The following is a 115,343-nucleotide window of genomic DNA, read 5'->3' on the forward strand; positions in this document are numbered from 1 at the left end:
GTTGGTCAGCGTGTCGTTGAGCGCAAAGCTCACGCTGCCAGGGACCGTCGACAGCTCGGTGAGCACGGAGAAGTCGACTTTCTTGAACGCCTGCTCCTTCAGCTCGCCCTGCAAACGAATGGCGTAAGGCGGTTGTTCATCGATATGCAGGGTGACCTTGCTGGCCGGAATATTCGCCGCCCGCCCGTGCAAGGTCAGCAGTTCGCCGTTATCAAGCCCCGGATGCCCGACCCACTCATAGCCGCAACGCACCACCATCTCGTTGAACCCTTCCAGCCAACCCAGGCCGCCACGACCGTTGAGTTCGATAAAGGCGGGGTTAACCACTTCCTTGACGGGCGAATCCCAGCCCATGCGCACAGTGCCCACGGACGCGTGCAGGACGTTCATGCCCCGCGTCGGGACCACCGAGAGTTTCATCGTTCCATTGTCGATATCGACGATGCTGACCCCTTCCTGGCGGCCGCCGTGCAAGGTACGCATGGTGATGGAGAAGGGCTTGTCGGTCTTGATCCCCAGTTGTTGGCTGGTGATCTGCCGGTTCTGCGCGGGCGTGTCGCTGTCGAGCAACACAGAGTCCCAGGCCATGGCGTGGGAAGCAGCGGTCAAGGCGGTGACGCCGAAGAGCAATCGGAGGGAGGTCATGGGCTGTCCTTATTGGAATTGTTCGACTTTTATAGCCTTGATGAAACGATTCAGCAAGTCGGTCGAAAAAATGCGCGTCAGCCCGAGGACCACGCGCACTACAGCCTGCATTCCAACATTCGCGATAAGGCGCTGCTTTTAGCGAAAGCGATCCACTTCCTGACGCAACTCCGCCGCCAGGGCTTCCAGCTCCCGGGCCGTGATCGCCAGGTTGGACACCACTTCACGCTGCTCACTGTTGGCCAGGGCAATGCTTTGCAGGTTGCTGCTGAGCAGAGTCGCCGTGCTGCTCTGCTCCTGGGTCGCAGTGGTGATGACCGCGAATTGCTGTCCCGCCGAACGGCTCTGCTCGTCGATCTGTGCCAGGGCCGAAGCCACGTTGGCATTGCGTGACAGGCCTTCCTGCATCAACCGATTGCCTTCTTCCATGGTACTGATGGCCTGACCGGTCTGTTGCTGGATGCTCTGGATCATCCCGGAAATCTGGTCGGTGGCTTCACGGGTACGCCCCGCCAGGCTGCGCACCTCATCCGCCACCACGGCAAAGCCGCGCCCCTGCTCGCCGGCCCGGGCCGCTTCGATGGCCGCGTTCAACGCCAGCAAGTTGGTCTGGTCGGCAATCGAGGTGATCACCCCGACAATCCCGCCGATCTCCTCGGAACGTTGCCCCAAGGCATTGATCACCTGCGCCGTGCTGCCGAGGGAGCCGGCGATCTGCTCCAGGGACGTCGAAGCCTCCTCCATGGCGGTACGGCCGATACGCGTCTGTCGGGCATTTTCCTGGGCCAACTGCTCGGTATTGCCCATGTTGTCGGCGATATTCAGCGAGGTGGCGCTGAACTCTTCCACCGCACCGGCCATGCTGGTGATCTCGCCGGATTGCTGCTCCATCCCTTCATAGGCACCACCGGACAAACCGGAAAGCACATGGGCACGACTGCTGACCTCACCGGCCGCCTTGCGGATGTGTTCGACCATGGAGGACAGCGCCTGGCCCATCTGGTTGAAGCTGTCGGCCAACTGGCCGATCTCGTCATGGCTGGACACGTCCAGGCGTACGCTCAAGTCCCCCGCCCCCAGCGCTTGTGCCTGACGCACCAGGTCGTCCAGGGGCCGCAACTTGCTGCGCAGCAGCCAGATCGCCGCGCCGACAGCCAGCAGCATGGCCAACAGGCTGCCGATCACCAGTTGAATACCGACGCTCCAGGTCACGGCGCGGATCTCGGACTTGGGCATGCTCGCCACCACGGTCCATGGCCCGCCTTCAAAACTCACCGCGACGCTGTAGAAGTCCTCGTTCTTGTCACTCCAGAAGCGCCCACGGCCCGGTTGCCGGACCAGATCGACGACCACCGGAATCGCCTGCTCAAGATCCGCCACCCCGGCCGGCGGTACCAGCCAATGCTTCTGCTCATCGAGCAAGGACAAGGAGCCAGCCGTGCCAATGCGGAAGCGCTTGAGGTTGTCGAACTGTGCATTCTGCGCATCGGTGTAGTCGAAACCGACGAACAGCACCGCAATCACTTTGCCGGCGGCATCACGTACCGGGGTGTACTGAGTCATGTAGTAACGGTCGAACAGCAGCGCCCGGCCGACATAACCCTGGCCCGCCAACAGGCGCTGATAAGCCGGGTGCTGGTGATCAAGCAAGGTGCCGATGGCCCGACTGCCGTCCTGCTTGGTCAGGGAGGTGCTGACCCGGACAAAATCCTCGCCGCTACGCACGAACAGGGTCGCAACACCCGCGGACATCTGCTTGAACTCGTCCACTTCGGCGAAGTTGTTGTTCAGCAGTTCATTGCCCAGGTACAGGCCCGGCGCTTGAACGCTACCGACCTTGACCAACTCCTCGGGACGCACGCTCAGGCCACTGCCAAAGCGTTTTTCGAACAGCCCGCTCAGGCGCTGGGTGCTCTCGCGCAAGGTGCTGTGGAAGGTGTTCAACTGATCGGCGAGCAGGCGCGCTTCGCTGGCGAGGTGCTCTTCGCGGGTGTCGAGGTTGGCGGAATCCAGCGAGCGCAGGGCAAATACGGTGCTGCCGCTGATCACCAACGCCAGGATAACGGCGAGGGCCAGCCCTAGTTGCGAGGCAATTCGGGCACGGGGTCGAGACATGGTACGGCTCCTGACCGGGCGGCGAATCCTGTGGAGACTGTCAGACCGCGCGGAAACATTTCTAATGGACAAAATATGAGCGAACCGTTTTTTGGCGCCGGTTCCATGTCGGTAGATTCGGCGGCATCAGTGAATACTTGAGTCATTTGGACGGATATCAGTTGCCACCAAAAACAGCGTATCAGCTCAGACGTTCGACGTCGGGCAACACCATGGCCGCCACCTCGCCCTGAAGAAAATCGCTGAGACGCCGCAGGCGCTCCCCGCCCGGTCGGGTCTTTGGCCAGACCAGGTAATATTTCTCACCACTGTCGACGGCGGTCGGCCACGGCAGGCTCAGACGTCCCTGGGCCACGTCCTCGGCCACCATCAGCAAGTCGCCCATGGACACCCCGTAACCCCGCGCAGCGGCAATCATGCCCAGTTCCAGGGTATCGAACAGCTGGCCGCCCTTGAGCGAGATCCGCTCGGACAGCCCCATGCGCTCCAGCCAACTGCGCCAGTCACGCCGATCCGGTGTCGGGTGCAGCAGTTCGACACTGGCCAAACGTTCGGCATCCCAAGGCCGCTCATTGAGCAGCGTAGGTGCTCCCACCGGAATCAACCACTCGGAAAACAGGTAGCTGGCCTCCCAGTCGGGCGGGAAATGGCCATTGCTGAGCAACACCGCACAATCAAATGGCTCCTGGTTGAAGTCCACGCTGTCGACATCCATCCAGGCACTGGTGAGCTGCACCTCGTTGCCCTCCTGCAAATGCCGGAAGCGGCTGAGCCGGGCCAGCAACCAGCGCATGGTCAAGGTCGACGGCGCCTTCATGCGCAGGATGTCGTCTTCGGCGCGCAAGGTATTGCAGGCCCGCTCCAGGGCACCGAAACCGTCGCGGATACCCGGCAGCAGCAAACGCGCGGATTCGGTCAGTTGCAGATTGCGCCCGTTACGCTGAAACAGCCGACAGGCGAAGTGCTCTTCAAGCGTACGAATATGTCGGCTGACCGCACTCTGAGTAATGGAAAGCTCCTCCGCCGCCCGGGTGAACGAACTGTGGCGGGCCGCCGCTTCAAACGCACGCAAGGCATACAGGGGAGGTAGACGACGGGACATGGGCAGCGCTCCGATAACGCAATCAGGCCACCCTAGCAGAAACCGCCTTGCATGAGTTTTTATCATGCGAGCAATCGGTTTTATCCCTTTGTGCAAATGCCCGGGAACCCTGAAAATCAACGGTTCTCACTGCCTTCCACCTGCCGAGCCTGATGATCATGAAGCATTCAGCACGCACCGAACTCTGGGCCATCCTGCGGCTGTCCGGGCCGCTGATCGCCTCGCAGTTGGCGCATATGCTGATGGTGCTGACCGACACCCTGATGATGGCCCGGCTCAGCCCCGAAGCCCTGGCCGGCGGCGGCCTGGGGGCGGCGAGTTATTCGTTCGTGTCGATTTTCTGTATTGGCGTGATCGCGGCCGTCGGCACCCTGGTGTCCATTCGCCAGGGCGCCGGCGATATCGAAGGTGCGACCCGCCTGACCCAGGCCGGACTGTGGCTGGCCTGGGCCATGGCCCTGGTGGCCGGCCTGCTGCTGTGGAACCTCAAGCCGGTGCTGCTGATGTTCGGCCAGACCCCGACCAACGTGCACGCCGCCACGCAATTTCTGACGGCGCTGCCGTTCGCCCTGCCCGGCTACCTGAGCTTCATGGCCCTGCGCGGGTTCACCAGCGCCCTGGGCCGCGCCACCCCGGTGATGGTGATCAGCCTGTGCGGGACCGTGGCCAACTTTGCCCTCAACTATGCCCTGATCACCGGGATGTTCGGCCTGCCGAAGCTGGGCCTGGTGGGTATCGGCCTGGTCACCGCCCTAGTCGCAAGCTGCATGGCCCTGGCGCTGGCCTGGCATATCCGCCAACACCCGGCCTACCGCAACTACCCCTTGCTGCGGGGGCTGTCGCGGCCCAACTGGCAGTACCTGCGCGAACTCTGGCGCCTGGGTCTGCCCATTGGCGGAACCTATGCCGTGGAAGTCGGGCTGTTCGCCTTTGCCGCGCTGTGCATGGGCACCATGGGCAGCACGCAATTGGCGGCGCACCAGATCGCCCTGCAGATCGTCTCGGCGGCCTTTATGGTGCCGGCAGGGATCTCCTATGCCATCACCATGCGCATCGGCCTGCACTATGGCGCCGGACAGTTGCTGGATGCGCGCCTGGCCGGCCGGGTCGGGATCGCCTTCGGCGCGGCCGCCATGCTGGCCTTTGCCGCGCTGTTCTGGCTGGCGCCGAATCAGTTGGTCGGGCTGTTCCTGGATCGCAACGACCCGGCGTTCCAACCGGTCATCGAACTGGCGGTCAAACTGCTGGCGGTGGCCGCCTGGTTCGAGCTGTTCGACGGCACCCAGACCATCGCCATGGGCGCAATTCGGGGCCTGAAAGACGCCAAGACCACCTTCCTCGTGGGCCTGGCCTGCTACTGGCTGATCGGCGCCCCGGCGGCGTGGTTGCTGGCGTTTGATTTCAACCAGGGCCCGACCGGTGTCTGGTGGGGACTGGCGCTGGGCCTGGCCTGCGCGGCGGTGAGCCTGACACTGGCCTTCGAATGGCGGATGAAGCGGATGCTCGGACGCCATGGGGCGCCAGGTCATCAACGCAACATCATGGATGCAGCCTGAGTCGACAGGCTGCATCCAGCGGCATCAAACCACTTCCTGGACCACCGACTGAGCGGCGCCAAAGGTCAGATACTCCACCAGTTCCGCCAGTGGCAACGGCTTGCTGATCAGGTAACCCTGGACCTGGTCGCAGCCGAACTCGCGCAGCAAGGCCAGTTGCTCGGGGGTTTCCACCCCTTCGGCCACGACCTCCAGATGAAGGTTGTGGGCCAGGTTGACCATGGCATGCACCAGCTTGCGGTTCTCCTCACGCAGCTCCATGCCGCCGACAAAACTCTTGTCCACCTTGAGCAAGGCGATGGGCAGGCTGTTGAGGTGCACGAAGGAAGAAAACCCGGTGCCGAAGTCGTCCAGGGAAAAGCGCACGCCCAGCCGCCCGAGGGCATCCATGGTCTGCTTGACCAGGTCGCTGCGGCGCATCACTGCAGTTTCAGTGAGTTCGAACTCCAGCCACTGCGCCTCGACGCCACGCTCGCTGATCAGCCGACTCAAGGTCGGGAGCAACTGGCTGTCCTGGAACTGCCGGAACGACAGGTTGACCGCCATGTGCAACGGCGCCAGCCCGCGCTCGCGCAAGGCCTGCATATCCCGCAGCGCCCGGGAAATCACCCAGTAACCCAACGGCACGATCAGGCCACTTTGTTCGGCCAGGGGCACGAACTCGCTGGGCGGCAACAGCCCACGCTCGCCGTGACGCCAGCGCACCAGGGCTTCGAGCCCGACGATCCGGCCACTGCCCAGGTCGAGACGCGGCTGGTAATGCAACTCCAGTTCGTCGCGGCGCAGCGCCCGACGCAGTTCGCTTTCCAGGTCGGCGAGACTGCGGGCGTTGCGATTGATGCGCTCATTGAAGATGTGAAAGGTACAACCCTGGGTGCTCTTGGCCTGCTGCATGGCGATATGCGCATGCCACATCAACGGGTCGGCCCCGGCGTTGGCGCGGGTATGGGCGATGCCCAGGCTGCAGCCGATCAACAGGCTCTCGCCGTCGATCCAGTAAGGCTCGGCCATGGCCTCGACAATCCGTTCGGCCACACTCTCGGCGCGCTGGGGCGCACGACGGGTGTCGATCAGCAGGGCGAATTCGTCGCTGCCCAGGCGGGCGAGCTGGTCGCCGGCCTCGAGCTGGCTCTTGAGCCGCGCAACCACCTGCAGGATCAGCCGGTCGCCGGCCTGGTGACCCAGGGCGTCGTTGGCATGTCGGAAATTGTCCAGGTCCAGGTGCCCGAGGGCCAGACCACGTCCTTCGTTTTCAGCCAGGCGCGCCGCCAGCAAGGTCTGGAAGCCCTGGCGATTGGCGATGCCAGTCAGCGGGTCCTGCTCGGCCAGGCGCTGCAAGGTGTTTTCCAGCACGCCACGCTCACGTACATGGCGCAGGCAGCGGCGCAAGGTCGGCGCATCGAGGCCCTGGCGAACCAGCCAGTCACTGACCCCCAGGGGCGCGATCAACGGCTCTTCATCCAGCAACAGGATGGTCGACAGGTGGCAGCGGCCCGGTGCGGGCTGCAGGTTCGGCACCGTCAACAACAGCGCCGTGCGATCAGCCTCGAACAGGCGGCTGACCACCTCCCAGGAGGGCGCATGGATCAACACGGCCGAGTCTCCCAAAGGAGCCAGACACTCGCGCAACAAGGCCGCCCACTCCGGCTCATCGGCCAGAAGCAGCAAACGCAAGGGTTCCACAGGCGTAGACAAGCTGACTCCCTAAACTCTGCAAAAAACGTTGACGATCAACATTGCGACACGCTTCGGGGCGACTTTAAATACGATTGATTATCAAGTGCTTGGCTGTGTAACACAAATGTGAACAATAGCTGTAAATCCGCCGCGCATCCTGCGTGAAAGTAACAAAACCGGCAAATTTAGATAGAGCGGCACGTCACAGTGTCGGAGAGTCGCAGCAGAATCCTTCCAGCCTGTTAAAATGCCCGCCCTTTTTGCAACAGACTCCTGACTCCGTCATGTCCCGACTCAATCCCCGGCAGCAAGAAGCCGTGAACTACGTCGGCGGCCCTCTTTTGGTGCTCGCCGGTGCCGGCTCCGGCAAAACCAGCGTGATCACCCGCAAGATCGCCCACTTGATCCAGAACTGCGGTATCCGTGCCCAGTACATCGTCGCGATGACCTTCACCAACAAGGCCGCACGGGAAATGAAGGAGCGCGTCGGCACCCTGCTCAAGGGCGGCGAAGGCCGTGGCCTGACGGTGTCGACCTTCCACAACCTGGGGTTGAACATCATCCGCAAGGAGCACGTGCGGCTGGGCTACAAGCCAGGCTTCTCGATCTTCGATGAGGCCGACGTCAAGGCCCTGATGACCGACATCATGCAGAAGGAATACTCGGGCGACGACGGCGTCGACGAGATCAAGAACATGATCGGCTCGTGGAAAAACGACCTGATCCTGCCGCCCCAGGCCCTGGAGAATGCGCGCAATCCCAAGGAGCAGACCGCCGCCATCGTCTACACCCACTACCAGCGCACGCTCAAGGCGTTCAACGCGGTGGACTTCGACGACCTGATTCTGCTGCCGGTGAAACTCTTCGAGGAACATGCCGACATCCTGGAAAAGTGGCAGAACAAGGTCCGCTACCTGTTGGTGGACGAATACCAGGACACCAACGCCAGCCAATACCTGCTGGTAAAAATGCTGATCGGCACTCGCAACCAGTTCACCGTGGTCGGCGACGACGACCAGTCGATCTACGCCTGGCGCGGTGCGCGGCCAGAAAACCTGATGCTGCTCAAGGACGACTATCCGTCCCTGAAAGTGGTGATGCTGGAGCAGAACTACCGCTCCACCAGCCGCATCCTGCGTTGCGCCAACGTGCTGATCTCGAACAACCCCCACGAATTCGAAAAGCAGTTGTGGAGCGAAATGGGCCACGGCGACGAAATCCGCGTGATCCGTTGCCGCAACGAGGACGCCGAGGCCGAGCGCGTGGCCGTGGAAATCCTCAGCCTGCACCTGCGCACCGACCGACCCTACAGTGATTTCGCCATCCTCTACCGGGGCAACTACCAGGCCAAGCTGATCGAGCTGAAGCTGCAGCACCACCAGATTCCCTATCGCCTGTCAGGGGGCAACAGCTTTTTCGGACGTCAGGAGGTGAAGGATCTGATGGCCTACTTCCGCCTGATCGTGAACCCGGACGACGACAACGCCTTCCTGCGGGTGATCAACGTCCCACGCCGGGAGATCGGTTCGACCACTCTGGAAAAACTCGGCAACTACGCCACCGAGCGCAAGATCTCGATGTACGCCGCCACCGACGAAATCGGCCTGGGCGAACACCTGGACAGCCGCTTCACCGACCGCCTGGCGCGTTTCAAGCGTTTCATGGACCGTGTGCGTGAACAGTGCGCCGGCGAAGATCCGATCTCGGCCCTGCGCAGCATGGTCATGGACATCGACTACGAGAATTGGCTGCGCACCAACAGCTCCAGCGACAAGGCCGCGGACTACAGGATGGGCAACGTCTGGTTCCTGATCGAAGCGCTGAAGAACACCCTGGAAAAAGACGAAGACGGCGACATGACCGTCGAGGACGCCATCGGCAAGCTGGTGCTGCGCGACATGCTCGAGCGCCAGCAGGAAGAAGAGGACGGCGCCGAAGGCGTGCAGATGATGACCCTGCATGCCTCCAAGGGGCTGGAATTTCCCTACGTGTTCATCATGGGCATGGAGGAGGAAATCCTCCCACACCGTTCCAGCATCGAGGCCGACACCATCGAGGAAGAACGGCGCCTGGCCTACGTCGGCATTACCCGTGCCCGTCAGACCCTGGCCTTCACCTTTGCCGCCAAGCGCAAGCAGTACGGCGAGGTCATCGACTGCGCACCAAGCCGTTTCCTCGATGAACTACCGCCGGACGACCTGGCCTGGGAAGGCAACGACGACACGCCGACCGAAGTGAAAGCCGTACGCGGCAATTCGGCATTGGCGGATATACGCGCGATGTTAAAGCGCTAGAATTGAGCATTTTTTAATCTATCTTCAGCGCAAAGGCGCTATTCGAGGACGTTCCGTGGAAGCACTGCACAAGAAAATTCGCGAAGAAGGCATCGTGCTTTCCGATCAGGTACTGAAGGTCGACGCCTTCCTGAACCACCAGATCGACCCGCAGTTGATGAAACTGATCGGTGACGAATTCGCCAGACTGTTCGCCGACTCGGGCATTACCAAGATCGTTACCATCGAAGCTTCGGGCATTGCCCCGGCGATCATGACCGGGCTGAACCTCGGCGTGCCGGTGATTTTCGCCCGCAAGCACCAGTCCCTGACCCTGACTGAAAACCTGCTGTCGGCGACCGTGTATTCCTTCACCAAGCAGGTGGAAAGCACCGTGGCAATTTCCCCGCGCCACCTGACCAGCAGCGACCGCGTGCTGATCATCGATGACTTCCTGGCCAACGGCAAAGCGTCCCAGGCGCTGATCTCGATCATCAAGCAGGCCGGTGCGACCGTCGCCGGCCTGGGTATCGTCATCGAGAAATCCTTCCAGGGCGGCCGTGCCGAACTGGATGCCCAGGGTTATCGCGTGGAATCCCTGGCCCGGGTGCAATCGCTGGCCGGTGGGGTCGTCAGTTTTCTCTGACAAGAACCCGGAAATCAGAGGCCTATCGCACTCGAGTCCCGCAGCGAGCCGGATAACTTGAACAACTCGCTGTCGGTCTTGATCCCCAGCTTGCGGTAGGCCGACTGTTTCTGCGTGCTGATGGTATTGGCGCTGCGTGAGAACTTGGCGGCGATCCCATTCACCGACATGCCATCTAGAAAGCAGCGCAACACTTCCCGCTCCCGCGGTGAAAGAATCTCATGGTGCGCACAGCCGCACGTGCGCTCGGCGGTGACCGACACCTTGCACAGCGCCGACTGCGACACCCCCACCTCCCGCGCCATGTCGGGATGCAGGTAGATCTTGCCGCGGGCCACGGTACGGATGGCGGCCGCCAGTTCGTCCAGCCGCTGGGACTTGCCGAAGAAACCCCAGCTTCCCGCCTGCAGCGCCAGCGACACGGTCGCCGGCGTGTACTGCGCCGACAGCACCAGGGTCCGGCACTCGGGATAACGCACCCGGAGTGCGCGGATCAGGTTGACACCGTCGATCTCCAGCGGACCGAGCATGAAGTCGACGACGACGATATCGGGTCGTCGATTGGCCAACGCGGCGAACAGTTCCCCACTCGTGGAAAAGGAACCGACGATCTCAAGATCGGACTCCTTGGATAACCACAGGGCCGTACCCACCCTGATCACCTCATGGTCGTCCAGCAGCATGACGGTGCGGGTACCCGGAAATACGCTACTCATTTTGGATCAGACCTCCTGAATGATGAAAGCCAGGCCGGCAACGGGAGGGGCCCGGCTAAGACCTACAGAACTTTCAGACTTATAGCAGCCAACCCCGGGAGCACAAACGACAACCCATTCGAGAAATCACGAAACTGCCCGGGTTCGAGGTATCTCGATAGTCCAGCGGTGCGGCTTGCAAGAGAGTGGTAACCCTCATCCGACAGGCTAGCGCCTTCCCTAGCCGCCTGGCGGAGGAGACATCAACTGAAACCATTCAAGGTAATCCGATGAAAATCTCTCAAGTCTCTGCCGCCGTCTCCCTGGCCCTCGCGGCCCTTATCGCCCTGCCGGCTTTCGCGGCCAACGACGGCATCATCACCTTCAACGGCCTGGTAACCGACGTGACCTGCACCATTGAAGGCGAAGCGCCAGGCGGCGGCACCGTGGTCAAGAACATCGACCTGGGCGGTGTGCCCGCCTCGCTCCTGGCAAACGCCGGCGATCGCCGCAACCTCACCGGCTTCACCATTCGCGTCGGCTCACCAGGCGAAACCGCCTGCACCGACGGCCGCACCGCGATGATCGCATTCGACCCGAGCAGCCCGGCCATCGATGTCGCCACCGGCCGCCTGAACATCGACAGCACGGCAGACTCTGCCAGCAACGTCCAGGTCGAAGTGACCCGCCGCGACGGCACGCCGATCCACGTCTACACCGAAAAATCCGAAGGCGTGGTCATTGCCGACAACCAGGCGCTCATCCCCCTGGCCGCCCAGTACTACGCCACTGGCGCCGCGGGCGAAGGCGAGGTCAACACCCGGGTCGGCTTCATGGTCGAGTACGCCGACTAAGCGCCATCCAAAGGGCCCGTGCCCTGTCGCGGGTCCAGCCTTCAATACGAGAGCTTCGCCAATGAACAACCTGGCTCGTTCGGGCATGGTCATCTGTGCCCTTCTGACGGCATCGCTGCACGCTACGTCCTCGTTTGCCGCCGTGATCATCCATGGCGCGCGCGTGATCTATCCCGCCGAACAGCAGGAAGTCGTGGTCCGTCTGGAGAACAAGGGCGAACGCCCCGCCCTGGTCCAGCTCTGGCTCGATGACGGCGACAAACTTGCGACGCCCGCCACCGCGCAGGCGCCCTTCACCGCGCTACCGCCGATCCTGCGCATCGAACCGAAAAAACAGCAGGCCCCTCGCCTGCGTTATACCGGCGAGCCATTGCCCAAGGACCGCGAAAGCCTGTTCTGGCTGAATGTGCTGGAAGTGCAGCCAACCGCCGCCGATGCCAAGGACAGGAACCTGCTGGAGCTGTCGTTTCGCTCTCGTCTGCGGGTGTTCTTCCGACCCGAGGGGTTGCCCTATTCGAAGGCCGCCGCGGCACCGAGGCTGAGCTGGAAGCTGGTGTCCCATGAAGGCGGTCACGCCCTGGAAGTCGTCAACCCGACGCCTTATCACGTCTCGCTGGGATCGGTCGAACTGGTGGGCAAAAGCGGCAACGAACGTTACCCGAAAGCCCCGAACAAGGAGGTCAACGACAGCCTGTTGTTGCCGGCCGGCGATATCAAACGCTTCGTACTACCCGGCCTACGGACCCCGCCAGCGGGTGCACTGAAGGTCGAGTTCAGCGCGATCAGCGATTTCGGCGCGCGGGTCAGCCATACCGCCGACATCCCCTCTTGAACCGGACCAACGATTGACCATGAACGCCCTCAGATCCCAGCACACCACCCGCTTCACTCGCCGCAAAGCGCGGCTCGTCCTGGCGACCCTGACGTTGATCGCCAGCGTCACGGCCCAGGCCAGCGTCGTCATCACCGGCACCCGCGTGGTGTACCCGGCGAACCAGAAGGAAGTGAGCATACGTTTCGAGAACAAGAACCAGAAACCGGCGCTGGTACAGGTCTGGCTGGACAGCGGCGACGAGGAAGTGACGCCGGAACAGGCCAAGGTCCCGTTTGTCGCCACGCCACCGATCTTTCGGATGGAGCCGGAAAAGCAGCAGGTCGTGCGCCTGACCTATACCGGCGAACCGCTGCCCACGGATCGCGAGAGCCTGTTCTGGCTCAACATGCTGGAAGTCCCGCCCAAGGCCCGGGATTCGGAGCAGAGCAATCAGTTGCAACTGGCGTTCAAGACCCGGATCAAGGTGTTCTTCCGACCACAGGGCCTGCCGTACGAGACGGCACAGGCCGCCGAAAAACTGCTCTGGAAGCTGGTGCAAACCGAGCAGGGGCCGACCCTGGAAGTGCATAACCCGACGCCCTACCACCTGAACTTCGATTCGGTGGGTCTGCTGGCGGCGGGGCAACGCCATGCCAAGCCGGTCGGCGAGACCGCAGCCGAGAACATGGTCAATCCCCATGCCAGCAACCGTTTCCCCCTACCAAGCCTGAAATCGGCCCCGGGTGCCGGCGCCCAGGTCGAATTCCAGATCATCGACGACTACGGTGCCCGGCAGACACACAAAGCCCAGGTCATGCCATGACGGGCTGAACGAAGACCCGGCGTCACTTGAACGCCCACCCGTAACGACACCTCCGGCCCCGTCGCGACCCAAAACACACGACGGTAGGGAGCGGCTTGCCCAAATCCGGCAATACACAAGGTCTGGAACGTTAGCGATGAGATCGAAAACACAACCTGTAGCCGGTGGAACGCACCCTGTGCGCAGCCGCCTGGCCCACGTCATTCACAGCCTTCTGCTGCTGGGAGCCGGCAGCGCCCTGGCCGCCGACGAGGTCGAGCGGGTGGAGTTCAACCCGGCCTTCTTTCCAGGAGGTGGCGGGCAGATCGACATCTCGCGCTTCAACGAAGGCAATGTGGTCCTGCCGGGACATTATCGTGCCGATATCACCGTCAACGGTGGCTGGATCGGCCGCGACGAACTGACCTTCGCCAGCGTCGAGGGCCAGAAAAACGCCCAGCTTTGCCTGGACCGCAGCCTGCTGATCAGGCTCGGGGTCGACCTTGACGGGGTAGCGCAAAAGGCCGCCGAAGCCGGTGAAACCGTTCCGCCGCCACTACCGAGCACGCCGGCCTGCGGCGATATCAGTACCTATCTACCCGGCGCCAGCGCCCGCTTCGATGCCGGCGAGAGCCGGCTGGACCTGCAAGTCCCGCAGATTTACCTGGCGCGCAAGGCACGCGGTTATGTCAGCCCGGAGCATTGGGATCCGGGCGTGAACGCGGCGTTCATCCGCTACGATGCCAACGCGTTCAGGAACAGCAACCAGGGCCGTTCATCGCTCTCCAACTCCCTGAGGCTGAACACCGGTCTCAACCTGAACGGTTGGCACCTGCGGCACAACGGCGCCTACAGCAGCAACAATGCCAGCAGCAGCTACCAGAGCAGCGCCACCTATGTGCAACGGGAACTGCCCGAGCTGCAAGCGCAATTCATGACCGGCGAAATCTACACCAGCGGCGAGCTGTTCGACGGCATTCGCCTGCGCGGCGCCACCCTCTCCACCGACGATCGCATGTTGCCCGACTCGCAGACCGGCTATGCGCCCACCGTCCGTGGCGTGGCCGAGACCAACGCCCGGGTCAGCATACGCCAGCGCGGCATACTGCTCGACGAAGTCAGCGTGGCCCCGGGGCCCTTCGTGCTCGACGACCTGTTCCCCACCGGCTACGGCGGCGATCTGGAGGTCACCGTCACCGAGGCTGACGGGCGCCAGCGACAATTCATCGTACCTTTCGCTTCCGATGTGAAGCTGCTCCGGCCCGGCTATAGCCGCTATTCCCTGAGCGTGGGCGAGATGGCCGAGCTCGGCGTCAACAGCAATCCCTGGCTGAGCCAGGGCACCTTCCAGTACGGCCTGAACAACCTGCTCACCGGCTATACCGGTGCCTTGGCCTCGGAAGGTTATGCCTCGCAAATCTTCGGCGCGGCTCTCAATACCCCGCTGGGCGCAATTTCGCTGGACCTGACCACTTCCCATGCCGAACTGCCGGGGAATGGAAGCCGCCGGGGCCAGAGCCTGCAGGCACGCTACAACAAGAACTTCGCCGACACCGGGACCAACTTCGCCCTCGGCGCCTTCCGTTATTCCACCGACGGTTTCCTCACCGCGCGGGATACCGCGCGACTGCGTGAACTGGCCCGCGACGGAGGCAATCTGGACAATATCAGCCGGGTCCGCGAACGCCTGGATATCAGCCTCAACCAGAGCCTGGAGCGGGGCTCGGTGTTCCTCACCGGCTCGTCGCAGAACTACTGGAACCGCAAGGGCGGCAGCCTGAGCTTCAGCGCCGGCTACAGCAGCAACTGGCAACGCATGAACTACACCGTCAGTGCCCAGCGTACCCGCGACCTGCTCACCGAGCGCAGCAACAACCAGGTCGATCTCACCATCAGCCTTCCGCTCGGCTACTCGAACCGCGCGCCCAACCTGTCGAGCACACTGACCCATGGCGACCGGCAAAACAGCCTCCGGACCGGCCTCAGTGGCACCTGGGGCGAACGCAACGAGATCAACTACGGGGCCTCGGCCAGCCACGCCGACAATGGCATCGGCAACAGCTTCAACGCCGACCTGCAATACCGCAGTCGCTACGCCCAGACCTCCACCAGTTACAGCCAGGGCAACGGCTACCACTCGCAATCCCTGGGCTTGTCCGGCGGCATCGTGGCCCATGCCGACGGCCTGACCCTGACCCCGGAACTCGGCGACACCATCGGCCTGGTCAGCGCGCCCGGAGCCAAGGGCGCCTGGGTCGGCAACAACAATGCGCAGGTGGACGACAACGGCTACGCCGTGGTGCCACACCTCACGCCGTACCGCCAGAACGTGGTCGAACTGGACCCCAAGGGCATGTCCCATGACGTGGAGCTCAAGTCCGCCTCGCACAACGTCGCGCCCCGGGCCGGCTCCGTGGTGGTGATGAAGTACGAGACCAGCAGCGGCCGGGCTCTGATCATCAATGCCAGCCGGGCGGACGGCCTCCCGCTGCCCTTCGCTGCCGATGTGTTCGATCAAAGCGGCACCAACGTGGGCGTGGTCGGGCAGGCGGGCAAGATGTTCGTGCGGACCGAGCAGGACCAGGGGGTGTTGACCGTCAAATGGGGCCAAAGCCCCCATGAGCAGTGCCACATCGACTATGCCCTTGCAGAGCCAGGGAACGGCGTCCGAAACGAAAGCCTGCCGCAAATGGATGCGGTCTGCGACTCCGCGCCAGCAGCACCACAGCCCCCTCAGTAACGGCTCCATCAACGAAAGAACAGGTCATGACATGTCGAACCAAACGCTCGAACATTGCAAGGAAAGGATCGCAAACCGGGTGAAAAACCGGACCCTCTGGACCGTTGCCATAGGCCTTATTGTATCGCTCGCCTCGACAGACAAGGTCTATGCCCGAGATCCTAAAATCGGAACCTGTAGCGGCGGCGGAATAAATGCAGTCGTTGCACTGCCCACAAAAGTCGATGTATCAGATGCCCTGCCGGTTGGCGGGATGTTGACCCCCTGGACCTATAGTCCTTCCCATACCGGGGTCTTCAATTGCACCTCAAACACCACTATTGATTGGCGCCGATTTTACAACGGCTCGACGTTGACGTATGTCGGCTCGAGACCGGCAGTCGCTTGGGCTGCCGCACCTTCACCGGCCTACACGCAGAGCAGAGTGTACGCAACCAATGTTGTGGGTGTCGGATTGGCCGTTGCCGCCAAAGCGAATACAGCCACTTGGAACAACACGTCCATACCGAACAGCCCTGGTGGAACGGGAGGCATCGCGGGTTCAACCACCCAGGAGAGATCAGGTGTTGTCGGTGGACAGGCCGCGTTTGCCTTGGTGAAGACTGGAAACATATCGCCAGGGACCGTAACGGAGAGCGGTGCAATTATCGAAATGACTCCCCTTGCGATCGCATACTTACCGGGAGAATGTTGCTTTGGCGCGCCTCCGGGAGGGACCTGGTCATCCGTCTACTACAGGATTTCTCCCGTCCAGATTGTTCCTGGAACCTGCAATCTCAACGCTGGCGATGTCAACCGCACGATCGCGCTGGACCCCGTGCGGATCTCGAACTTCACCGGCATCTCCACCGGTCTCAAATACTTCGACCTGACCGCTAACTGCAGCAACGCCTCGAACGTCACCTTCAGGTTCACCGGCACCCCGGAGCCCACGAACTCCGCGCTCTTTGCCAACACCACCGGCACGGCTCGCGGCGTTGCTCTATGGCTGCATACACCGGGCCAGACCGTCAGCCACAACAGCACCCGCACCGTGGCGGTGTCAGCTAACCGCGCCGTGCTGCGCATGGGCGCGGAGTATCACAAGACCAGCGGCGCCCTGACCAAGGGCACGCTGGTGAGCCGCGTCACCGTCAACATTACCTACAACTAGCAAGCCCGTGGCAGGCGACGCTTTTCGTCAGCCACCCGGAACTGATCGACTTCTTAATCAGCAAGGACCCCGACAATGAAAGCCCCTGTTTTTGCATGTTCCTTGTGGATTGCCGCCACCACTATCGCCGCCACCGCCCATGCCGCCACCAGCGGCAACCTGAACTTTAGCGGGGAGATCCAGGGCGGCACCTGCAGCCTGGCCAGCGGTGACACCAACCGCACCATCATCCTGCCTCCGGTCAAGGTCAGTGACTTCGATAGCAGCACCTGGGCCGGGCTCCATACGTTCGACCTGACCGCCAACTGCGATCCGGATATCAGGAATGTCACCTTCACCTTCAGCGGCACGCAATCCCCTTGGTCCCCTACGCACTTCCACAATACCGGCAACTCCAGAGGCATCGTCACGGTGATTCAATCGCGCATTGGCGGAGTGGCCTACAACTTCCCGGCCAACGGCACCGCTACCGCTCGCTCGCGAACCATTGCAACAACCGCCGGCCGTGCGGTAATCCCCATGGGCGCGCACTACATGAAGATCCCCATCAGCACCGTCACCAAAGGCACACTGGTGACTGCAGCCTTCGTGACCATTTCCTACAACTGACGCACCCAGGCCCTGCCTGGCCGCAACCTGCCAGTCGGCCCGCGAGAACGGACAACACCCCATGAAAATCTACCTGATACCCCTGGCGCTGACGGTGGTGGGCATCACCCAGGCCTCGGCCGCCGAGGACCCGAACCAGGGCAACCTGCAGATCAATGGCACCGTCGAGGGAGGCACTTGCAGCCTGATTGCCGATGACAGCAATCGCTCCATCTCACTGCCGCCGATCAGGGTCGGTGACTTCGCCAATAGCGACTCGGCGGGGCACAAGCCCTTCGAGCTGAGCGCACGCTGCGACTCGGATATCAACAGCATCACCTTCACGTTCAACGGCACCCCGGCACCCGCCGATGGCGCCCGCTTCGCCAACAGCGGCGACGCCAGCGGCCTCGCGTTGTGGCTGTACTCGCGCCTGGGGGGCGTGCAACAGACCCTCCGCGCCGACGGCAGCGACAATGCCCGCACCTTGACCCCCAGCGGCGGCCTGGCCGTACTGCCACTGGGAGCGGCCTACTGGAAATCCGGCGCGGTCAGCGAAGGCTCGCTGGAAAGCCTGGCGACGGTGGACGTCACCTACAACTGAGGCATACGCCCAGCGCCAGGACCCCCATCCGCTAGCCGGCAGTGGCTTGCAGCCCCGTCAGCAACAGGCGCTGGTACAACTCGTCACGCAGGCCTTGCGGCTGCGCCAGCCCCATGCGTTGCAGATGCACCGCAAACGCCGACGGCTCGGGCGCCTCCAACGTCGCCTTGCCCAACTCAAGCGCCTCGCTCAGCTTGAATTTGCTCTTCAGCCAGTTCAACGCCCGCAACAGCTCCCGTTCCTCGGGCTGGAAATCACAGCCCAGCGGATACTCCGGGAACAAATGCGGGTGCCGTGTCCGAATCGCCTGCAAACGTTGCGGGCTGTTATCGGCAAAGCGTGGGTCGAGACGGAAATGCCCCGGCAGTTTGCCAACTTTTTGCGCCTGCTCGATCAGTTCCGACTGAAAGCGTGAATCGGCGATATTCAGCAACGCCTCGATCACCTGGGCGTCGGTCTTGCCACGCAGATCGGCAATCCCGTACTCGGTCACGACGATATCGCGCAGATGCCGGGGGATGGTGCAATGACCATACTCCCAGACGATATTCGAACTGACCTCACCGCCCGACTCGCGCCAGCTGCGCAGAATCAGGATCGACCGCGCGCCCTCCAGCGCATGCCCCTGGGCCACGAAGTTGTACTGCCCGCCGACACCGCTGAGCACCCGGCCGTCTTCGAGCTGGTCGGCCACGCCGGCACCGAGCAAGGTCATGGTGAAGGCACTGTTGATAAAGCGCGCATCGATGCGTTGCAAGCGCTTGAGTTCTTCCTGGCCATACAGCTCGTTGATGTAGCTGATGGCGGTCATGTTGAACTCACCCAGCTTGTCCCGGGACAGCTCGTGCAGGCGCTGATAGAAACTGCGCGGCCCAAGAAAGAAGCCGCCATGCACCGCAATTCCGCCCGTCCGCAGGCCGCTGTCGAGGGTTCCGGCATTGGCTTGGCGTTGCTGCTCCAGGTCGGTGTAGACCTTGCGCCGCACAATACCCGCGTCCGCCAGCACCAACAGGCCGTTGACGAACATCTCGCTACAACCGTAAAGCCCCTCGGCGAACACCTCGACACCGCCCTCCTTGTCGAGCAGGGCTTTCCAGGGCAACAGATCGATATCCGCCAACAAGGCCTGGTAACCCTCGTTATCCGCCTGGCGGGCCAGCAAGGCAGCGGTCAACGCGTCGCCCATGGAGCCGATGCCAATCTGCAGCGTGCCGCCATCGCGCACCAGGGTGCTGGCGTGCAGGCCGATAAAGTGATCCTGGGTGTCCACGGGCATGTTCGGGGTGGAGAACAGGGTGCTGCGTTCCGCTTCATCGATCAGCAGGTCGAAGGCGTCACGGCTGAGCTCCGAGTCCCCGGGCATGTAGGGCAGGTCGCTGTGGACCTGGGCGAGCATCAGGATGGTTTCACCCGCAGCACGGCGTCGGGCGATCATCGGCAGCAGGTCGAGGGTGATGTCCGGGTTGCAGCTCAGGCTCAGTTGCCCGGGGTGCTCCGCGGACTCGGCCACCAATTGCGCGACCAGGTTCAGGCCGGCGGCGTTGATGTCGCGAGCGGCATGGCTGTAGTTGCTGCTGACGTAGTCCTGCTGGGCCTGGCTGCTGTGCAGCAGGCTGCCGGGCTGCATGAAGAACTGCTGGACGTGGATATTCGGCGGCAGGCTGTCCCGGCGCAGGTCGGCGAGGAAATCCAGTTCGGGGTAGTCACCGAATACCCGTTCGACGAAGGGTTCGAGGAAACGCCGCTGCAAGCCGTCACCCAAGGACGGGCGACCCAGGCTCAAGGCCGTGTAGATCGTCAGCCGGCGCTCCGGCAATTGCCTGATGCGCTGGTAGAGCGCGTTGATAAATCGGTTGGGCTTGCCCAAACCCAACGGGCTGGCCATGTGAATATGCATCGGCAGCCGCGCCAACACCTCGTCGACCGCACGTTCGATAGAACAGCACTGCACCATCGGAGCCTCCTCGCCTTTCCTTGAATTGAGGTTCGACCGAGCTTGCCGGGAATTTGCTGCAAATGACAGCCCGGCGACATAGGAACGCGTTTTCAGCAGATACAAAAAAGCCGCTCGTAAGCGGCTTTTTCAGAGAAGATCGTCCTTATTTCAGGCCGGACATTTTCTCGATGGCACCTTGAAGATCTTCAGTCGTACAGTCGGCGCAAGTCCCCTTCGGTGGCATGGCATTGAAGCCATGAGTCGCCACGGCTGCCAGGCCCGCGACACCCTTCTTGCCTTTCTCCTCGTCCGAGGCTCCGGCAATACTCGCAATCACGGTACTCACATGATCGGCGCGCTCTTTCCAGGCGGCGGTGTCACCGATTTTCGGCGCATTCAGCAGGCCGGTGCCATGACAAGCGTTGCAATGTTTGGCAATCACGTCATCCGGCGTCTTGGCCCCACCGCCACCGCCCACGGCGACCGCGACTTCCATCCCCTTGCACTCTTCGCCCTGAACACACACCTTGCCCACCGGATCGAGACGCTTGGCGATGTCGTCATTGATGGTCGAAGCCTGAGCGCTGATTGCCCACAGGGCGACTACGGTTGCTGGTACGGCCAGCATTTTCATAATTGGATTCACGCGTACACCCTCAATGGTGGCTAATCACGCCCGCAACCACGGTTTCGCAGGCGGCGTGAGTATAGCGGTTCGATTGCCACTCCGAAACAACCACAGTAGTTGCAAGGGTATTGCTCGAGTGGCGAATCCACACTGCCGGGCGCCTTGAAATCCCTGACCTGGCGCCTCTTGCTGTTAAAAGTTTGCCGGTGTCGCTGCGCTGATTAGTCGCGCGGGAGTATCGAACGGGTTGCGAAAGCGATGCGGCTTGGTGCTTTCAAAATAGTAGCTGTCGCCCGCTTCGAGGACGAAAGTTTCTGCACCGACCACCAATTCCAGTCGACCTTCCAACAAGATGCCCGTCTCTTCACCTTCATGGGTGAGCATTTCTTCCCCGGTATCGGCACCTGGAGGATAGATCTCATTGAGGAACGCGATGGCACGGCTGGGATGCGCGCGACCGACCAGCTTCATGGTCACGGCACCATCGGAGATATCGATCAGCTCGTTGGCTTTGTAGACGATCTGGGTCGGTTTTTCCTGGAGGATTTCCTCGGAAAAGAACTCGACCATGGACATGGGAATGCCGCCAAGCACCTTCCTCAGCGAACTGATCGAGGGGCTGACACTGTTTTTCTCAATCATTGAAATGGTGCTATTGGTGACGCCCGCGCGTTTGGCGAGTTCACGCTGAGACAGACCTTTCAGTTTTCGAATGGATTGCAGTCGTTCACCGACGTCCAATACGGCAGCCTCCCAGGGGTTCAGGCAATGTTGTAATTGAGCGATATCATGGCATAGCGTTCAGTATTTACAACACTCAGGGCCCGAATCCACCTCGGCGAGACGACCTGTGGCGCAGCGGGATTTCCCCTAGCTCCCGGTGTAGAGCCGTGGTACCCGGCGCAGGTTGCAGAAAATCTCGTAAGGAATGGTCTCGGCCTGAACCGCGACCTCGCTGGCCAGCACGTTTTTGCCCCACAACTCCACCGTCGAACCCAGCCCGGCCTGGGGCACATCGGTGAGATCGATGCACAGCATGTCCATCGACACCCGGCCCAGCAACCGGCTGCGCTGGCCGGCCACCAGTACCGGCGTGCCGGTCGGCGCGTGACGCGGATAGCCGTCGGCATAACCCAGGGCCACCACACCTATGCGCATCGGCTTCGGCGCCACGAACTGGCCGCCGTAGCCCACCGGCTCACCCGCCGGCAGTTCACGCACACTGATGACTTTCGACTCCAGGGTCATGACCGGCTGCAAGCGCGCGGCCAGGGGGTTTTCCTCTTCGAAGGGCGTCGAGCCGAACAGCAGGATGCCGGGACGCACCCAATCGCTGGCAATCTGTGGCCAACCGAGCACCGCCGGGGAGTTGCGCAGGCTGACCTCAGCCGACAGGCCTTGGCGTGCCGCTTCGAAAGTCGCCACCTGTTCGGCACTGCGTTGGCTGCCCAACTCGTCGGCACGGGCGAAGTGGCTCATCAGGACGATCTTCGCCACCTTGCCGCTGGCCAGCAGGCGCTGGTAAGCCGCCTGGTAGTCCGCCGGTTCCAGCCCGACCCGGTGCATGCCCGAGTCCAACTTGAGCCAGACATTGATCGGCTTGGCCAGCACCGCCTGCTCGATGGCTTCCAACTGCCAGAGCGCATGCACCACACACCAGAAATCATGCTCGACGATCAAGGGCAGTTCGTCGGCTTCGAAAAAGCCTTCCAGCAACAGGATCGGCGCGCGAATCCCTCCGGCCCGCAGTTCCAGAGCCTCCTCGATACAAGCCACGGCAAAACCGTCGGCCTCGGCTTCCAGGGCCTGGGCACAGCGCAGCGCGCCATGACCATAGGCATCGGCCTTGATCACCGCGAGGGCTCGGGCTCCCGAGACTTCGCGGGCCAATTGGTAGTTGTGACGCAGGGCTTGGAGGTCGATCAGGGCACGGGCAGGACGCATGGCGGCAAACTTCTGGACAGTCGAGGACGGGAATAAAAAACCGGCGCGAACGGCAATGCAGCCGCCCTCGCACCGGGAGAGGGATCGTACTTAAGTCAGGGCAGTCACAACAACGACGAGCGGGCTCAAACGCTCATTGGTGAGCTGGCGCTGGATTGACATGTTTTGCAGTCTCCCGGGGAGTGTTGCCATAACGGAAAATATCGAGGCCTTCGGCGCTGATCTGTGGCTTCTTCTTCGCCATCAGGTCAGCCAGCAAGCGACCGGAGCCACAGGCCATGGTCCAGCCGAGCGTGCCGTGACCGGTGTTCAGGAACAGATTGCGGAATGAAGTGGCCCCCACGATCGGCGTGCCGTCGGGTGTGGTCGGGCGCAAACCGGTCCAGAAGCTGGCTTGCTCGAGGTCGCCGCCCTGAGGATAAAGATCGCCGACGATCATCTCCAGCGTTTCGCGTCGCTTCGGGTTCAGCGACAGGTCAAAACCGGCGATTTCCGCCATGCCACCCACTCGGATGCGGTTGTCGAAACGAGTGATCGCGACCTTGTAGGTTTCATCAAGAATCGTCGAGGTCGGGGCCATGGCCAGGTTGGTGATCGGCACGGTCAGCGAATAACCCTTGAGCGGGTAGACCGGCGCCTTGATCCCCAGCGGCTTGAGCAACTGCGGTGAATAACTGCCCAGCGCCAGCACGTAGCGGTCGGCGGTTTCCAGCTTGCCGTCGATCCACACACCATTGATACGGTCGCCCGCATGGTCGAGCCGCTGAATGTCCTGGCCGAAGCGGAACTCCACACCCAGTTTGACAGCCATTTCGGCCAGGCGGCTGGTGAACATCTGGCAGTCGCCGGTCTGGTCGTTCGGCAGGCGCAGGGCACCGGCGAGGATATCGGTGACGCTGGCCAGGGCCGGTTCGACCCGGGCAATGCCGTCGCGATCGAGCAGTTCGTAAGGTACGCCGGAGGCCTCGAGCACCGCGATGTCTTTCGCCGCGCCATCGAGTTGCGCCTGGGTGCGGAACAACTGTGTGGTCCCCAGGCTGCGCCCTTCATAGGCAATCCCGGTTTCGGCGCGCAATTCATCGAGGCAGTCGCGGCTGTACTCGGACAGGCGGACCATGCGCTCCTTGTTCACGGCATAACGGCTGGCGGTGCAGTTGCGCAGCATCTGCGCCATCCACAGGTACTGGTCGATATCAGCGGTGGCCTTGATCGCCAGCGGCGCATGGCGCTGCAGCAACCACTTGATGGCCTTGAGCGGCACGCCCGGGGCGGCCCAGGGCGAGGCATAACCGGGCGAGACCTGGCCGGCGTTGGCGAAGCTGGTTTCCATGGCAGCGGCCGGCTGACGGTCGACCACCACCACTTCGAAACCGGCCCGGGCCAGATAATAAGCACTGGTGGTACCAATGACGCCGCTACCCAATACCAGAACTCGCATGTGTCTATTCCTCAATCCGCGGCCAGGTGCCGGTGTTTAGTGTTCAGAGCCAAGATGCGCGCAGTGTAAAAAACAATAGCCAGTGCTTTTCACTATATAAGTGCCTATATTTGGCGAGAATTCTCGGCACTATCGCTTTTGACGGAGGGGCATTCCCTAATGAGAACCAACCATCAGACCAAGCGCGAGCTGGACAAGATCGACCGCAATATCCTGCGCATCCTGCAGGCCGACGGACGCATCTCATTCACCGAGCTGGGCGAAAAGGTCGGCCTGTCCACCACCCCCTGTACCGAACGGGTTCGCCGGCTCGAACGCGAAGGCATCATCATGGGCTACAACGCCCGGCTGAACCCACAGCACCTCAAAGGCAGCCTGCTGGTGTTCGTTGAGATCAGCCTGGACTACAAATCAGGCGACACCTTCGAAGAATTCCGACGTGCCGTGCTGAAGTTGCCTCATGTGCTGGAATGCCACCTGGTCTCGGGGGATTTCGACTACCTGGTGAAAGCGCGGATTTCCGAGATGGCCTCCTACCGGAAATTGCTCGGCGACATCCTGCTCAAGCTGCCCCATGTGCGGGAATCCAAGAGCTATATCGTGATGGAGGAAGTGAAAGAGAGCCTGAACCTGCCGATTCCGGATTGAAGCTAGACGAGTACCTGCCGGGTGGTGGCGATGTATTCGTGCACCTGTTGCTCGGCCCGTGGATGAATCATCTCCACGGGACGTCGGCCATTGGGGCAAGGCAGTGTCGGCGTTGTCCCGAACAAACGACAGATCAGCGGCCGCTCGTCGTATACCGTGCAGCCGTTCGGGCCCAGGTGTACACAGTTGAGCTCATTCAGCGCGGCTTCCTGCTCGGCGGCGGTCTTGCGCGGCAGGCGGGCCATCTCCTCGGAAGAAGTGGTTACCGGCCCGCAGCAGTCGTGACAGCCCGGCACACAGTCGAAAGACGGAATTTGCTGGCGCAGAAAGCGGATTTTCTGACTGTTGCAACTCATCGAACGACGACCGGAAGAAGAATGAGCGTGGATTTTGCCTGAAAAGGCCGCTCCCGGCAGCAAACCTGCTCCGTGTCAGGAACGCCAGAACGGTTTCAAGCCTTCTTCCCGGGCCTGCTCCTCGGTCAATCCTATGTCGCGCAGCTCCTCGGAGGTGAGTGCAAGCAAGCTCTTGCGGGTACGCAGGCGATGCCAGAACAAGCCCATGAGACCGAAGGCCGGCGCGCAACGACGGGCGGAGGACGCCTTGATTGCCCGCTCGTACTCGATCACCAGTTCCTGACTGCGCAAAACCAGACGCACATCGCTCATGCCGTTCATTACCTATGCTCCTTTGTGACTCGATTGCCATGAGTACACAGGATGGGCGAACGGCCAAAACCATTACAGATTCAATCAATTTTTATTAATTCAATACAGAACTCGCCAAAGCGCGACTGAATCCTGTATTTTTGCTCTATCTGTACCGGCCAATGCTTTCCAATACCCCCGAGGACTGTGCCATGACCCTCTACGTCAACCTCGCCGAACTGCTTGGAACCCGCATAGAACAAGGTTTCTATCGTCCCGGTGATCGACTGCCTTCTGTACGGGCATTGAGTGTAGAGCACGGTGTCAGCCTGAGCACGGTGCAGCAGGCCTATCGCGTCCTGGAAGACAGCGGGCTGGCCCAGCCGAAGCCCAAGTCCGGCTATTTCGTGCCCGTGGGCCGCGAGCTGCCAGCGTTGCCCGTGGTTGGGCGCCCGGCGCAACGCCCTGTGGATATCTCGCAATGGGAGCAGGTGCTGGAACTGATCCGCGCCGTCCCGCGTGAAGACACCGTACAGTTGGGCCGCGGCATGCCGGACATCGACAGCCCGACCCTGAAACCGCTGCTGCGCAGCCTGGCGCAGATCAGCCGCCGCCAGGACATGCCCGGCCTGTCCTACGACAATATCCACGGCAACCTCGGGCTGCGCGAACAAGTGGCGCGCCTGCTGCTCGACTCCGGCTGCCAGCTTGGCCCCAACGACCTGGTGATCACCACCGGCTGCCACGAGGCCCTGTCCACCAGCATCCGCTCCATCTGCGAGCCGGGGGACATCGTCGCGGTGGACTCCCCAAGCTTTCACGGCGCCATGCAGACCCTCAAGGGCCTGGGCATGAAGGCCCTGGAAATCCCCACCGACCCGATCACCGGCATCAGCCTCGACGCCCTCGAGTTGGCCCTGGAACAGTGGCCGATCAAAGCCATACAGTTGACCCCCAATTGCAACAACCCGCTGGGCTACATCATGCCGGAGTCGCGCAAACGGGCCCTGCTGACCCTGGCCCAGCGCTTCGACGTAGCGATTATCGAAGACGATGTGTATGGCGAACTGGCCTATACCTACCCCCGTCCGCGCACCATCAAGTCCTTCGATGAAGACGGCCGCGTGCTGCTGTGCAGCTCCTTCTCCAAGACCCTCGCCCCCGGCCTGCGCATCGGCTGGGTCGCGCCCGGTCGTTACCTCGAGCGGGTACTGCACATGAAGTACATCAGCACCGGCTCCACCGCGCCGCAACCGCAGCTGGCCATCGCCGACTTCCTGAAAAACGGCCACTTCGAGCCGCATCTGCGGCGCATGCGCAGCCAATACCAGCGCAACCGCGACCTGATGATCGACTGGATCAGCCGCTATTTCCCCGCCGGCACCCGCGCCAGTCGTCCCCAGGGCAGCTTCATGCTCTGGGTCGAGCTGCCCGAGGGCTTCGATGCCCTGCGCCTGAACCGGGCACTGCAGGACCAGGGCGTGCAGATCGCGGTCGGCAGCATCTTTTCCGCCTCGGGCAAATACCGCAATTGCCTGCGCATGAACTACGCTGCCAAGCCAACCGCATTGATCGAAGAAGCCGTGCGCAAAGTCGGCGCGGCCGCGATCAAATTACTGGCGCATTGACCTTTACCCGCCAGACAGCGTCCATATACCGACACCTGCCATGACCCGGGGCGATGAACGTTGAAAGCCTGTTTGCTGCTCATTGCCCTGCTGCTGAGCGGATGCGCCTCCCTGGAGGTTCCACGGTTTCCCAGCCAAGCCCTGCCGGCGAGCGAGTCGGCCTTCGGCCGTTCGATCCAGGCCCAGGCCGCGCCCTGGCAGGGACGCTCGGGCTTTCGCCTGTTGCCCAACGGCAGTGAGGCGTTCAGGGCCCGGGCCGAATTGATCCGCGACGCCCAGGTCAGCCTCGACCTGCAGTACTACATCGTCCATGACGGCCTGAGCACCCGCATGCTGGTGGACGAACTGCTCAAGGCTGCCGATCGCGGCGTACGGGTGCGCATCCTGCTGGACGACACCGCCAGCGACGGGCTCGACGCGGTCATCGGCACGCTGGCCGCCCATCCGAATATCCATATCCGCCTGTTCAACCCGCTGAACCTGGGGCGCAGCACCGGAACGACCCGTACCCTGGGCCGCCTGTTCAATCTGTCGCAACAACATCGGCGGATGCACAACAAGCTGTGGCTGGCCGACAACAGCGTGGCCATCGTCGGCGGACGCAATCTGGGGGACGAGTATTTCGGCGCTCAGCCGGACCTGAACTTCACCGATATCGACCTGCTCGGCTTCGGCCCCGTGGCCGAGCAGCTCGGGCACAGCTTCGACCAATACTGGAACAGCGCCCTGAGCGTGCCCATCGGCGATTTCCTCTCCAACCCACCATCCACGACGGAACTGGCCAAGGCCCGGCAGCAGCTCAAGGATTCGCTGGGCAGCTATCGCCAGCACAATACCGCCCTGTACCTGAAGCTTCGGGCCTACAAGAGCGAACCGCGCATGGACCTCTGGCGCCGCGAGCTGATCTGGGCCTGGAGCCAGGCGCTGTGGGACGCACCGAGCAAGGTCCTGGCCAGGGGCGAGCCGGATCCGCAACTGCTGCTGACCACTCAACTGGCGCCGGAGCTGACCAGCGTCCATAGCGAACTGATGATGATTTCCGCCTACTTCGTGCCCGGCCAGCCAGGGCTGGTCTACCTGACCGGGCGCGCCGACGCCGGGGTCTCGGTCAGCCTGCTGACCAATTCGCTGGAAGCCACCGACGTGCCCGCCGTTCACGGTGGTTACGCGCCGTACCGCCAGGCATTGCTGGAGCACGGCGTGAAGCTTTTCGAACTGCGCCGCCAGCCCGGCAACCGTGGCGGCAGCGGGCCCCATCTGTTTCACAGTGCTGGCTACAATGGCTCGGACTCCAGCCTGCACAGCAAGGCGATGATTTTCGACCGACAGAAATCCTTTATTGGCTCGTTCAACCTCGACCCACGCTCGGTCTTGTGGAACACCGAAGTCGGCGTGCTGGTGGACAGCCCGGAGCTGGCGGAACACGTTCGCGCCCTGGCCTTGCGCGGCATGGCCCCGGCCCTGAGCTACCAGCCACGCCTGGAGCAGGGGCAGATTGTCTGGGTCACTGAAGATAACGGGCAGCTCCACGAACTGCACCGCGAGCCGGGTAACTGGTGGCGCCAGTTCAACGCCTGGTTCGCCAACCATATCGGGCTGGAGCGGATGCTCTGAGGCCTTCCAGGCATTCGCTGGATTTGTAGGAGCAACCGGTCGACGCTCGATTGCTCGCGATGACGACGCCACGAACGCCGCCGAAACGTCAGCCTGCCGGCTGATCGCGAGCAAGCTCGCTCCTACAGGTACCGAAGGCGTCCTGACGCAATACCAATACCAGCAACCCCATTGCCCCGGCCGCCATGAACAACGGCAAGGCTTGCCCGCTGATCCACTGGCTGCCCGCGCCGGCCACCAACGGCCCGATCAGGCAGCCGACGCCCCACAACTGCGCCACATGGGCGTTGGCCCGCACCAGCGCGTCGTCGCGATAACGCTCGCCGATCAGAATCAGCGACAAGGTGAACAGCCCGCCCGCGCTGGCACCGAACAGCACCCACAAAGGCCAGATCAGCAAGGTGTCGATCAACAGGGGCACCGCCAGGCTCGACAGCATCAGGGCCAGGGCACAACCGCTGAACAACGCGCGCCGGGACACGCGGTCGGCCAAGGCGCCAATGGGCAACTGCAGCAGGGCATCGCCCACCACCACCGTGCTGACCATCGCCAAGGCGATATCCGCCGTGAAACCCTGGCGCAGGCAATACACCGGCAGCAAGGTCAGAATCATCGCCTCGAAGGCAGCAAACAGCGAAATGGCCCAGGCAATGGCCGGCAAACCCCGACAGAAACCCAGCAAGTCCATCAGCGTGACGCGGCTGGACTCCGAGGTCGGCGCACCGCTACGCCCCAGCAACAGGAACGGTGCGGCCACCAGCAAACCCACGCCGACCCAGAAACCGTAGTCGCCCTCGGTGCCCACGGCGGCCAGCAGCAGCGGACCAGACAGTTGGCTCAGTGCATAAGTGCTGCCATACAGGGCCACCAGACGCCCGCGCCACTGCTCGACCACCAGTTGATTGATCCAGCTTTCGCCGAGGATAAAGACAATGGTCAGGATCACCCCGATCATCAGGCGCAGCACCAGCCACACCGGATAGCTGGGCAGCAGCGCCAGCAAACCGATGGACAAGGCCCCGGCCCACAGGCAGAGGGCCATAAGCCTGGCGGTGCCGAAGCGCGAGGCCAGGTGACTGGAGACACTGGCCCCGAGCAGAACCCCGATGGCCGGCATCGCCGCCATCACACCAATGGCGAAGGCGCCATAACCCCAGCTTTCCAGCCGCAGGGACACCAACGGCATGCTCACGCCCAGTGCCAAGCCGACACTGAGTACCGAAGCCAGCACGGCGAAATAAGTCGCCCAACGCATGTTCCACGCTCCTGTGGATAATTTTTCTTCAAGACAACACAGCCGGACTTCCTGGCGGAGAGTCCGGCTGTGTTATGGGGGCTGCCCAGTCATGTACCAGGCAAAACACGATCATTGTGGGAGCCGGCTTGCCGGCGATGGCGGTCGGAAGATCGATGCCTGGCCCAAGGGCCTCATCGCCGGCAAGCCAGCTCCTACAGGTTTCGCGGCGCCCTCGGGATCGAAGACGGCTTTACAGCTTGATCCAGGTCGCCTTCAGCTCGGTGTACTTGTCGAACGCATGCAGCGACTTGTCGCGGCCGTTGCCCGATTGCTTGAAACCACCGAACGGCGCGGTCATGTCGCCGCCATCGTACTGGTTCACCCACACGCTGCCGGCCCGCAGGGCTTTGGCGGTCAGGTGCGCCTTGGAGATGTTCGCGGTCCAGACCGCCGCCGCCAGGCCATACGGCGTGTCGTTGGCAATGCTGATCGCCTCTTCCACGCTATCGAAGGCAATCACCGACAGCACTGGGCCGAAGATTTCTTCCTGGGCGATCTTCATCGCGTTGCTCACACCATCAAAAATGGTCGGCTCGACGTAGGTCCCACCGGTTTCCTGCAGGGTCCGCTTGCCACCGGCCACCAGCTTGGCGCCATCGGCATGGCCCGACTCGATGTACGACAGCACGGTGTTCATCTGCTGGGTATCCACCAGGGCACCGACATTGGTCGCCGGGTCCAGCGGGTTGCCCGGCTTCCAGGTCTTCAGCGCTTCAATCACCAACGGCAGGAAGCGATCCTTGATCGAACGTTCCACCAGCAGGCGCGAACCGGCGGTGCAGACTTCACCCTGGTTGAAGGCAATGGCGCTGGCAGCGGATTCGGCGGCGGCCTGGAGGTCCGGGGCATCGGCAAAGACGATGTTCGGGCTCTTGCCACCGGCTTCGAGCCAGACGCGCTTCATGTTGGACTCGCCGGAGTAGATCAACAGTTGCTTGGCGATCTTGGTCGAACCGGTGAACACCAGGGTATCGACGTCCATGTGCAGGGCCAGGGCCTTGCCGACGGTGTGACCATAACCCGGCAGCACGTTCAGCACGCCCGCCGGAATACCGGCTTCAACCGCCAGGGCGGCGATGCGGATCGCGGTCAGCGGAGATTTTTCCGAAGGTTTGAGAATCACCGAGTTACCCGTGGACAACGCCGGCCCGAGCTTCCAGCAAGCCATCATCAACGGGAAGTTCCACGGCACGATGGCCGCCACCACGCCCACCGGCTCGCGGGTCACCAGACCCAGCTGATCGTGGGGAGTGGCGGCCACTTCGTCATAGATCTTGTCGATGGCCTCGCCGCTCCAGCTCAGGGCCTGGGCCGCGCCGGGAACGTCGATGTGCAGGGAGTCACTGATCGGCTTGCCCATGTCGAGGGTTTCCAGCAGGGCCAGCTCCTCGGCGTTGACCTTCAGCAACGCGGCGAAACGAATCATCGCAGACTTGCGCTTGGCCGGGGCCAGGCGCGACCAGACACCGGAATTGAACGTCGCGCGGGCACTCTCCACAGCGCGCTGGGCATCTGCCACATCACAGCTGGCAACGCTGGTCAGCAGGCGGCCATCAACCGGGCTGATGCACTCGAACGTCTCATTCGAGACCGCGGCGGTGTATTCGCCATTGATGTAGGCACGGCCTTCAATCTTCAGCTCGCGGGCACGTTGTTCCCAGTCAGCACGAGTCAGGGTGATCATTCGAGTGTCCTCCTCTTGTTGAAATACTGGAGCCGTGCGCTCTTGCGCCAGCACCGTTCAGAATCCTGTCCAATGGACGCCGATTAGGGCCCATGGCACCCACCACCCTAAACCAGCGGCACCTGATGTTTCAATATATTTGACATAAGCTCGCCAAACAGCGTTGCCATGTTCATTTTAATAAACATAGACTCGGTGCTTACGACCCAAGGCCCATCACCGCAGAGGAAGAGCAGTATGAGTATCCAGGACATCGTCGATTTCAGCGAAGCCACCACCACGCCGGAACGCTTTCGCCCGGCAGCGGAGAAAGTCTTCAAGGGCGACCCCGAGCAGACGATCTACAACCACTATGGCAGCCCCTGCGGACAGATGAATGCCGGCGTCTGGGAAGGCGCAGTGGGCCAGTGGACGGTGAACTACACCGAGCATGAATACTGCGAAATCGTCCAGGGCGTCTCGGTGCTGCGCGACAACGACGGCAATGCCAAGACCTTGCGCTCCGGTGATCGCTTCGTGATTCCAGCGGGTTTCAAGGGCACCTGGGAGGTGCTGGAACACTGCCGCAAGATCTATGTGGTCTTCGAACAGAAAGCCTGATCAAACCTGGACGCACCAGGACCGCGGGTCCTGGGTGGACTTACGCGGATAGGGAATGTCCAGCTGAAGGTCATCGCGCTCGAAACGCAGACGGCCCTCGGCCGTTTCCTCGAACTCGGCCTCGCTCAGGGCCAGGATCCAGTAGAAGTCCTTCCGCCCACAGTCCTCCTTGACCTGGGAAGCCACCGTCGCCGCCCGCAGATCGATTCGGCCGTCGCTCAAGGCGAACCTGGCCTCGACTCCGGTTTCAATTTTTTCGGGCAGCGCGGCGATCCGGTAGGTATTCCCGAGCCCGAAACTTCCCTGCATGGCTCCCTGCGGCACCAGCAGGCGCTTGCCCGTCGGATCGTTGAAACGCAGCAGGAATGCCTCGAAAGCTTGCGCGGCCTGGCGATTTTCCTTGGCGATCGCGTCTTCGAGGCGTTGACCCAGAGATTCGTCAGGCGGGTTTTCGAGGGCCGAAACCGAACCCAGGAGTATCGACACGGGCATTTCTCCCCGAGCAACACGAGGCAGCCAATTCACCCCCTGGCGATCGAGCAGATGTCCAGCCAGGGCACCCAGCGCATAACTTTCATGATCGGCGGCCAAGTACTCGGTCTGCCCCGACAGGCTCAGCTTCTTGAGCATGAGCGCGTGCCATTCAACGGTGCCCGGCTCCAGCCCGAGCGCCAGCAGTTGAGCAATCAGCTCCACATAATAGGCACTGCCTTCGGAGCGGTCGGTATTGCGAATGCCCGTCGACTCATGGGCATGTTCGCCCAACCAGTGGCGATACCAGTAGCTGGCCCGCGCCAGCCCATCGGGCTCGCCCCGGACCGCCGCCAGCAAGTGGCGAATCATCTGGTTGCGATACAGCCGCGGCTCGGCAATCGCGGGATAGCGAATGCTGCGCTCGGCCCCCGGATGATGCGCCCAGGCCTCTTCGGCGTAAAAGTGGAAGGCCTCGTGAGTCGCCAAGCCAAACAGCTCGGGGACCGCCTGGGGATCCTCCAGCCGCTGCATTTCATCCCCAGGCAACGTTTCGCCCATCCCCACAAAGACTGCCGGGCGACCTTGCCAGCGGAGCTTGTCGAACGACTTGTATGCGTAGGACGGCCCCAGTGCCCGGATCGCCGCCATGTCGATCTCATGCCCGCCGTGAGCATTCATCAACCAGGCCCGCTGTCCATTGCTGGTCAACAACTGGACATCCGCGAAGACCCGGGTGACCTCGCTGAACTCAGCCAGCGCGGGCCAGGCGGCCTGGGTCGCCTCGGTCATCCTGCGCACATAGGCATCCGTAGCGGCGCCGGCCTTCGACGGCGACGATGGCGCCGCCAAAACCGCGATACTGCCCGCCGCCAATACCACCAGCAGCAGGAAGCCAAACATCCTTGCAATCATCATGAGCGCTCTCCACATCCGCATCCGTTCGGTGTTCACCCCAGTCTAGGAAAGGTGCAACGGGAAAAATGTAGGAATCAGACACGCAACAGGCGGGAGTCGGCCGAAAAAAGGGCGAAAAAAAACCCCGAACAAGTCGGGGTTTTTCTTGAAAAACAAAATCAATTACTTGATTTTGCCTTCCTTGTAGATCACGTGCTTACGAACAACCGGATCATATTTCTTGATCTCGATTTTGTCCGGAGTAGTGCGCTTGTTCTTGTCAGTCGTGTAGAAATGACCAGTACCGGCGCTCGAGATCAAACGAATCAATTCACGCATGATTTAGCTCCTTATACCTTGCCATCGCGACGGATTTCGGCCAGCACGACATCAATGCCGCGCTTGTCGATGATACGCATGCCCTTGGCGGATACGCGCAGACGCACAAAACGCTTCTCGGACTCGACCCAGAAGCGGTGATGCTGCAGGTTCGGCAGGAAACGACGACGGGTTTTGTTGTTTGCGTGGGAAATGTTATTCCCAGTCACCGGACCCTTACCGGTAACTTGACAGACTCTAGACATGCCTCAGCCCTCTAAAACCACATGCCCAACCCGGCATGGGTTGGCCGCTTAATCTCTCAGTCATTTGGCGCCAGGCGCCGCGTTTCTTTAAGGGTCTTACCGGCTACACCTACAAGCGAAGGAACCGGGCCCCTAGAAAAGAGCGCTGCTTTATACCAGAAAGACCAAGGTGCAACAACACAATGTGTGATTAAAACCCAGGCAGCGCATCAGAAATAGCCGGCCAGCACGCCAGCAGCATGGGCTGGCGCCCTGAAAGGCCGCTCGTCGCACAATGCCGATCATCGGTCCAAAAGGCCCGCCAAACCGTGCGGTGAAAATATCGGGGGAAGCAGGCAAACTGCAAAACCCGGTAAAAACGGGATAGTCAATTACCGTCCATACCTCTAGGGTAGGACTTTTCCAGACTGCACTCGCAGATGGGACAACGACCTGCAAAGGATACTGAATATGCGTCTCGCTGCCCTACCGCTATTGCTCGTCCCCTTCCTCGGGTTGCCGGCCTTCGCCGCCAGCACACTGAGCGTCTGCACCGAAGCCAGCCCCGATGGGTTCGACGTGGTGCAGTATAACTCGCTGACCACCACCAATGCCTCAGCCGACGTGCTGATGAACCGCCTGGTGGACTTCGACGCCGCCAGCGGCAAGTTGGTGCCCAGCCTCGCTGACAGCTGGACCGTGTCCGACGACGGCCTGGTCTACGAGTTCAAGCTGCATCCGGGGGTGAAATTCCATCACACCGACTACTTCAAGCCGACCCGCGACCTGACCGCCAGCGACGTGCGTTTCAGCTTCGAACGGATGCTCGACCCGGCCAACCCGTGGCATCAGGTCGCCCAGAGCGGCTTTCCCCACGCCCAGTCGCTGCAACTGCCGAGCCTGATCAAACGGATCGAGGCCACTGATCCACTGACCGTGCGGTTCACCCTCGACCACCCCGAGTCGACCTTCCTCGCCGCCTTGAGCATGGGCTTCGCCTCGATCTATTCGGCGGAATACGCCGACAAGCTGATGGCCGCGGGCACCCCGGAAAAGCTCAACAGCCAACCCATCGGCACCGGGCCGTTCGTGTTCGGTCGGTTCCAGAAAGACGCCTCGATCCGCTATAGCGCCAACCCGGACTATTTCGCGGGCAAGCCGGCGGTCGACAACCTGATCTTCGCCATTACCCCGGATGCCAACGTGCGCCTGCAGAAGCTGCGGCGCAATGAATGCCAGATCGCACTGTCGCCCAAACCCCTGGATGTCGTGGCCGCCAGCAAGGAGCCGACGCTCAAGGTGGAAAAAACCGCGGCCTTCATGACCGCCTTTATCGCCATCAACAGCCAGCATCCACCGCTGGACAAGCCGGAAGTGCGCCAGGCCATCAACCTCGCCGTCGACAAGAACAGCTACCTCAAGGCGGTGTTCGAAGAAACCGCCGAGGCCGCCAACGGCCCGTACCCACCCAATACCTGGAGTTATGCCAAGGACCTGCCCGGCTACGCCCATGACCCGGAAAAAGCCAAGGCCCTACTGGCCAAGGTCGGACTCAAGGACGGTTTCCAGACCACCATCTGGACGCGCCCGTCGGGCAGCCTGCTCAACCCCAACCCCAGCCTCGGCGCCCAGCTGCTACAAGCCGACCTCGCCGAAGTCGGCATCCAGGCGCAGATCCGCGTGATCGAATGGGGCGAACTGATCCGCCGGGCCAAGGCCGGTGAGCATGACCTGCTGTTCATGGGCTGGGCCGGCGACAACGGCGACCCGGACAACTTCCTGACCCCGCAATTCTCCTGTGCCGCGGTGAAGTCGGGCACCAACTTCGCCCGCTACTGCGATGCGGGACTGGACAAGCTGATCAGCGCTGGCAAGACCACCAGCGAACAAGGGGTACGCAGCAAGCTGTACGAACAGGCCCAGGCGCAGATCCAGCAACAGGCCTTGTGGGTACCGCTGGCGCATCCGACGGCCTTTGCCTTGCTGCGCAAGAACGTCAAGGGTTATGAAGTGAGTCCGTTTGGGCGGCAGGACTTCTCCAAGGTCAGCCTAAAGCCCTGATCGGCACCGCATCACGACAGCGGGCACGGTTCCTGTAGGAGCCGAGCTTGCTCGCGATCGGGCGCGCAGCGGCCGCAATCCGGCGGACGAGGTGTGCCAGATACACCGCAAGCACAGGTTTTACGACTGCTGCGCAGCCGATCGCGAGCAAGCTCGGCTCCTACAAGGGATCGCAGCGTTTGCCCGATCCCAATCCGATCCCCCTACATCCAACCACGCTCCATCATCGACAAGGGCTCGCCCTCGCCGACGATAAAGTGATCGAGCACCCGCACATCGACGAATTCCAGCGCCGTTTTCAGCCGTTTGGTCAGCACATGATCGGCCTGACTGGGCTCGGCAACCCCCGAAGGGTGGTTGTGACACAAGATCAACGCCGCCGCGTTATGCGCCAGCGCCCGCTTGACCACCTGCCGCGGGTAGACGCTGGCGTTGTCGATGGAGCCGTGAAACAACGGCTCGAACGCCAACACCCGATGCTTGCTGTCGAGAAACAGACAGGCGAACACCTCATGGGGCTCATGGCGCAGCATTGCCTTGAGGTAATCGCGCACCGCCCGCGGGCTTTCCAGCACCGAGTCGCGCCGCAGGCGCTCGGCCAGATGCCGACGGGCCATCTCCAGCACCGCCTGCAATTGCGCGAACTTCGCCGGTCCCAGGCCCAACTGACAAGCAAACGCCTTCTGGTCGGACTCCAGCAGATTGCGCAGGCTGCCGAACCGACTCAACAGATCCCGGGCCAGGTCCACCGCGCTTTTGCCGGAAACCCCGGTGCGCAAGAAGATCGCCAACAACTCGGCGTCCGACAGACTCGCCGCGCCCTGCTCCAGCAATTTCTCCCGTGGCCGCTCCGTCGCCGGCCAATCACGAATACTCATTGCACCTCCCTGTCCTTGTGGCGCCGCTGTTCCCTGGCGGTCGCTGTGTTATCTTAGCCCATCATTTTTACCCTTGATCTGGCCTGGGGAGGCGTCGTCAGGGGGTCGCCATCACCGGACTAAAAGGCAGGTCTATGCAGCGGCTGTATCGGAAACGCATCGTTCTCGGCGTCGGCGGCGGCATTGCTGCCTACAAGAGCGCCGAGCTGGTTCGCCGACTTCTCGACCAGGGCGCCGAAGTGCGCGTGGTCATGACCCGCGGCGGCAGCGAGTTCATCACCCCACTGACCATGCAGGCACTGTCCGGGCACCCGGTGCACCTGGACCTGCTCGACCCGGCCGCCGAAGCCGCCATGGGCCATATCGAGCTGGCGAAATGGGCCGACCTGGTGCTGATCGCCCCGGCCACCGCCGACCTGATCGCGCGCCTGGCCCAGGGCATCGCCAACGACCTGCTGACGACCCTGGTGCTCGCCACCGACGCCACCGTGGCCATCGCCCCGGCCATGAACCAGGCCATGTGGCGCGACCCGGCCACCCAGGCCAACACCCAATTGCTGCAAAGCCGCGGCATTCAGGTCTTCGGCCCGGCCTCCGGCAGCCAGGCCTGCGGCGACGTCGGCCTGGGGCGCATGCTCGAAGCCACGGACCTGGCGCACTGCGCCGCCGATTGCTTCCAGCACCTGGCCCTGACCGGCAAACACGTGCTGATCACCGCCGGCCCGACCCAGGAAAACATCGACCCGGTGCGCTACATCACCAACCACAGCTCCGGGAAAATGGGCTTTGCCCTGGCCGAAGCCGCGGTCGAAGCCGGTGCCCGGGTGACCCTGATCACCGGCCCCGTGCATCTGCCGACCCCGGACCGGGTGACCCGCATCGACGTGGTCAGCGCCCGCGATATGCTCGCCGCCTGCGAAGCGGCCATGCCCTGCGACCTGTTTATCGCCTCGGCCGCAGTCGCGGACTACCGCCCGGAAGTCGTTGCCCCGCAAAAACTCAAGAAAGACCCTACGAACGGCGACGGCCTGCTGCTGCAGATGGTGCGTAACCCGGACATCCTGGCCACTATTGCCAGCCGTGCCGACCGTCCGTTCAGCGTCGGTTTCGCCGCCGAGACCGAACACCTGCTCGACTACGCTGCACGCAAGCTCAAGGACAAGAACCTCGACCTGATCGTCGCCAATGACGTGGCCAACCCCAGCATTGGCTTCAACAGCGAGGAAAACGCCTGCAGCGTGATCGACCGCAAGCTCCATGCGACGCTCTTTGCCCAGACCAGCAAGGGCAAGATTGCCCGCCAGCTGGTGTCCTTTATCGCCGAACGACTGAACCAGGTTTAATTTTCATGCACGCTTTGCAAGCCAAGATCCTCGACCCACGCATCGGCGGTGAATTCCCGCTGCCACAGTACGCCACGCCGGGCTCCGCCGGCCTCGACCTGCGCGCCATGCTCCAGCAGGACACCGTACTGGAACCGGGCCAGACCTTGCTGATCCCCACCGGCCTGTCCGTGTACATCGGCGACCCGGGCCTCGCCGCCCTGATCCTGCCGCGCTCCGGCCTCGGTCATAAACACGGCATCGTACTGGGCAACCTGGTGGGCCTGATCGACTCCGACTACCAGGGCGAACTGATGGTGTCCTGCTGGAACCGTGGCCAGAGCGCCTTCAACATCGTCGTCGGCGAGCGTATTGCCCAACTGGTGCTGGTGCCGGTGGTCCAGGCGCACTTCGAACTGGTCGAAACCTTCGACGAAAGCCAACGCGGTGCCGGCGGTTTCGGGCACTCGGGCAGCCATTGACCTAAGCTGATCCAGAACCGGTCCGAACGGTGCGCGTTGAATTTCAGGATGATCCTCTCGGAGGCAGTATTTGAAAGGCTTCAAGCGCAGTGCAAAGACCGTCGGCGGTCATGAAAGCAACGGCCACGCGCCTCCAGGCGACGCCAGCAAACCTTTGTTGCCAGGACTGCAGATTGCCTTGGGCGGTTTGCTCCTGGCCGCTGCGCTGCTCTGGTTTGGCGTGGTCGCGCCGTGGAACCAGACGTTGCGCAGCAGCCTGGCGCAGTATCCCGGCGCCGTGGCCGCTACGGGCCTGAGCCAGGCGACCCGTGACCTGATCGCCCAGACCGAGGCCAAAGCCCTTGATCCTTCGCTGCTCAAGGCCCTGCAAAGCCAGAACGCCGACCAGGTCAAAGCCGCGGAGGCCGGCCTGCGCTTCGCCAGCGACCTGGTGGACGCGCAACTCTACCTGCCCGGCCAGGCCCAACCGAGCAATGACCGCGCCGCGCCGCTGAATTTTTCCGCACTGGACCTGATCACCCGCGCCGAAAGAGGCACCCACCCGGCACCGGAAGCCTACAAGATCGGCCAACGCTGGCTGGTCTATAGCGTGGCTGCGCTCAAGGCCTCCGCCGACAGCCAAAGCGGCGGCACCCTGCTGCTGGTATTCGATCTGCAACGACTGCTTCAGTCCTTCAGTGCCTGGCACCCCGAGACGGGCGAATTGCGCCTGACGCAAAGTGTCCTCGGCAGCCCGGAACAGGTACTGGACCAGCGCGGAACGGCAACAGCGGACGAAAGTTATCCCTTCAGCACCGGCAACCCCAACTGGACACTGAAATTCAGTCCCGGCCCCTTGCTCAAGCTGCCCTATCCCTTGAGCGCCTATGGGGTCACGTTGCTGGCCGCCCTGCTCGCCCTGGGCGGCGCGCTGCTGGGGATCTACCTGACCCACAAACGCCTGCAAAACCGCCTAGACGGCGATGCCCGACAGCTGGAGCAACTGTTTCACGAACTCTCGGGCGGGAAAGCCGTCAAAGCCTTCAGCTTGAGCCTGCCGGCCCTCAATGGACTGGCTCAGGATCTGGCGCGCTTTTCCTTGCGCAACGGTCATCCCGAGCCTGCCGGCAGTGATCCAGGCGTTGCGCCTCGCAACGCCCCAGCGCCGATCCAGCCCGAAGCGCCAAGTGTCGCCTGGGCCGATCCGCTGTTCCAAGATACCGACATTCTCGATATCGATATTCTCGACGAACACCAGGATTTCCTGGGAACGGAGCCCCCCCAAATCATGAACAGCACCGCACCTGCCATCCCGAGTTTCCCTGACAGCATCTTCCGCGCCTACGACATCCGCGGCACGGTCCCGGAGTTCCTGAACGGCGAAACCGCCTACTGGATCGGCCGCGCCATCGGCGCCCAGAGCCTGGCCCAGGGCGAACCCAACGTTTCGGTTGGCCGTGACGGTCGCCTGTCCGGGCCGGAGCTGGTCCAGCAGTTGATCCAGGGCCTGCACGACAGCGGCTGCCATGTCAGCGATGTCGGCCTGGTGCCGACCCCGGCGCTTTACTACGCCGCCAACGTGCTGGCCGGCAAGTCCGGGGTGATGCTCACCGGTAGCCACAACCCGTCGAACTACAACGGCTTCAAGATCGTCATCGCCGGCGACACCCTGGCCAACGAACAGATCCAGGCCCTGCACACCCGCCTCAAGACCAACGACCTGAGCAGCGGCAAGGGCAGCATCGAGAAAGTCGACATCCTCACCCCTTACTTCGAGCAGATCCGCAACGACATCGTGCTGGCGAAGAAGCTCAAGGTCGTGATCGACTGCGGCAACGGCGCCGCCGGGGTCATCGCCCCGCGACTGATCGAAGCCCTGGGCTGCGAAGTGATCTCGTTGTTCGAAGAGGTCGACGGCAACTTCCCCAACCACCATCCGGATCCGGGCAAACCCGAGAACCTGGTGGACCTGATCGCCAAGGTCAAGGAAAGCGGGGCCGACCTGGGCCTGGCCTTCGACGGCGACGGCGATCGCGTGGGCGTGGTGACCAACACCGGCAATATCGTCTTCCCGGACCGCCTGCTGATGCTGTTCGCCAAGGACGTGGTCGCACGTAATCCAGGTGCGGATATCATTTTCGACGTCAAGTGCACCCGTCGCCTGACGCCCTTGATCCGCGAATACGGTGGTCGTCCGGTGATGTGGAAAACCGGCCACTCACTGATCAAGAAAAAGATGAAGGAAAGCGGCGCCCTGCTCGCCGGCGAAATGAGCGGGCATATCTTCTTCAAGGAACGCTGGTTCGGTTTCGACGACGGCATCTACAGTGCCGCGCGCCTGCTGGAGATCCTCAGCCAGGAGAAATCCAGCGCCGAAGACCTGTTCGCGACCTTCCCGAACGATATTTCCACGCCGGAAATCAATATCAATGTGACCGACGAGGGCAAATTCAGCATCATTGATGCACTGCAACGCGACGCCGACTGGGGCGATGCCAACCTGACCACCATCGACGGTGTGCGGGTCGACTATCCCCAGGGCTGGGGCCTGGTCCGCGCGTCCAACACCACGCCGGTGCTGGTCCTGCGCTTCGAAGCCGACAGCGAAGCCGAATTGCAGCGCATCAAGGACGTGTTCCACGCCCAATTAAAACGTGTTGCGCCTGATCTGCCACTACCGTTCTGACCTTTGGACGGTGTAAAAGCGTAGTCTTTGCACCGTCCGACCACTTGTTCCACCGGAGCCCTGAATGACCCTCGAACGCGATGCCGCTGCCAATACCGCCAAGGTTCTTTCCGAAGCGTTGCCTTACATCCGCCGATACGTCGGCAAGACGCTGGTGATCAAGTACGGCGGCAACGCCATGGAAAGCGAAGAGCTGAAAACCGGTTTTGCCCGCGACATCGTGTTGATGAAAGCGGTGGGGATCAACCCGGTGGTGGTCCACGGTGGTGGCCCGCAGATCGGTGACCTGCTCAAGCGCCTGTCCATCGAGAGCCACTTTATCGATGGCATGCGCGTGACCGACGCCCAGACCATGGACGTGGTGGAGATGGTCCTCGGCGGCCAGGTGAACAAGAGCATCGTCAACCTGATCAACCGTCATGGCGGCAGTGCCATCGGCCTGACCGGCAAGGACGCTGAGCTGATCCGCGCGAAAAAGCTCACCGTGACCCGCCAGACCCCGGAAATGACCCAGCCGGAAATCATCGATATCGGCCAGGTCGGCGAAGTGGTCGGGATCAACACCGATCTGCTGAACCTGCTGGTCAAGGGTGATTTCATCCCGGTGATCGCGCCGATCGGTGTCGGTGCCAATGGCGAGTCCTACAACATCAACGCCGACCTGGTGGCGGGCAAGATCGCCGAGGCCCTGAAGGCCGAGAAGCTGATGCTGCTGACCAACATTGCCGGCCTGATGGACAAGGAAGGCAAGGTGCTGACCGGCCTGAGCACTACCCAGGTCGACGACCTGATCGCAGACGGCACCATCTACGGCGGCATGCTGCCGAAGATTCGTTGTGCACTGGAAGCGGTACAGGGCGGGGTCGGCAGCTCGCTGATCATCGACGGTCGCGTGCCGAATGCGGTGCTGCTGGAGATCTTCACCGATACCGGCATGGGCACCCTGATCAGCAATCGCAAGCGTCACTGATCAAACACCACCCTGAAAACGAACACACCCCCTGTAGGAGCGAGCTTGCTCGCGATGGTAGCCCAGGCACCGCAGGGCATCTGATGCCCCGCGTTATCGTTGACGCCCATCGCGAGCAAGCTCGCTCCTACAAGGGGAACGTACTCGGCCCTATGCCTCAGCGCGTCAGCTGTTCCACCCGCGCCCGATCCACCGCGAAATCCTGCTGCGCCTGGACTCGTGCCGCTTGATAGCGGGCAATGTCCGCCCTCATCCGCCCCTGCTCATCCCGCAACCCTGACAATTGCCCCAGCAATTGCGGCGATACTTCGTGCCCCGCGCGCTCCTGCTCGGCCGCCTGGCCTTGCAAGCTGGCCTGCTGCGCCAGCAAGGCTTGCAGATTGGTCTGGATGCTCGCAATCATCCCATCCAGCTCGGCGAGCTTGCGGGACAGGGCCTTGTCGACCTCACCCACGCTGGAATAACGCTGCAACAACTGCGCATTGGCATCCGCCTGGGCTTTCTGCGTCTGCAAACGCGCCAGCTCCTCGGCCGTCGGCGCCGGTGCAATCGTCTGCACCACCCGACCGCGCGAGTTCAGTACCTGATAACCCTTGCCCGCATACTCCGGGGGTACCTGGCGATCGAGCACGGTGACACCCTTGCTGTCGACATAGCGATACAGCAGCACGCCGGACGCGTCCTCGGCCTGAGCGGCAAAGGACGCGCAAAGCATCAGGGGCAACCACCGATACCCGCGGCGCAAGGAGCGTCAGATCCCGTATTGCGCGCGATAAGCCTCAACCGCAGGCAGATGCTGCTTGAGTTGCTCATCGTCGGCCAGGAACTGCAGAACCTGGGTCAGGGACACGATGCTGACCACCGGGATCGCGAAGTCACGTTCGACTTCCTGGATCGCCGACAGCTCGCCATTGCCGCGTTCCTGGCGGTTGAGGGCGATCAGCACGCCGGCAGGCTTGGCGCCCTGGGCCTGGATGATCTGCATCACTTCGCGGATCGCGGTGCCTGCGGTGATCACGTCGTCGATGATCAACACATCGCCGGCCAGTGGTGCGCCGACCAGGCTGCCGCCTTCGCCGTGGGCCTTGGCTTCCTTGCGGTTGAAACACCAGGGCAGATCGCGCCCGTGATGTTCGGCCAGGGCCACGGCGGTGGCCGCCGCCAAGGGAATACCCTTGTAGGCCGGGCCGAACAGCACGTCGAACGGAATGCCGCTCTCGACGATCGCCGAGGCATAGAAACGCCCCAGCTGGGCCAGGGCGGAACCTGAGTTGAACAAGCCGGCATTGAAGAAGTAAGGGCTGGTCCGCCCGGACTTCAGAGTGAACTCACCGAAGCGCAAAACCCCGCGATCGATGGCAAAACGAATGAAATCGCGTTGATACGCTTGCATGAAAAAAGCCCCAAATACCACGGATTTAGCTAATTAGGTAGACCTTGGGGTATCATACACGCACGTGATTTTTGGGGCCATTTATGCGGATCATCAGTGTGAACGTCAATGGTATTCAGGCCGCAGTCGAGCGTGGTTTGCTCAGTTGGCTGCAAGCTCAGAATGCCGACGTCATCTGCCTGCAGGACACCCGCGCCTCCGCCTTTGAACTGGACGACCCAGCCTTCCAACTGGATGGCTACTTCCTTTATGCCTGCGATGCCGAAGTCCCCGCCCAGGGTGGCGTGGCTCTGTATTCGCGGCTGCAACCGAAGGCTGTCATCAGCGGTCTCGGTTTCGAGACGGCAGACCGCTACGGGCGCTACCTGCAAGCCGATTTTGACAAGGTCAGCATCGCGACCTTGCTGCTTCCCTCGGGGCAGAACGGCGATGAAGACTTGAACCAGAAGTTCAAGCTTATGGACGACTTCGCCCGCTATCTGGATAAACAGCGGCGCAAACGTCGCGAATACATCTACTGTGGCTCGCTGTACGTCGCGCAACAGAAGCTGGATATCAAGAACTGGCGCGACAGCCAGCAATCCCCGGGCTTCCTGGCGCCGGAACGGGCCTGGATGGACGAGATTGTCGGCAATATGGGTTATGTCGATGCCCTGCGCGAAGTCAGTCGCGAAGGCGACCAGTACAGCTGGTGGCCGGATAACGAACAGGCCGAGATGCTCAACCTCGGCTGGCGTTTCGACTATCAGCTGCTGACGCCGGGCCTGCGCCGCTTTGTCCGCAGCGCACGCCTGCCGCGCCAGCCGCGTTTCTCGCAGCACGCGCCGCTGATCGTCGACTACGACTGGACGCTGACCATCTAAGCGTCTTTTCGCAGCGACAAAAAAGCCGACCTAGCGTCGGCTTTTTTGCGTGTCGGCATCAGGGCTACTTGATCGGCCGCCAGGTGAAGGGATAGCGGTAAGCCACGCCCTCATTGGCCTTGATCCCGGCAATGATGGTCAGCACCACTGCCGCGATCACCAGCAAGCCGAACAGAGGAATGCCAATCAGAAGGAACATCAGCGGGATACAGACCATCGCCGCCACCGCCACGGTGATCTGGAAATTCAGCGCTTCCTTGCCCTGGGCGTCGATGAACGGGTCCTGCTCACGTTTCATCTGCCACAGGATCAGCGGCCCGATCAGGCTGCCGAACGGAAACCAGTAGCCGAGAAACGCCGACAAATGACAGAACATCGCCCATTGCCGGACTTCCTGGCTCGGGGCGGGTGTGGGTAGCAGGTCGTCATTCATCGCGCGCTCCTTATGCGGAAAACAATTCGAACCCTCAGTCGGCCAATGCGGCGTTCTGCAATTCGAAGATTTCGCTCATGCCTTTTTGTGCCAGTGCCAGCATCGCGTTCAGGTCTTCAGGCTGGAACGGCGCGCCTTCGGCAGTGCCCTGGACTTCGATGAAACCACCGGTGCTGGTCATGACCACGTTCAGGTCGGTCTCGGCCGCCGAATCTTCCAGATAGTCGAGGTCGAGGACCGGCTCGCCCTGGTACATGCCCACCGACACCGCGGCGATCATCTGCTTGAGCGGGCTACCGCCTTTCAGGCCGCCACGTTTCTTGATCACGGCCAGGGCATCGACCAGCGCCACCATGGAACCGGTGATGGACGCGGTACGGGTGCCGCCGTCGGCCTGGATCACATCGCAGTCGACATAGAGCGTCACGTCGCCGAGCTTGGACATATCCAGTGCGGCGCGCAGCGAACGACCGATCAGGCGCTGGATCTCCAGGGTGCGGCCGCCTTGCTTGCCGCGGCTCGCTTCACGCTGGTTACGCTCGCCGGTGGCGCGCGGCAGCATGCCGTACTCGGCGGTCAGCCAACCCTGGCCCTGACCCTTGAGGAAACGCGGTACGCCGTTCTCGACGCTGACCGTGCAGATCACTTTGGTATCACCAAACTCGACCAGTACAGATCCCTCGGCGTGTTTGGTGTAGTTGCGGGTGATGCGGATCGAGCGGAGCTGATCGGCAGCGCGACCACTTGGACGTTTCATCTGGGAATACCTGTACGGGGACGGAAATCTACCGAGCATTATAGAGGCCACGGACTGTGCTGGGCACCTCTAAATACCTCGCCCCGTCCTGACGGGGGTTTGGGGACAACGCCCGCACTGCGCTACAATCCTGCGCCTTTGCTGCCTGTCGGCTTTAATTCATTCATCGGTCCTGCCCATCCAAGCGGCAGCGAACCGGAATCGCGAGGTACTTCCATGGTCCATAGCATGACCGCCTTCGCCCGCGTCGAAAGCGCCGTCAGCCAGGGCACCCTGAGCTGGGAACTGCGCTCGGTCAACAGCCGCTACCTGGAACCCCACCTGCGCCTGCCGGAGTCGTTCCGCGACCTCGAAGGCGCGGTTCGTGAAGCCCTGCGCCAGGGTTTGTCTCGGGGCAAGCTGGAATGCACCCTGCGTTTCACCGAGGAAACCACCGGCAAGGCCTTGCAGATCGACCGCGAGCGCACCACCCAGCTGATCGCCGCCGCCGAAATCGTCGCCGGCCTGATCAAGCAACCCGCCGCGCTGAACCCCCTGGAAGTCCTCGCCTGGCCCGGCGTGCTGGTGGCCGACGCCAGTGACCCGCAAGCCCTGAACAACGAGGCCCTGGCCCTGTTCAACCAAGCCCTCAAGGAACTCAAGAACGGCCGTCAGCGTGAAGGCGCGGAGCTGGCCCGCCTGATCGTCGAGCGCCTGGACGCCATCGAAGGCGATGTCGCGACCTTGCGCGAGCAGGTCCCACAGATGCTCGCCACCCAGCGCCAGAAAGTTCTCGACCGCTTCGCCGACATGAAGGCCGAGCTGGACCCGACCCGCCTGGAGCAGGAAATGGTCCTGCTGGCACAGAAAAGCGACGTGGCCGAAGAACTCGACCGCCTCGCCACCCATATCATCGAAGTCCGTCGGGTCCTCAAGTCCGGCGGTGCTGCCGGGCGACGCCTGGACTTCCTGATGCAGGAACTCAACCGCGAAGCCAACACCCTTGGCTCCAAGGCCTTCGACCCGCGCAGCACCCAGGCGGCGGTCAACCTCAAAGTGTTGATCGAGCAAATGCGCGAACAAGTACAGAACATCGAGTAAGGCTAACCCGACATGACCCACAGCACTGGCACCCTCTACATCATTTCCGCACCGTCGGGCGCAGGCAAGACCAGCCTGGTCAAGGCCCTGATCGATGCCCAGGCGCGGATCCCCGCCGAGCCGCAGATCCGCGTCTCGGTCTCGCACACCACCCGCGCCATGCGCCCGGGCGAAGCCAACGGCGTGAACTATCACTTCGTCGACCGCGCCGAGTTCGTGCGCCTGATCGAGCACGGTGATTTCCTCGAGCAGGCCGAAGTCTTCGGCAACCTCTACGGCACCTCCCAAAGCCACCTGCAGCAGACCCTGGACGAAGGCCACGACCTGATCCTGGAAATCGACTGGCAGGGTGCCGAACAGGTCCGCCGGCAAATGCCCGAGGCCCGCTCCATCTTTATCCTGCCGCCGAGCCAGCAGGCCCTGCGCCAGCGCCTGACCAACCGTGGCCAGGACAGCGATGAGATCATCGAAGGGCGGATGCGCGAAGCGGTCAGCGAAATGAGCCACTACGTCGAATATGATTTCCTGATCATCAACGACGATTTTGCCCACGCACTGGACGATCTGAAGGCGATTTTCCGCGCCAATCGCCTGCAACAGTTGCCCCAGCAACAGCGATTCACCCAGCTATTGAGTGAATTGTTGGCATAAGCAACACTTCCCAAAAGCGCTGCGAGGGCTTTACATTGGCACTTGTAGCGCGTTGGCGAACTGCCAGGAAAAATCAGCGCTTCCCTAAACGCTGGTGATTTTTTAAACTGTTCAGTCCGCTCGCCCATCCGGGTAGCGTGATTACCGCATTTGCTACGAGGAACACCATGGCCCGCGTAACCGTTGAAGACTGCCTAGAACATGTGGCTAACCGTTTTGAGCTGGTCATGCTCTCCACCAAGCGTGCTCGTCAACTGGCGACCGGCGGCAAAGAGCCGAAGCTGGCGTGGGAAAATGACAAACCAACCGTAATGGCGCTGCGGGAAATCGCCGAAGGCTACGTGACGTACGAGTTCATCGCTGAACAGGATATCGTCCATGAAGACCCGGTCTTCGCCGCCTTCGAGGACGAGTCCAACGAGGCCGTCTAAGTCTATGCCTGGTCGACGTAGCACGGCGCAGGGTACAAAGCTTCGGTCGGGGGAAACCTCATGCCGAGCATAGACGCCCTCGCCGATCGCTTATCGACCTACCTCGGCGCCGACCAGGTCAACCTGGTCCGCCGGGCGTACTTCTACGCCGAACAAGCCCATGACGGTCAACGCCGTCGCAGCGGCGAAGCCTACGTCACGCATCCGCTGGCGGTGGCCAATATTCTTGCCGACATGCACATGGACCATCAGAGCCTGATGGCGGCCATGCTCCATGACGTGATCGAAGACACCGGTATCGCCAAGGAAGCGCTGCAAGCGCAGTTTGGTGAAACCGTGGCCGAACTGGTCGACGGGGTCAGCAAACTGACCCAGATGAATTTCGAGACCAAGGCCGAAGCCCAGGCGGAAAACTTCCAGAAGATGGCCATGGCCATGGCCCGCGACATTCGCGTGATCCTGGTCAAGCTGGCCGACCGCCTGCACAACATGCGCACCCTTGAAGTACTGTCCGGCGAAAAACGCCGGCGCATCGCCAAGGAAACCCTCGAGATCTATGCACCCATCGCCAACCGCCTGGGCATGCATGCGATCCGCATCGAATTCGAAGACCTCGGCTTCAAGGCCATGCACCCGATGCGTTCCGCGCGGATCTACCAGGCGGTCAAGCGCGCCCGGGGCAACCGCAAGGAAATCGTCAACAAGATCGAAGAGTCCCTGAGCCACTGCCTGGCGGTCGACGAAATTCAGGGCGAGGTCAGCGGACGCCAGAAGCACCTCTACGGCATCTACACCAAGATGCGCGGCAAGCGTCGGGCCTTCAACGAGATCATGGACGTCTACGCGTTCCGGATCATCGTCGACAAGGTCGACACCTGCTATCGAGTGCTCGGCGCTGTGCATAATTTGTACAAGCCGCTGCCCGGGCGCTTCAAGGACTACATCGCGATTCCCAAGGCCAACGGCTACCAGTCGCTGCATACCACGCTGTTCGGCATGCACGGCGTGCCGATCGAGATCCAGATCCGCACCCGCGAAATGGAAGAGATGGCCAACAACGGCATCGCCGCCCACTGGCTGTACAAGTCCAGCGGCGACGAGCAGCCCAAGGGCACCCACGCCCGGGCCCGCCAGTGGGTCAAGGGCGTGCTGGAAATGCAGCAACGGGCCGGCAACTCCCTGGAATTCATCGAAAGCGTGAAGATCGACCTGTTCCCGGACGAGGTCTATGTGTTCACGCCCAAGGGCCGGATCATGGAGCTGCCGAAAGGCTCCACGGCGGTGGACTTTGCCTACGCGGTGCACACCGACGTCGGCAACAGCTGCATTGCCTGCCGGATCAATCGCCGTCTCGCACCGCTGTCCGAGCCGCTGCAAAGTGGCTCCACGGTCGAGATCGTCAGCGCCCCGGGCGCGCGCCCGAACCCGGCCTGGCTGAATTTTGTCGTCACCGGCAAGGCCCGCACCCATATCCGCCACGCCCTGAAACTGCAACGCCGCTCCGAATCCATCAGCCTCGGCGAACGCCTGCTGAACAAGGTACTCAACGGTTTCGACAGCGCCCTGGACAAGATCCCCGGCGAGCGCGTCCAGGCGATGCTTCACGAATACCGCCTGGAACTGATCGAAGATCTGCTGGAAGACATCGGCCTGGGCAACCGCATGGCCTATGTGGTCGCCCGTCGCCTGCTCGGCGAAGGCGAACAACTGCCCAGCCCCGAAGGCCCGCTGGCGATCCGCGGTACCGAAGGCCTGGTGCTCAGCTACGCCAAGTGCTGCACGCCGATCCCGGGCGACCCGATTGTCGGCCACCTGTCCGCAGGCAAAGGCATGGTCGTGCACCTGGACAACTGCCGCAATATCAGCGAAATCCGCCACAACCCGGAAAAATGCATCCAGCTCTCCTGGGCCAAGGATGTCACCGGCGAATTCAACGTCGAGCTGCGCGTCGAGCTGGAACACCAACGCGGCCTGATCGCCCTGCTGGCCAGCAGCGTCAATGCCGCCGACGGCAATATCGAGAAAATCAGCATGGACGAGCGCGATGGTCGCATCAGCGTGGTCCAACTGGTGGTCAGCGTGCACGACCGCGTGCACCTGGCCCGCGTGATCAAGAAACTGCGCGCCCTGACCGGCGTGATCCGCATTACCCGCATGCGCGCATAGCTCAATAGCCCGTCTACGTAGCCGCCCATTACAAGGAACCTGTTCATGAGCAAGACCGTTATCAGCAGCGACAAGGCCCCGGCCGCCATCGGCACCTACTCCCAGGCGATCAAGGCCGGCAACACCGTCTACATGTCCGGCCAGATTCCCCTGGACCCGAAAACCATGGAGCTGGTGGAAGGCTTCGAAGCCCAGACCGTACAGGTCTTCGAAAACCTGAAGGCCGTGGCTGAAGCGGCAGGCGGTTCGTTCAAGGACATCGTCAAGCTGAACATCTTCCTCACCGACCTGAGCCACTTCGCCAAGGTCAACGAGATCATGGGCAAGTATTTTGAGCAGCCTTACCCGGCCCGCGCCGCCATCGGCGTCGCTGCTCTGCCACGCGGTTCGCAAGTCGAGATGGACGCGATCCTGGTCCTCGAGTAACCGCCAGCCCCGCCGCCCTCGAACAACCCCGCACTGCCTGATGCAGCTTTCCTGCTGCATCAGCTTCGTCTGCAAAGGATTCCACCATGCGCAAAGCGCTTGCCTTATCGGTGTTTGCCCTCCTGCTCGGCGGCTGCGCCAGCGACCCTGCCAAATACGACGTCAGCGGTACCTGGATCAACCAGGCCGCGATTGATGCCGCCGTTAAAAAGGGCAGCCTGCGCGAAGCCCTGGAAACCTACGGACCGAACCTGGAATGGAGTGTCGATACCCGTAACGGCCAAGCCCGCTACAGCAACGGTTTCGAGCGCCCCGAAGGCCATGTGCGCCTGGACGGCAAGCAGTGGCATGTCGACTTCTATGGCAGCGCCGGTACCTCGCTGACCCGCGACGGCAAGGAACTGATCCAGGGCGCCAGTGACTCGGAGCCTGAACAGCCTTTCGTGCGCGCCGAAACCGAACTGCCGGCCAATGCGCCGGTGGGTGCCAGCTTCGAACAGGCCTTGTACACGGCCTACATGGGTGGCGACTGGAAAATCAGCAACGGCCCGGGTGAAGGCGGCCAGGTGAAATTCCTCCCGGACGGACGCCTGGAAGGCTTGCCCGGCGCCGACCGCTACGCACTCTGCCTGGCGGGCGATTGCGCCTCCATGAGCGGCGAGAACGACAGCATCTGGTTGCAGCAAGGCGGCAAGGGTGCCGCCTGGATCTTCGTGCGCAAGGGCAAGCAACTGGAAATCTTCCAGGCGTTGAACACCGCCCAGCCTGACGACCAGCCGCAGCTCAGCCCTGGCCCGCGTCAGTGGTTGCTGGAGAAATAATCCTGCGCGGCACACCACTGAAAACACCGCACACCCTGTGGGAGCCGGCTTGCCGGCGATGAGGCCATAGAGCCTTGCATCGGCCTTACAGCCGCCATCGCCGGCAAGCCGGCTCCTACACGGACGGGTTTCGCTTCAACTAGCAACGCCCTTCAAGAATCGCCGCATAACCTTCGCGGAAACTCGGATAACGCGGTGCCCAGCCCAGGGCCCGCGCCCGGGCATTGCTGCAGCGCTTGCTGCCAGTACGGCGAACACTGGCGTCCTCGGCCCACTCGGTCACCCCCAGATATTCGCGTAACCAGCCCACCACCTCGGCCAGCGGCGCCGGCGCATCATCGACACCGATATAGCAATCTTCCAAGGCCTTCCCGGCGCGATCAGCCTCCAGCAGAAACGCCAGCAGCCCCGCCGCGTCATCGGCATGAATCCGATTGCCATATAACGGAGGCTCCACCGCCACCCGATAACCGCGCCGAACCTGGGTCAACAACCACTCGCGACCCGGACCATAGATACCGGTCAGGCGCACCCGGGTCGCCGGAATGCCGCTGTCCAGCGCCACTTGCTCGGCCTCCAGCATCAAGCGCCCGGAATAACCCTCGGCTTCGGTCGGCGCGGTCTCGTCGACCCACTCGCCCGTCTGCTGCACGTACACACTGCTGCTGGACACAAACAATAGACGCCGCGGCCGCTGGCCCGACTGCCCAAGCCAGCTCAACACATGCCGCAAGCCGTCGACATAGGCGGCGCGATAACCGGCTTCGTCGTGCTCGGTCGCGGCGGCGCAATACACCAGGTAATCCAGCGGGCCACTCGGCCAGGTGACAGGCCGTTGCTCGGCGAACAGATCACCCGCCACCCCCACGACGCCCTCCGGCAAACGCTCGATCGAACGGCGCAGGCCATGGACCTGCCAGCCCTGGGCGAGCAACTGCGTCGCCAGGCGACTACCAACATCGCCGCAACCGGCAATCAGAACAGAAGGAGCAGACATCACGGATCTCCAGGAAAAAAGCCACAAACAAGCGCTGAAAATTGACCAGCGGTTGGCAATGGAAGAAAAAAAGAGAAGCTATTACTTCTGTTAACAAGAATTACTTGCAATAATGCCCGACCAAATGTTCTCGGCCCACGAGGCCTGGAAGGACAAGACCCTCTTCTATCTTCTCTCAGGTCCGGCCAGCATGACACGTAATAAACGCCTCGCTTCGTCACCTCAGCCCCACAGTCCCTCGCGCGCCTGGCGCTCGGCAGCGGCATTGCTGCTCAGCCTGTTGCTCGCGCCAACCGTGACCTTCGCCGACGAAGCAGCAACCCACGCCCCAGCGGCAGCAGTCGCCGCGGCTCCGGCCGAGCATGCCGCGCCTGTCGCCACGCCGACCGCCGCCGCTCCAGCCCTCGCTGAAAATGCCGCACCGGCCGACGCCGCGGATGCCGACGCACTGCCAGCCGAAGACAACAGCCTGGGCATGGCCCACGACCTGTCCCCATGGGGCATGTACAAGAACGCCGACATTATCGTCAAGATCGTGATGATCGGCCTGGCCATCGCCTCGATCATCACCTGGACCATCTGGATTGCCAAAGGCTTCGAACTGCTGGGCGCCAAGCGTCGCCTGCGCCGTGAGATGCTCGCCCTGAAAAAGGCCCGCACCCTCAAGGAAGCCAGCGAAACCGCCAACAAGGAGGGCACCCTCGCCCACCTGCTGGTGCATGACGCCCTGGAAGAAATGCACCTGTCGGCCAACAGCCGCGAACGAGAAGGCATCAAGGAACGCGTCAGCTTCCGCCTCGAGCGCCTGGTCGCAGCCTGCGGTCGTAACATGAGCAGCGGCACCGGCGTGCTCGCCACCATCGGTTCCACTGCGCCCTTCGTCGGCCTGTTCGGTACCGTGTGGGGCATCATGAACAGCTTTATCGGCATCGCCAAAACCCAGACCACCAACCTTGCCGTGGTCGCCCCGGGTATCGCCGAAGCCCTGCTGGCCACGGCCTTTGGTCTGGTTGCAGCGATCCCCGCCGTGGTCATCTACAACGTCTTCGCCCGCTCCATCGCCGGCTACAAGGCCCAGGTCTCCGACGCGTCGGCCCAGGTCCTGTTGCTGGTCAGCCGCGACCTCGACCACCAGCCGTTCGAGCGCTCCGCACAAGCGCCGCACATGGTGAAAGTGGGGTAATCAGCCATGGGCCTGCATTTGAACGACGGCGGCGACGATCTCGCCGAAAACCACGAAATCAACGTCACGCCGTTTATCGACGTGATGCTGGTACTGCTGATCATCTTCATGGTGGCTGCTCCCCTGGCCACCGTGGACATCAAGGTCGACCTGCCCGCGTCCACCGCCAAGCCGGCGCCGCGACCGGAAAAGCCGGTGTTCCTCAGCGTCAAGTCCGACCAGCGCCTGTTCCTCGGCGAAGACGAAGTCAAGGCTGACGCCCTGGGCCCAACCCTCGACGCCCGGACCCACGGCAAGAAGGACACGACCATTTTCTTCCAGGCCGATAAAGGCGTGGACTATGGCGACCTGATGCGTGTGATGGATTCCCTGCGCGCCGCCGGTTACCTGAAGGTCGGCCTGGTGGGACTCGAGACGGCAGCCAAGAAATGATCAATACGCGCCAAAAGCTGACGCGTTACGGCGCCAGCCTGGGCCTGGTGCTGGGCATTCATGCGGTGGCGATCATCGCCACGCTGAACTGGTCGGTGTCCAAGCCCATCGAGCTGCCGCCCCAGGCGATGATGGTCGAGTTGGCGCCAATGCCCCCGGCACCACCGCCACCGGCGCCGCCCAAGGTGATCACCCCGCCACAGCCGCCCGCGCCGGTGGAAGAGTTGCCGTTGCCGAAACTGGCCGAAGCACCGAAACCGACGATCTCGGTACCCAAGCCAGTCAAGCCGAAACCCAAGCCGCAGCCGCCCAAGCCCCAGGTGAAACCGGAACCGGTGAAGGAAAAGCCGACGGAAGAAAAACCTTCCGACACGCCGCCGACCAACACCCCACCGGAAAAATCCGCAGCCCCCGCACCCGGCCCATCGCCCCAGCAGGTCGCCGCGAAAGCCAGTTGGGAAGGCACCTTGCTGGCCCACCTGAGCAAGTACAAGAAGTACCCACCGGCGGCGCAATCACGCGGCAAGGAAGGTCTGAACCGTCTGCGTTTCGTCGTGGATGCCGAAGGCAAGGTGCTCTCGTATGAACTGGTAGGCCGCTCGGGCAACGCCGATCTGGACCGGGCCACCCTGGAAATGATCCGTCGCGCCCAACCGCTGCCCAAGCCGCCGGCCGACATGCTGACCAACGGCAGCATCGAGATCGTCGCGCCGTTCGTCTACTCCATCGACAAGCGCGCCCGCTAGAAAACTGTAGGAGCCGGCTTGCTGGCTCCTACAAAGATTCTCGGTAGCACGATATCTTTGTGGTGAGGCGCGGTCCTGTGGGAGCTGGCTTGCCAGCGATGGCGTCAGCAAGAGCACCCGAAAACCCCGGGCCCCCATCGCCAGCAAGCCGGCTCCTACGGATTGCGTACAGCCCCCACGTCGACATTAACGACAATCTGCGTTCATCCTGCGTCTGATAACGTGCGTCTATCGATGGCAGCCGTTATGCTTGGCCCGGCAACCTCATGGACGCTCGCTATGACTCTTACAGAATTACGCTATATCGTCACCCTCGCCCAGGAACAACACTTTGGCCACGCGGCCGAACGTTGTCACGTCAGCCAACCGACCCTGTCGGTCGGCGTGAAAAAGCTGGAAGACGAACTCGGTGTGCTGATTTTCGAGCGCAGCAAGAGCGCCGTGCGCCTGACCCCGGTCGGCGAAACCATCGTTGCCCAGGCGCAGAAGGTCCTCGAGCAGGCCCAGGGCATCCGCGAACTGGCCCAGGCCGGGAAAAACCAGCTGACCGCCCCGCTGAAAGTCGGCGCGATCTACACCGTTGGCCCCTACCTGTTCCCGCACCTGATTCCACAACTGCACCGGGTCGCCCCGCAGATGCCGTTGTACATCGAGGAAAACTTCACCCACGTGCTGCGCGACAAACTGCGCAACGGCGAACTGGACGCGGTGATCATCGCCCTGCCGTTCAATGAAGCCGATGTGCTGACCCTGCCGCTCTACGACGAACCGTTCTACGTCCTGATGCCGGCCTCGCACCCCTGGACCAAGAAAGAAACCATCGACAGCGCCCTGCTCAACGACAAGAGCCTGCTGCTGCTGGGCGAAGGCCACTGCTTCCGTGACCAGGTCCTCGAAGCCTGCCCGACCCTGGTCAAGGGCGGCGACGCGGCCCGGCACACCACGGTCGAGTCCAGCTCCCTGGAAACCATCCGCCACATGGTCGCTTCCGGCCTGGGTATCTCGGTCCTGCCGCTGTCGGCCGTGGACAGCCATCACTACGCTGCCGGCGTGATCGAAGTGCGCCCACTGACGCCACCGGTGCCGTTTCGCACCGTGGCCATCGCCTGGCGCGCCAGCTTCCCACGGCCCAAGGCGATTGAAATCCTCGCCGACTCGATCCGCCTGTGCTCGGTGGCCAAGCCTCCCGCAGCGAGCTGATCGACGTGGCTGAACTGTCGCAAGTGTCGGTCACGGCGCTCAAGGGCGTCGGCGAGGCCATGGCCGAGAAGCTGGCCAAGGTCGGTCTGGAAAATCTCCAGGACGTGCTGTTCCACCTGCCGTTACGCTATCAGGACCGCACTCGCGTGGTGCCCATCGGCGCCTTGCGCCCGGGTCAGGACGCGGTGGTCGAAGGCGTGGTCAGCGGCGCCGACGTGGTCATGGGCAAGCGCCGCAGCCTGCTGGTGCGGCTCAATGACGGCACCGGCAGCCTGAGCCTGCGTTTCTACCATTTCAGCACCGCGCAAAAGGACGGCCTCAAGCGCGGCACCCATGTGCGCTGCTACGGCGAAGCTCGCCCCGGCGCCTCGGGCCTGGAGATCTACCACCCGGAATACCGCGCCATCAGCGGTGACGAGCCGCCGCCGGTGGACACCACCCTGACGCCGATCTACCCCCTGACCGAAGGCCTGACCCAGCAACGCCTGCGCCAGCTCTGCCAGCAAAGTCTGGCACTCCTCGGCCCGCGCAGCCTGCCGGACTGGCTGCCCCAGGAATTGGCCCGCGACTATCAGCTGGCGCCGCTGGACGAAGCCATCCGCTACCTGCACCAACCCCCCGCCGATGCCGATGTCGACGAACTTGCCCTCGGCCATCACTGGGCCCAGCACCGGCTGGCCTTCGAAGAACTGCTCACCCACCAACTCTCCCAGCAACGTCTGCGCGAAAGCCTGAAAGCCCTGCGCGCGCCGGCCCTGCCCAAAGCCCAACGGCTGCCCGGACAGTTTCTCGCCAACCTCGGTTTCCCGCCGACCGGTGCCCAGCAACGGGTCGGCAACGAGGTGGCCTACGACCTCAGCCAGCCGGAACCGATGCTGCGCCTGATCCAGGGCGACGTCGGCGCCGGCAAGACCGTGGTCGCCGCCCTCGCCGCCTTGCAGGCCCTGGAAGCCGGTTACCAGGTGGCCCTGATGGCGCCGACCGAGATCCTCGCCGAACAGCACTTCCTGAACTTCCAGCGCTGGCTGGCGCCGCTGGGCATCGAAACCGCCTGGCTGGCCGGCAAGCTCAAGGGCAAGGCCCGCGCCGCCTCCCTGGAACAGATAGCCGGCGGCACACCCATGGTGGTCGGCACCCACGCACTGTTTCAGGACGAAGTGCAGTTCAAGAACCTGGCATTGGTGATCATCGACGAACAGCACCGCTTCGGTGTCCAGCAGCGCCTGGCCCTGCGCCAGAAAGGCGTCGGCGGGCGGATGTGCCCGCACCAGTTGATCATGACCGCCACGCCGATCCCGCGGACCCTGGCCATGAGCGCCTACGCCGACCTCGACACCTCGATCCTCGACGAGCTGCCGCCAGGCCGTACGCCGGTGAACACCGTGCTGGTGACCGACAGCCGGCGCTTCGAAGTGGTGGAGCGGGTCCGCGCCGCCTGCGCCGAAGGCCGCCAGACCTATTGGGTCTGCACCCTGATCGAAGAATCCGAAGAGCTGACCTGCCAGGCTGCCGAAACCACTTTCGAAGAGCTCACCGCCGCCCTCGGCGAACTGCGCGTCGGGCTGATCCACGGGCGCATGAAGCCGGCGGAAAAGGCTGCCGTGATGGCCGAATTCAAGGCCGGTGCCCTGCAACTGCTGGTGGCGACCACGGTGATCGAAGTCGGTGTCGACGTGCCCAATGCCAGCCTGATGATCATCGAGAACCCCGAGCGCCTGGGACTGGCGCAACTGCACCAACTGCGCGGCCGGGTCGGTCGGGGCAGCGCCGCCAGCCATTGCGTGCTGCTCTACCATCCGCCGCTGTCACAGATCGGTCGCCAACGCCTGGGCATCATGCGTGAAACCAACGACGGCTTCATCATCGCCGAGAAGGACCTGGAGCTGCGCGGCCCCGGGGAAATGCTCGGCACCCGCCAGACCGGGCTCCTGCAATTCAAGGTCGCCGACCTGATGCGCGACGCCGATCTGCTGCCGGCGGTCCGCGATGCGGCGCAAGCCCTGATGGCACGCTGGCCCCAGCATGTCAGCCCGCTGCTGGAGCGCTGGCTGCGCCATGGCCAACAATACGGCCAAGTGTGATAGACCTCACAGTTTATAGACCATTGGGACGGCCAAGCTGGTTATACTGGGGAAATTGTAGGAACCCGGATACAGACCATGACAGAAGTTGCCCTCATCGATGCAACCCCGCACACCCCGTCTGTGGTCCGGCTGCTGCTCGACAAGCTCGCCATCCGCTATAGCGAGGTCCTGGACCACCCTGGTCTGCCGGCCGCGCGCAAGGTCCAGGCCGTGCTGCTCGACGACGCAGTCGGCGCACTCATGGTCCTGTTCCCCCAGGACCAGTTGCTTGACCTCAATCGCCTGACCGAATTGACCGGCCGACGCCTGACCGCGGTGCCCACCGAACGCATGGAGCGCATGCTTGGCAAACACAGCCTGCACTTGCTGCCAGGATTGCCAGGTTTGACCAGCTCGCCGTGCCTGTACGAAGAGCAACTGCTGCGTGAACCGAATCTGCTGATCGATTCCGGCGAAAACGGCCTGCTCCTGGAAATTTCCAGCGACGATTTCAAGACCATGCTGAGCAAGGCCAGCGCCGCCAGTTTCGGCGAGTCCGTGGCCAGTATCCGCCCCAACCTCGACCGCCCGGACGATGACCGCGAGGAAATCACCCAGGCCGTGCAAGCCTTTACCGCACGGCGCATCCAGCAACGCCTGGAAGCGACCATCGAGATTCCGCCACTGGCGGAAACCGCGCAAAAGATCATCAAGCTGCGGGTTGATCCCGACGCAACCATCGACGACATCACCGGCGTGGTCGAGACCGACCCGGCGCTGGCGGCCCAAGTGGTCAGTTGGGCGGCCTCGCCCTACTACGCTTCGCCGGGCAAGATTCGCTCGGTGGAAGACGCGATTGTCCGGGTGCTGGGTTTCGACCTGGTGATCAACCTGGCGCTGGGCCTGGCCCTGGGCAAGACCTTGAGCCTGCCCAAGGACCACCCGCAACACAGCACGCCGTACTGGCAGCAATCGATCTACACCGCGGCGGTGATCGAAGGCCTGACCCGCGCCATGCCGCGGGCCCAGCGTCCGGAAGCCGGCCTGACCTACCTGGCCGGTTTGCTGCACAACTTCGGCTACCTGCTGCTGGCCCACGTCTTCCCGCCGCATTTCTCGCTGATCTGCCGGCACCTGGAAGTCAACCCGCACCTGTGCCACAGCTACATCGAGCAGCACCTGCTGGGCATCAGCCGCGAGCAGATCGGTGCCTGGCTGATGCGTTACTGGGATATGCCGGACGAGCTGTCCACCGCGCTGCGTTTCCAGCACGACCCGAGCTACGACGGCGACTATGCTGCCTACCCGAACCTGGTGTGCCTGGCCGTGCGCCTGCTGCGCAGCCGCAATATCGGCTCGGGCCCGGATGAAGAGATCCCGGACGCCTTGCTCGAACGCCTGGGGCTGACCCGCGACAAGGCCGACGATGTGGTGAACAAGGTGCTGGAAGCCGAAGTGCTGTTGCGCGAACTGGCTTCGCAGTTCAGCCAGGGCTGAAGCGGCGGCTGGAAGACCGCTATCGCCGGCAAGCCGGCTCCTACATTATCCGTGTCGCTCGCAAAACCTGTGATCGACGCGGTTCCCTGTAGGAGCGAGCTTGCTCGCGATGGCGTCCGCAAGGACAGCGCAAGACTCAAAGGCCTCATCGCGAGCAAGCTCGCTCCTACAGGGGGCGGCGGCGTAGAGAGTTGTTGCGCGTCAGGCGGCCTTGGGCTTTTTCCGCGGCTTGAGGTACTTCATCAAGCCCTGGAACCACATCACCAGCGCCGGATTGCCCTTGATCTGCACCGACTTCTCCTGAATCCCCGTCATGAACGCCAGTTGCTTGTTCTTCGCCTGCAACGTGGCGAAGCCATAGGCGGCATCCTTGAAGGCAATCGCAAACGCCGGCTCCGGATAAACCCCGGACCGACTGCTGATGCGCTGATCCTTGACGATAAAGTGACGGGCCACCTTGCCATCCTGGGTCTGCAGCTGGAACACCAGGGCCTTGTCGGCCAGTTGCTGCTGGAAGGCGGGATTTTTACGACTGGCCCGGGCCATCAACAAGCCCAGTGCCCAGAGAAGAAAACGAAATTTCATGCACACAGCCTCGGCAGAAAAGATTAACGGCCGGCGCAGTGTAGCGCTTTACCTGAAGAACGCCACCGATCTCCCGCTTTACCCAGGAGATCGGCTGGCGTTTAACGCTTATACCGACAAATTGTCAGACGATCCGCCACTCACGCGTTCGGGCAAGGAACCGGTGCCCAGTCGCCCAGGTCCGGGTTCTTGCACATGCTGTTGACCTGGGACTGACCGCTGGTGGCCACGTCCTGGCTTACCGCTTTCTTGGCATTGGCGTCCTGGATGGTCTTCTCGGTAGCGACCGCCTCTTTAGGCACGACCGGCAACGCCGCCTTCTTCGCCACCTTCACCTTCTTGCCCTTGGTGGTGGTCGGTGCGACCACCGGGTTGCTATCGGCGGTTGCCACGGTGACCACGTCGGTACGCTGCACACCGACCTGACGCAGATCCTGCTCGTAGGCCTGGGTGTAATTGTTCAGGTCTTCGGCGGAACGCCCGTTCACCGCGACGATCAGGTCGTTGGACTCTTTCAGGCCCGAGACGATTTCCGCCAGGCGCTTGCGACCCTCGGCATCACCGATGCTCTTGGCCTTGCGCGCCGAGACCAGGCTGGCGAACTCACGCTGGTAGCAGCTCTGCGAGGCCTTGGCATAGGCCGTGTTGCGATCCATATCGGCAGCGCTTTTGTTGATGTCCTGGGCATAGGAGCCGATGCGCTGGTTGTCATCGGTGATCTGCTTCTGCTTCTCGGTGTAGTAACCCGCCGCACCACCCGCCAGGGCACCGCCGGCCGCGCCGATGGCGGCATTGCGACCGCGTTTGGCCGAGTCATCGCCGGTCAGCGCGCCAAGGGCGGCACCACCCAGGGCACCGATCACCGCGCCGGTGGCGATCGACTTGGTCATGTCCGAATCAGTCGCACGCAAGTGCTGCACCGGCTCGTAGCACGTCGGGTAGTACTCGACCTTGGTGGTCGCGGCGACTTTCGAGGTCGGCGACGTGGCACAACCGCCCATCAGCACGGTGCTGAATCCGGCGGCAACCCACAGCGCGGCACGGCACTTGGAGGTCGAAACAAGGGGTTTGTGGCTGGAGAAGATCATGTTCATGTTCCCTTTTTTGGTTTGACTTGCCCGGTACGGCACCCTGCCGTCCGAGTCCCCTCTACACTCGCCGGATACCGACCGCTCAAGACTTCTGGGCGGTCGACGCGAGTAACGCTTTCAAGATCGCCGCCGGGTCGGCCCGCTGTTGCTTGCGGTAATCCCCGACATGACGAACGAACAAGGTGGCCCGTGCCACCAGGCTATTGCCGAGCACGGGTTTGCGATTGAGTTCTTCCTTGACCCGCTGGAACTGCGCCTGGATCACCGCATCGGTGTAGCGCGTGGCCGTTGCCAGGTTGTCGATATAGATCGCCACCGCGCCGTCCAGCGCGCTGGTGCCGTTCTCGATGGCCCCGGCAAACAGCTTGGCGGCGGCCTCGTCCTTGGCTGCCACGGCCTGCTGCTGGCTTTTCTTCAGGTTGGTCAGGCGGATGTTGTAGTTATTCACCGTCTCGGCCACCAGGGCCGCCGACTGGATCAGGTTGCCGGCCGCTTCTTCACGCTGGCGGGCGATCAGCGAGACGTTGCGCTTGAGCTCTTCGTTGACCTGGCCCAGTTCGGCTTGCAGCTTCGGGTCGGTGCTGGCGGAAATGATCCCGTCCAGGCGCTTGGTCGGGTCCTGGGCATCGTCGATGGCGTCGGTCAGGGAGGCCAGCCGACCTTCCTGCTGCCATTGGGCGAACAGCTCCTTGTAGCGCGAGCGCGGCGCCGAGAGCGCGCCAACGGCCACCCGGAAACCGGTGGTCTCGTTGCTCTGCTCGGTGCCATCGGCGGCGAACAGCGGATACTCGCGACGCATGCCGGTGAACAGCGTGCCTTCGCCCTCCAGGTAGTTGCCGCCCTTGACCACAAAACCGCCGTAGGTGCCCTGGCGTCGCCCGGCATGCACCAGCTGGAACGACTCCTGGACCATCTGCGCAGCGTTGCCGATCACGTCGAACATCCCGATCGGGTTGGGCAGCTTGGTGCCGATCGGCATCAGCCGCGCCGCCTGGCCGGTGCCGCCGGCCACCTGGTTGAACACCGCGTAGTCGGACAGCGGCCCATCGCTGTCGCTACCCGGCGCCCGCCGGGGAAACAAACGCCCTTCCAGATCCTGGCGACTGACCGCCTGGGCGCCCCGGGCAGCGAACTCCCATTCGACTTCGGTGGGCAGGCGGACAAAACCCATCCCGCCATCATCGGCCGACGAACCACGGCCGCTGACCGGCAGCAGGTCACGGTGATACTTCATCAGCCAGGCGCTGTAGACCGCCGAGAAACGCTCGGCGTCGAACCGCGACACCTTGACCTTGGGCAGCCGCCCGGCCACACCGCTCGGGGCGTCGCAGGCCGGCGCCGGCTCGCCGCTGGCCAGGGCTTGCGCCTGGGCCATCACCAAGGCGTACTGGCGCGCCGTCACCGCATACTTGCCGATGAAATAGAACATCGGCTTGAGCGGCGAGTCGGCGTCGGCTTTCGGCAAGGTCGGGGCAATGGATTTCTGCCAGTCGCCGGGCAAATCCTTGAGGGTGAATTGACCGTTGATATAGTCCCGGCGATAACCGGAAATAAACGACTGCTTGTACCCGGCTTCATCCTCGCTGAAGGGATAGCCGAGGCTGATCTCACGGTCATCGAGGGTGCCGCGCGCCAGCACATAGACCGCCCGGAAAACCATCTCGCCCTCGCAGGGCAGCGGCAGGCTGATGTCATCGGCCAGGGGCTTGGGATTGTCGAGTTTCTCACTCGCCTCATCGGCCCGCGCCGAGGCACCCAGGCACAGGGAAAGGGCGAGAACCGCCAGGGCCGCGCAGCGCAACTTATACATCTCTGATTCCTTCCGAAGCTTCTATCCGTGCCACGCGCCAGCCCCCGAGGGCGGCAGCCAGAGCACAGACCGCCAACACACTGAAAAGTGCCAGCAGGTAATGGGGCAACAGCAGGTGACTGGCGTACTCGCCGGCCGCCTGCACGAACAAACGGTTCAGGCCCCACTCCGCCATGCCGTAGAGCACGCCACCCAAGAGCGCCGCGAGCAGGCCGCTGTACAGCGCTTGCAGCACCACGAACAGCAGCAAGGCGCCGGTGCCGAGGCCCAGCAGGCGCAGCACCGACAACTCGCGGCGCTTGCGCTCGACCGCCGCCAGGGCCCCGGCAAAGATCGCCGCAAAAGCCCCACCCAAGGCCAGGGTGGCAATGACCCAGAACACGATGCCGAGGTTGCGACTCAGGGACTGCACCTGGGCGATGGTCTGGGCCTGGGTCGAAACCAGCAGGTTGCGCTCGGCGAAATAACGTCGCAGCGGCTCGACATCGATCAGCTCACGGGCGTACAGGCGAAACCCCGGATAGACCCGCTGTGCAGCGCTGCCCGGCGGGTCGCCGGCCCAGCCGAGCACCGGCACGCCACGGCCGTCACGATAGTCCTCGGCAGCTTCCAGCAGGCCCAGCGGAGCAAACAGCGCGTCCCGCTCGAAAGCTTCCAGCGGCAACACCGCCTGGACCTGGATTTGCGTATGGCGGCTTTCCAGGCGACCGGCCACCTGCCGACCGAAAGACACCTGCAACCAGTCTCCGGCCTTCGCCCCGAGCTTCTCGGCGGCGGTCTGGCTGAGCAGCATCGCCGCCAGGCCCACCGGCGCGGGCAGGCTGCCGAGCAGTGGATCACCGGCGGCGGTGGGCAACATTTCCACATTGACCACCGGCCCCTGGGCACTGCTCGACAGGTCGGCGGTCGCCGCAATCTGCCGGGTGCGGGGCAAGGCAAAGGCGACATCTTCACGCTGCCCCAGCCCGGCGATAAACGCCGCGCTGAAACGCCCGCCACCGAGGGGAATGATCTCGCGCACCGTCGGGTCGCGCTCCAGGCGTTCGGTCAGGCTGCTGACCAGGCCGAACTTGAGGCCGAACAGCACCAGCAACGGCGCAATCACCGCCACCAGTGCCAGCACCGCACAGGCCGATAGCCGCCAGTCGGCGCGATAATCCTGCCAGGCCAGGCCGGCCACCAGGGCGGCGCGGCTCATGGGGTCGTCTCCAGGATCGCGGTGACACCGCCATCGCTGTCGCGCTGGCAAGCAATGCGCAGCAGCGGCACGCCGAGTTCGCGCACCAGGGCTTCGTCATGGGTGGCAATCACGCAGCAGGCGCCCTGCTCCCGGGCCTGGTTCAACAACAATTGCATGACCCGTCCGGCATTCAGCGGATCGAGGGCGGCGGTGGGTTCATCCGCCAGCAGCAGCCGCGGGCCATGGGCCAAGGCCCGGGCGCAACTGACCCGCTGGCGCTGGCCCACCGACAGGGCCTGGGGTTTCTTGTCCAGCTGATCGGCGATTTCCAGTTGCTCGGCAAGTCGCTGGACACTGCCGTCGTCCTCCAGGCCCAACAGTCGCCGCGACAAGGCGATATTCCCGCGCACATCGAGAAAGCCCAGCAGGCCGCCGGTCTGCAGCACATAACCGAGCTGCCGGCTGCGCAACGTGGCCAGGCGGTCGTGCTGGCCCTGGCGCCACAGCGCGGCGATATCCAGCGCACCGGCCGGTTCGTCGAAGGCGAACAGCCCAGCGTGGTCCGGTGCCAGGACCAGCGCCAGCAGGTCGAGCAAGGTGCTCTTGCCGCAACCGCTGGGCCCGACCACCGCCCATTGCTCACCGGGCGAAAGACTCAGGCGCGGCACCTCCAGGCTGTAGCGCTGGGCGCCTTCGCCCCGCGTCTTGCGCACCTCTCGCAGACTGATCATCACGGCAACGTCGACAAAGGCACGCGATACAACGCATCACCCGGCTCGGCATCGCCGAACCGGACCCAATTGGCCACATCGTTGTGGAAGGTTTCGTAAAGGCGGATCTTCGAATCCAGTTCGTCGATAAAGTCTTCCTGCTCGGCCACGCTCAACGACAGCCAGAGATCCTGGGTCATGTTCAGCGACTTGCTGCGATACGGCAGGCCTTCCAGGTACTCGCCGAGAAGGCCGCCGTCGGCCAGATTGCCGCCCTTGCGCAAGGCCTGCGGGTCGCGACTCATGTAGGCGCTGGCGCTGGCGATTTCCTGGAAGAAATCCTTGGGTGAGCTCTGGGTCTTGCGCGCCGCATCGACGATCAGCTTCAACGACTGTTGCAGCTCGTTGAGTTGCAGCTTGGTCAGCATCACGCAGACCTGGAACGCCGGCAGTGCTGGGTTGGTCAGGTCGCGATCGGCGGTCCAGGCGCTGACCAGCTGCGGCGCCTGGCTGGCCGCCTTGTGCCCGAGGAAGTCCATGTGCATCGCATAACCGATGGCCGCCGACTTGTCCGCCAGGCTCGGCGACGCGGCCAGCAGCGGCACCGCCTGGGTCTGGTTGCTGCGGACCTGGTGCACCAGGTTGGCGAACACCGAACCGATCTCGCCGACCCGCTCGCCAAGCTTGTGCACATCGCCGCCCTGGACCGGGATATACAGGTCGCCGATCTGCGGGTTGGCGTCGGCGGTCAGGGTGCGGTACTGCTGCTCGGCGAAGGCATGGTTCTTTTTCCCGGCATCGCTGCGCAGGTGCAAGGCGTAGATCTTGATCTGCTTGCCCAGCGCGGCCTGGCGGATCTCCGCTTCGTTCATTTTGGTGCTGCTGTAGGGGTCGTTCTTGCGCAACGAACCGGCATCGGTGATCAGCAGGATCAGTCGGCCGCCGTAGCCCGACCAGTCCATGCCGTCGACCGCCTGCATGACCCCGGCGAAGGAGTCCTCGTTGAACGAATGACTTGAGATCGTCGAGGCCTTCACCTGCCGCGCCAGCTCCAGGAAGCGCTCGGGATCGCGGCCCTGGTCGAGGGTCACCATGGTCTTGGTCAGGTACTCCAGACCCGGGGTTTTCTGGACATTGTTGCGAAAGCCCACCAGGCCGAAGCTCACGCTGTCCAGTTCGCCGCGCTGGGCGATCTGGCTTTGCAGCTCATGGACCACGTCGCGGACCTGATCGATATACGGCTGCATCGACTCCGTGGTGTCCACCACCAGCACGATGGCGGTGCGGAAGGTGTCGGCGACAACCGCCGGGGTGGTGCCGTTGCCGAGGGCTTTCGGCGTGCTGCCGGGATCGATGGAGGCAACGTTGAGCAACTGCACCGGCTGGCCGTTTTCATCCAGGCTTTCGCGCGAATCGAAAATCGGCAGCAGGTAGAACTGGTTCTGCGGCACCGCGCTGGCGGCCGGCTCCAGGGCCAGGACGCGCTGATTGTCCTGGGGGTTTTTCTGCGCATTGAGCAGCAGGTTCTTCGCCGCCGCCGGGTTGGCCAGCAGCTTGTCGATATCGGCGGCGTCACGCAGGAACATCACCGGTGCGCGTCCGGAGCGTTCGGTGAACTTCAGCACCAGGCTCTGCTTCCAGTCGCTGACCGCGTCCTGCGGCAACCAGCCTTCACTACGACCATCACTGGCCGCACCGACCCGCAGCCAAGCGCCGCCATCAACGGTCTTGCGCTGATAGACGTAGAGCACCGAGAAGGCCGGCAACGGCGTGCCCGGCTTGGCCCCCGGCTCGCTGGAAAAACTCGCCCCGGGCTTGCTCAGGACCCGCTGGAACAGGGTCTTCTTGCCAGCCATCAACAAGGGCCGCTGGCCGCCGTCGCTGTCCGCCGCCACTGCCGGGGTCACGCTGGGCGGCTGAGCTGGCGGCGGATTCGAAGCCGGTGGCGGACTCGACACCGACGGTGTTTTAGCCGGCGGCTGCGCAGCCAGACCCGATGCGGCGGGATGACTCGCACCACCCAACCACCAGTAACCGGCGCCCGCCAGACCGAGGGCAGCGGCCACCGCCACGGCGACCAGCGTCAGTACCGGGCCGCGCCGCTGTGCGGATTCGGCAGAACGGTCGAGCACCGGCGATACGGCAGGTCGTGGCGGCGCTGCGGGTGTCGGCGCCGCCGTGGGAATCTCGATCGACACCGGCGTCAAGCCGCCGAGATCGCTGGCCGGCGTCGCCATAGCTGCCACGGGAGCCGTCACCAGCGGCCGGACCAACGTCGCGTCGGGGTTTTCCGCCGGAAGGTTATCCAGCGCCCGCAGCAAGGCCGCCGCATCCGGGAAACGCTCCGCCGGGTCCTTAGCCAGCAACTGGCGCAGGATCTCCTGGTAGCGCCCGTGCTGGAGCGGCAACTCCGGCAATGGCTCGGTCAGGTGCGCGAGGGCGGTGGACAGCGCATCGTTGCCGATATAGGGCAGCTTGCCGGCGAGGATTTCATAGAGCACCACGCCCAGCGCATACAAGTCCGAGCGCCCATCGAGGTCCTGGCCGCGGGCCTGCTCCGGGCTCATATAGCTCGGCGTGCCCACGGCAAACCCGGCCTGGGTGAACTGGGTGCGATCGTCCAGCGACTTGGCGATGCCGAAGTCCGAGAGCACCGCCGTGCCATCGGCGCGGAACAGGATGTTGGCCGGTTTCACATCGCGGTGCACCAGCTCCTTGGCATGGGCATAACCCAGGGCCGAGGCGATCTGACGGACATAAACCAAGCCCTGCTCCGGGCTCAGCCCCGCCGCGATCCGCTCCTTGAGCGTGCCGTTGGGCAGGTACTCCATGGCCATGTAATACAGCTCGCCGACATTGCCGATGTCGTGGATGGTCACGGTGTTCGGATGCGACAGCCGCGCCAAGGTCCGGCCTTCCCGCAGGAAGCGCTCGCAGAAGGTCGGGTCGGCGGCCAGCGCGGCCGCCATCACTTTCAGCGCCACCTTGCGCTCCAGCGACCGTTGGGTCGCCAGGTAGACGGTTGCCATGGCGCCTTCGCCAATCTCCTCGCCTATATCGAATCCGGGAATCAGAATATCCATGGTGTCGGGGGTCTTCAGATGGCTTTGACGACAATGGCCGTAATGTTGTCGGGGGCGCCCCGGGTCAGGCCCAGGTGCACCAGGCTGCGGACCACGTCATAGGGGTCGGCATGGGCCAGCACTTCACGGATCTCGGCATCTTCGGCGGTCTTGTTCAGGCCATCGCTGCACAGCAGGTAGCTGTCGCCGGGCAGTACCTGGAACGGCACCAGCGACAACTCCAGTTGCGCTTCCACGCCAATTGCCCGGGTGACGATGTTCGCCCGTGGGTGCACCCGCGCCTCGGCCTCGCTGAGCAGGCCACTGTCCTGCAGGTCCTGGACGTAGCTGTGATCGCGGGAAATGCTCTCCAACTGGCCGTCGCGCAGGCGATACAGGCGACTGTCGCCGGCCCACAGGCAGACGCCCTCGGCGCCGCGTACCGCCAACAGCACCACGGTGCTGCCCATCATCGCCACGCCACGGTGGGCGGTTTCCTCACGCACGGCGGCATTCACCTCGGCCAGGCGCGAGCGCAGGGCCGTGGTGTAGATCGCCAGGGAATCCGAGGGCGGAATACGCCGCAGGGTGTCGACGATCAAGCTGCTGACGTAGTCCCCCGCCGCGTGTCCGCCCATGCCGTCGGCCACCACCCAGAGTCCGGCGCCGGGTAGCTCCAGGAAGGCGTCTTCGTTGATCTGGCGGACCATGCCGACATGGCTGTAGCTGGCCGACTGGTAAGTGATTGCAGGTGCATGAGCCATTTAGATCGACGCCCCCCGGCCCAGCAGGAAACTGCCGAAATCGGCGGTCGCCGGCAGGCCCGCGCAGCGCATCAGGCCGGCCTCGATCCGCTGCGAGCCACGGCCCCACCAGAGACTGCTGCCGACACACGCCTGCTCGGCCAGGGCACTGGCGCGGCTCGCGGCATCGAGTGCGGCCAGGCGCTGCAAGCCGGCGAACTCGCTGCAAGGTGCCTTGTTGGCAAACGGCAGACCGCCCAGATCCTGGACCCCCTGATCGAAGGTCTCGAAACCGGCACCTTCTTCCAGTGTCGCCAGCAACAGGGTTTCAGCGCGCTCAAACCAGGCGTCCGCGCCGCCGACCACCGCCGCCAGGGCGTGCCCGGAATCGAGGGGCAGCGCCACGGTCAGCGGAAAGTAGCGCCCGACCCGGTCGATGCTCGGCATCAACACCCCGGCCAGGGCCTCCGGGCCGCAAACGCCCGGCGCCAGGACAAAACGCCAGAGCGGGCTGACCAGATACACGCCCAACCAGTCCGCGCCGAGTTGCTCCTGGCTGGCGAGCAACCCCGAGGCCAGCCAGGCATCCCAGGGCTGGATAAAACTCTGCGGCAGGCCGCGGCTGACAAAGTCGCCGCGACTGGCCAGCTTGCCGTAGAAACCCACCGTCGTCATAGCCGCTCCGGCAGGCTGAAGCCATTGAGCACGCGGCTCTTGAAAGGATTGAAGGCACTGCTGGCGCGCAACTCGTAGGAGATGCTCGCACCGTCCACCTGCAACCGCAGGTTGAAGCGATCCGGCGCATTGCCGGCCACCAGGTCCGATTGTTCCAGTAGACGGAACCAGGCCCAGGGCCCGTCCAGGGTCAGCCCGGAACGTCCGCTGGCCGACGGCGGGGTAATCGACAGACGCACCACGCCGACGCTGCCGGGGTTCGGCCATTGCATCGCCACCGGCCGGCTCGGACCATGGTCATAACCGACCTGCTGGCCGTCGAGTTCGAGCTGGAACTGAGTGATCGATGCATCCATCGCCACCGGTTTGAGTTCAAAGCGCACGGTCGGCTGGGTGCCGCCGGAACGGAAGAACGCATCACGAATCGCTGCGGCGCGCTGGAAGGTCTGCAACACCCCGGGCGCGATACCGAGCTTCTGCGCCGCCCCCGGCTGCCAGCGCCAAGGGGTCGCCGAGGTGTCGACGTAGGGTTGCAGGTACTTGCGGAAGTAGTTGTCCATCACCCCGCCGACCCCGAAGAACAGGCCGAAGTCCTCCAGCGTCGCATCCCGGGCACTCCCGGTAGCCAGCGGATAACGACCGCTGAGGGATTGCCGGTAGACATTGACCACTTCACTGGTCCAGGCCGCGTTCAGTTGGTTACGCACCCCACCCATCATGCTGTTGGTGGTCGAGCTGACCACCGACTTGACCAAGCCCTGCACCAGCGGTGGCTCGCGTTCGGCGGTCAGGCTGACCCGTGTGGCGGCGGCCGAGGCCTGGTTCTTCGCCTCACCGAGCAAGGCTTCACCGCTGGCCCCGGACATGGCGCTGACCTGCACATAGAGTGCATTCAGATCCGCCAGCAAGGCGTCGATGGCCGCCGGCTCGCCTTCGCCCTTGTTGACCAGGGCATTGAGTTCGGCAAAGTGCGCGCTCACCGGGTCCTGCGTCTCCACCGCTGCGGTGTTGCCCGTCGCCTGTTCCTGGCCGAGCAAGGAACCCAGGCGTTGCTTGAGCTGATCGACATTGCCCGCGACCGGCTTGCCCTGGGCTGCCAGCAAGCGCTCGTCCTGTTGCAGATCGGTCTCCTTGGCCACCGCCACCAGCAGCTTTTTCAGCGGCGAGGTCGGGCCGGAAATCACCCGCAGCACATCGGCGGCCTGGGCCACGCTGGTGATCGGCACGAAGTCGATATCGGCGAGCAGGGCATCCCACTGGCGCAGGTAGTCCTGGAAGTACAGGCGCCGCACATCCGCCGCGAGGCTGGCGACATTCTGCTGTTCGGCCGGGTCGCGGCCCAGCACCCACTGCTCTTCGGCGAGGGTATTGGACTGGTTCAGGCTGGTCAGCAGGAACGCCTGGCGATATCCCTTGGCGGTGAAGAAACCGCTCAGGGGATCGCCCAGGGGCTTGCCGCTCTTGCGGCTGAACACCAGCGCCGCATCACGACCGGCCGCCTCGTTCAGGCGAAAATCCGCCACGCCGTCCGGCAGTTTCTGGCGTTTGACCCGGTCATAGACCCGCTGTGCCACCGGCAATTGTTGCAGTTGGCGGCGCAGGTCGTCGATCAGTCGCTCGTCCAGGCGGGCATTCGGCGGGCGGCGCTCGAACAGGGCTTGGAGATGTTCGCCGAGGGCGGCGCGCTGCTCCGGCGGCAGATCCCGTGGCAGGTTGCGGTCCCAGTCGAGGGCGATCCAGGCCTTGATGAACTGCGGGTCGTAGTGCTCGTTGTCGGCCAGCATCAGGTAGGCTTTCAGGCCTTCGTAGAGGAAGTCCGAATTGCCGCCACTGTGCAGTTGTTCTTCCACCCGGGTCAGCAAGCGCGGCGCGAACACCGCGATCAGCAACTTGCGATAGACGCTGGCGGACTCGGCTTCGAGCATATCGCCCTGATACAGGCCCAGGCCTTCGGCCCAGCCGGGCGCGTCACCGGCCAGGTGCTTGACCGCATCGAGCAACGGCAACACCGCCAGCACATCGCGCTGCGCCGGGCTGAGGTTCTGCACGCTCTGGCCCAGGGGGGCGACCTTCTGGTCGACCTGGGCGATATACGCCTCGTTGGCGCGGAAACTCACCCACCAGAGCGTCCCGACCACCAGCACCACCGCGGCCGTGGTTGCCAGCACCGCGCGGGCCAGCCATTTGCGCCGCTGTTCGACCTTGGGGTTGACCCCCACCAGCCCGCGCTCGGCAAAAGCCACGGCGGTAAACAGCTTCTCGATAAAGTAGCTGCGCCCGGGGCCGCTCTGGCGCGCCAACTGCTGGCGGTCCAGGTTCATGCTCTGGGCCATGGCACCGATCAGGCGGTCGATGGGACTGCCTTCCTGGGTGCCGCTGGTGAAGTACACACCACGCAACAAGGCGCGATCTTCATAGGCATTGGGCTTGAACACACCGTCGAGGAAATCCTGCAGACAGGTCTTCAAGGCGCCGAATTGCTGCGGGAAACCGTAGATCAGGTCGCGCCGCGCCGGGTCGCGCTCCTGTTGCAGGCGCTCCACCAGGCGCGCGGTGAGGCGCTGTTCAAGCCCGCTGAACTCCGCGCCGAAACGCACCAGCGGACCCTCGCTGTTCTTGCCCTCGTCCAGGTCGAAGGTCATGCCCCAGACCTGGGCGCGCTCCTCTTTGCTCAGGGCATCGAAGAACTCCATGAACCCCGGCACCAGGTCGAGCTTGGTGAGCATCAGGTAGATCGGGAAACGCACGCCGAGCTGGGTGTACAACTCCTGGATCCGCGCGCGGATCGCCGTGGCATGGGCGGCCCGTTCGGCGTCGGTGCTAAGCAGCAGGTCCGACAGGCTGATGGCGATAAAAGCACCGTCGATGGGGCGGCGCGGACGCTGGGTCTTGAGCAGGTCGAGAAAGCCCAGCCAGGCCGCCTTGTCCACCTGGGCATGACTGTCCTGGGTGGTGTAGCGGCCGGCGGTGTCCAGCAGGACCGCCTGGTCGGTGAACCACCAATCACAGTTGCGCGTACCGCCGACACCGCGAATCGCCCCGGCGCCGAACTGCGCGGCCAGGGGGAAATGCAGCCCGGAGTTCACCAGCGCGGTGGTCTTGCCCGAACCCGGTGGGCCGATGATCACGTACCACGGCAGCTCATAGAGGTTGCGACGTTCGTCCCCCCCGAGCTTGGCTTTCTTGAGCAACGCCAGGGCTTCGGCCATGCGTTGGCGCAGGGTCGCCAGCTCTTCGGCGGTGGCGACACTGGCAGGATCAGGCGGGGTTTGCTCGGCCAGGCTCTGCATGACCTTGGCGGCCTGGCGATGAGCCTGAATCAGACGAAACACGCGGTAGGCGATCCACACCGCGAAAATCAACACGATCAGCGTCCAGCGCCGACCTTCCGGCACCAACACTTCCAGCAAGGGACCGACAAACCAGATGATCAGGCTCAGGGCGATCAGCCCCAGCAACGGGATCACCCAGCGAATGACAAAACCGACAAACGCCTTCACTCGACGCCCTCCGCCAAGACTGTGATTTCCACCCGACGATTCTTCGCCCGACCCTCGGCCGTGGCGTTCGAGGCCAGCGGCTCGGTGTCACTGCGCCCTTCGGCGCTGAAGCGTTCCGGTTGCCCGGTCTTCGCCGCGAGGATCTGCAACACCTGCTCGGCGCGGGCCTGGGACAGCGCCCAGTTGGACGGGAAGCGCAGGGTCGCGATGGGCCGGTTGTCGCTGTGACCGGTGATCCGCACCTGGCCCTTCACTTTGCGAATGGCGTCGGCGATGCGCAGCATCAGCGGCTGGTAGTCATCGACAATGCTGGAACTGGCCGAGGCGAAGAGTTCGTCGCCGCGAATGGTCACCACCGAACGGTCGACCTTGTCTTCCACCGCGACCTTGCCGGCCTTGATGTCATCGGCGAGGAACCCGGCCAGACGCGGCCGCTCCACCAGCTTGGGCTGGATCACCGGACGGTCGATGGTCTGCACCGGGATCTCGCCCAGGGCATGGATATTGCGAAACACCGGTTCGGCGTCGGCGGCCAATTTCAGGCGCAGGCCGAACAGCAGGGCCAGCAACAGCGCCACGCCGATGGCGATACCGACCCAGGGCGGCATGAACTGGCTCAGGCGATCACGCGCCACCGTCAAGCCGCGCCAGTGGGGCGACAGCTCGCGCTCATATTCACCACGGGCGCTGCGGATCGCCGCACTGGTGCGCTCGCGCAGGGCATCGAGCTGGCTGCGACCGTCGATCATCACCCGGTAACGGCCTTCGAAACCCAGGCAAATGCACAGGTACAACAGTTCCAGCAGATACAGGCGCTCGCGCGCACTTTGCAGGCAATGGTCGAGCAGCTGGAAGACCTTCTCGCCGCCCCAGGCTTCGTTGTGCACGGTGATCAGCAGGCTCTGCTTGCCCCAGTCGCCGGCACTGCCCCACGGTGTGCTCAATACCGCCTCGTCGAGCGCGGTGCACAGCGCATAACGCGCCAGCAGTACCTCGTTGCGTGCCATACCGGCCGCTTCGGCACGCTCCTCGAACTGGCGCAGGTAAGCCAGCAATTGCGCCCTCAGGCTGGCCGGCGCCGGATGGGCGATGGTGTTGCGTAGCCGGGTCAGCAGCGCCAGCAACGGCCCGGCTGCGCTCTCCAGCGGGTTCAAGCCCTGGGACTGACCGATCGGCAGCGGCGCGGCCGCTACCGACAAGGGGGCCACCGGTTCGGCGCGGGCAGCTTCCGGCGCCCGGCCACCGGGACGCGGCATAAATTGGGTGCGGTCGTTGGCGGGCACTGGCTGGCCCGACGGATCATCGTTGGCGCTCATCGCGGCTTATCCTCGGATTGCCCAGAAGGCCAGGTTCAAACCGGGGAAATCACCGGCGACATGGAAGGCGAAACCGCCGGAATTCAGCAGCTGTTTCCAGTGCTCGCTGCCCCGGTCGAGCTCGTAGTAGGTGGACCCGGCATGGAACGGAATCTGCCGTGGCGCCACTGGCAACGGCAACAGGCCGATGCCCGGCAGTTGCAGGTTGACCAGGTCGCGGATGTGCTCCACCGAGCCGACCTTGCTCTGCTGGGCGAAACGCCCACGCAGGGTTTCGCTGGGGATATCGGCGCGCACCACGAGGATGAAGCTGGCGTTGTCGATCAGGCCGCGATCCGCCAGCATCGCCACGTGGATGCCATAGGCTTTCTCGACAATCGGAATCGGCGTGGCCTTGCTGTCGATCAGCATCGACAGGGCTTCGCGCAGGGCCTGCATGACCGGCGCGAAGCTCAGCGCCAGGTTGTCGTGTTGATACGCCGGGAACGCAACCGGGCGCCGGCCGCTGCTGGAGAAGGTGGAAAATTCGCCAGCCAGGCTGACCAGTTCGCTGTAAAGGCGCTCCGGGTGCAGAGGGCTGATCTGGTTCAGGTGGCTGATCAGCGGCTGGGCGCGGTTGACCAGTTGCAGCAGCATGAAATCGGCAATCTCCGAGGCACCCCCGGCGCCCGAGGCCACCACCCGGCCGGCCAGAGCTTCACCACGCTGGTGCAGCAGGCCGAGCAGTTCGCTACGGAAGGCCGTCAGCGGTTTGCTCGCCGCCACATCAAGGACCGGCGGCACATAGCCATCGTCGAGAACCAGGGCGCGATCGGCGCGCTTTTCCTTGACCCGCACCAGGCCGATGGCGGCGTAATCGCCCAGGCCATCCTCGGCGGTCAACAGACGCAAGGCTCGCGAACCCAAGGCCACCGGCGCGCGGTTCTCGAACGGCGCATTGTCGTCACGCACTTCACGGACCTGACTCAGGTAACGCGCACCGCCCAGTGCCTCGCCTTCGTCGACGGTGTCCCGCGAGCCGGCGCGCTTGAGCGGCAAGGCCAGGTAGACCAGGCCGTCGCGCAGGCTCTCGTCGATGGTCAGCGGGCTCGGCGCCAGATCGTCATGGGGGATGTTGAACGGCGTGCCGTCCGGCAGCAGGCCTCGGGCCGAGACAATGGCCAGCTTGCCCTGGGCCAGCAGGCCCTGGTCGATCAGCAGCTCGGAAAAACCCCAGGCACCGACAGCCAGCGGCCGACTGCGCGCATCGATGAGGTTTTCCAGATAGCGGTCATGCTGCTGGAAGTGCTGCGTTCCAATGAACATGCCTTCCGACCAGACCACTCGATTGTTCCAGGACATGGCTTCTCCGTTTGCCTAAGGGGCGGTGCGGGTTGGGGTCACGACGACGGCACTGCGCACGGCGCGCACATCGAGGCTGATCTGATAATCGTTGAGCTGTTTGGGCGTGATAGTCAGCAGCGTGCGCCAGAGCGCCTGGTCGACTTCGCGGTAGCCGACCACCAGGCCGACCTGGCGGGTCGCCGGGTTGAGTGCCCGCTCGATATCCAGTGGCTCGCCGGGCTGGACCAGGACCTCGTCCTGATCGATCAGGTCGGCACCGAGGGTCGCCTGGGCTCGGTCGGCCAGGGCGAAGTAATCGGCGCGGTTGAAGTTGGCGCTGTTCTTCAGCTCGAAGATGCGCACCCGCACCGGGGCGGGCACACCGTCAGCGCCGGGATTGAGACCGGCAATGGCCTGGAAATGCAGGGAAACCGTCGCGCTATCGGCAACGGGGGCGTCGACGGGCGCAGGGGCAGTCGCGTCCTTGGCACATGCGCCGAGCAGCAGCGTGAGGGCTGCGGCCAGTAAAACTCGGTGAATCATCCTGCGTCCTCAATGACTTTCTGACTGTCCGTTTATCCGTATAACCACTGCAAAAACATCGTCGTATCAAAGACCCTGTGGGAGCCGGCTTGCCGGCCATGACGGCCGAGCGGATGGCGCAAGACTCAAGGACCTCATCGCCGGCGCGCCTACAGGGGTCGTGGTGTGTTCATCCCTTGCGCAACCGCGCGCTGTGCTCCTCGTAGGCACGACTGAATTCCCGGCCAAACAGGTCCTGGAAATCCTCTTCGGCCTCACGGGAAATATTCGTGTACAGCTCGGTGAACTGCTGCCAGTACTGGGCCTGGCGCGAACCGCTGAACAGGTTCGACAAACCGCCGGGCTTGCCCATGCGGGCCTCCAGCTCCGAAGGTTCGAAACGCTTGAGCAGATGCTTGATGGCCGCTTCCACCCCGGCCATCACCGCCATCTGGTGCGCCCGCAGGTCATCGAAACTGTCGCTGACCGCCTGGTCCGGCGCCATGAACGCCTGGTTGCCGTGACGCAGCAGCAAGAGCAGCGCTTCATCGGCATTCGGGGCGAATTTCAACGGGTTGTTTTCCACCGGGCGAATCAGCGTCTGCTGCATGCGGAACTCGCCCTTGAGACTGCTGCGGGCCCGCAGCACATCGATCAGGCCGTCGACCATCAGCCGGTAGCTGCGGCCGATGGCTTCCATCTGCGCTTGCGCCTGGGCGGTGTCGATACGCAACTGGTCGAGGCCGGCGCCACGCAGGAAGGCTTGCAGCAAATCGGCCTGGGGCACAGTGCTCGACACGGCCACGGGAGCAGGCTGGGCAGCCGGAGCCAGCGTTGGTGTCGGTGCGGGTGCGGGTGCGGGCTCGACGATAGCCTCGACAATCGCCACTGGAACAGGCACCGCAACCGGCGGGCTGACCGGCACCTTGGGCGTGTCGCCGAACAGGTCCCAGTCCTCGGGAATCACCCCGGAGCTTGGCGCTTTTGGCGGCGCTACCAAGGGTGGCGGACTGATCACCGGTGTCGGCGGACGAAAGTCATGCTGCTGCGCCGGCACATGGTCCGACTGGGTCGCGGGAGGAATGCTCGAGGGCGCCAGGAAGTCAAACAGGTCAGGCAGCGTGTCCATCGCCGAACCACCCTGGAAATGCGCGGCCGGGGTATTCAGCGGCGCGGCGACGGGCACAGCGGCCGCCCGCCCCATCAGCGCTTCAAAACTGTTGGATGAGTCGTTCCCTGACAGGTTTTCGTTGGCCAGGTGCAGGTTGAAATCGATGCGCGCGCGGATCTCGTACTCACCGATGCGGATGATCTCGCCGTCCTGCAACGGCTCGCTGTTGCCTCTGCGCAAACGAATACCGGCCTGAACTAACTCCACGCCATTGGTACTGTTGTCCGTCAGATAGTAACGACCGTCCTTGTATTGAATAACGCAGTGTTGCGAGGAAACCAGTCGCTCCGGATCGGGCAGTACCCAGTCATTTTCGGAACTACGGCCAATTGCCATCACCCCGGCGTCCATGGATTTCTCCGGACATTGACCAGGGGTGATCTTGTGATAACTAGTGATAGTCAAACACAGCGACATTGCGCCTCCTTGCTGTACATCCACGCACGAGCCGCCCGGCACAAACACCTTGCACCGGGTCCCGCGATGGCCACGAATAACCTGTAAAAACCTATCTATTTCAGCCAGTTCGCTGAATATAGCGAATTCTACCTACAAAATTTGTGAAAGCGCACACGGTCTGACCCATCGGTCGACAGCCTTGACGAGTGTGTCACAACGGTAACAAAGGGCCGATAGCTTACCTTGACAAGCTATAACTACTACACCAAAAATGCACAACTTCTTGTTTATAGATGATGGCTATGTGATGCCACTCCGTATATACCAGCAGGAAATATGAGAGTTTTCTGAAGGAACTTTCAGGACGAATGCCTGACTATTCCAGCAGGCCGATAAGGAGATCGAATTTGGTGGACGTTCCGTTGTTGCTCGCCGCTGTTTCAGCGAACTCGCCCTGTGGCGAGGACCTGGAATATGACGCGCAATTCCTGCAATTGGAGCGTGACGCCCAAGGCAAACCCGAGCGCAGCATGGGCGACTCGGTACAGCCGGCCGAACCACCGGCGTGGCGGGCCATCGAGCAGTCGAGCACAGCGCTCCTGCAACGCAGCAAAGACCTGCGCATCACGCATTTTCTCGTGCAAAGCGCCCTGGCCCTCGACGGCCTGCCGGGCCTCGCCAACGCCCTCGCGCTGGTCAGCCAGATGCTCCAGCAGTACTGGGCCGAACTCTATCCACTGCTCGACGCCGATGACGACAACGACCCCACGGTGCGGATCAACGCGCTCTCGGGCCTGGCCTGCGAAACCAATATCCGCCTGTTGCGCGAAAGCGTCCTGACCCGCTCCCGGGCCTTCGGCACCGTGACCCTGCGAGCCGCGCTGAATGCCAGCGGCCTGCAAGGTTTTTCCGATGAAAACCTCAACGCCGACGAGTTGGCCGGCGCCCTGCGCGACAGCGATCCCGAGCAACTGGCGACCGTGCGCCACGCCCTCCAGGAAGCCCGTGGCGCCGTCGACGCCATCGAGCGTTTCGTCAGCGACCAGGTCGGCTCGGCCGAAGGCGTCGACCTCAGTGCCCTGCGCCAACCCCTCAAGCTGGCCTTGCAGATCCTCGCCGAACACGCGCCCGACACGGCTGCCGGTGAGTCGAGCGCCAACGAATCCGAGCCAACGCCCAGCGGACACGACAGCGCCGCTGCGACTCCCGCGGTCACCCGCGCCGCGCCGCCGGGCGAGATCGGCAACCGCGACGACGTCCTGCGCAGCCTCGAGCGGCTGCTGAACTACTACGTCCGCCACGAGCCCTCGAGCCCCCTGCCGGTGCTGTTGAACCGGGCGAAGAACCTGGTCCACGCCGACTTCGCGACGATTGTCCGCAACCTGATTCCCGACGGCCTGTCCCAATTTGAAAACCTGCGGGGCCCCGAGGGCGAATAAGCCCGTCAGGACCGCGCCGCTTAGTTAACGGCAACCACCGATAACGCCAACACCGTCGCTTGAGCGACCAGGAGCAACAACGTGGCGAACACCAGCTCTCAGAAATTCATTGCGCGCAACCGCGCGCCACGGGTCCAGATCGAGTACGACGTAGAGCTTTACGGTGCCGAGAAAAAGGTCCAGTTGCCCTTCGTCATGGGCGTGATGGCCGACCTCGCCGGCAAGCCTGCCGAGCCGCTGCCAGCCGTCGCCGACCGCAAGTTCCTGGAAATCGACGTCGACAATTTCGACTCGCGTCTCAAGGCCATGCAACCGCGAGTGGCGTTCCACGTGCCGAACGAGCTGACCGGCGAAGGCAACCTGAGCCTGGACATCACCTTCGAGAGCCTCGAGGACTTCAGCCCGGCCAACGTCGCGCGCAAGGTCGATGCCCTGAACAAGCTGCTCGAAGCCCGCACCCAACTGGCCAACCTGCTGACCTACATGGACGGCAAGACCGGCGCCGAAGAAATCATCATGAAAGCCATCAAGGATCCGGCGTTGCTCCAGGCCCTGGCGAGTGCGCCAAAGCCCCAGGACTCCGAGCCCAGCGCTTAATCAGGACGAACGATCATGACCCAGTTGCAGCAAGACTCTCAGGCGTTGCCCGGCACCACCACCGAGCCCAGCGAATTCGCCAACCTGCTGATGCAGGAATTCAAACCCAAGACCGAGCGTGCCCGTGAAGCCGTCGAGGGCGCCGTGCGCACCCTCGCCGAGCAGGCCCTGGCACAGACCGACCTGGTGTCCAACGACGCCATCAAGTCCATCGAATCGATCATCGCCGCCATCGACGCCAAGCTCACCGCGCAGATCAACCAGGTGATCCATCACCCGGAGTTCCAGCAGCTGGAAAGCGCCTGGCGCGGCCTGCACTACCTGGTCAACAACACCGAAAGCGACGAACAACTGAAGATCCGCGTGCTGAACATCGCCAAGCCGGAACTGCACAAGACCCTGAAGAAATTCAAGGGCACGGCCTGGGACCAGAGCCCGATCTTCAAGAAGATGTACGAAGAGGAATACGGCCAGTTCGGCGGCGAGCCTTACGGCTGCCTGGTGGGCGACTACTACTTCGACCAGTCGCCACCGGATGTCGAGCTGCTGGGCGAGCTGTCCAAGGTCTGCGCGGCCATGCACGCGCCGTTCATTGCCGCCGCCTCGCCGACCGTGATGGGCATGGGCTCGTGGCAGGAACTGTCGAACCCGCGCGACCTGACCAAGATCTTCACCACCCCGGAATACGCCGGCTGGCGCTCGCTGCGTGAATCGGAAGACTCGCGCTACATCGGCCTGACCATGCCGCGCTTCCTGGCGCGCCTGCCTTATGGCGCCAAGACCGACCCGGTGGAAGCCTTCGCCTTCGAAGAAGACACCGACGGCGCCGACAGCGCCAAGTACACCTGGGCCAACGCGGCCTACGCCATGGCGACGAACATCAACCGTTCGTTCAAGCACTACGGCTGGTGCTCGCGGATTCGCGGCGTCGAGTCCGGCGGCGAAGTGCAGAATCTGCCGGCCCACACCTTCCCGACCGACGACGGCGGCGTGGACATGAAGTGCCCGACCGAAATCGCGATCTCCGACCGGCGCGAAGCCGAGCTGGCGAAAAACGGTTTCATGCCGCTGCTGCACAAGAAGAACACCGACTTCGCCGCGTTCATCGGCGCCCAGTCGCTGCAGAAACCGGCCGAATACGACGACCCGGACGCCACCGCCAACGCCAACCTGGCCGCGCGCCTGCCTTACCTGTTCGCCACCTGCCGCTTTGCCCATTACCTCAAGTGCATCGTGCGCGACAAGATCGGTTCGTTCAAAGAGAAGGACGAGATGCAGCGCTGGTTGCAGGACTGGATCCTCAACTACGTGGACGGCGATCCGGCCCACTCCACCGAAACCACCAAGGCCCAGCACCCACTGGCGGCGGCGGAAGTGGTGGTCGAGGACGTCGAGGGCAACCCGGGTTACTACACCTCCAAGTTCTTCCTGCGTCCGCACTACCAGTTGGAAGGCCTGACGGTTTCGTTGCGCCTGGTTTCGAAGCTGCCGTCGGCAAAAGGCGCCTAAGCAGACAACGCAAGACACTTGTAAGAGCCGAGCTTGCTCGCGATCGGCCGCGAAGCGGTCGTAAATCCTGAGCACTCGGTTTTTCAGGAAAACCGTATACCGGGTTTGCGAGTGCTGCGCACTCGATCGCGAGCAAGCTCGGCTCCTACAGGGATTGCGGCGTGTCGTGTGGATGGATACGTCCGAAAGATTGAGTTCGGCCCCGACCACGGGGCCGACCCTGGCTAACAACATCGTGGTGAAGACCACACTGGAGAAAACATGGCTGTTGATATCTTCATCAAGATCGGCGACATCAAGGGCGAGTCCCAGGACAAGGCTCACAAAGAGGAAATCGACGTCCTCAACTGGAGCTGGGGCATGTCCCAGTCCGGCAACATGCACATGGGCGGTGGCGGTGGTGCCGGCAAGGTCAATATCCAGGACCTGTCGCTGACCAAGTACGTCGACAAGGCATCGCCGAACCTGATGATGCATTGCGCCAGCGGCAAGCACATCGACAAGGTCACCCTGGTGGTGCGCAAGGCCGGCGGCGAAAGCCAGGTCGAGTACATGAAAATCGACCTGGAAGAAGTCCTGGTCACCTCCCTGAGCACCGGCGGTTCGGGCAGCGATGATCGCCTGACCGAAAACGTCACCCTGAACTTCGCCCAGGTCATGGTCGAGTACCAGGAACAGAAAGCCGACGGCTCCAAGCAAGGTGGCCCGGTCAAGTTCGGCTGGAACATCCGCTCGAACACCAAGCGTTGATCCCCACGCCTCCGGCGCTGAGCGTCGGGGGCGTCTGGTGTTACCCCGAATTCGATTCATTCCCGGTGTCCGTGCATGGCCAAGCCTTCGTTTCCCGCTCAGTGGCGCTGTCGCCGCGCAGTGTCCAGCCCCTGTGACGTCGCGCGATGAGCAGCGTGCCGAGCGACCTTACCCTGCGCGAACGCCTGCAGCCGTCACTGCTCGACCGCCTGACCGACGACGAGCCGGGAAACCTCCAGGAAGGCAGCGACAAACGTGTGCTGTCCCTGAGCCAACTCAAGGCCTCGGTGCTGCGTGACCTGACCTGGCTGCTCAACAGCACCAGCCTGCTGGATGCCGACGCCACGCTGCACACCCCGGCCGGTACTTCCGTGATCAACTACGGCCTGCCGGCACTGGCGGGCAACAGTGCCTCGAGCATCGACGTGGCCGCCCTCGAAGGCCTGATCCACACCGCGATTACTACGTTCGAACCGCGCATCCTCAGCCATACGCTGCGGGTCCGGGCCCAGGTCGCCCACGGCGAGATGAACCACAACGCCTTGAGTTTCGAGATCGAAGGCGATCTCTGGGCCTTGCCGGCCTCATTGCCGCTGCTGCTGCGCACCGACCTCGACCTGGAATCCGGCCATGTACGCGTGGTCCCCGCCGAGCAACGGAGACGCTCATGAACCCGCGCCTGCTCGACCTGTACAACCAGGAACTGCAACACGTTCGCGAAAGCGCCGCCGAGTTCGCCAAGGAATACCCGAAGATCGCCGGGCGCCTGACGCTGTCCGGGCTCGACTGCGCCGACCCTTACGTCGAGCGCCTGCTGGAAGGTTTCGCCTACCTCACCGCCCGGGTCCAGCTCAAGCTCAATGCCGAATACCCGACCTTCACCCACAACCTGCTGGAAATCGCCTACCCGCATTACCTGGCACCGACACCGTCGATGACCGTGGTGCAGTTGCAGACCGACCCGGACGAAGGCTCCCTGGCCGGCGGTTTCACCCTGCCCCGGGACAGCGTATTACGGGCCACCCTGGGCAAGGACACCCAGACCTCCTGCGAATACCGCAGCGCCCATGCCGTGACCCTGTGGCCGTTGCAGGTCAGCCATGCCGAGTACTTCGGCAACCCCTCGACGGTGCTCGGGCGCCTGGCCGCCAGCGAGCCGAAAGCCAAGGCCGGCCTGCGCCTGACCCTGCGCACCGGCGCCGAGCTGCCGTTCAACCAGCTCGACCTGGACAGCCTGCCGCTCTACCTCAACGGTGCCGACGAGCAACCGTTTCGCCTGTACGAGCAACTGCTCGGCAACGCCTGCGCGGTATTCGCCCGCGCCCCCGGCGGCGACTGGGTCGAGCGCCTGCCCGCCGACGCCCTGCGCGCCTGCGGTTTCGATGACCGCGAAGCAGCAATGCCGGTGGTGGCCCAGGCCTTCCAGGGCTATCGGTTGCTACAGGAATACTTCGCCCTGCCCCAGCGCTACCTGTTTGTCGAATTCGCCGAGCTGGGCCGCGCGGTCAAACGCTGCGCCGGTCAGGAACTGGAACTGATCGTGCTCTTCGAGCGTTTCGACCCGAGCCTGGAAAGCAGCGTCGGCGCCGCGCAGTTCGTGCCGTTCTGCACCCCGGCGATCAACCTGTTCCCACGCCGAGTGGACCGAATCCACCTGTCCGAGCGGGTCAACGAACACCATGTGATCGCCGACCGCACCCGGCCCATGGACTTCGAAATCCACTCGCTGACCGGCGTCACCGGCCATGGCACCGGGTCCGACCAGCCGTTCCTGCCGTTCTATGCGGTGCGCGATCCGTCGCGCTACGGCCGCGACCAGGCCTACTACACCCTGCGCCGCGAACCCCGGGTGCTGTCCAGCGAACAACGGCGCAAAGGCACCCGTTCGACCTACGTCGGCAGTGAAACCTTCATCAGCCTGGTGGACAACCGCCAGGCACCTTACGGCCACGACCTGCGCCAACTGGGCGTCAGCGCCCTGTGCACCAACCGCGACCTGCCGCTGTTCATGAACGTCGGCACCGGCAAGAGCGACTTCACCCTGGCCGACAGCGCTCCGGTCTCGGCGATCCGCTGCCTGGCCGGGCCGAGTCGGCCACGGGCCAGTCACGCCCACGACAACCAGGCCTGGCGCCTGATCAGCCAGCTATCGCTGAACTACCTGTCGCTGAGCGAAGCCGGCCAGGGCGCCGCCGCCCTGCGCGAATTGCTGCGCCTGTACGGCGAGAGCAACGACGCCGCCCTGCAATTGCAGATCGAGGGCCTGCGCGAGGTCAGCAGCAAACCCTGCACCCGGCGCCTGCCGATGCCCGGGCCGATCGTCTTCGGGCGCGGCCTGGAGATCACCCTGGAATTCGACGAAAACGCGTTTCGCGGCACCGGGGTGTTCCTCCTCGGCGCGGTGTTCGAACGCTTCCTGGCACGCTACGTGTCGATCAACAGTTTTACCGAGACGGTGATCCGTACCACCGAACGCGGCGAGATCATGCGATGGAAAGCCAAGCCCGGACGCCGTCCGACCCTGTGAGTACGCTCACGGCGATGCAGGCCGAACCCTGGGAATACGATTTCTTCCAGGCATTGCGGCGTATCGAGTGCGAATCGCCGCACCTGCCGCGCTTCGGCCATTCCCAACGCCTGGCCGACGACCCGTTGCGCCTCGGCCAGCAGCTCGACTGCGCCTTCGCCCCGGCCACCCTGGCCTCGATGACCCCAGCCAGCGAGACCGCGCCAGCCCGGCTGGAGCAGTTCTTCTTCGGCCTCGGCGGCCCCAACGGCCCGTTGCCGCTGCACCTGACCGAGTACATGCGCGAACGCCAGCGCAACAACGCCGACAGCACCAGCAAACGTTTCCTCGATGTGTTCCACCATCGCCTGCTGAGTCTGTTCTACCGGGCCTGGGCCGAAGCACGGCCGACCGTCAGTCACGACCGCCCGGACGACGATTACTGGTCCGCGCGCCTGGCCGCCCTCAGTGGCCGGGGTATGCCCAGCCTGCTGAACCAGGGACTGATCGCGGACACCGCCAAGCTGCATTTCAGCGGCCACCTCGCCGCCCAAACCCGCTACCCGGACGGCCTGCGCGCCATCCTGCAGGAGTATTTCGGACTGCCGGTGCAGATCGAGGAATACGTCGGCCAATGGCTGCACCTGCCCGAACGCAGCCGCATCGGCGTCAGCGCGCATCAATTGGGCGTCGACTTCTGCCTGGGTCGCCACGTCTGGGACCGCCAGCACAAATTCCGTATCCGCGTCGGTCCGCTCAAGCTGGCCGACTACATGGGCCTGTTGCCCGACGGTGAACCCTTCCGTCACCTGGTGGCCTGGGTCGCCGAATACCTGGGGCACGAACTGGACTGGGACCTGAACCTGGTCCTGGAACAGCCGCAAGTGCCCAAGCTGCAACTCAACGGCCAGTTCCGCCTGGGTTTCAACACCTGGCTCGGCCAACCCCAAGAAGATGCCAAGGACCTGATCCTGGCCCGGCATTACGCCGATCAGGCCACCTCGGCCCACCATTCAAGGAGCCCGGACCATGGGTGAAATCAGCCGCGCCGCGTTATTCGGCAAACTCAACAGCGTCGCCTACAAGGCCATCGAAGCCGCCACGGTGTTCTGCAAACTGCGGGGCAACCCCTATGTCGAACTGAGCCACTGGCTGCACCAGTTGCTGCAATTGCCGGACTCCGACCTGCACCGCCTGATCCGCCAGTTCAATCTCGAACCGGCCCGCCTGGCCCGTGACCTGACCGATGCCCTCGACCGCCTGCCACGTGGATCGACCTCGATCACCGACCTGTCGTCCCACGTCGAAGAGGCCGTGGAACGCGGCTGGGTCTACGGCAGCCTGATGTTCGGCGAAAGCCAGGTGCGCACCGGTTACCTGGTGCTCGGTATCCTCAAGACCCCGAGCCTGCGCCATGCCCTGCTGGCGTTGTCCTCGGAGTTCGACAAGATCAAGGTCGAGGCCCTGAGCGAGCGCTTCGACGAATACGTCGGCGACTCGCCGGAAAACAACCTGGGTGCCAGCGACGGCTTCACCGCCGGTGCAGTGCCGGGCGAAGCCAGCGGCGCCATGGCCCCGGCAGCCATGGGCAAGCAGGAAGCGCTCAAGCGTTTCACCGTGGACCTGACCGAACAGGCCCGCAGCGGCAAGCTCGACCCTATCGTCGGCCGTGATGAAGAAATCCGCCAGTTGGTGGATATCCTGATGCGTCGGCGCCAGAACAACCCGATCCTTACCGGCGAAGCCGGTGTCGGCAAGACCGCCGTGGTCGAAGGCTTCGCCCTGCGCATCGTCGCCGGCGACGTGCCACCGGCCTTGAAGGACGTGGAGTTGCGCAGCCTCGACGTCGGCCTGTTGCAAGCCGGTGCGAGTATGAAAGGCGAGTTCGAACAACGCCTGCGCCAAGTCATCGAAGATGTTCAGGCCTCGCCCAAGCCGATCATCCTGTTTATCGACGAAGCCCACACCCTGGTCGGTGCCGGTGGCGCCGCCGGCACCGGTGACGCGGCCAACCTGCTGAAACCGGCCCTGGCGCGCGGCACCCTGCGCACCGTGGCCGCGACCACCTGGGCCGAGTACAAGAAACACATCGAGAAAGACCCGGCCCTGACCCGCCGCTTCCAGGTGGTGCAGGTCGCCGAGCCGTCGGAAGACAAGGCGCTGTTGATGATGCGGGGCGTCGCCTCGACCATGGAAAAACACCACCAGGTGCAGATCCTCGACGAAGCCCTGGAGGCCTCGGTCAAGCTGTCGCACCGCTATATTCCGGCGCGCCAGTTGCCAGACAAATCCGTCAGCCTGCTGGACACCGCCTGCGCCCGGGTCGCCATCAGCCTGCATGCGGTGCCCGCTGAAGTCGACGACAGCCGTCGGCGTATCGAAGCACTGGAAATCGAGTTGCAGATCATTGCCCGCGAGCACGCCATCGGCATCGATACCACCGCGCGCCGCCACACCAGCGAAAGCCTGCTGGGCGACGAGCGCGAGCGCCTGGCCGAACTGGAAGTGCGTTGGGCCGATGAGAAAGCCCTGGTGGACGAACTGCTCGCCACCCGCGCCGAACTGCGTGAAAGCGCTGGTGTGGTGGATAGCGAAGTCGGCAGCGAACAAGGCCATGGGCTGCGGGAAAAACTGGTTGAACTGCAGCAGCAGCTCAGCGCCCTGCAAGGCGAAAACCCGCTGATCCTGCCGACCGTGGACTACCAGGCGGTGGCCTCGGTGGTCGCCGACTGGACCGGCATTCCGGTGGGCCGCATGGCCCGCAATGAACTGGAAACCGTGCTCAACCTCGACCAGCACCTGAAGAAGCGCATCATCGGCCAGGACCATGCCCTGAAGATGATCGCCAAGCGCATCCAGACCTCCCGCGCCGGCCTCGACAACCCGAGCAAACCGATCGGCGTGTTCATGCTCGCCGGCACCTCGGGCGTGGGCAAGACCGAAACCGCCCTGGCCCTGGCCGAAGCCATGTACGGCGGCGAGCAGAACGTCATCACCATCAACATGAGCGAGTTCCAGGAAGCCCATACCGTTTCCACCCTCAAGGGCGCCCCACCCGGCTATATCGGTTACGGCGAAGGCGGCGTGCTGACCGAAGCGGTACGGCGCAAGCCTTACAGCGTGGTGTTACTCGACGAGGTGGAAAAAGCCCACCCGGACGTGCACGAAATCTTCTTCCAGGTGTTCGACAAGGGTGTGATGGAGGACGGCGAAGGCCGGGTGATCGACTTCAAGAACACCCTGATCCTGCTCACCACCAACGCCGGGACCGAGCTGATTTCACACCTGTGCAAGGACGCCGGCAATGTGCCGGACCCGGAGGAAATCGCCAAGGCGTTGCGCCAGCCGTTGCTGGAGATTTTCCCGCCGGCGTTGTTGGGGCGATTGGTGACCATTCCCTACTACCCACTGAGTGACAGCATGCTCAAGGCGATCACCCGCTTGCAGTTGGGTCGGATCAAGAAGCGCGTGGAAAACACCCACAAGGTGGCCTTCGACTTCGACGACGGGGTGATCGACCTGATCGTGTCGCGCTGCACCGAGACCGAAAGCGGTGGGCGGATGATCGACACCATCCTGACCAACAGTTTGCTGCCGGACATGAGCCGCGAATTCCTCACGCGCATGCTTGAAGGCAAGGCGTTGGCGGGGGTGCGGATCAGCGAGCGGGATAACGAATTGCATTACCAGTTCAGCGACGCGAGCGCCTGAGCCGGCGCTATCGCGAGCAAGCTCGCTCCTACAGGGGGGCGGGTCGTTCTCCTGTTTTGTGAGCGACCGAGAACCTGTAAGAACAAGCTTGCTCGCGATGAGGCCAGACCAAACAACACAAATCCCAGAGACACGAAATGCTATTCACCCAAGCCACCCGCCTGGCCCAGATCAACAGCCCCCTCGGGCCGGATGTCCTGTTGCTCAAGGATTTCGGCGGCGGCGAGGAACTGGGGCGGCTGTTCGACTACGAATTGCACCTGACCTCCAACGACGGCGCCCTCGACCTCAACCAGTTGCTGGGCAAACCCATGAGCCTGTCGCTACAGGTCCAGGGCGGCCTGCGCTACTTCCACGGCATCGTCGCCCGTTGCAGCCAGAACGTCAGCCAGGGCCAGTTCGCCAGCTATTCAGTCACCCTGCGCCCCTGGCTCTGGCTGCTGACCCGCACCTCCGACTGCCGGATTTTCCAGCACCAGAGCATCCCGCAGATCATCAAGCAGGTGTTCCGCGACCTGGGTTTTTCCGACTTCGAAGATGCCCTCAGCCAGCCCTATCGCGAGTGGGAATACTGCGTTCAGTACCGCGAAAGCAGCTTCGACTTCGTCAGCCGGCTGATGGAACAGGAAGGCATCTACTACTACTTCCGTCACGAAAAGGACCGCCACGTGCTGGTCCTGGCCGACGCCTACGGAGCCCACCACAACGCCCCGGGCTACGAATCGCTGCCCTACTACCCGCCAGACGGCCAGCATCGCGAGCGCGATCACCTCAACGGCTGGCACCTGGCCCAGGAAGTCCAACCCGGCTCCCTGGAACTCAACGACTACGACTTCCAGCGCCCCAGCGCGCGGATCGATGTGCGCTCGGCCATGCCGCGCCCGCACACCGCCGGCGACTATCCGCTATACGACTACCCTGGCACCTACGTGCAGAGCCAGGACGGCGAGCATTACGCGCGCACCCGCATCGAAGCCATCCAGAGTCTGCATGAACGGGTCGAGCTCAACGGCAACGCCCGCGGCCTGGGCTCCGGGAACCTGTTCAGCCTCACCGGCTTCGGTCGCCAGGATCAGAACCGCGAATACCTGATCGTCGGCGCCCGTTACTACATCGCCCAGGAAAGCCTGGAAAGCGGTGCGGCAGCCGCCGGTTCGCAGTTCGAAAGCAGCCTCAGTTGCATCGACGCGCAACAGAGCTTCCGCCCCCTGGCGAACACCGCCCGGCCCACTGTCAAAGGCCCGCAGACCGCCGTGGTGGTGGGCCCGGCCGGCGAGGAAATCTGGACCGACCAGTTCGGCCGGGTCAAGGTGCACTTCCACTGGGACCGCCACGACCAGTCCAACGAAAACAGCTCCTGCTGGATCCGCGTGTCCCAGGCCTGGGCCGGCAAGAACTGGGGCTCGATGCAGATTCCACGGATCGGCCAGGAGGTCATCGTCAGCTTCCTCGAAGGCGACCCCGACCGGCCGATCATCACCGGCCGGGTCTACAACGCCGAACAGACGGTGCCCTACGACCTGCCCGCCAATGCCACCCAGAGCGGCATGAAAAGCCGTTCGAGCAAGGGCGGCACGCCGGCCAACTTCAACGAAATCCGCATGGAAGACAAGAAAGGCGCCGAGCAGTTGTACATCCATGCCGAGCGCAACCAGGACATCGTGGTCGAAGTCGACGAAAGTCATGCGGTGGGCCACGACCGTAACAAGAGCGTGGGACGCGACGAGACGGTGACCATCGGCTCGGTGCGCCTGCGGGCGGTCAAGGACGACGACATCCTCGTGGTCGGCCGCAAGAAGACCGACAGCATCAGCCAGAGCTACGTCATCGAGGTCGGCGAAAACCTGCGGCTGGTCTGCGGTGAAAGCGTGCTGGAGTTGAACGCCAGCGGCCAGATCAACCTCAGCGGCGTGCAGATCAGCTTCCATGCCTCGGGCGATGCCGAGTTCAACACCGGCGGCACCCTGCACTTGAACAACGGCGGCGGCCCCGGCGCAGCACCCGAAGGCCAAGGCGTCAAAGGCAGCATCGACGCCAGCGTCGAGGCGATGTTCCCCAAGCCCAAATAACGAGACTCGCGAGCCATGACTTACCGCCTCAATGAATTCCAGTTCGCCTTGCCCGAGAGCGAGCTGCTGGACGCCTCGATCAATATCCTCAAGTTCCCGGAGTTGGGGACTTCGCTGATCGTCAGCCGCAGCCAACTGGCCGAAGGCGAAACCCTGCAAAGCAACTTCGACGCCCAGCTCAAGCGCCTGGAGCAACAGGTCCAGGAACTGCGCTATCAACCGGGTCAGGCGGTGCGCCTGGGGGCCGATCAGTCGGTGGACGGCATCGAATTGCGCAGCCAGTTCAGCAAGGGCGCGGAGAAGGTCTTCCAGTACCAGCTCGCGCTGGTCTTGCCGGGCACCCGCAAGATGCTCGCCCTGAGTTACGTCAAGGCCGACAAGCTGGGGGATGCCGAAGCGGCGCATTGGGCGACGATCAAGCAGTCCCTGCAGTTCGACCGGGCGGTGTGACGGGCGCCATGCATGTCTGACGCACTGTGGGCCGCCCGGCTGGGCGATGGACTGTCCCATACCTCGATGATGGCCGATATTCTCGGCGGTGTGCTGGAGGTGGCGGCCAATGTGGCAATCACCGCACTGGCGACCGCTGCCGTGGTCGCCGCGACCGGAATCACGGTCGCCACCGGCGGGCTCGGGGCCTGTGTGCTCGGTGCGGTGGTCGGGGTCATCGTCGGTGTGGCAATGAGCAAGACCGGCGCCGACAAGGGCCTGAGCAAGATGTGCGAGGACATCGGCAACGGCCTCTTTCCGCCCACGGTACAGGCCACCATTCTCAGCGGCTCCACCGACACCCTGATCAACTCGATCCCCGCCGCCCGTGCCGCCGGCGCGGTTCCGTCCCATGTCGCGCCGGCGGGTACGCCCGAGAGCGAAGACGCCGCCCCCGCCGACAGCGACAAGGCCGGGGAACCGGGTTTTCTCGACATGGCCAAGGGCTTTTTCTCGCAGATGTGGCGGCCCACGGTGGCGACCCCGGCCCCTGGCGCGGTGCCCAAGCCGCTGGACCTGGTCACCTGCATGAAGCATCCGCCGATGCCGCCGCAGTTTCTTGCAGAAGGCTCGGAGAAGGTCAGCATCAATGGGCAGCCCGCCGTGCGCAGTGGCGACCGCAGTACCTGTGACGCTACCGTGGTTTCGACCGGACTGATCTCACCCAACGTCACCATCGGCGGTGGTTCGGTGGTGGTGCGTGAGATCCGCAGCGGCAAGACGCCCGGCGTCGGGTTGGCCATCACCGCACTCATGATGCTCAAGGGCAGCAAGGGCAAGTTTCTCAGCAATCTGCCGTGCATGTTGCTGGCCGGGGTCAATTCCTTTGTGGTCAGCCAGGCCATGGGCGCGCTGACCAACGCCATCGCCGGCTCGCCGAATCCGGTACACGCGGCCACGGGCGCCAAGGTACTGGGGGGCGAGAACGAACTGGACTTTGTCCTGCCCGGCATCCTGCCCATCGACTGGCAGCGTTTCTACAACAGCCGCGATGAGCGTGGCGACAGCTTGCTCGGCGCGGGCTGGAGCCTGCCCTATGAAGTCAGCGTGCAGATCGAAGTGCATCCCGAAGGCGGCGAGCGGCTGATCTACACCGACGAACAGGCACGGCGTATCGATATGGGCTCGATCCCGTTGGGCGGTGCGGTGTTCAGCCCCGGAGACGGCCTGGCGGTTCGGCGCAACAGCAATGGGCAACTGTTGATCGAGAGCGATGACGGCTTGTATCGCCTGTTCGAACCGACCCTGACCGATCCTGCTCTACTGCGCCTGAGCCAGTTGGGTGACCGCAACGACAACCGGATCTATCTCGACTACGACGAGTCGGGACGTCTGGTTCGACTGCGTGACACCTTCGATCTAGTGCAAGTGGAGCTGATCTACAGCCCCCAGTGGCCACGGCGGGTCAGCCAGATCGAGCGGTTGTTTGCCGATCAGCAACGCGAGGTGCTGGTCAGCTACAACTACGACGGCAGCGGCGACCTGGCCGAGGTGCGCGACACCCTGGGCCAAGTGCAGCGGCGCTTTGCCTACGATAACGGGCGGCGGATGGTCGAGCATCAGTTGCCCAGCGGATTGCGCTGTTTTTATCAGTGGGCTCAGATCGCGAACCTTGAGTGGCGGGTGATTCGGCACTGGACCGATGAAGGCGACGAATATCTATTCGACTACGACCTGAGCAACGGCATCACCCGTGTCACCGACGGATTGAAGCGTGTGAGCATCCGTCGCTGGAACCCACAGCAGCAGATCACCGAATACACCGACAACCTCGGCCACACCTGGCACTTCGAGTGGAACGACGAGCGCCAGTTGCTCGGTGCCACCGATCCTCAGGGCGGGCAGCACTCGTTCAGCTACGACGAAGCGGGCAACCTCAGCGCCAGCGTCGATCCGTTGGGGCGCAGCGAGTCGACCTTGTGGCTGGAGCACTGGTCGTTGCCGCTGGTGCAGACCGACACGGCGGGCAACAGCTGGCAATACCGCTACGACCCGCGCGGCAACTGCACCCACGAGACCGATCCGTTGGGGCAAGTCACCCAATATCACTTCGATGCCCAGGGCCAGACAGTCGAGATCATCGATGCCACGGGCAAAAGCAAAACCTTGCAATGGAACGACCTCGGGCAGTTGATTCGCCATGTCGACTGCTCGGGTTCGCCGACCACCTTCGGTTACGACCGGCGCGGTCATCTGCAGACGGTCACCGATGCCCTCGGCGAGCGCGTGACCTACCAGCACGATGCCCAGGGTCGCCTGTTGCAGAGCCAGCTACCGGACGGGCGCGTCGAACAGTACCTGCGTGACGGCAGCGGCCAACTCACCGGTTATGTCGATCCGGCCGGACACAGCACCGGCTATCAATACGACCGTCGCGGACAGGTGCGCCAGCGCATCGATGCCCATGGACGCCAGGTGCAGTTCGGCTATGACGCCTATGGGCGTTTGCAGGCGCTGACCAATGAGAATGGCGAGAGCTATCGCTTTGCCTGGGACGCCGGCGACCGCCTCACCGAACAACGCGATCTCGACGGCAGCGCCCGGTGTTATGGCTATGACGCGCTGGATAACGCGACTCGCGTGGAATACGTTGCGGCACCTTTTGGCAATGGACTGGCGCTGGTACCGACGCAACCGGTGGCGCCTATCGTTCATCAGTTGGAGCGCGATGCGGTGGGACGCCTGATCGCCAAGATCACCGATGATGGGCGTACCGAGTACGCCTACAACCCGCTGGACCAACTCACCGCCATCTGCTTTACCGACAACGACGGTCACGAACAAAAGCTCGGCTTTGCCTATGACGCCCTGGGCCAGTTGCTGGAAGAACAGGGCGCGTCGGGTAGCCTGCTGCATCACTACGATGAGCTGGGCAACCTGATACAGACACAGTTACCGGATGGGCGCTGGCTCAATCGGTTGTATTACGGCAGCGGGCATCTGCATCAGATCAATCTGGATGGCCGGGTGATCAGCGACTTCGAGCGCGACCGTCTGCACCGCGAGGTGTTGCGTACCCAGGGCCAGCTCAGCACCCGCAGTGAGTACGATCGTGTTGGACGCCTGCGCTCGCGCTTGCGCCGCCCTTCCAGCCAGCCGCCGGCACTGCCGGCACCGACGCAAAAGCATTTCGACTACGACCCCAGCGACAACCTGATCGGCCGCCTCGACCGCCAGCCCCGTGGCGACCAACGCCAGTTGCTGCATTACGACGCCACAGGCCGGATCATCGCCAGCCAGGACAGCGTGCAAGGCCAGCAGGAAACCTTCGCCTACGACGCCGCCGCCAACCTGCTGGACGGCCCGCAAGCGGGTGCCGGGCTGGTGGTGCACAACAAGCTGCTGACCTATCAGGACAAGCGTTATCGCTACGATGGATTTGGGCGAATGATCGAGAAACGTAGCGGCAGTCATAGGGTGCAGCGTTTTGCCTATGACGCGGAGCATCGCTTGATCGAGGTGCGCAACCAGGACGGTGCGCGGGAAACCGTGGTGCGCATGACCTACGATCCGCTGGGGCGGCGTATCGGCAAGAGCGAGCACGACAACCATGGCTACCCGTTGGGCGAAACGCACTTTACCTGGGATGGCTTGCGCTTGTTACAGGAGCATCGCAATAGCCAGACCAGCCTGTATCTGTATGCCGATAACGGTTATGAACCGCTGGCGAGGGTCGATGGCAGCGGTGCGTTGCAGAAGGTCCGTTATTACCACAACGACCTGAGTGGCCTGCCCGAGCAACTGACGGAGGAAGATGGCGCCACGGTGTGGCAAGCCCGGTATCGAGTCTGGGGCAACACCCTGGAGGAGATACGCGAACCGTATTACATCGAGGAACAGAACCTGCGATTCCAGGGTCAGTACCTGGACCGGGAGACTGGGCTGCACTACAACACGTTCCGGTTTTATGATCCGGATGTGGGGCGGTTTACGACTCAGGATCCGATTGGGCTCGCTGGCGGGATCAACCTATATCAATACGCACCCAATCCTATTGGATGGGCTGACCCGTGGGGTTGGGCATTTGCGGGCGTGGACTTCACCGGAAGCAGTGATCTGTTCCCGACAGTTGGCTCACAGAAAAATATTGTGACCATCCAGATGCAGGGAGCCAGGGGGCGCGATTTTACCCAGGCGTTCAAAGAGGCCGGCATCTCCAAAAAAGCAGCAACGGGTTATACCTGGCACCATGTGGATGACTTCAACCCCAAAACGGGCACCACCACAATGCAGTTGGTCAGGACACCTGCGCATGAGGCGACATTCCCCCATGGCGGATCGGTTGCTCAGTATGAAAAGCATTTCAAGGTCAAGTACGAGAGCAACGAGTCGGTCCTGGCAGCGTCCAAAAAAGGCTGGCTAGCCAACAAGATCCCTAAATCTAAACTCGGGCGCTGCCCATGAACGGAGATTAACGATGATCGAGAATACATTTTCGAATGACGAAGCGGCCATTAGTCCGGCAGATCTCGACAATCTGGAGTCCGTAATCGGGAAGAGGCTGCCTATCCCCTTTCGAGACCACTATCTCAGGTACAACGGTGGTGTTCCGGAGCGGACCTATTGGCTTGGTGAAAATTTTGACGAGCCTTTGGAGGTGGCCGCCTTCAAGGCAATTGCTAATGTGTCCTCCACTCTGCTTTCCACTTACCAATCCATGCTGAAAAAGCAGGTTATTCCTCCGCATCTGCTTCCTTTCGCTAACGACTGGGGTGGCAATTTCTTTTGCCTGAACCTTGATTCAGGCGCGATCAGCTATTTCACGACTGACAGCTTTGATAGCAATCTTAGCCCTGACGAAAACCAGGTCAGAGCCGAAAAATCAGTCTGCTCAAACTTTACCCGCTTCGTTCAAGGGTTGATCGACGAAGAAAATCTGGACGAAGACTAGGCCATTTCATCGAACAACAGTCACTGCGCCAGCGCCCTGTCAAAGGACGAAATACCCTTCAAGAAAAGCAAGTATTTCCCACACCTCTCAGGCGTGGGAAATACTGTGCACGCTAGTAGCGAGGGCTAGGGTTTGGTGGTCGCTACAAGAGGCTTTCATGTTCTACACCCTTGCATTCAAGAAAGACAAAAACTGCCCCACCTTCATCGATGGTGTCATTCATGAGTCGTTCAGCCCTGGTGCTTATGACGACTCGATGGACGCCGGCTGGCACGACGCGGGCCCCGACGAAGAGCTCGCTCCCCTCCCGGGAAAGCTCGTGCTTATTACCAAGGACAAGTGCTATGACTTTGATTTCTGCACAGCCTTTGAGGGGCATATTGTCAGTGAGCGCTTCCTGAAGGTCTTCCAAAACCTCAAGACTTCACGATGGGAGGTCGCAGAACTGGGGATCGTCAATCCAAAGGGCATTTCAGTCGCACAGCGAAAGTATTTTTTCATGCGTCAACAACGAGCAGAAAAGGAAGCTGCCGACGTAATCGATCAGACACGGTCGAAGATAAATTTTCGAGCGAACGGCGAAATCAAAAACATCGTCAGCCTGGCAATCAAAGAAAACGTCAGTGTAGATTTTTTTAGTATCGATGAAATTATTTTGCTGGGATTTGTATTTCTCTCGTCCTACGCAGCTGCTGCACTTAAAGAACTTAATCTAGTAGGTGCTGAAGTGTTCGACACAAGAAAAATCTGCTCAATTGATAGAGCCTAAACATTACTCGATAGGCAGGTGACTTTTTCAGCAGCTCTTACTTTCTCGATTACTTTATTTTTGGACAACCTGCGAGCCATCGATTTCCGCCGTATACTTCGTTCTGAAAAACTCACAAATTTCAGATTTTGGCATAACGACCTCGCCACGCTCCTCCGGACTCAAACTACCTCTAGCGTTCATCCACGGCACATCTTTATGCGTCATGCTTTCAAGTGTTTTTGCAGGCAGATCAGCGTAAGCCTCAAAAACCTGAATCAGTATGTCTTCGGCCTCAGCGGAAACGATTGGAATTTTTTGATCTTCGGGAGTCGGTAGAGGACTCCATCCGTACTTTTTAAATTCCTGAAACACCTCAGGAACAACCGGCCCATGATCTCAAGCCTGAATTTGCTCAGGAAAAAGTTCTTTATCAATCAGCGTCTGAGTCCAGGCTTCCGCATAATAAAGCAGCTTCTGAACCTTCAAATTCGTAATGAGATCGCCAGACCCAGCACACTTCGCTACAAACCAATTCGCTATATCCATAGCTTTGTGAAGCGCCATAATCACTCCTCCTATTACCGCTACATACTCTCACTCACCACATAACCAGTCAACGCACAAGCATTTCATGCAATGCATTCTAGTTTCTGCCTCACACTATCAATACACTCTTCCTACAAACTCTGGCGTCATTTATTTATTAATTTGATACTCAGCTCATGCCTCAAATCACCAACAGGAGAAATATCTCGCCAAAAAATCTCGTATTTCCTACACACTTCAGACGTGGGAGAATATTGTGTGCGCCCGCAGTGAGGGCTAGAGTTTGGTTGTCGCTGCAAATTCAGCGATACGGGTTTCGCAGCCCGCTAGTGAATAGGCGCACAGCGCCGCGAAAGCGGTATTTTTGTACTCGCGTTATGGCGAGCTGTGCGCAGGAGGCCTAGCCCTGCCGGTTCCTATTCACCGGTCTGCGAACCTGCGTGCAGTTCGCCACCCTTGTGTCGCAGCAAGAGTGGATGAATCCCTTATCTTGAATAGGAGAGTCTCCATGACTAGCAAGAAGATCACCCCCGATCCGCCAACCGCTCGCAAAATCCCGAGCACCGCAGATAAAGAAACGTACCTACGTAAAATTCCGAATAGTCCTTCAGGCAAGGCAGAATCGAACCCTCCAGGCATACCTCGATTACTCGACACTCTCGCCTTCACTTCCTCAAAACCCGTCATTCCCGAAGATCCTTGCAAGCCTACGCTGTTCGCCATCCAACCAGGCATCAATGCCCAGGATGCGCTGACCTACGTGTCACGACTGCTCGAAACCGCAGAACTCAATGGCGACGAAATCAGCCTGCATACCAATCCGGTCGAGCGGGCGCTGTTCTGGGGCATGCTGCATTCGGTGGAGGTGGCCCGTGCGGTGGTGGATGCACTGCTAGAGGACACGTCCTCGTAACAGCGATAAGCGAAGCGATCCTCACGGCATAAAATCCCGATAACGGTCAGCCTGTCATTTTTCAGCGCGTTATCGGGATAATCAAACTAGGCAACACCCCGCACAAAAAACTCAGCAGGGACCTTAAAAAATTCGGAAAACTTTTTTACCTGTGCAACAGTCATTTTTCTTTTATCGTTTAAAATCTCAGAAATCGCACTTTGAGTCGCAATGGCAGAAAGATCCTTTTGCTTGCCCCTTCTTTCATCCATCAGAAATGCCAACGCTTGCGGCTGAGAAGAATAAGGGATCAAAACCGTTTCAGTCTCATATTCATACACACGATCAGCCACCAGCTCCGCAAAGCGCACAGCCGCATGATCCTCACTGTCCGCATGTGAGTAAAGCTCATCAATCAGTGCCATTCGATTATTAAGATCGTTGTCATCCTTGATGCTCTCATGACATGCGGATAGCAACCGGGCCGAATTTTCTACTTGATCGCTCAGTTTTTCAAACATGCGGGATATATCCTTTATGAATATCAGATATTTTTCAAAATCCAGGCTGTCATCCTAATTGATCGGCGCCTCGTACGGCCCCATTGGAAAAACAATGAAACGTTCTAACCATCAGGCCAGTCGTCGCTCACCCACACCAGCCAAAAGCAGCATCCCCAACGTGGTCTATCCTTGAGGCGTCACTAGAGCCGGACCTCGACACAGGAGACAGCGAATGGATGCACGAGAAAGAGCGTTGATGCGGGCCAGCGTGGCCTTGGGGTTGTTGATCAGCACCCTGAAAAAACACGATCTGGAAGCCCCGCTTTCCCTGGACGATCCACATTTCAAGGAACTGATCACCCACCTGCGGGACAATTTGCTGGAGGCTCAAGCAGACAAGAGCGTTTCCAGTGTCATGGTCTCGATCAACAAGGCCTTCACCGATGGCGTGCTGCTCAATGCTGGCAGCGTGGGCAGCTTGTTGACGGCCCTGAAAAGGGTCGATGGGCTGCTCAAGGAAGCCGGCGAGCATCACACGCCATTGCATCTGGCCGGCTGACCCACGCCACCCTTGTGGGAGCCGGCTTGCGGGCGATGACGATCGGGCAGACGGTGCAGGGCTTGCGGGCGCCATCGCGAGCAAGCTCGCTCCTACAAGGGGGAGCGGTGCTTATGGAATTGTGTGCCCGCTATTTGCTCGACAACTGTGATCCACCCCCGCAATCACAGTAGGAATAATTTCCCGCCAACATCAGATCATTCATACTTTGCGCCGCTCTTGACCTGATGATGGACCACCTGTCTTGATGACCTTTCATGTCTGACGCGCTCTGGGCTGCCCGCCTGGGTGACGCGTTGTCCCATACCTCGATGATGGCCGATATTCTCGGCGGCGTGCTCGAGGTCGCGGCCAACGTTGCCATCGGCGCACTGGCGACCGCCGCCGTGGTCGCCGCGACCGGGATTACGGTCGCCACCGGCGGGCTCGGGGCCTGCGTGCTCGGTGCCGTGGTCGGCGTCATTGTCGGCGTGGCGATGAGCAAGACCGGCGCCGACAAGGGCCTGAGCAAGCTGTGCGAGGACATCGGCAACGGCCTCTTTCCGCCCACGGTGCAGGCCACCATTCTCAGCGGCTCCACCGACACCCTGATCAACTCGATTCCCGCCGCCCGCGCCGCCGGCGCCGTACCGTCCCATGTCGAAGCGGCCGGCACGCCAGACAGCGAAGAACCAGCCCAGGAAGCCAGTTACCTGGATATCGCCAAGGGCTTCTTTGCCCAGATGTGGCGCCCCACAGTCGCGACTCCCGCCCCCGGCGCCGTGCCCAAACCCTTGGATCGGGTGAATTGCACCAAGCATTCGCCGATGCCAGAGCAGTTTCTCGCCGAAGGTTCAAAAAAGGTCAGCATCAACGGTCAGCCCGCCGTGCGCAGTGGCGACCGCAGCACCTGTGACGCCACCGTCGTTTCGTCCGGTTTGATCTCACCCAACGTCACCATCGGCGGCGGCTCGGTGGTGGTACGCGAGATCCGCAGCGGCAAGACCCCCGGCGTCGGCCTGGCCATCACCGCACTCATGATGCTCAAGGGCAGCAAGGGCAAGTTCCTCAGCAACCTGCCGTGCATGCTCTTGGCCGGGGTCAATTCCTTTGTGGTCAGCCAGGCCGTGGGCGCGCTGACCCAGGCCATCGTCGGGTCGCCAAACCCGGTACACGCCGCCACCGGCGCCAAGGTCCTCGGCGGCCAGGACGAGCTGGACTTTGTCCTGCCCGGCATCCTGCCCATCGACTGGCAGCGCTTCTACAACAGCCGCGACGAGCGGCGCAACGGCTTGTTCGGCGCGGGTTGGAGCGTGCCCTATGAAGTCCGCGTACAGATCGAAGCACACCCCGAGGGCGGCGAACGCCTGATCTACACCGATGAACAGGCCCGGCGTATCGACATGGGCTCGATCCCGTTGGGCGGCGCGGTGTTCAGTGCGGGTGAAGGGTTGAGCGTGCGTCGGCATGGCAACGGTCAGTTATTGATCGAAAGCGACGACGGCGTCTATCGGCTCTTCGAAGCAGCCTTGGGCGAGCCCGGCCATTTGCGCCTGACGCAACAGGGCGATCGCAACGACAACCGGATCTATCTCGACTATGACGAATCGGGACGACTGGCGTGCCTGCGCGACACCTTCGACCTTGTACAAGTACAACTGATCTACAGCGACCTATGGCCGAACCGGGTCAGCCGGATCGAGCGCCTATACCCGGATAGCCCAAACGAGTTGCTGGTCAGCTACGCCTACGACATTCGCGGCGACCTGTCGCAAGTCCTGGATGCCACCGGCCACGTACAACGGCGCTTCACCTACGACGACGGCCAGCGCCTGGTCGAACACCAATTGTCCGTTGGCCTGCGTTGTTTCTATCAGTGGGCACAGGTCGACGGCCGTGAATGGCGGGTGGTGCGGCACTGGACCGACGAGGGCGATGAGTACGCTTTCGACTACGACCTGGACGCCGGAACCACCCGCATCACCGACAATCTCAAGCGCACCAGCATCCGGCGTTGGAACCTACAACAGCAGATCACCGAATACACCGACACCCTCGACCAGACCTGGCAATTCCAGTGGAACGACGAACGCCAGTTGCTCGGCGCCATCGACCCCCAAGGCGGGCAGTACCCGTTCAGCTACGACGAAGCCGGTAACCTCAGCGCCACCCAGGACCCGCTGGGCCGCAGCGAGTCGACCCTGTGGCTGGAACATTGGGCACTGCCGCTGGTGGAAACCGACGCGGCGGGCAACAGCTGGCAGTTTCGCTACGACAGCCGCGGCAACTGCATCCAGGAAATCAACCCGCTGGGTCACGTCACCCGTTATCGCGTCGACGCCCAGGGCCAGACCGTCGAGATCATCGACGCCAGCGGCAAAAGCAAAACCCTGCGCTGGAGCCCCCTCGGCCAGTTACTCGAACATGTCGACTGCTCCGGCTACCCGACACGCCTGGGCTACGACGAGCGCGGCCTGTTACGCACGATCACGGATGCCCTGGGCGAACGCACCCAGTACGACTACGATCCCCAGGGCCGTCTGCTGAACAGCCACTTGCCCGATGGCCGTACGCACCAGTACCAGCGCAATGCCGACGGCCAGTTGATCGGTTACATCGACCCGGCTGGCCAAACCACCGTCTACCGCTATGATCGTCGCGGCCAGGTGCGCCAGCGCGTCGACGCCAGCGGGCGGCAGGTGCAGTTCAGCTACGACGCCTATGGACGCTTGCAGGCGCTGACCAACGAGAACGGCGAACACTATCGATTCACCTGGGATGCCGGCGACCGTCTGGTCGAGCAGCAGGACCTGGACGGCAGCGCCCGCCGCTACACCTACAACGCCCGCAACGATGTCACCCGCGTCGACGCTCTACCCGCGCCCCATGGCAGCGGCCTGGCCTCGGTGCCGGCAACGCCGGTCGCGCCGATTGTCCACCATCTGGAACGCGATGCAGTCGGGCGCCTGACGGCAAAAGTCACCAACGACGGGCGCACCGAGTACCGCTACGACGCGCTGGATCAACTGACGGCGGTCACCTTTACCGATACCGACGGCAACGCCCAGAGCCTCGGCTTCGCCTATGACGTCCTTGGCCAGTTGCTCGAAGAGCAAAGCGCGGCGGGCAGCCTCCAGCATCACTACGACGAACTCGGCAACCTGATCCAGACACAGTTGCCGGACGGTCGTTGGCTCAATCGGCTGTATTACGGCAGCGGCCATCTGCACCAGCTCAATCTCGACGGTCGGGTCATCAGCGATTTCGAGCGCGACCGCCTGCACCGTGAGGTGCTGCGTACCCAGGGTCAGCTCGGCACCCGCAGCGAATACGACCGCGCCGGACGCCTGCGTTCGCGCCTGCGCCGCCCGAACAGCCAACCCTCGGCGCTGCCCGCCCCGGCGCAACAGCACTTCGACTACGACCCAGCCGATCACCTGGTCGGCCGCCTCGAGCAACAGCCGGGTGGCGCCCATCGACAGCTGATGCACCACGACGCCAGCGGTCGCATCGTCGCCAGCCAGGACAACGTCCAGGGCCAGAACGAGACCTTCGCCTACGACGCCGCCGCCAACCTGCTGGACGGCCCCCAGGGCGGTCGGGTGCTGCACAACAAGCTGCTGACCTACCAGGACAAGCGCTACCGCTACGACGCCTTCGGCCGGATGATCGAGAAGCGCAGCGGCAGTCATCGGGTCCAGCGTTTCACCTATGACGCCGAACACCGCTTGATCGGGGTGCGCAACCAGGACGGTGCACGGGAAACCCTGGTGCGCATGCGCTACGACCCGCTGGGCCGGCGCATCGCCAAGAGCGAGCACGACAGCCATGGTTACCCCTTGGGCGAAACCCGCTTCACCTGGGACGGTCTGCGCCTGCTGCAAGAACACCGGCACAGCCTGAGCAGCCTTTACCTCTACGCCGACGACGGCCACGAACCGCTGGCCCGGGTCGACGGCAGCGGCGCATTGCAGAAAATCCGCTATTACCACAACGACCAGAGCGGCTTGCCCGAGCAACTGACGGAAAGCGACGGCCATGTGGTCTGGCAGGCCCGCTACCGGATCTGGGGCAATACCGTCAGCGAAACCCGCGAGCCGTATTACCTGGAAGAGCAGAACCTGCGCTTCCAGGGCCAGTACCTGGACCGCGAAACCGGACTGCACTACAACACCTTCCGCTTTTACGACCCGGATATCGGGCGCTTTACCACGCCCGACCCGATCGGCCTGGCCGGCGGTATCAACCTGTATGCCTATGCGCCGAACCCGCTGACCTGGGCCGACCCGCTGGGCCTGAGCAAATGCAGTGGCGGTGCCGCCAAGGGCCCGCCTGGACCGACGCTGCCGAAGAACATCGCCGACACCTTCACCGGTGGCGGGTACAAGAACCGTAAACTCGCCACCAACGAGACGTACTACAAGTACCATGGCGTCGATAACCGCACCGGGCGCAAATTCGCCTGGCTCACCAATCAGAAATACACGTCGGAAGACACACTGCGCGCCGACCTCGCGATCCGTCATGACTGGGGCGTCAAGATCACCCGGGTATCGGAATTCAACGTGCCCAAGGGCACCTGGATCAGCGAAGGGCCGGCGGCGCCGCAAGGTGCCGGCTACCCCGGTGGCGGCTATCAGGGTGTGGTCTCGAACCTGCCCCGCGCGTGGGTCGTCAATACTTTAGGAGTTCCCTGGTAATGCCGTTGACCGCTTTATTGAGCGCATTGGACACGCTGATTGCGCAGTTGCAGAAGAGTCGCAACGAGTCCGCCCAGTTTTTCATCGACAAGGCAGCCGAACTCAAGGCAGCCAACAACATCCGCGAAGCCCTGGAACGGCTTTCGACCTGCCGGGCCATGGCGCAATACGGCAACTTTTCCTACACCGAGGAAAGCCAGCTGGAAGTGGTGGTGGATGCCGCCGCCGCGTGCCTGGCAGCACTCCCGAAACCTTGAATCGCGGGCATAAAAAAAGGGCACCCGATCCCATCGGCGTGCCCATTTTTTCTACAGCCCTCCCGTTGCTCCGAGAGTGTTACCTGACGCTTACGGGTTGACGCTATCTTTGAGCGACTTGCCCGGCTTGAAGGCGACGGTATTGCTGGCCTTGATCTTCACTGGCTCACCCGTTTGCGGGTTCTTGCCGGTACGGGCACCGCGATGACGCTGCAGGAAGGTGCCGAAACCCACCAGGGTGACGCTGTCTTTGCGGTGCAGCGCGCCGGTGATTTCTTCGAGGACGGCGTTGAGCACGCGGTTGGCCTGTTCTTTCGTGAGGTCCGCTTTTTCAGCAATTGCAGCGGCGAGTTCTGGTTTACGCATGATGAAGCCTCTTTGACGGTTTTTTGTTGTTATGTCCGTGCTGTTCTTCCAGAACAGCGCCCAAGGCGCCGCAGGCTCTACTCTGCGGCAGACGGGAGTGAGGATGGCACGAGGCCGGGCACCGCGCCAGTCTCGTTACGACCTTTGTAGGGGCAAAAACCCAGTGTTTACGACAGAAGGACCGGTATTTACGCCAGCAGCGGTGGAAGCTCTTTGTTCAGCGCCAGTTTTTCCATCACCGCAGCGCCGGTCAGGGCATAACCCAGCAGCCGACCGCCGGTATCGCGGCACAAGGCCTTGATGTCGGCGCCCTGCCCTTCGACGGTCCAGACGCCCTCGCTGCCACGGGGCGGCGGCGACACCACCAGCGGGCACACCGGCGTTTTCACGGTGATCGGCATGGCGCCGTAGCTCACCGCAGTCGCATTGCCGGCCAGGGTCTGGGCCAACGCCCGGGCGCAGCTCATCAGTGGCATGACGTACAGCAGGTTCAGGCCATCGACCTCGGCGCAGTCGCCCAGGGCGTAGATATTGGCGTGGGAGGTTTTCAGGTGACGGTCGACCACCACCCCACGATTGACCTGCAAGCCGGCCGCCGCCGCCAGATCGATACGGGGGCGCAGGCCGATGGCCGAGACCACCACATCGCAGGCCAGGGTGGTGCCATCCGACAGATGGGCTTCCAGGTGCTCGCCGCTGCGTTGCAGGCGGTTCAGCACCGGGCCCAGGTGGAAACGTGCCCCGAGGCTTTCCAGGCCGGCCTGTACAGCGGTCGCGGCCGCCGGGTGCAGCAGCGTCGGCATGACCTGTTCGCAAGGCGCGACCAGTTCCACCTGGTAACCACCGAGGATCAGGTCATTGGCGAATTCACAGCCGATCAACCCGGCGCCCAGCAGCAGGACGCGCTGCTTGCCCGCCGCCGCCGCGCGGAAACGCGCGTAGTCTTCCAGGTCGTTGATCGGGAAGATTGCCTCGGGGGCGTCGCCTTCCACCGGCACCCGCACGGTTTCCGCGCCCCAGGCCAGGATCAGGTCGCGGTAGTTCACCGCTTCCTCGCCGATCCACAGGCGCTTGTGGCCCGGGTCGATGCCGCTGATGCGGGTGTGAGTGCGGACCTCGGCCTTGAGCTGCTCGGCCATGGCCCCGGGCTCGGCCATGCTCAGGCCATCGGCGTCCTTGTTCTTGCCAAAGCCGGTGGACAGCATCGGCTTGGAGTAGGAACGCCCGTCGTCGGCGGTGATCAGCAGCAGCGGGGTTTCGCTGTCGAGCTTGCGAAACTCCCGGGCCAGGTTGTAACCGGCAAGCCCGGTACCGACGATCACGACAGGTGCACTCATTCCTTTCTCCAGATCCATTGATTTTGTTTAAAAATTGATCAATCAGCCGATTTCGATCATTTCGAAATCCATTTTGCCGACACCGCAGTCCGGGCACAGCCAGTCTTCAGGCACGTCCTGCCAGAGGGTGCCCGGTGCAATGCCATCATCCGGCCAACCGTCTTTTTCATCGTAAATCAGCCCGCAGACCACACATTGCCACTTTTTCATCTCGTTACTTCCTCGGTTCCCAGGCGTTTTACGGCACGGACAGTCGATGGGTGCAGCGTTGCCGTCCGGCTCAGGGCGTTTTGTACTGATCACAGCCCGCCGATGCAAGCACGATCGACAGCGTGGATGACCCGGACGCTCTAAACGGCCGGACCGCCTGTGATAAGCTCGGCGCCTCACTGGCTGCCAATCAACTGCCCATCGTGCCGCACAAAGCCCCCGTTCCAGCGTCTCCCACCTGGCTCACGCAGAGCCGGCTGAGCACCTCGCCAGACGCACAAACCCTCGACTGGTTATTTGACGAAGGGTCGCTTACTCGTCGTCTTACAGCACTTTCCGATAACGCTTTCAGTGTCACGCCGCTGTTCGAAGGCTGGCAACCGCTGCGCGACGACGAGTGCGCGGCGCTGGAGTTGCCGGGTGAAAGCCTGGGCTGGGTGCGCGAAGTGTATTTGCGCGGTCACGGCCAGCCTTGGGTGTTTGCCCGCAGTGTCGCGGCGCAGAGCGCCTTGCGCGACGGCGGCCTGAATATGGACGAGTTGGGCAGCCGCTCACTGGGTGAGTTGCTGTTCTGCGACCAGGCGTTCGAGCGCCAGGCCATCGAGGTCTGCCATTACCCCGCGCCCTGGCTGCCGCCGGAGCACCGCGCCGATGACCTCTGGGGTCGTCGTTCACGCTTCAATCGCGGGCCGCTGAGCCTGCTGGTGGCAGAGATTTTCCTGCCGAGCCTGTGGCAGGCCGTCAGTACCTGTGGGGAGAACTGCTGATGTACCTGAACCTGCTCAAATCCCTGAACCGCCTGCACCCACGGGCCTGGGACTTTATCCAACTGACCCGCATGGACAAGCCCATCGGCATCTACCTGCTGCTGTGGCCGACCCTGAGCGCGTTGTGGATCGCGGCCAAGGGCGTGCCGTCGCTGAGCAACCTGCTGATCTTCACCCTCGGTGTGATCCTGACCCGCGCCGGCGGCTGCGCCATCAACGACTTCGCCGACCGCAAGGTCGACGGCCACGTCAAACGCACCGAACAACGCCCCGTGGCGGCCGGTCGGATCAGCGGCAAGGAAGCCCTGGCGGTGTTTGCACTGCTGATGGGGATCAGTTTCCTGCTGGTGCTGTGCACCAATGCCAGCACGGTGTGGCTATCCTTTGGCGCCCTGGCGGTCGCGGCCTGCTATCCGTTCATGAAGCGCTACACCTATTACCCACAGGTGGTGCTGGGTGCGGCGTATTCCTGGGGCATCCTGATGGCGTTCACCGCCGAGACCGGCAACCTGCCCGCTGCGGCCTGGTTGCTGTATATCGCCAACCTGATGTGGACGGTGGCGTTCGACACCTATTACGCCATGACCGACCGTGAGGACGACCTGAAGATCGGCGTGAAATCCACGGCCATTCTGTTCGGCGAGGCCGATCGGGTGATTATCCTGACCCTGCAAGGCCTGATGCTCGGCTGCCTGCTGCTGGCGGGCGCGCGGTTCGAGCTGGGGGGCTGGTTCCATATCGGGCTTTTGGCAGCGGCACTGTGTTTTGTCTGGGAATTCTGGGTCACCCGGGACAAGGACCCGCAGCTCTGCTTCAAGATGTTCCTGCACAACCATTGGGCGGGGTTGGCGATTTTCCTGGGGGTGGTGCTGGATTACGCGGTGCGCTGATCCGACACACCTGAACCTATAACGTGCTGATCGACGCGGTCCCCTGTAGGAGCGAGCTTGCTCGCGATGGCGTCCTCAATGACGCTGCAAGGCTTGAGGGCCTCATCGCGAGCAAGCTCGCTCCTACAGGGATGGTGCATCAGTGCTTGGCCATGTGCCACATGCCGCCTTTGCCGTCACCCATGGCATCGCCAGGCTTGGCATCCATCTTGAAGGTGTACATCGGCTTGCCGTCATGCGCCCACTGCATCGAGCCGTCATCGCGCTTGACCATCGTCCATTTGCCTTCGGCCATGGCACCCGCAGGGGCCATCATCGGCGGCCAGTTCTCGGCGCACTTGTCGTTGCACATGGATTTGCCGCCGGCATCCTTGTCAAAGGTGTACAGCGTCATGCCCTTGGCATCGACCATCTTGCCGTCTTTCATCATGGCCGGCTCGGCCGCCGAAGCCAGGGCTGGCAGCGTTAGCGCCACCGCGACCATCAAGGCTTTCAACGAAAACGAAGAATGAGTCATCAGAACCTTCCTTTTGTGGTTGTAGGTTTCGAACTCCCAGCGTAGCCCATGAATGTGAGCCTTGCGGCGTGCCGAAAAAAGCTGTCACATGACTGCAATAATTTCGTTATCTAATGCGGCGCAAGACAGTTAAATGACAAGAGGGTGAAGAGTTATGGTTGGCAGGAGCATTCTGATCGTCGACGACGAAGCGCCCATCCGCGAGATGATCGCCGTGGCGTTGGAAATGGCCGGCTATGACTGCCTGGAAGCCGAAAACTCCCAGCAGGCCCATGCGATCATCGTTGATCGCAAACCCGACCTGATCCTGCTCGACTGGATGCTGCCCGGCACCTCGGGTATCGAGTTGGCCCGACGCCTCAAGCGCGACGAGCTGACTGGCGACATCCCGATCATCATGCTCACCGCCAAGGGCGAAGAGGACAACAAGATCCAGGGTCTTGAAGTCGGCGCCGATGACTACATCACCAAGCCGTTTTCCCCACGGGAACTGGTGGCGCGCCTCAAGGCCGTGCTGCGTCGTGCCGGCCCGACTGATGGTGAAGCTCCCATCGAAGTCGGCGGCCTGCTGCTCGACCCCATCAGCCACCGAGTGACCATCGACGGCAAACCCGCTGAAATGGGCCCCACCGAATACCGCCTGTTGCAGTTCTTCATGACCCACCAGGAACGCGCCTACACCCGTGGCCAGTTGCTGGACCAGGTCTGGGGCGGCAATGTCTATGTCGAGGAGCGCACCGTCGACGTGCATATCCGTCGCCTGCGCAAAGCCTTGGGCGATGCCTACGAGAATCTGGTACAAACCGTGCGCGGCACTGGCTATCGTTTCTCGACGAAAGGATAGGAACAGCTGCGAGCTTCTAGCGACAAGCTGCAAGCCGATCTGCTTCAAACTTGCAGCTTGAAGCTTGCCGCTCAAAGCTGCCTCTCTCAAGGACTCGTGTTGAAGTGAATCAAAACTGGCATGGCACCCTGATCCGCCATCTGTTGTTGCTGGTCACCGGCTGCCTGGTGGCAGGCCTGGCCAGCGGCTATTACGGCTGGAGCCTGGCCGTGGGCCTGGGGCTTTACCTGGGCTGGACCCTCAAGCAACTGCTGCGCCTGCACCAGTGGCTGCGCCAGCACAAACCCGAAGAAGCACCGCCGGACGGCTACGGCCTGTGGGGCGATGTGTTCGACAGCATCTATCACCTGCAGCGTCGCGACCAGCGCGTGCGCGGTCGCCTGCAAGCCGTGATCGACCGGGTCCAGGAGTCCACCGCTGCCCTCAAGGATGCGGTGATCATGCTCGACAGCGACGGCAACCTGGAATGGTGGAACCGCGCCGCCGAAACCCTGCTGGGCCTCAAGACCCCCCAGGACAGCGGCCAACCGGTGACCAACCTGGTGCGGCATCCGCGCTTCAAGGAATACTTCGAGCAGGAAAGCTACGCCGAACCGTTGGAAATCCCTTCGCCGACCAATGACCGGATGCGCATCCAGCTGTACATCACGCGCTACGGCAACAACGAGCACCTGATGCTGGTGCGCGACGTGACCCGTATCCATCAGTTGGAACAGATGCGCAAGGACTTCGTCGCCAACGTCTCCCACGAACTGCGCACGCCGCTGACGGTAATCTGCGGCTACCTGGAAACCCTGCTCGACAACGTCGAAGAGGTGAACCCGCGCTGGGTCCGTGCCCTGCAGCAGATGCAGCAGCAAGGCAGCCGCATGCAGACCCTGCTCAACGACCTGCTGTTGCTGGCCAAGCTGGAAGCCACCGATTACCCCTCGGACAACCAGCCGGTGCGCATCGACAGCCTGTTGCAGTCGATCAAGAACGACGCCCAGGCCCTGTCCGGGCAACGCAACCAGACCATTACCCTGGAAGCCGACGGCGCCATTCGTCTCAAGGGCAGCGAGGCGGAACTGCGCAGCGCCTTCTCCAACCTGGTGTTCAACGCCGTCAAATACACCCCGGCCGAAGGCAATATCCGCGTGCGCTGGTGGGGCGACGAGCACGGCGCACACCTGAGCGTGCAGGATTCGGGCATCGGCATCGACAACAAACACCTGCCGCGCCTCACCGAACGTTTCTACCGGGTCGACTCCAGTCGCAACTCCAACACCGGCGGCACCGGGTTGGGCCTGGCCATCGTCAAGCACGTGCTCCTGCGCCACCGCGCGCGCCTGGAAATCAGCAGCGTACTGGGCCACGGCAGCACGTTTACCTGCCATTTCGCTCCGGTCCAGGTGACGCGCACAAGCACCAACAACCTGCCCGCCTAGGGCCTTGCCGGGACAGCGTCGGGCCAGGCCACTAGGCAACGGACGCATCTGCCGCTACATTGGATGACTTGTGCCTGCCTTTCAGGCGCCTATCCACCTACTTCAAATTGAAATACGGAACCCGTAAAACCCCATCATGGACCCTTCCCCTAGTAGCTTGACCCTCGCTTCGCTCTTCGCCGATTTCGGCATGATTCTTTTCGCTCTGATCCTGGTATTGCTCAACGGCTTCTTCGTTGCGGCTGAATTCGCCATGGTCAAGCTGCGCTCGACCCGGGTCGAGTCCATTGCCCACCAGAACGGTTGGCGCGGACAGATCCTGCGCACCGTCCACAGCCAGCTGGACGCCTACCTCTCCGCCTGCCAGTTGGGTATCACCCTGGCCTCCCTGGGCCTGGGCTGGGTCGGCGAACCGGCCTTCGCCCACTTGATGGAGCCGCTGCTCGGCGCCCTCGGGGTGAGCTCCGCCGAAGTGATCAGGGGCGTGTCGTTCTTTACCGCCTTTTTCATCATTTCCTACCTGCACATCGTGGTCGGCGAGTTGGCACCCAAGTCCTGGGCGATCCGCAAACCCGAGCTGCTGTCGCTGTGGACGGCGGTGCCGCTGTACCTGTTCTACTGGGCCATGTACCCGGCCATTTACCTGCTCAACGCCAGCGCCAACGCCATCCTGCGGATCGCCGGCCAGGGTGAACCCGGCCCGCATCACGAGCACCATTACAGCCGCGAAGAACTCAAGCTGATCCTGCACTCCAGCCGTGGCCAGGACCCCAGTGACCAAGGCATGCGGGTATTGGCCTCGGCGGTGGAAATGGGCGAGCTGGAAGTAGTCGACTGGGCCAACTCCCGCGAAGACCTGGTGACCCTGGACTGCAATGCGCCGCTCAAGGAAATCCTCGCACTGTTCCGTCGCCACAAGTTCAGCCGTTATCCGGTGTACGACGCCGAACGCAACGTGTTCGTCGGCCTCTTGCACATCAAGGACCTGCTGCTGGAACTGGCGGACCTTGACCACATTCCCGAGTCGTTCAACCTCGCGGAACTGACCCGGCCGCTGGAGCGGGTGTCGCGACACATGCCGCTGTCGCGCCTGCTGGAACAGTTCCGCCAGGGCGGCTCGCATTTCGCCCTGGTGGAAGAAGCCGATGGCAAGGTGATCGGCTACCTGACCATGGAAGACGTGCTGGAAGTGCTGGTGGGCGATATCCAGGACGAGCACCGCAAGACCGAGCGCGGCATCCTCGCTTATCAGCCGGGCAAGTTGCTGGTCCGCGGCGATACGCCGTTGTTCAAGGTCGAACGCCTGCTGGGCGTCGACCTGGACCATATCGAAGCGGAAACCCTGGCCGGGCTGGTCTATGACAGCCTGAAGCGGGTGCCGGAAGAGGAAGAAGTGCTGGAGGTCGAAGGCCTGCGCATCATCATCAAGAAGATGAAAGGGCCGAAGATCATCCTGGCCAAGGTCCTCAAGATCGACTGAGCGGGGTTATTTCCCCCTCAGGGCAAAATTGGGTAACGCTTCCAGCGGCTGGCTGAACTGATAGGGAATCGACACCAGCCCCATCCCGGTATTGCGCTGCACCACGAAGTGCAGGTGCGGCCCGGTGGTGTTGCCGGTGTTGCCCGACAGCGCCAGCGGGCTGCCCACTTCCACCCGCTGGCCTTCGCGTACGCTCACCGAACCTTGCTTGAGGTGCAGGTACACGCCCATGGTGCCGTCGTCGTGCAACACCCGCACGAAGTTGCCTGAAGGGTTCTTGCCGCCGCCGCTCTGGTCATTCTCGGTCTTGATCACCACCCCGCCCCGCGCCGCGATGATCGGCGTGCCCACCGGCATGGCGATGTCCATCGCGTAACGGCTCTTGGCACCGAAATGGCTGTACTGCCCGTTCGGACCCTGGGTCAGGCGGAACGGCCCGCCGCGCCAGGGAAAGGGATAGCGATAGCCCTGTGCCTGCCCGGAAGGGTCGCCGAGGAAATACTGGAACTTGGGGGTGTAGCGCATCGGCTCGCCGGCCCTGGTTGCCGTGAGCAACGCCAGGCGCTGGTTGCTGCGAGCCGGCAGGACCTTGCGGATCGACTGTGGCGCGCCACTGACGTTCTGCAGGGCGCCGAAACCGAGTTCGATCTCAACCGGGGCATACAGGTCGTTGCGCACGTAGACCTCATCAGCGCCCTTCTGCTTACGGATATCCAGGCGCACCTGACGCTCCAGGTGTTCAACCATCCGATCGCGAAACACAAACACCTGGGCACCCGGCGCCGGGCGGTCACTGTAGGAGACCACCCCATTGGCATCGGTGTACTTGTAGATCGTCATGGCCGCAGCCGAGGTGGCGGCCATCAACAGACCACAGGAAAACAGCAGGCGCAGGAACATAAACGAGGGTCGCCGAATAAAACATGGCGACCAGACTAGCAGGTGGCCAGGGCATTTGTGTGAATCACACCGGCAGGATGGCACCCGGGCCAAAACACAGGTCGACATCCAACTGGACCGGCGTCGACAGGTTCACCAGCGCATCCAGGGAGAACTTGTCGATCTTGCCGTTCAGTAGATCGTTCAACCGCGGTTGGGTGATCCCCAGGCGCTTGGCCGCATCCTTCTGGGACAGCTCCCAGGCGTTGACCCGGCAGACCAGCTCCATCATCAGTTTGGATCGCAGGCGCATGTTGGCCGCTTCCCGCGGGGTGTCCTCAAGGGCATCCCAGACAGAGGCGAAACGTTCGGTCTTGATGGGGTTTGTCATGGCTTTGCTCCTATCGCGTAATCAGCGAGCGAGACATCCGTGGCACGAGGTTGTTTCAAAGCTTGGCTGAAGGGTCGTCGCCGCGCCGCTCAAAAAACAGCTTATATCCAAACAGATATAAAACAACCTGAGCGAAGGGATTCGGACGAAAGGTTTTGCGCAAGCCGGAGGCGATGCAGGAAGGGAGTCAGGCAAACGGCGCGGTGTGCAAGGCCACCACGCCGTCAGGCGGGCATCAAGCCCCGGGAACGAAGTGCTTCTGGGCGGTGCCGCGGGCGATCAGGCGGGAGATGTAGTCGAGCTTCTGCGCGTCCTGGTCGACAAAGCGGAAAGTCAGTTGCAGCCATTCGCTGTCCGGCTTCGGCTCATGGGCGACGATGGCATGCAGATAGCCGTTCAAACGGGCGATCTCGGCGTTGTCGCCCTGCTCCAGGTCGAGCACGGCGTTTTCCAGCACCTGCGGCAGCACCTCGGTACGGCGCACGACCAGCAAGGCTTCCTTGATGCTCAGCGCCTTGATCACGCACTGCTGGGTGCCGCTGGACAGGCGCAACTGGCCCTGGCCGCGACCACCCGAAACGCCGCTGGCCGCGGGCGAGGCCGCAGTGGTCGGACGCACGGGCGGGCTGTTGAGCAGGCCTTTGGACGGCGCCGCCGCAGGGGCCTGCGCAGCAGCCGGGCTGACCACTTCGGCACGGCCACCGGTCAGGGCGCTCAGGGAGTCGTTGCCAAACGCCGAGTTCGCCTTGGTCGGCGCACTGTTCATCAAGGTCTCGAGCTTGCCGACCTTGTGCAGCGCCTGCTTGACCTTGGTCAGCAGCTGTTCGTTGGTAAAAGGCTTGCTGACATAGCCGGACACGCCGGCCTGGATCGCCTGAACCACGTTTTCCTTGTCGCCGCGGCTGGTCACCATGACAAACGGCATCGTCTTGAGGTTGTCCTGCTGGCGGCACCAGGTCAGCAACTCAAGACCGGACATTTCCGGCATTTCCCAGTCGCACAGCACCAGGTCGAATGCTTCGCGGGCCAGCAGCGCCTGGGCCTTGCGACCGTTGACAGCGTCTTCGATCCGGATGCCCGGGAAGTAGTTTCGCAGGCACTTCTTCACCAGATCGCGGATGAACGACGCGTCATCCACCACCAACACACTGATTTTACTCATTGACCATTCCTCTGAAAATCCCGGCTAGCATACTGACTAATGGCTATTTGCCAACAGCGATTGGTCACACCGGGACTTTTCGCTCGCGGGGTGCGCGTAAATTCGTAGACCACAAACAAAAACGCCCGACCTTAGGCCGGGCGTTTCTCTCAGGCAATCTTACTTATCGTCAGCTTCACCGGGAACATTAGCGGTTTCGGACAAGGTGCCCTCAACTTCCTGGCGCATGCGCTTGAGGCCCATGTGACGAACATCGGTGCCACGCACCAGGTAGATCACCAGTTCGGAGATGTTGCGTGCATGATCGCCGATCCGCTCCAGGGAACGCAGCACCCAGATGATGCTCAACACGCGGCTGATCGAACGCGGATCTTCCATCATGTAGGTCGCCAGCTCGCGCAGGGCGGTCTTGTATTCGCGGTCGATGATCTTGTCGTACTGTGCCACCGACAACGCCAGTTCGGCGTCGAAGCGGGCAAAGGCATCCAGCGAGTCACGGACCATGTTGCGCACCTGGTCGCCGATATGCCGCACTTCGACGTAACCTCGCGGCGCCTCGCCCTCCTCGCACAGCTGGATGGCACGACGGGCGATCTTGGTCGCTTCGTCACCGATGCGCTCCAGGTCGATCACCGACTTGGAGATGCTGATGATCAGGCGCAGGTCGGAGGCCGCCGGCTGACGACGGGCCAGAATACGCAGGCACTCCTCGTCGATATTGCGCTCCATCTGGTTGATCTGGTCGTCGATGTCCCGCACTTGCTGGGCCAGGCCCGAGTCGGCTTCGATCAACGCGGTCACCGCGTCGTTGACCTGCTTCTCAACCAAACCGCCCATGGCCAGGAGGTGGCTGCGTACTTCTTCCAGTTCCGCGTTGAACTGCGCGGAAATGTGATGGGTAAGACCGTCTTTATCAATCATTGGGGTTCGCTCCGCGAAAGTTGCAAGCTTCAAGCCGCAAGCTTCAAGCAGTTATGTGTTGATTTCAGTGCCACACCGTTTTTTTCTTGCCGCTTGAAGCTTGTCGCTCGCAGCTGCCCTTAACCATAACGGCCGGTGATG

101 protein-coding genes and 2 pseudogenes (2 of these 103 running past the window's edge) are annotated in these 115,343 nt (G+C 62.7%); 54 read left to right on the forward strand and 49 right to left on the reverse strand.

The genetic code is table 11. The annotated features are described in order from the left end of the window. From HX866_RS20525 to HX866_RS20535, 4 genes and pseudogenes are all read right to left on the reverse strand, one after another. On the reverse strand, positions 1-645 hold the 5' portion of the coding sequence (locus HX866_RS20525; RefSeq protein WP_177140324.1) for an aldose 1-epimerase family protein. Its footprint begins 570 nt before the window's first position; only the first 645 of its 1,215 coding nucleotides appear in the window; the start codon lies at positions 643-645; its stop codon lies off the left edge, out of view. A 138-nt stretch (positions 646-783) separates the two neighbouring features. After that, positions 784-1,644, reverse strand: a complete 861-nt coding sequence (locus HX866_RS34865; protein ID WP_371318762.1) for a methyl-accepting chemotaxis protein — start codon at positions 1,642-1,644, stop codon at positions 784-786. After that, positions 1,639-2,760, reverse strand: a pseudogene (locus HX866_RS34870) (Cache 3/Cache 2 fusion domain-containing protein); the annotation flags it as partial. The gene HX866_RS34865 and the pseudogene HX866_RS34870, both read right to left, overlap by 6 nt. 181 nt (positions 2,761-2,941) lie before the next feature. Next, complete coding sequence (locus tag HX866_RS20535; RefSeq protein ID WP_177094057.1) at positions 2,942-3,862, reverse strand: LysR substrate-binding domain-containing protein; 921 nt, start codon at positions 3,860-3,862, stop codon at positions 2,942-2,944. Positions 3,863-4,014: 152 nt separating this feature from the next. Here HX866_RS20535 and HX866_RS20540 point away from each other — a divergent pair, with 152 nt between their 5' ends. Further along, positions 4,015-5,418 (forward strand): NorM family multidrug efflux MATE transporter, encoded by a 1,404-nt coding sequence (locus tag HX866_RS20540; RefSeq protein WP_177124950.1) that lies wholly within the window; start codon positions 4,015-4,017, stop codon positions 5,416-5,418. 24 nt (positions 5,419-5,442) lie between these two features. Here HX866_RS20540 and HX866_RS20545 read toward each other — a convergent pair whose 3' ends face one another. Then, positions 5,443-7,113 carry a putative bifunctional diguanylate cyclase/phosphodiesterase gene (locus tag HX866_RS20545; protein ID WP_177140326.1) on the reverse strand — a complete coding sequence of 557 codons (1,671 nt, stop codon included), beginning with the start codon at positions 7,111-7,113 and terminating at the stop codon, positions 5,443-5,445. Between the two features lie 266 nt (positions 7,114-7,379). On the opposite strand from HX866_RS20545, the gene rep reads away from it, so the two are divergent. Both rep and HX866_RS20555 read left to right on the forward strand, forming a co-directional pair. Then, complete coding sequence (gene rep, locus HX866_RS20550; protein WP_177094054.1) at positions 7,380-9,389, forward strand: DNA helicase Rep; 2,010 nt, start codon at positions 7,380-7,382, stop codon at positions 9,387-9,389. A 55-nt stretch (positions 9,390-9,444) separates the two neighbouring features. Beyond that, the gene (locus HX866_RS20555; protein ID WP_177094053.1) at positions 9,445-10,014 is read left to right on the forward strand and encodes a xanthine phosphoribosyltransferase; all 570 of its coding nucleotides are present in this window, start codon (positions 9,445-9,447) and stop codon (positions 10,012-10,014) included. A gap of 14 nt (positions 10,015-10,028) precedes the next feature. On the opposite strand, the gene HX866_RS20560 is transcribed toward HX866_RS20555, so the two are convergent. Further along, positions 10,029-10,697 (reverse strand): response regulator, encoded by a 669-nt coding sequence (locus HX866_RS20560; RefSeq protein ID WP_177094136.1) that lies wholly within the window; start codon positions 10,695-10,697, stop codon positions 10,029-10,031. A gap of 302 nt (positions 10,698-10,999) precedes the next feature. On the opposite strand from HX866_RS20560, the gene HX866_RS20565 reads away from it, so the two are divergent. From HX866_RS20565 to HX866_RS20595, 7 genes are all read left to right on the forward strand, one after another. Then, the gene (locus HX866_RS20565; RefSeq protein WP_177124952.1) at positions 11,000-11,563 is read left to right on the forward strand and encodes a fimbrial protein; all 564 of its coding nucleotides are present in this window, start codon (positions 11,000-11,002) and stop codon (positions 11,561-11,563) included. A 61-nt stretch (positions 11,564-11,624) separates the two neighbouring features. Beyond that, the gene (locus HX866_RS20570) at positions 11,625-12,395 is read left to right on the forward strand and encodes a fimbria/pilus periplasmic chaperone (RefSeq protein ID WP_177094051.1); all 771 of its coding nucleotides are present in this window, start codon (positions 11,625-11,627) and stop codon (positions 12,393-12,395) included. A gap of 19 nt (positions 12,396-12,414) precedes the next feature. Beyond that, entirely contained in the window at positions 12,415-13,200 is a 786-nt protein-coding gene (locus HX866_RS20575; protein WP_177140327.1) for a fimbrial biogenesis chaperone, read from the forward strand. Between the two features lie 136 nt (positions 13,201-13,336). After that, positions 13,337-15,919 (forward strand): fimbria/pilus outer membrane usher protein, encoded by a 2,583-nt coding sequence (locus HX866_RS20580; RefSeq protein ID WP_177094049.1) that lies wholly within the window; start codon positions 13,337-13,339, stop codon positions 15,917-15,919. A gap of 31 nt (positions 15,920-15,950) precedes the next feature. Next, positions 15,951-17,072 (forward strand): fimbrial protein, encoded by a 1,122-nt coding sequence (locus HX866_RS34075; protein ID WP_218179157.1) that lies wholly within the window; start codon positions 15,951-15,953, stop codon positions 17,070-17,072. 75 nt (positions 17,073-17,147) lie between these two features. Continuing rightward, complete coding sequence (locus tag HX866_RS20590; protein ID WP_177094048.1) at positions 17,148-17,681, forward strand: fimbrial protein; 534 nt, start codon at positions 17,148-17,150, stop codon at positions 17,679-17,681. A gap of 61 nt (positions 17,682-17,742) precedes the next feature. Beyond that, complete coding sequence (locus HX866_RS20595; protein WP_177094047.1) at positions 17,743-18,264, forward strand: fimbrial protein; 522 nt, start codon at positions 17,743-17,745, stop codon at positions 18,262-18,264. Between the two features lie 31 nt (positions 18,265-18,295). On the opposite strand, the gene HX866_RS20600 is transcribed toward HX866_RS20595, so the two are convergent. The 5 genes from HX866_RS20600 to dadA form a co-directional block, all read right to left on the reverse strand. Further along, positions 18,296-20,218 (reverse strand): acetyl-CoA hydrolase/transferase family protein, encoded by a 1,923-nt coding sequence (locus HX866_RS20600; protein WP_177140328.1) that lies wholly within the window; start codon positions 20,216-20,218, stop codon positions 18,296-18,298. Between the two features lie 145 nt (positions 20,219-20,363). Beyond that, the gene (locus HX866_RS20605) at positions 20,364-20,834 is read right to left on the reverse strand and encodes a c-type cytochrome (protein WP_177094045.1); all 471 of its coding nucleotides are present in this window, start codon (positions 20,832-20,834) and stop codon (positions 20,364-20,366) included. A 186-nt stretch (positions 20,835-21,020) separates the two neighbouring features. Next, positions 21,021-21,569 (reverse strand): cupin domain-containing protein, encoded by a 549-nt coding sequence (locus tag HX866_RS20610; protein ID WP_100942162.1) that lies wholly within the window; start codon positions 21,567-21,569, stop codon positions 21,021-21,023. A gap of 129 nt (positions 21,570-21,698) precedes the next feature. Beyond that, positions 21,699-22,772: an alanine racemase gene (gene alr, locus HX866_RS20615; protein ID WP_177094044.1), complete on the reverse strand. Its 1,074-nt coding sequence runs from the start codon at positions 22,770-22,772 to the stop codon at positions 21,699-21,701. Positions 22,773-22,905: 133 nt separating this feature from the next. Further along, positions 22,906-24,210, reverse strand: coding sequence for a D-amino acid dehydrogenase (dadA, locus tag HX866_RS20620; protein WP_177140329.1), 1,305 nt, complete (start codon positions 24,208-24,210; stop codon positions 22,906-22,908). Between the two features lie 159 nt (positions 24,211-24,369). Between dadA and HX866_RS20625 the strand changes: the two genes are divergently transcribed. Further along, on the forward strand, positions 24,370-24,858 hold the full coding sequence (locus HX866_RS20625) for an Lrp/AsnC ligand binding domain-containing protein (protein WP_017125528.1): 489 nt from the start codon (positions 24,370-24,372) through the stop codon (positions 24,856-24,858). 2 nt (positions 24,859-24,860) lie between these two features. On the opposite strand, the gene HX866_RS20630 is transcribed toward HX866_RS20625, so the two are convergent. Together HX866_RS20630 and HX866_RS20635 are read right to left on the reverse strand one after the other, a co-directional pair. Continuing rightward, a complete protein-coding gene (locus tag HX866_RS20630) occupies positions 24,861-25,214 on the reverse strand; it encodes a YkgJ family cysteine cluster protein (protein WP_177140330.1) in 354 nt (117 codons plus the stop codon). A 75-nt stretch (positions 25,215-25,289) separates the two neighbouring features. Next, positions 25,290-25,535 carry a DUF1127 domain-containing protein gene (locus tag HX866_RS20635; protein WP_177094042.1) on the reverse strand — a complete coding sequence of 82 codons (246 nt, stop codon included), beginning with the start codon at positions 25,533-25,535 and terminating at the stop codon, positions 25,290-25,292. A gap of 182 nt (positions 25,536-25,717) precedes the next feature. On the opposite strand from HX866_RS20635, the gene HX866_RS20640 reads away from it, so the two are divergent. Together HX866_RS20640 and HX866_RS20645 are read left to right on the forward strand one after the other, a co-directional pair. Beyond that, positions 25,718-27,133 carry an aminotransferase-like domain-containing protein gene (locus tag HX866_RS20640; protein WP_177094041.1) on the forward strand — a complete coding sequence of 472 codons (1,416 nt, stop codon included), beginning with the start codon at positions 25,718-25,720 and terminating at the stop codon, positions 27,131-27,133. A gap of 60 nt (positions 27,134-27,193) precedes the next feature. Then, positions 27,194-28,747 (forward strand): phospholipase D family protein, encoded by a 1,554-nt coding sequence (locus HX866_RS20645; RefSeq protein WP_177140331.1) that lies wholly within the window; start codon positions 27,194-27,196, stop codon positions 28,745-28,747. 88 nt (positions 28,748-28,835) lie between these two features. Here the strand turns inward: HX866_RS20645 and HX866_RS20650 are convergent, their stop codons facing one another. Both HX866_RS20650 and HX866_RS20655 read right to left on the reverse strand, forming a co-directional pair. After that, positions 28,836-30,002, reverse strand: a complete 1,167-nt coding sequence (locus HX866_RS20650; RefSeq protein WP_177140332.1) for an MFS transporter — start codon at positions 30,000-30,002, stop codon at positions 28,836-28,838. 232 nt (positions 30,003-30,234) lie between these two features. Beyond that, positions 30,235-31,728: an aldehyde dehydrogenase gene (locus tag HX866_RS20655; protein WP_177094038.1), complete on the reverse strand. Its 1,494-nt coding sequence runs from the start codon at positions 31,726-31,728 to the stop codon at positions 30,235-30,237. A gap of 237 nt (positions 31,729-31,965) precedes the next feature. Here HX866_RS20655 and HX866_RS20660 point away from each other — a divergent pair, with 237 nt between their 5' ends. Then, a complete protein-coding gene (locus HX866_RS20660; RefSeq protein ID WP_177094037.1) occupies positions 31,966-32,328 on the forward strand; it encodes a cupin domain-containing protein in 363 nt (120 codons plus the stop codon). Here the strand turns inward: HX866_RS20660 and HX866_RS20665 are convergent, their stop codons facing one another. The 3 genes from HX866_RS20665 to rpmB all read right to left on the reverse strand — a co-directional run bounded on the left by HX866_RS20665 (position 32,329) and on the right by rpmB (position 34,280). Further along, complete coding sequence (locus HX866_RS20665) at positions 32,329-33,753, reverse strand: hypothetical protein (RefSeq protein ID WP_371319274.1); 1,425 nt, start codon at positions 33,751-33,753, stop codon at positions 32,329-32,331. Positions 33,754-33,879: 126 nt separating this feature from the next. Beyond that, positions 33,880-34,035, reverse strand: a complete 156-nt coding sequence (gene rpmG, locus HX866_RS20670; protein ID WP_003177274.1) for a 50S ribosomal protein L33 — start codon at positions 34,033-34,035, stop codon at positions 33,880-33,882. An 11-nt stretch (positions 34,036-34,046) separates the two neighbouring features. After that, positions 34,047-34,280 (reverse strand): 50S ribosomal protein L28, encoded by a 234-nt coding sequence (rpmB, locus tag HX866_RS20675; RefSeq protein ID WP_100942174.1) that lies wholly within the window; start codon positions 34,278-34,280, stop codon positions 34,047-34,049. A 450-nt stretch (positions 34,281-34,730) separates the two neighbouring features. Here rpmB and HX866_RS20680 point away from each other — a divergent pair, with 450 nt between their 5' ends. After that, positions 34,731-36,320, forward strand: a complete 1,590-nt coding sequence (locus HX866_RS20680; RefSeq protein WP_177140333.1) for an ABC transporter substrate-binding protein — start codon at positions 34,731-34,733, stop codon at positions 36,318-36,320. A gap of 203 nt (positions 36,321-36,523) precedes the next feature. Here the strand turns inward: HX866_RS20680 and radC are convergent, their stop codons facing one another. Further along, a complete protein-coding gene (gene radC, locus HX866_RS20685; RefSeq protein ID WP_177094034.1) occupies positions 36,524-37,198 on the reverse strand; it encodes a RadC family protein in 675 nt (224 codons plus the stop codon). Positions 37,199-37,332: 134 nt separating this feature from the next. Here radC and coaBC point away from each other — a divergent pair, with 134 nt between their 5' ends. The 4 genes from coaBC to argB all read left to right on the forward strand — a co-directional run bounded on the left by coaBC (position 37,333) and on the right by argB (position 42,637). Beyond that, a complete protein-coding gene (coaBC, locus tag HX866_RS20690) occupies positions 37,333-38,541 on the forward strand; it encodes a bifunctional phosphopantothenoylcysteine decarboxylase/phosphopantothenate--cysteine ligase CoaBC (protein ID WP_177094033.1) in 1,209 nt (402 codons plus the stop codon). A 5-nt stretch (positions 38,542-38,546) separates the two neighbouring features. Continuing rightward, positions 38,547-39,002, forward strand: a complete 456-nt coding sequence (gene dut / locus HX866_RS20695) for a dUTP diphosphatase (protein ID WP_177094032.1) — start codon at positions 38,547-38,549, stop codon at positions 39,000-39,002. Positions 39,003-40,269: 1,267 nt separating this feature from the next. Next, positions 40,270-41,667 carry a phosphomannomutase/phosphoglucomutase gene (locus HX866_RS34080; protein ID WP_218179224.1) on the forward strand — a complete coding sequence of 466 codons (1,398 nt, stop codon included), beginning with the start codon at positions 40,270-40,272 and terminating at the stop codon, positions 41,665-41,667. A 64-nt stretch (positions 41,668-41,731) separates the two neighbouring features. Further along, on the forward strand, positions 41,732-42,637 hold the full coding sequence (gene argB / locus HX866_RS20705; protein WP_177094030.1) for an acetylglutamate kinase: 906 nt from the start codon (positions 41,732-41,734) through the stop codon (positions 42,635-42,637). Positions 42,638-42,794: 157 nt separating this feature from the next. Here argB and HX866_RS20710 read toward each other — a convergent pair whose 3' ends face one another. Continuing rightward, positions 42,795-43,352 (reverse strand): DUF4124 domain-containing protein, encoded by a 558-nt coding sequence (locus HX866_RS20710; RefSeq protein WP_177140335.1) that lies wholly within the window; start codon positions 43,350-43,352, stop codon positions 42,795-42,797. Positions 43,353-43,388: 36 nt separating this feature from the next. Next, positions 43,389-44,030 carry an orotate phosphoribosyltransferase gene (pyrE, locus tag HX866_RS20715; RefSeq protein WP_121135523.1) on the reverse strand — a complete coding sequence of 214 codons (642 nt, stop codon included), beginning with the start codon at positions 44,028-44,030 and terminating at the stop codon, positions 43,389-43,391. 83 nt (positions 44,031-44,113) lie between these two features. Between pyrE and HX866_RS20720 the strand changes: the two genes are divergently transcribed. Then, on the forward strand, positions 44,114-44,893 hold the full coding sequence (locus HX866_RS20720; RefSeq protein ID WP_003176915.1) for an exodeoxyribonuclease III: 780 nt from the start codon (positions 44,114-44,116) through the stop codon (positions 44,891-44,893). A 64-nt stretch (positions 44,894-44,957) separates the two neighbouring features. On the opposite strand, the gene HX866_RS20725 is transcribed toward HX866_RS20720, so the two are convergent. Together HX866_RS20725 and rph are read right to left on the reverse strand one after the other, a co-directional pair. Beyond that, on the reverse strand, positions 44,958-45,326 hold the full coding sequence (locus HX866_RS20725) for a DUF4870 domain-containing protein (RefSeq protein ID WP_177094028.1): 369 nt from the start codon (positions 45,324-45,326) through the stop codon (positions 44,958-44,960). A gap of 34 nt (positions 45,327-45,360) precedes the next feature. After that, positions 45,361-46,083, reverse strand: a complete 723-nt coding sequence (gene rph, locus HX866_RS20730; protein WP_177125600.1) for a ribonuclease PH — start codon at positions 46,081-46,083, stop codon at positions 45,361-45,363. Between the two features lie 216 nt (positions 46,084-46,299). On the opposite strand from rph, the gene HX866_RS20735 reads away from it, so the two are divergent. From HX866_RS20735 to HX866_RS20760, 6 genes are all read left to right on the forward strand, one after another. Next, on the forward strand, positions 46,300-47,163 hold the full coding sequence (locus HX866_RS20735; RefSeq protein ID WP_177094026.1) for a YicC/YloC family endoribonuclease: 864 nt from the start codon (positions 46,300-46,302) through the stop codon (positions 47,161-47,163). Positions 47,164-47,175: 12 nt separating this feature from the next. Further along, positions 47,176-47,814 carry a guanylate kinase gene (gene gmk, locus HX866_RS20740; RefSeq protein ID WP_177101426.1) on the forward strand — a complete coding sequence of 213 codons (639 nt, stop codon included), beginning with the start codon at positions 47,176-47,178 and terminating at the stop codon, positions 47,812-47,814. A gap of 167 nt (positions 47,815-47,981) precedes the next feature. Then, complete coding sequence (gene rpoZ, locus HX866_RS20745; protein ID WP_100942187.1) at positions 47,982-48,245, forward strand: DNA-directed RNA polymerase subunit omega; 264 nt, start codon at positions 47,982-47,984, stop codon at positions 48,243-48,245. Positions 48,246-48,305: 60 nt separating this feature from the next. After that, entirely contained in the window at positions 48,306-50,411 is a 2,106-nt protein-coding gene (spoT, locus tag HX866_RS20750; RefSeq protein WP_121135528.1) for a bifunctional GTP diphosphokinase/guanosine-3',5'-bis pyrophosphate 3'-pyrophosphohydrolase, read from the forward strand. 45 nt (positions 50,412-50,456) lie between these two features. Then, positions 50,457-50,837 carry a RidA family protein gene (locus HX866_RS20755; protein WP_177094024.1) on the forward strand — a complete coding sequence of 127 codons (381 nt, stop codon included), beginning with the start codon at positions 50,457-50,459 and terminating at the stop codon, positions 50,835-50,837. An 86-nt stretch (positions 50,838-50,923) separates the two neighbouring features. Beyond that, positions 50,924-51,658, forward strand: a complete 735-nt coding sequence (locus HX866_RS20760) for a hypothetical protein (RefSeq protein WP_177094023.1) — start codon at positions 50,924-50,926, stop codon at positions 51,656-51,658. A gap of 139 nt (positions 51,659-51,797) precedes the next feature. Here HX866_RS20760 and HX866_RS20765 read toward each other — a convergent pair whose 3' ends face one another. Next, on the reverse strand, positions 51,798-52,655 hold the full coding sequence (locus HX866_RS20765) for an SDR family oxidoreductase (RefSeq protein WP_177094022.1): 858 nt from the start codon (positions 52,653-52,655) through the stop codon (positions 51,798-51,800). Between the two features lie 190 nt (positions 52,656-52,845). On the opposite strand from HX866_RS20765, the gene exbB reads away from it, so the two are divergent. The 6 genes from exbB (at position 52,846) to HX866_RS20795 (ending at position 59,776) form a co-directional block, all read left to right on the forward strand. After that, entirely contained in the window at positions 52,846-53,838 is a 993-nt protein-coding gene (gene exbB / locus HX866_RS20770; protein ID WP_177140336.1) for a tonB-system energizer ExbB, read from the forward strand. Between the two features lie 6 nt (positions 53,839-53,844). Continuing rightward, positions 53,845-54,270 (forward strand): TonB system transport protein ExbD, encoded by a 426-nt coding sequence (gene exbD / locus HX866_RS20775; RefSeq protein WP_177094020.1) that lies wholly within the window; start codon positions 53,845-53,847, stop codon positions 54,268-54,270. After that, entirely contained in the window at positions 54,267-55,016 is a 750-nt protein-coding gene (locus HX866_RS20780; protein ID WP_177094019.1) for a TonB family protein, read from the forward strand. Before exbD ends, HX866_RS20780 begins: the two co-directional genes overlap by 4 nt. 279 nt (positions 55,017-55,295) lie before the next feature. Then, on the forward strand, positions 55,296-56,216 hold the full coding sequence (locus HX866_RS20785; RefSeq protein WP_177094018.1) for a hydrogen peroxide-inducible genes activator: 921 nt from the start codon (positions 55,296-55,298) through the stop codon (positions 56,214-56,216). 5 nt (positions 56,217-56,221) lie between these two features. Further along, positions 56,222-58,297 (forward strand): ATP-dependent DNA helicase RecG, encoded by a 2,076-nt coding sequence (recG, locus tag HX866_RS20790; RefSeq protein ID WP_177094133.1) that lies wholly within the window; start codon positions 56,222-56,224, stop codon positions 58,295-58,297. Positions 58,298-58,375: 78 nt separating this feature from the next. Continuing rightward, positions 58,376-59,776: an aminoacyl-tRNA deacylase and HDOD domain-containing protein gene (locus HX866_RS20795; protein WP_177094017.1), complete on the forward strand. Its 1,401-nt coding sequence runs from the start codon at positions 58,376-58,378 to the stop codon at positions 59,774-59,776. A 201-nt stretch (positions 59,777-59,977) separates the two neighbouring features. Here the strand turns inward: HX866_RS20795 and HX866_RS20800 are convergent, their stop codons facing one another. The 13 genes from HX866_RS20800 to tagH all read right to left on the reverse strand — a co-directional run bounded on the left by HX866_RS20800 (position 59,978) and on the right by tagH (position 77,881). After that, the gene (locus HX866_RS20800) at positions 59,978-60,361 is read right to left on the reverse strand and encodes an SCP2 sterol-binding domain-containing protein (protein WP_177094016.1); all 384 of its coding nucleotides are present in this window, start codon (positions 60,359-60,361) and stop codon (positions 59,978-59,980) included. A gap of 140 nt (positions 60,362-60,501) precedes the next feature. Beyond that, positions 60,502-61,449, reverse strand: coding sequence for a type VI secretion system-associated lipoprotein TagQ (gene tagQ, locus HX866_RS20805; RefSeq protein WP_177094015.1), 948 nt, complete (start codon positions 61,447-61,449; stop codon positions 60,502-60,504). A gap of 85 nt (positions 61,450-61,534) precedes the next feature. Beyond that, positions 61,535-63,262 carry a formylglycine-generating enzyme family protein gene (locus HX866_RS20810; protein ID WP_177094014.1) on the reverse strand — a complete coding sequence of 576 codons (1,728 nt, stop codon included), beginning with the start codon at positions 63,260-63,262 and terminating at the stop codon, positions 61,535-61,537. Further along, complete coding sequence (locus HX866_RS20815; RefSeq protein WP_177140337.1) at positions 63,255-64,460, reverse strand: FtsX-like permease family protein; 1,206 nt, start codon at positions 64,458-64,460, stop codon at positions 63,255-63,257. Before HX866_RS20815 ends, HX866_RS20810 begins: the two co-directional genes overlap by 8 nt. Then, positions 64,457-65,173: an ABC transporter ATP-binding protein gene (locus tag HX866_RS20820; protein WP_177140338.1), complete on the reverse strand. Its 717-nt coding sequence runs from the start codon at positions 65,171-65,173 to the stop codon at positions 64,457-64,459. The genes HX866_RS20815 and HX866_RS20820 overlap by 4 nt, the downstream gene beginning before the upstream one ends. Next, on the reverse strand, positions 65,173-68,235 hold the full coding sequence (locus HX866_RS20825) for a serine/threonine-protein kinase (protein WP_177140339.1): 3,063 nt from the start codon (positions 68,233-68,235) through the stop codon (positions 65,173-65,175). The genes HX866_RS20820 and HX866_RS20825 overlap by 1 nt, the downstream gene beginning before the upstream one ends. A 14-nt stretch (positions 68,236-68,249) precedes the next feature. Then, positions 68,250-68,978 (reverse strand): PP2C family protein-serine/threonine phosphatase, encoded by a 729-nt coding sequence (locus HX866_RS20830; RefSeq protein ID WP_177094010.1) that lies wholly within the window; start codon positions 68,976-68,978, stop codon positions 68,250-68,252. Then, positions 68,979-69,632, reverse strand: a complete 654-nt coding sequence (gene tagF / locus HX866_RS20835) for a type VI secretion system-associated protein TagF (RefSeq protein WP_177094009.1) — start codon at positions 69,630-69,632, stop codon at positions 68,979-68,981. Next, on the reverse strand, positions 69,629-73,132 hold the full coding sequence (gene tssM / locus HX866_RS20840; protein WP_177140340.1) for a type VI secretion system membrane subunit TssM: 3,504 nt from the start codon (positions 73,130-73,132) through the stop codon (positions 69,629-69,631). The genes tagF and tssM overlap by 4 nt, the downstream gene beginning before the upstream one ends. Then, positions 73,129-74,448 carry a DotU family type VI secretion system protein gene (locus HX866_RS20845; RefSeq protein WP_177094007.1) on the reverse strand — a complete coding sequence of 440 codons (1,320 nt, stop codon included), beginning with the start codon at positions 74,446-74,448 and terminating at the stop codon, positions 73,129-73,131. The genes tssM and HX866_RS20845 overlap by 4 nt, the downstream gene beginning before the upstream one ends. A gap of 6 nt (positions 74,449-74,454) precedes the next feature. After that, positions 74,455-75,789: a type VI secretion system baseplate subunit TssK gene (tssK, locus tag HX866_RS20850; protein WP_177094006.1), complete on the reverse strand. Its 1,335-nt coding sequence runs from the start codon at positions 75,787-75,789 to the stop codon at positions 74,455-74,457. A 15-nt stretch (positions 75,790-75,804) separates the two neighbouring features. Beyond that, on the reverse strand, positions 75,805-76,314 hold the full coding sequence (gene tssJ / locus HX866_RS20855; protein ID WP_177125588.1) for a type VI secretion system lipoprotein TssJ: 510 nt from the start codon (positions 76,312-76,314) through the stop codon (positions 75,805-75,807). A gap of 169 nt (positions 76,315-76,483) precedes the next feature. Then, positions 76,484-77,881 carry a type VI secretion system-associated FHA domain protein TagH gene (gene tagH / locus HX866_RS20860; RefSeq protein ID WP_177140341.1) on the reverse strand — a complete coding sequence of 466 codons (1,398 nt, stop codon included), beginning with the start codon at positions 77,879-77,881 and terminating at the stop codon, positions 76,484-76,486. Between the two features lie 392 nt (positions 77,882-78,273). Here tagH and tssA point away from each other — a divergent pair, with 392 nt between their 5' ends. From tssA to HX866_RS20925, 13 genes are all read left to right on the forward strand, one after another. After that, positions 78,274-79,302: a type VI secretion system protein TssA gene (tssA, locus tag HX866_RS20865; protein WP_177140342.1), complete on the forward strand. Its 1,029-nt coding sequence runs from the start codon at positions 78,274-78,276 to the stop codon at positions 79,300-79,302. Positions 79,303-79,383: 81 nt separating this feature from the next. Further along, the gene (gene tssB / locus HX866_RS20870; RefSeq protein WP_103495520.1) at positions 79,384-79,899 is read left to right on the forward strand and encodes a type VI secretion system contractile sheath small subunit; all 516 of its coding nucleotides are present in this window, start codon (positions 79,384-79,386) and stop codon (positions 79,897-79,899) included. Positions 79,900-79,914: 15 nt separating this feature from the next. Continuing rightward, positions 79,915-81,408: a type VI secretion system contractile sheath large subunit gene (gene tssC, locus HX866_RS20875; protein WP_177125585.1), complete on the forward strand. Its 1,494-nt coding sequence runs from the start codon at positions 79,915-79,917 to the stop codon at positions 81,406-81,408. A gap of 261 nt (positions 81,409-81,669) precedes the next feature. Continuing rightward, positions 81,670-82,158 (forward strand): Hcp family type VI secretion system effector, encoded by a 489-nt coding sequence (locus HX866_RS20880; protein ID WP_177094000.1) that lies wholly within the window; start codon positions 81,670-81,672, stop codon positions 82,156-82,158. A gap of 146 nt (positions 82,159-82,304) precedes the next feature. Continuing rightward, positions 82,305-82,829 (forward strand): type VI secretion system baseplate subunit TssE, encoded by a 525-nt coding sequence (gene tssE / locus HX866_RS20885; protein ID WP_218177371.1) that lies wholly within the window; start codon positions 82,305-82,307, stop codon positions 82,827-82,829. Further along, entirely contained in the window at positions 82,826-84,685 is a 1,860-nt protein-coding gene (gene tssF, locus HX866_RS20890) for a type VI secretion system baseplate subunit TssF (RefSeq protein ID WP_177140343.1), read from the forward strand. The genes tssE and tssF overlap by 4 nt, the downstream gene beginning before the upstream one ends. Beyond that, positions 84,649-85,701 carry a type VI secretion system baseplate subunit TssG gene (gene tssG / locus HX866_RS20895; RefSeq protein WP_177101402.1) on the forward strand — a complete coding sequence of 351 codons (1,053 nt, stop codon included), beginning with the start codon at positions 84,649-84,651 and terminating at the stop codon, positions 85,699-85,701. The genes tssF and tssG overlap by 37 nt, the downstream gene beginning before the upstream one ends. Further along, positions 85,694-88,375, forward strand: a complete 2,682-nt coding sequence (gene tssH / locus HX866_RS20900; protein ID WP_177140344.1) for a type VI secretion system ATPase TssH — start codon at positions 85,694-85,696, stop codon at positions 88,373-88,375. The genes tssG and tssH overlap by 8 nt, the downstream gene beginning before the upstream one ends. Positions 88,376-88,512: 137 nt before the next feature. Beyond that, positions 88,513-90,444, forward strand: a complete 1,932-nt coding sequence (locus HX866_RS20905; protein WP_177140345.1) for a type VI secretion system Vgr family protein — start codon at positions 88,513-88,515, stop codon at positions 90,442-90,444. Between the two features lie 15 nt (positions 90,445-90,459). Then, complete coding sequence (locus tag HX866_RS20910; protein ID WP_177140346.1) at positions 90,460-90,894, forward strand: DcrB-related protein; 435 nt, start codon at positions 90,460-90,462, stop codon at positions 90,892-90,894. Between the two features lie 12 nt (positions 90,895-90,906). Further along, the gene (locus HX866_RS20915; RefSeq protein WP_177140347.1) at positions 90,907-95,337 is read left to right on the forward strand and encodes an RHS repeat-associated core domain-containing protein; all 4,431 of its coding nucleotides are present in this window, start codon (positions 90,907-90,909) and stop codon (positions 95,335-95,337) included. A gap of 13 nt (positions 95,338-95,350) precedes the next feature. Continuing rightward, positions 95,351-95,824, forward strand: coding sequence for an SMI1/KNR4 family protein (locus tag HX866_RS20920; protein ID WP_177093993.1), 474 nt, complete (start codon positions 95,351-95,353; stop codon positions 95,822-95,824). Positions 95,825-95,981: 157 nt separating this feature from the next. Continuing rightward, a complete protein-coding gene (locus HX866_RS20925; protein WP_177140348.1) occupies positions 95,982-96,593 on the forward strand; it encodes an Imm43 family immunity protein in 612 nt (203 codons plus the stop codon). 54 nt (positions 96,594-96,647) lie between these two features. Here the strand turns inward: HX866_RS20925 and HX866_RS20930 are convergent. Next, positions 96,648-96,959 (reverse strand): annotated as a pseudogene (locus tag HX866_RS20930) (Panacea domain-containing protein); the annotation flags it as partial. 12 nt (positions 96,960-96,971) lie between these two features. Beyond that, entirely contained in the window at positions 96,972-97,139 is a 168-nt protein-coding gene (locus HX866_RS34085) for a Panacea domain-containing protein (protein ID WP_218179741.1), read from the reverse strand. Between the two features lie 490 nt (positions 97,140-97,629). On the opposite strand from HX866_RS34085, the gene HX866_RS20935 reads away from it, so the two are divergent. Then, on the forward strand, positions 97,630-98,034 hold the full coding sequence (locus HX866_RS20935) for a hypothetical protein (RefSeq protein WP_177125577.1): 405 nt from the start codon (positions 97,630-97,632) through the stop codon (positions 98,032-98,034). Positions 98,035-98,120: 86 nt separating this feature from the next. Here HX866_RS20935 and HX866_RS20940 read toward each other — a convergent pair whose 3' ends face one another. Then, positions 98,121-98,534: a helix-turn-helix domain-containing protein gene (locus HX866_RS20940; RefSeq protein WP_177125576.1), complete on the reverse strand. Its 414-nt coding sequence runs from the start codon at positions 98,532-98,534 to the stop codon at positions 98,121-98,123. A 214-nt stretch (positions 98,535-98,748) separates the two neighbouring features. Between HX866_RS20940 and HX866_RS20945 the strand changes: the two genes are divergently transcribed. The 3 genes from HX866_RS20945 to HX866_RS20955 all read left to right on the forward strand — a co-directional run bounded on the left by HX866_RS20945 (position 98,749) and on the right by HX866_RS20955 (position 104,011). Next, on the forward strand, positions 98,749-99,075 hold the full coding sequence (locus tag HX866_RS20945) for a hypothetical protein (RefSeq protein WP_256344962.1): 327 nt from the start codon (positions 98,749-98,751) through the stop codon (positions 99,073-99,075). A gap of 257 nt (positions 99,076-99,332) precedes the next feature. Beyond that, the gene (locus HX866_RS20950) at positions 99,333-103,754 is read left to right on the forward strand and encodes an RHS repeat-associated core domain-containing protein (RefSeq protein ID WP_256344963.1); all 4,422 of its coding nucleotides are present in this window, start codon (positions 99,333-99,335) and stop codon (positions 103,752-103,754) included. Continuing rightward, complete coding sequence (locus HX866_RS20955; RefSeq protein ID WP_177140349.1) at positions 103,754-104,011, forward strand: hypothetical protein; 258 nt, start codon at positions 103,754-103,756, stop codon at positions 104,009-104,011. The genes HX866_RS20950 and HX866_RS20955 overlap by 1 nt, the downstream gene beginning before the upstream one ends. Positions 104,012-104,101: 90 nt before the next feature. Here the strand turns inward: HX866_RS20955 and HX866_RS20960 are convergent, their stop codons facing one another. The 3 genes from HX866_RS20960 to HX866_RS20970 form a co-directional block, all read right to left on the reverse strand. After that, positions 104,102-104,377: an HU family DNA-binding protein gene (locus HX866_RS20960; RefSeq protein WP_003213368.1), complete on the reverse strand. Its 276-nt coding sequence runs from the start codon at positions 104,375-104,377 to the stop codon at positions 104,102-104,104. A 188-nt stretch (positions 104,378-104,565) separates the two neighbouring features. Next, positions 104,566-105,714 carry an NAD(P)/FAD-dependent oxidoreductase gene (locus HX866_RS20965; protein WP_177093989.1) on the reverse strand — a complete coding sequence of 383 codons (1,149 nt, stop codon included), beginning with the start codon at positions 105,712-105,714 and terminating at the stop codon, positions 104,566-104,568. Between the two features lie 42 nt (positions 105,715-105,756). Continuing rightward, positions 105,757-105,924: a rubredoxin gene (locus HX866_RS20970; protein WP_003213373.1), complete on the reverse strand. Its 168-nt coding sequence runs from the start codon at positions 105,922-105,924 to the stop codon at positions 105,757-105,759. Positions 105,925-106,127: 203 nt separating this feature from the next. Between HX866_RS20970 and HX866_RS20975 the strand changes: the two genes are divergently transcribed. Together HX866_RS20975 and ubiA are read left to right on the forward strand one after the other, a co-directional pair. Beyond that, positions 106,128-106,691, forward strand: coding sequence for a chorismate--pyruvate lyase family protein (locus HX866_RS20975; RefSeq protein ID WP_177094129.1), 564 nt, complete (start codon positions 106,128-106,130; stop codon positions 106,689-106,691). Next, positions 106,691-107,581, forward strand: a complete 891-nt coding sequence (gene ubiA, locus HX866_RS20980; RefSeq protein WP_177093988.1) for a 4-hydroxybenzoate octaprenyltransferase — start codon at positions 106,691-106,693, stop codon at positions 107,579-107,581. Before HX866_RS20975 ends, ubiA begins: the two co-directional genes overlap by 1 nt. 139 nt (positions 107,582-107,720) lie before the next feature. On the opposite strand, the gene HX866_RS20985 is transcribed toward ubiA, so the two are convergent. Beyond that, entirely contained in the window at positions 107,721-108,098 is a 378-nt protein-coding gene (locus tag HX866_RS20985) for a COG4315 family predicted lipoprotein (RefSeq protein WP_177093987.1), read from the reverse strand. 154 nt (positions 108,099-108,252) lie between these two features. Between HX866_RS20985 and phoB the strand changes: the two genes are divergently transcribed. From phoB to HX866_RS21000, 3 genes are all read left to right on the forward strand, one after another. Further along, entirely contained in the window at positions 108,253-108,942 is a 690-nt protein-coding gene (phoB, locus tag HX866_RS20990) for a phosphate regulon transcriptional regulator PhoB (protein WP_003176964.1), read from the forward strand. Between the two features lie 104 nt (positions 108,943-109,046). After that, positions 109,047-110,369, forward strand: a complete 1,323-nt coding sequence (phoR, locus tag HX866_RS20995) for a phosphate regulon sensor histidine kinase PhoR (protein WP_177093986.1) — start codon at positions 109,047-109,049, stop codon at positions 110,367-110,369. Positions 110,370-110,505: 136 nt separating this feature from the next. Continuing rightward, positions 110,506-111,849: a hemolysin family protein gene (locus HX866_RS21000; protein WP_177093985.1), complete on the forward strand. Its 1,344-nt coding sequence runs from the start codon at positions 110,506-110,508 to the stop codon at positions 111,847-111,849. Between the two features lie 6 nt (positions 111,850-111,855). On the opposite strand, the gene HX866_RS21005 is transcribed toward HX866_RS21000, so the two are convergent. The 5 genes from HX866_RS21005 to pstB all read right to left on the reverse strand — a co-directional run. Continuing rightward, positions 111,856-112,749: a peptidoglycan DD-metalloendopeptidase family protein gene (locus tag HX866_RS21005; RefSeq protein WP_177093984.1), complete on the reverse strand. Its 894-nt coding sequence runs from the start codon at positions 112,747-112,749 to the stop codon at positions 111,856-111,858. Positions 112,750-112,813: 64 nt separating this feature from the next. Next, positions 112,814-113,119 carry a helix-turn-helix domain-containing protein gene (locus HX866_RS21010; RefSeq protein WP_177101371.1) on the reverse strand — a complete coding sequence of 102 codons (306 nt, stop codon included), beginning with the start codon at positions 113,117-113,119 and terminating at the stop codon, positions 112,814-112,816. A gap of 235 nt (positions 113,120-113,354) precedes the next feature. Beyond that, positions 113,355-114,281 carry a response regulator gene (locus HX866_RS21015; RefSeq protein WP_177093982.1) on the reverse strand — a complete coding sequence of 309 codons (927 nt, stop codon included), beginning with the start codon at positions 114,279-114,281 and terminating at the stop codon, positions 113,355-113,357. Positions 114,282-114,440: 159 nt separating this feature from the next. Next, complete coding sequence (gene phoU, locus HX866_RS21020; RefSeq protein ID WP_177093981.1) at positions 114,441-115,202, reverse strand: phosphate signaling complex protein PhoU; 762 nt, start codon at positions 115,200-115,202, stop codon at positions 114,441-114,443. A 119-nt stretch (positions 115,203-115,321) separates the two neighbouring features. Further along, positions 115,322-115,343 carry the 3' portion of a phosphate ABC transporter ATP-binding protein PstB gene (pstB, locus tag HX866_RS21025; protein ID WP_177093980.1) on the reverse strand. 812 nt of this gene lie beyond the right edge of the window, so only the last 22 of its 834 coding nucleotides appear in the window; the start codon falls outside the window, past its right edge; its stop codon occupies positions 115,322-115,324.

Origin of the sequence: Pseudomonas gingeri, from assembly GCF_013386165.1 — a bacterium.
Taxonomy (GTDB): domain Bacteria; phylum Pseudomonadota; class Gammaproteobacteria; order Pseudomonadales; family Pseudomonadaceae; genus Aquipseudomonas; species Aquipseudomonas gingeri_C.

What these genes read in the sequence shown, in the direction of transcription:
- HX866_RS20950 (WP_256344963.1), top strand. Translation starts at nt 99,333, where the DNA reads ATGTCTGACGCGCTCTGGGCTGCCCGCCTGGGTGACGCGTTGTCCCAT.
- tagF (WP_177094009.1), bottom strand. Translation starts at nt 69,632, where the DNA reads ATGACGACGGTGGGTTTCTACGGCAAGCTGGCCAGTCGCGGCGACTTT.
- HX866_RS20985 (WP_177093987.1), bottom strand. Translation starts at nt 108,098, where the DNA reads ATGACTCATTCTTCGTTTTCGTTGAAAGCCTTGATGGTCGCGGTGGCG.
- HX866_RS20765 (WP_177094022.1), bottom strand. Translation starts at nt 52,655, where the DNA reads ATGTCTGCTCCTTCTGTTCTGATTGCCGGTTGCGGCGATGTTGGTAGT.
- HX866_RS20735 (WP_177094026.1), top strand. Translation starts at nt 46,300, where the DNA reads ATGGTCCATAGCATGACCGCCTTCGCCCGCGTCGAAAGCGCCGTCAGC.
- ubiA (WP_177093988.1), top strand. Translation starts at nt 106,691, where the DNA reads ATGTACCTGAACCTGCTCAAATCCCTGAACCGCCTGCACCCACGGGCC.
- HX866_RS20800 (WP_177094016.1), bottom strand. Translation starts at nt 60,361, where the DNA reads ATGAAATTTCGTTTTCTTCTCTGGGCACTGGGCTTGTTGATGGCCCGG.
- HX866_RS20785 (WP_177094018.1), top strand. Translation starts at nt 55,296, where the DNA reads ATGACTCTTACAGAATTACGCTATATCGTCACCCTCGCCCAGGAACAA.
- HX866_RS20580 (WP_177094049.1), top strand. Translation starts at nt 13,337, where the DNA reads ATGAGATCGAAAACACAACCTGTAGCCGGTGGAACGCACCCTGTGCGC.
- HX866_RS20830 (WP_177094010.1), bottom strand. Translation starts at nt 68,978, where the DNA reads ATGGCTCATGCACCTGCAATCACTTACCAGTCGGCCAGCTACAGCCAT.
- rpmB (WP_100942174.1), bottom strand. Translation starts at nt 34,280, where the DNA reads ATGTCTAGAGTCTGTCAAGTTACCGGTAAGGGTCCGGTGACTGGGAAT.
- HX866_RS20755 (WP_177094024.1), top strand. Translation starts at nt 50,457, where the DNA reads ATGAGCAAGACCGTTATCAGCAGCGACAAGGCCCCGGCCGCCATCGGC.
- exbB (WP_177140336.1), top strand. Translation starts at nt 52,846, where the DNA reads ATGACACGTAATAAACGCCTCGCTTCGTCACCTCAGCCCCACAGTCCC.
- dut (WP_177094032.1), top strand. Translation starts at nt 38,547, where the DNA reads ATGCACGCTTTGCAAGCCAAGATCCTCGACCCACGCATCGGCGGTGAA.
- pyrE (WP_121135523.1), bottom strand. Translation starts at nt 44,030, where the DNA reads ATGCAAGCGTATCAACGCGATTTCATTCGTTTTGCCATCGATCGCGGG.
- HX866_RS20680 (WP_177140333.1), top strand. Translation starts at nt 34,731, where the DNA reads ATGCGTCTCGCTGCCCTACCGCTATTGCTCGTCCCCTTCCTCGGGTTG.
- HX866_RS20845 (WP_177094007.1), bottom strand. Translation starts at nt 74,448, where the DNA reads ATGAGCGCCAACGATGATCCGTCGGGCCAGCCAGTGCCCGCCAACGAC.
- HX866_RS20820 (WP_177140338.1), bottom strand. Translation starts at nt 65,173, where the DNA reads ATGATCAGTCTGCGAGAGGTGCGCAAGACGCGGGGCGAAGGCGCCCAG.
- tssK (WP_177094006.1), bottom strand. Translation starts at nt 75,789, where the DNA reads ATGTCCTGGAACAATCGAGTGGTCTGGTCGGAAGGCATGTTCATTGGA.
- tssG (WP_177101402.1), top strand. Translation starts at nt 84,649, where the DNA reads ATGGAAAGCCAAGCCCGGACGCCGTCCGACCCTGTGAGTACGCTCACG.
- rpoZ (WP_100942187.1), top strand. Translation starts at nt 47,982, where the DNA reads ATGGCCCGCGTAACCGTTGAAGACTGCCTAGAACATGTGGCTAACCGT.
- alr (WP_177094044.1), bottom strand. Translation starts at nt 22,772, where the DNA reads ATGCGTCCTGCCCGTGCCCTGATCGACCTCCAAGCCCTGCGTCACAAC.
- HX866_RS21000 (WP_177093985.1), top strand. Translation starts at nt 110,506, where the DNA reads ATGGACCCTTCCCCTAGTAGCTTGACCCTCGCTTCGCTCTTCGCCGAT.
- HX866_RS20810 (WP_177094014.1), bottom strand. Translation starts at nt 63,262, where the DNA reads ATGTATAAGTTGCGCTGCGCGGCCCTGGCGGTTCTCGCCCTTTCCCTG.
- HX866_RS20720 (WP_003176915.1), top strand. Translation starts at nt 44,114, where the DNA reads ATGCGGATCATCAGTGTGAACGTCAATGGTATTCAGGCCGCAGTCGAG.
- rph (WP_177125600.1), bottom strand. Translation starts at nt 46,083, where the DNA reads ATGAAACGTCCAAGTGGTCGCGCTGCCGATCAGCTCCGCTCGATCCGC.
- HX866_RS20725 (WP_177094028.1), bottom strand. Translation starts at nt 45,326, where the DNA reads ATGAATGACGACCTGCTACCCACACCCGCCCCGAGCCAGGAAGTCCGG.
- radC (WP_177094034.1), bottom strand. Translation starts at nt 37,198, where the DNA reads ATGAGTATTCGTGATTGGCCGGCGACGGAGCGGCCACGGGAGAAATTG.
- HX866_RS20575 (WP_177140327.1), top strand. Translation starts at nt 12,415, where the DNA reads ATGAACGCCCTCAGATCCCAGCACACCACCCGCTTCACTCGCCGCAAA.
- rpmG (WP_003177274.1), bottom strand. Translation starts at nt 34,035, where the DNA reads ATGCGTGAATTGATTCGTTTGATCTCGAGCGCCGGTACTGGTCATTTC.
- HX866_RS20905 (WP_177140345.1), top strand. Translation starts at nt 88,513, where the DNA reads ATGCTATTCACCCAAGCCACCCGCCTGGCCCAGATCAACAGCCCCCTC.
- tssH (WP_177140344.1), top strand. Translation starts at nt 85,694, where the DNA reads ATGGGTGAAATCAGCCGCGCCGCGTTATTCGGCAAACTCAACAGCGTC.
- HX866_RS20915 (WP_177140347.1), top strand. Translation starts at nt 90,907, where the DNA reads ATGTCTGACGCACTGTGGGCCGCCCGGCTGGGCGATGGACTGTCCCAT.
- HX866_RS20570 (WP_177094051.1), top strand. Translation starts at nt 11,625, where the DNA reads ATGAACAACCTGGCTCGTTCGGGCATGGTCATCTGTGCCCTTCTGACG.
- HX866_RS20940 (WP_177125576.1), bottom strand. Translation starts at nt 98,534, where the DNA reads ATGTTTGAAAAACTGAGCGATCAAGTAGAAAATTCGGCCCGGTTGCTA.
- HX866_RS20630 (WP_177140330.1), bottom strand. Translation starts at nt 25,214, where the DNA reads ATGAGTTGCAACAGTCAGAAAATCCGCTTTCTGCGCCAGCAAATTCCG.
- HX866_RS21005 (WP_177093984.1), bottom strand. Translation starts at nt 112,749, where the DNA reads ATGTTCCTGCGCCTGCTGTTTTCCTGTGGTCTGTTGATGGCCGCCACC.
- dadA (WP_177140329.1), bottom strand. Translation starts at nt 24,210, where the DNA reads ATGCGAGTTCTGGTATTGGGTAGCGGCGTCATTGGTACCACCAGTGCT.
- HX866_RS20815 (WP_177140337.1), bottom strand. Translation starts at nt 64,460, where the DNA reads ATGAGCCGCGCCGCCCTGGTGGCCGGCCTGGCCTGGCAGGATTATCGC.
- gmk (WP_177101426.1), top strand. Translation starts at nt 47,176, where the DNA reads ATGACCCACAGCACTGGCACCCTCTACATCATTTCCGCACCGTCGGGC.
- HX866_RS34865 (WP_371318762.1), bottom strand. Translation starts at nt 1,644, where the DNA reads ATGGGCCAGGCGCTGTCCTCCATGGTCGAACACATCCGCAAGGCGGCC.
- HX866_RS20710 (WP_177140335.1), bottom strand. Translation starts at nt 43,352, where the DNA reads ATGCTTTGCGCGTCCTTTGCCGCTCAGGCCGAGGACGCGTCCGGCGTG.
- tssC (WP_177125585.1), top strand. Translation starts at nt 79,915, where the DNA reads ATGACCCAGTTGCAGCAAGACTCTCAGGCGTTGCCCGGCACCACCACC.
- HX866_RS20935 (WP_177125577.1), top strand. Translation starts at nt 97,630, where the DNA reads ATGACTAGCAAGAAGATCACCCCCGATCCGCCAACCGCTCGCAAAATC.
- phoB (WP_003176964.1), top strand. Translation starts at nt 108,253, where the DNA reads ATGGTTGGCAGGAGCATTCTGATCGTCGACGACGAAGCGCCCATCCGC.
- HX866_RS20825 (WP_177140339.1), bottom strand. Translation starts at nt 68,235, where the DNA reads ATGGATATTCTGATTCCCGGATTCGATATAGGCGAGGAGATTGGCGAA.
- HX866_RS20660 (WP_177094037.1), top strand. Translation starts at nt 31,966, where the DNA reads ATGAGTATCCAGGACATCGTCGATTTCAGCGAAGCCACCACCACGCCG.
- tssE (WP_218177371.1), top strand. Translation starts at nt 82,305, where the DNA reads ATGAGCAGCGTGCCGAGCGACCTTACCCTGCGCGAACGCCTGCAGCCG.
- tssJ (WP_177125588.1), bottom strand. Translation starts at nt 76,314, where the DNA reads ATGATTCACCGAGTTTTACTGGCCGCAGCCCTCACGCTGCTGCTCGGC.
- HX866_RS20925 (WP_177140348.1), top strand. Translation starts at nt 95,982, where the DNA reads ATGTTCTACACCCTTGCATTCAAGAAAGACAAAAACTGCCCCACCTTC.
- HX866_RS34085 (WP_218179741.1), bottom strand. Translation starts at nt 97,139, where the DNA reads ATGGCGCTTCACAAAGCTATGGATATAGCGAATTGGTTTGTAGCGAAG.
- HX866_RS20535 (WP_177094057.1), bottom strand. Translation starts at nt 3,862, where the DNA reads ATGTCCCGTCGTCTACCTCCCCTGTATGCCTTGCGTGCGTTTGAAGCG.
- HX866_RS34080 (WP_218179224.1), top strand. Translation starts at nt 40,270, where the DNA reads ATGAACAGCACCGCACCTGCCATCCCGAGTTTCCCTGACAGCATCTTC.
- coaBC (WP_177094033.1), top strand. Translation starts at nt 37,333, where the DNA reads ATGCAGCGGCTGTATCGGAAACGCATCGTTCTCGGCGTCGGCGGCGGC.
- HX866_RS20960 (WP_003213368.1), bottom strand. Translation starts at nt 104,377, where the DNA reads ATGCGTAAACCAGAACTCGCCGCTGCAATTGCTGAAAAAGCGGACCTC.
- HX866_RS21015 (WP_177093982.1), bottom strand. Translation starts at nt 114,281, where the DNA reads ATGAGTAAAATCAGTGTGTTGGTGGTGGATGACGCGTCGTTCATCCGC.
- HX866_RS20590 (WP_177094048.1), top strand. Translation starts at nt 17,148, where the DNA reads ATGAAAGCCCCTGTTTTTGCATGTTCCTTGTGGATTGCCGCCACCACT.
- HX866_RS20910 (WP_177140346.1), top strand. Translation starts at nt 90,460, where the DNA reads ATGACTTACCGCCTCAATGAATTCCAGTTCGCCTTGCCCGAGAGCGAG.
- HX866_RS20955 (WP_177140349.1), top strand. Translation starts at nt 103,754, where the DNA reads ATGCCGTTGACCGCTTTATTGAGCGCATTGGACACGCTGATTGCGCAG.
- phoU (WP_177093981.1), bottom strand. Translation starts at nt 115,202, where the DNA reads ATGATTGATAAAGACGGTCTTACCCATCACATTTCCGCGCAGTTCAAC.
- HX866_RS20760 (WP_177094023.1), top strand. Translation starts at nt 50,924, where the DNA reads ATGCGCAAAGCGCTTGCCTTATCGGTGTTTGCCCTCCTGCTCGGCGGC.
- spoT (WP_121135528.1), top strand. Translation starts at nt 48,306, where the DNA reads ATGCCGAGCATAGACGCCCTCGCCGATCGCTTATCGACCTACCTCGGC.
- HX866_RS20945 (WP_256344962.1), top strand. Translation starts at nt 98,749, where the DNA reads ATGGATGCACGAGAAAGAGCGTTGATGCGGGCCAGCGTGGCCTTGGGG.
- HX866_RS20655 (WP_177094038.1), bottom strand. Translation starts at nt 31,728, where the DNA reads ATGATCACCCTGACTCGTGCTGACTGGGAACAACGTGCCCGCGAGCTG.
- HX866_RS20605 (WP_177094045.1), bottom strand. Translation starts at nt 20,834, where the DNA reads ATGAAAATGCTGGCCGTACCAGCAACCGTAGTCGCCCTGTGGGCAATC.
- rep (WP_177094054.1), top strand. Translation starts at nt 7,380, where the DNA reads ATGTCCCGACTCAATCCCCGGCAGCAAGAAGCCGTGAACTACGTCGGC.
- HX866_RS20540 (WP_177124950.1), top strand. Translation starts at nt 4,015, where the DNA reads ATGATCATGAAGCATTCAGCACGCACCGAACTCTGGGCCATCCTGCGG.
- tagH (WP_177140341.1), bottom strand. Translation starts at nt 77,881, where the DNA reads ATGTCGCTGTGTTTGACTATCACTAGTTATCACAAGATCACCCCTGGT.
- HX866_RS20565 (WP_177124952.1), top strand. Translation starts at nt 11,000, where the DNA reads ATGAAAATCTCTCAAGTCTCTGCCGCCGTCTCCCTGGCCCTCGCGGCC.
- tagQ (WP_177094015.1), bottom strand. Translation starts at nt 61,449, where the DNA reads ATGATCTTCTCCAGCCACAAACCCCTTGTTTCGACCTCCAAGTGCCGT.
- HX866_RS20625 (WP_017125528.1), top strand. Translation starts at nt 24,370, where the DNA reads ATGAGAACCAACCATCAGACCAAGCGCGAGCTGGACAAGATCGACCGC.
- HX866_RS20600 (WP_177140328.1), bottom strand. Translation starts at nt 20,218, where the DNA reads ATGGTGCAGTGCTGTTCTATCGAACGTGCGGTCGACGAGGTGTTGGCG.
- argB (WP_177094030.1), top strand. Translation starts at nt 41,732, where the DNA reads ATGACCCTCGAACGCGATGCCGCTGCCAATACCGCCAAGGTTCTTTCC.
- HX866_RS21010 (WP_177101371.1), bottom strand. Translation starts at nt 113,119, where the DNA reads ATGACAAACCCCATCAAGACCGAACGTTTCGCCTCTGTCTGGGATGCC.
- HX866_RS20650 (WP_177140332.1), bottom strand. Translation starts at nt 30,002, where the DNA reads ATGCGTTGGGCGACTTATTTCGCCGTGCTGGCTTCGGTACTCAGTGTC.
- HX866_RS20920 (WP_177093993.1), top strand. Translation starts at nt 95,351, where the DNA reads ATGATCGAGAATACATTTTCGAATGACGAAGCGGCCATTAGTCCGGCA.
- HX866_RS20595 (WP_177094047.1), top strand. Translation starts at nt 17,743, where the DNA reads ATGAAAATCTACCTGATACCCCTGGCGCTGACGGTGGTGGGCATCACC.
- HX866_RS20635 (WP_177094042.1), bottom strand. Translation starts at nt 25,535, where the DNA reads ATGAACGGCATGAGCGATGTGCGTCTGGTTTTGCGCAGTCAGGAACTG.
- HX866_RS34075 (WP_218179157.1), top strand. Translation starts at nt 15,951, where the DNA reads ATGTCGAACCAAACGCTCGAACATTGCAAGGAAAGGATCGCAAACCGG.
- HX866_RS20795 (WP_177094017.1), top strand. Translation starts at nt 58,376, where the DNA reads ATGACAGAAGTTGCCCTCATCGATGCAACCCCGCACACCCCGTCTGTG.
- HX866_RS20965 (WP_177093989.1), bottom strand. Translation starts at nt 105,714, where the DNA reads ATGAGTGCACCTGTCGTGATCGTCGGTACCGGGCTTGCCGGTTACAAC.
- HX866_RS20970 (WP_003213373.1), bottom strand. Translation starts at nt 105,924, where the DNA reads ATGAAAAAGTGGCAATGTGTGGTCTGCGGGCTGATTTACGATGAAAAA.
- HX866_RS20560 (WP_177094136.1), bottom strand. Translation starts at nt 10,697, where the DNA reads ATGCTGCTGGACGACCATGAGGTGATCAGGGTGGGTACGGCCCTGTGG.
- tssF (WP_177140343.1), top strand. Translation starts at nt 82,826, where the DNA reads ATGAACCCGCGCCTGCTCGACCTGTACAACCAGGAACTGCAACACGTT.
- HX866_RS20880 (WP_177094000.1), top strand. Translation starts at nt 81,670, where the DNA reads ATGGCTGTTGATATCTTCATCAAGATCGGCGACATCAAGGGCGAGTCC.
- HX866_RS20640 (WP_177094041.1), top strand. Translation starts at nt 25,718, where the DNA reads ATGACCCTCTACGTCAACCTCGCCGAACTGCTTGGAACCCGCATAGAA.
- exbD (WP_177094020.1), top strand. Translation starts at nt 53,845, where the DNA reads ATGGGCCTGCATTTGAACGACGGCGGCGACGATCTCGCCGAAAACCAC.
- HX866_RS20780 (WP_177094019.1), top strand. Translation starts at nt 54,267, where the DNA reads ATGATCAATACGCGCCAAAAGCTGACGCGTTACGGCGCCAGCCTGGGC.